The organism is Pseudomonas palleroniana (genome assembly GCF_003031675.1).
GTDB classification, from domain to species: Bacteria; Pseudomonadota; Gammaproteobacteria; order Pseudomonadales; family Pseudomonadaceae; genus Aquipseudomonas; species Aquipseudomonas palleroniana.
The window spans coordinates 1-105,809 of the sequence record NZ_PYWX01000091.1 but is presented as its reverse complement, the minus strand read 5'-3'; the positions used below and the strand labels follow the sequence as shown (position 1 = coordinate 105,809).

Here is a 105,809-nt window from a genome sequence, read left to right as displayed (position 1 = left end):
GTGTCAGTCAGCACATGTGTAACTGGTCCACCGCATTCGCGAGCAAGCCCGCTCCCACAGTTTTAACCGCGCTGAGTCAGGCAGGTTATTTATCTGTCTTCAGGATTTCGTAATCACGCAGCTTATTGGCGATGGTGGTGTGAGACACCCCCAGACGCTTTCCCAATTGCCGGCTGCTGGGGTGCTCGGCGTACAGGCTTTCCAGCACCGCCTTCTCGAACCGCCCGACGATCTCTTCCAGGCCGCCGTCCAGGGAAAAATCGCCAAGCGGCTGACGCACGCCGTAGTCCGGCAAACGAATGTGCTCGGCCTTGACCGTGCCGCCATCACACAACGACACCGCCTGGAACAACACGTTTTCCAGCTGCCGCACGTTACCCGGCCAATGGTAGTGACTGAGGCGATCCATGGCAGCCGGCGCCAACTTAGGCAATGCACAGCCGATTTGCCGGCTGGCCTGATCGAGGAAGTGCTCGACCAACGGCGCCAAGCCATCAAGGCATTCGCGCAAGGGGGGGATGTGCAGGGACAGCACGTTGAGACGGTGGTAAAGGTCCTGGCGGAACTCGCCGCGCGCGCACAACTCGGACAAGTCCACCTGGGTGGCGCAGATCACGCGCACATCCAGGTACACCTCCTCATCACTGCCTACACGGCGGAAGCAACCGTCCTGCAAAAACCGCAGCAACTTCACCTGCAAGCGCGCACTCATTTCTCCCACCCCGTCGAGAAACAGCGTACCGCCGGCCGTCAACTCCAACAGCCCCAACTTACCTTCGGCCCGTGCGCCTTCAAACGCACCAGGCCCGTAGCCGAACAGCTCGGTCTCGGCCATCGACTCCGGCAGGCCTGCGCAATTAAGCGCCATCAACGGCGACTGCCCACGCGGGCTCGCCAGGTGGCAAGCACGGGCCAGCAGTTCTTTACCGGTGCCGGTTTCCCCTTCTATTAATAGCGGCGCATCCAACGGTGCCATGCGCCGGGCTTCACGCACCACCGCAGCCATGACCTTGGAGCTCTGGAAAATACTGTCGAAGCCGCGCAGTTCCTGCTTGCGCACATTGTAGATGCGTTCACCAACGCGGTCGGCACGGTGCAGAGTCAGCACCGCACCGGCCATGGCCTCGCTGTCATCGTGTTCGGACGATTGCAGCGGTGCGATGTCCGCCAGAAACACGTCACCCTTGACCTTGACCCGCAGGCCGTTGATCCGCGACTTGCTGGCGCGCACCAACTCCGGCAGATCGAAGTCTTCGGCATAACGCGACAACGGAATCCCCGGCACCTCGTCCACCCGCACCCCGAGCAACTGCGCGGCGGCACGGTTGGCGGCAACGATGGAACCGCCCATGTCGATCGACAACACCGGAAACTCCAGGGCGCCGAGCAGCGCGTTGAGTTCCATGTGCCGCCGTTCACTGGGCATCAGCCCGACGCGCTTGACCCCGAACACCCCGGCAATCGCCTCGAATTGCGGGCGCAGCGCCTGGAATTGCATGTTCACAAGGTTGGGGCAAAACAGATAGATCGCGTTGCCATGCTCACCGCCGACTTCGCCCTTGGCGACGTTGACGCCGTACTCCACCAGCAGGTTGAGAATATCCCGCAGGATGCCGATACGGTTCTGGCAGTGCACTTTGATACGCATGAAAGGGCTCGAAAAGTGGGAAGGCGCCGCGTCTTTTTGTCACTGGGCGCAGATAGTCGTCAAGATTATGTGACACCTTGCGCACGTTTCACAGCCCAGCGCAAAGATTAGCCCTAAAGCTGTAACGAATACTTTACGAAAACCGGTATATTTTCCTACGCATCACCGCTGGAGGTAGGTGGAATCCAACGCCCAGCGGGTTATCAATAGCTCATCGCAGGACATAACAAGAACGAATGCCTAGCAGGAGAGCCGTATGAAGCAGACGCAATACGTGGCCCGCGAGCCCGATGCGCAAGGTTTTATCCACTACCCGCCGGAAGAACACGCGGTGTGGAACACCCTGATCACGCGCCAGTTGAAAGTGATCGAGGGCCGTGCCTGCCAGGAATACCTGGACGGCATCGACAAGCTCGAGCTACCGCTGGATCGCATCCCGCAACTGGGTGAGATCAACCAAGTGCTGGCCGCGACCACCGGTTGGCAAGTCGCCCGCGTACCGGCATTGATCCCCTTCCAGACCTTCTTCGAACTGCTCGCCAGCAAGCAGTTTCCAGTGGCGACCTTTATTCGTACCCGTGAAGAACTGGACTACCTGCAAGAGCCGGATATTTTCCACGAGATCTTCGGCCACTGCCCGCTGTTGACCAACCCCTGGTTCGCCGAATTCACCCACACCTACGGCAAGCTCGGCCTGGCGGCCACCAAAGAGCAACGGGTATATCTGGCGCGCCTGTACTGGATGACCATCGAGTTCGGCCTGGTAGACACGCCGCAAGGCCGACGTATCTACGGGGGTGGCATTCTGTCTTCGCCCAAGGAGACGGTGTACAGCCTGTCGGACGAGCCCGAGCATCAAGCCTTCGACCCGCTGGAGGCCATGCGCACCCCCTACCGTATCGACATCCTGCAACCGCTGTATTTCGTACTGCCTGAGCTCAAGCGCCTGTTCGAAGTGGCGCAGGAAGACATCATGGCCATGGTCGAGCGCGGGATGCAGTTGGGCCTGCATGCGCCGAAATTCCCGCCCAAGCCCAAGGCTGCGTGAACCTCATCGATTAAGGCCAGGTGAGTCTGTTCCCTGGCCCCGCGTTGCTTTAGGGTGACGCTACTGACCTTCAAACATTCGAATTCAGGACACCCCCATGACCAACTTGAACCAAGCCCACTGCGAAGCCTGCCGCGCCGACGCCCCGCAAGTCAGCGATGAAGAGCTGCCGGTACTGATCAAGCAGATCCCAGACTGGAACATCGAAGTCCGCGACGGTGTGATGCAGCTGGAAAAGGTTTTCCTGTTCAAGAACTTCAAATTCGCCCTTGCCTTCACCAATGCCATGGGTGAAATCTCCGAAGCCGAAGGCCATCACCCAGGCTTGCTCACCGAGTGGGGCAAAGTCACCGTGACCTGGTGGAGCCACTCCATCAAGGGCCTGCACCGCAACGACTTCATCATGGCCGCACGCACTGACGAAGTGGCCAAGACTGCCGAGGGCCGCAAGTAATGCACTTCGATGCCATTGGCCGCGTGCCCGGCGACCCGATCCTCGGACTGATGGACCTGTATGCCCAGGACACCCACCCGGACAAGTTCGACTTGGGCGTGGGCGTCTATAAGGACGACCAGGGCCTGACGCCGATCCCTCATTCGGTCAAGCTGGCCGAGCAACGCCTGGTGGACACGCAGACCACCAAGACCTACATCGGCGGGCACGGCAACCCTGCGTTCGGCAGCCTGATCAGCGAGCTGGTGCTGGGCGTCGATTCCCCGCTGATCCGCGAACGCCGCGCCGGCGCCACCCAGACCCCAGGTGGCACCGGTGCCCTGCGCTTGAGCGCCGACTTTATCGCCCACAGCCTGCCCGGTCGCGGCGTGTGGCTGAGCAACCCGACCTGGCCGATCCACGAAACGATCTTCGCCAAGGCCGGGATCAAGGTCAGCCATTACCCCTATGTGGGCACTGACAATCGCCTGGATGTGCAGGCGATGCTCGCCACCCTGTCGGCTGTGCCCAAGGGCGACGTCGTGCTGCTGCATGCCTGCTGCCATAACCCGACCGGGTTCGACCTGTCCCAGAAGGATTGGCGCCAAGTGCTGCAGATCGTGCGCGAGCGCCACTTGCTGCCACTGATCGACTTCGCCTACCAGGGCTTCGGCGACGGCCTGGAGCAGGACGCCTGGGCAGTGCGGCTGTTTACCGCCGAGCTGCCTGAGGTACTGATCACCAGTTCCTGCTCGAAGAACTTCGGCCTGTATCGCGACCGCGTCGGCGCGCTGATCGTGTGCGCGGCAGACGCCGAGAAGCTCACGGATGTGCGCAGCCAACTGGCGAATATCGCACGCAACCTATGGTCGACGCCGCCGGATCATGGTGCGGCAGTGGTCGCGACTATCCTGGGTGACGCTGAACTTAAAAAGGTGTGGAGCGACGAAGTCGAAGCCATGCGCTCGCGGATTGCCCATTTGCGCGCGGGCTTGGTCGAGGCATTGGCGCCCCATGGCTTGGCCGAGCGGTTTGCGCATATCGGCGCGCAGCGCGGGATGTTTTCCTATACCGGCTTGAATGCCGAACAGGTGAAACAACTGCGCGAGAAGCACAGCGTGTACATGGTGAGTTCGGGGCGTGCCAGCGTTGCAGGGATTGATGCCAAGCGGCTGACCCTGTTGGCCCAGGCCATCGCCGACGTTTCCAACTGAAGAAACCTGGACTGAAAATGTGGGAGGGGGCTTGCTCCCGATGGCGGTCTTTCAGCAACTGAAGTGCTGACTGACACAGAGCTATCGGGGGCAAGCCCCCTCCCACATTCGGACAGGGTTGAACACTAGCCGGCAACCATCTCGGCTTTGAGCTGCGCCTCTTTCGCCTGCGCATCCGCCAAGCGGTACAACTCGATACTCCCATCCCAGTGCTCGATCAACGCCGTGCACGACTCTACCCAGTCCCCGCAGTTGAGGTAGTCCACCTCGCCCACCTTGCGAATTTCGGCATGATGAATATGCCCGCACACCACGCCATGCAGCTCGCGCCGGGTCACTTCGTGGGCAATCGCTTCTTCGAAATCGCTGATAAAACTCACCGCCGTCTTGACCTTATGCTTGAGGTAGGCCGACAGCGACCAGTAGCCATAGCCATACCGCGCGCGCCAGTGGTTGAGCCAGCGGTTCAGGGTCAGGGTAAATTCGTAGGCCGAGTCGCCGAGGAACGCCAGCCAGCGGTGGTAACGGGTGATCACGTCAAACTGATCGCCGTGGATCACCAGCAGATGGCGGCCATCAGCGGTGACATGCACCGCTTCATCCACCAGCTGGATATTGCCCAGGATCAGCTTGGAATAGCGGCGCAGGAATTCGTCGTGGTTGCCGGTGACGTAAATCACCTCGGTGCCGCGCTTGGCCATGGTCAGCAGGCGCCGGATCACATTGGTATGGGCCTGGGGCCAATACATGCCGCCGCGCATCTTCCAGCCGTCGATGATGTCGCCGACCAGGTACACCTTATCGGCGTGGTACCCCTTGAGGAACTGCGACAGGTGTTCGGCCTGGCAATCCCGGGTGCCCAGGTGCACGTCGGAAATCCATAGGGTACGAACCCGTTGTTTGCGGCTGGGTCTGGCGAACTCGGCACTGGTCATGGGCATCCCTCGACGGTGTTTTCGCGAGCTTGCGCCCTCGCGATTAATAGCCCATGACAGCTTTGCGTCAGTGCGATGACAGCGCCGGGCACCTGCGAAGCGTTGTAGACTGCGCACTTGTTGCTCTGGAGACCGCGATGAGACCGTCCCTCACGCTGCGCCACTACGTCGAAGCCCCCCTCGCCCACAGCCATGACCATGCGCAATTGGTGTTCGGTCTGTCCGGGCATTTGGACCTGGAGGTGGATGGCCGTGGCAGCCAGGTGCACAAAAGCAGCGTGATGGTGCTGCCCTTCAACGCCCATCATGCCTGCGGCAGTCGCGACGGCAGCCGCTGCCTGGTGCTGGATGTGCCGACTGAGCACTGGCTGCTGCAATCTCTGGGCGAACACGCCGATGCCAGTCGCCGCCTGCTGGATCAGCCGACGCGCCTGGCGCTGGATGCCCGGCAAAACCAGTTGGTGCAATGGCTGGCCCACAGCCCAGTGGAAGACCCGTTGATTGTCCAGCAAGGCGCCGTGTTGCTGCTCGCCAGCCTCAATCATCCGCAGGCCCAGCCCTTGCCTGGCCGGCGCCTGCCGTATGCAGCGTTCAATGCGCATATCGAGCGGCACGTCGCGCATCCCCTGCAAGTGGCGGACCTTGCGCGAATTGCCGAGCTGTCGGTGGCGCGCCTGCATGCGCGCTTCATGGCCGAATGCGGGCAGACGCCGATGGACTACATTCGCACCCGCCGCCTGCAGAAGGCGTTGAAGCTGCTGCGCGAGACCGTGCTGCCTATCGGAGAAATCGCTGATTGCGTCGGCTACAGCTCACAAAGTGCGTTTGCCGCCGCGATGCTGCGGGAGTTCGGCGCATCGCCCGGCAGGTTGCGTCGCTCATCCTAGGGAAGAGCCTTGCGATAAAAATCGCGAGCCGCACGACAGACGCCCCCCTGGGCAACCCTCTAGACTGCGTTTCTGTTACCCGTCGGTTCAAAGGATCGCAATGACTCCCCGCTCAGCCCTCGGCGCCCTGCATATTGGCGCATTGATGTTTGGCCTCACCGGTGTTTTCGGCAAACTGGCGGCCGCCTCGCCGGCCATCATCGTGTTTGGCCGTGCCGTGTTTGCCGTGATCGCCCTGGCCCTCTTCGCGCGGCTTGCCAGCAACACGGCCTGGAAAAGCCTGGAGCTGCGCGACTGGCGTCGCTTGCTGGTCAGCGGCGTGCTGCTGGCGGCGCATTGGGTGACCTTTTTCATGGCGGTCAAGGTGGCGGGGGTCGCCGTGGCGACCTTGGGGTTTACCGCATTCCCGGCGTTTACAGTGATCCTCGAAGGGTTGATCTTCCGCGAGCGCATTCGCCCCAGTGAATGGCTGCTGGTCGCGCTGGTCAGCGTTGGCCTGGTGCTGGTGACGCCGGACTTCAACCTCGCCAGCGAAGCCACCGGCGGGTTGCTGTGGGGCATTGCCTCCGGCCTGCTGTTTTCCCTCTTGTCACTGAACAACCGCGCCAGTTCCGGGCGGATTCCTGCGGTACAGGCGGCGCTGTGCCAAAACATGGTGGTAGCCGCCTGCCTGTTGCCCGTGGCCGCGCCAGGGCTGGCGGATGTGCGAGCCATCGACTGGCTCTGGATCGGACTGCTGGGCGTGTTCTGTACCGGCCTGGCCCACAGCCTGTTCGTCGCCAGCCTCGCCGTCATCAAGGCGCGCACCGCCTCGGTGGTATTCGCCATGGAGCCGGTCTACGGCATCACCGTGGCCTGGTTGCTGTTTGCCGAGACCCCAACGCTGCGCATGCTGCTGGGCGGTGCGCTGATCATCGCCGCCATCGTGCTCTCCGGCTTGATGGGCAGCGCCAGCCAGGCCAAGCAGCCCGCGGCTACGGCCTGATCTATACTTCAAACATCCGCAACAGTCGGTAGTCGTTCAACGGATAAAAGACACCTCGACGACAGCCATGGCCGTTTCTGAAGTTGCTGCACGCGAGTGGTCACTCCCTTTACGCGATGCAGGGGTTTCACCATGGAAATGTTCATCAGTTTATTGGTTCAGATCATCAGCGGTGCCATCGGCGGCAACCTGGCCGGCATGACCCACCAGAGCCTGGGCAGTACCGGGCTCAACTCAATGGTTGGCGGCTTGGGCGGGCTGGTACTAGGCCAGTTGCTCTCCTGGCTGCTTGGTGCCCCGGCAGGCGACGCGCTGAACGTCGCGGCGCTCGGCAGCAACATCGTCGGGAGTGGCTTCGGCGGCCTGGTGCTGACGTTTATCATCGGTTTCATCAAGAACAAAATGGCTGCCAAATAGCAGCGCCACGCGGGGTCACCGTTCGTAGGTGGCGGTGACCTCGGTATTCAGGATGCCCGATCGTTATGGCCCAGGTCGCGCTGTGGGTCGATCTGGTCGCGTACGCGCTGCTTGAGTACCTTGGCCTCCGGGAAGCCGCCATCCACCTTGCGCTCCCAGATCTGCACGCCCTCACAGGTGATGCGAAAAACGCCGCCGGTGGCCGGCTCCAGCACCACACGCCCCAGGTCGTCGGCGAAGGTGCTCAACAACTCCTGGGCCAGCCATGCCGCGCGCAACAGCCACTGACACTGGGTGCAATAGGTGATGACGATCTCGGGTTTGCTTGCAGACATAATTTGAGAGGTTCCTGACGTAACGGGCTCGGAAGATCGAGTGGCTATAATACCGACCTTTATCGCCCAGCCTTGAGATTCATGATGCGCCGCCTGCTGTCTTGTCTGTTTCTATGTCTGCTCCCCCTCCTCGCCAACGCCGTTGAGACGCCCCGCCCCAAGATCGGCCTGGTGTTGTCCGGCGGTGCCGCCCGTGGCCTGGCGCATATCGGCGTGCTCAAGGCATTGGAGGAGCAGGGTATCCAGATCGATGCGATTGCCGGCACCAGCATGGGCGCAGTGATTGGTGGGCTTTACGCATCAGGCTATAAAATCGATGAGCTGGAAAAACTCGCGCTCGATATCGATTGGCAACAGGCACTGTCCGATGCACCCCCACGGGAAGATGTGCCGTTTCGCCGCAAACAGGATGATCGCGACTTCCTGGTCAAGCAGAAGCTCAGTTTTCGCGACGACGGCAGCCTTGGCCTGCCACTGGGCGTGATCCAGGGCCAGAACCTGGCGTTGTTGCTGGAAAGCATGTTTGCCCACACCAGCAACATCCGCAATTTCGACAAACTGCCCATTCCTTTCCGTGCCGTGGCCACCGACATCACCACCGGCGAGAAAGTGGTGTTCAACAAAGGCCACCTGCCCCAGGTGATACGCGCCAGCATGTCGATCCCTGCGGTGTTCGCCCCCGTGGAACTGGACGGCCGGCTGCTGGTGGACGGCGGCATGACCGACAACATCCCGCTGGATGTGGCGCGAGAAATGGGCGTCGACATTGCCATCGTGGTGGACATTGGCACCCCGCTACGCTCACGCAAGCAACTGGCGACGGTGGTAGATGTACTCAACCAATCCATCACGCTGATGACTCGGCGAAACTCCGAAGAGCAACTCAAGGCCCTGCATCCCAAGGATGTACTGATCCAGCCGCCGCTGGCGGCCTACGGGGTGACGGATTTCGGTCGCGCCAGGGACATGATCGATGCCGGCTACCGCGCCACTCGTGCCCTCGACGTCCGTCTGGCCCACCTGCGCCCCGCAGCGCCCGTGGACCCGCAACTGGTGAGTGCCCGCACACCGGGCGAACGCACGCCGATCATCACCGCGATCCAAGTGGAGAACGACTCGAAAATCAGCGATGACGTGATTCGCTACTACATCCGCCAAGCCTTGGGTGAACCGCTGAACCTGGGTCGCCTGCAAGCGGACATGGGCACTTTGTACGGCCTGGACTACTTCGAGCAGGTGCAGTACCGCGTGGTCAAGAAAGGTCACGACAACACCCTGGTGATCAGCGCACGGGGCAAGCGCAGCGGCACCGACTACCTGCGCCTGGGCTTGAACCTGTCGGATGACCTGCGCGGTGACAGTGCCTTCAACCTCGGCGCCAGCTACCGCATGAATGGCATCAACCGGCTTGGCGCCGAATGGCTGACACGGCTACAGATCGGCGATCGCCAAGAGTTGTACAGCGAGTTCTACCAGCCAATGGACACCGGCTCACGGTATTTCATCGCGCCTTATGTCAGGGCCCAGGCGCAGAACGTTGAACTGATTCTGGACAACGACCCCATCTCCGAATATCGCCTGGAGCGTTACGGTTTCGGCCTGAACGTAGGGCGGCAGATCGGCAACAGCGGCGAGATCCGCTTCGGCGTCGGGGAAGCCTGGGGCAAGGCGGACGTGCGCATCGGTGACCGCGACCTGCCGAGCGTAAGTTTCAGCGAAGGCTTCTATGAACTGAAGTACTCGTTCGACTCCCTGGATAACGTGTACTTCCCCCACTCCGGCGAAGACATCGGCCTGGCCATCCGCGAATTCGAGCCCGGCCTGGGCTCGGACCAACGCTACCGCCAATGGGAATTCAAGCTGGACAAAGCCATGAGCCACGGCCCGGACACGCTGATACTGGGTGGGCGTTATGGACGCACCCTGGATAAATCCGATGTAGTGATTTCCAGCTTCCTGCTCGGTGGCGCACGACAACTGTCGGGCTTTCGCGAGGATGCTATCTCGGGCCAGAACATCGCCCTGATGCGTGCAGTCTACTTCCGCCGCCTGACGCCGCGCTCGTACCTGCCGCTGGACTTCCCGCTGTACCTCGGCGCGTCAGTGGAACGCGGGCGGGCGTGGAACAACGACAACCAGTTCGACAGCGGATACATCAACGCCGCGAGCGTTTTCCTCGGGTTTGATACACCGCTGGGGCCGCTGAATTTCAGCTATGGGTTCAATGATGACAAACAGCAGGCGGTGTACCTGAACCTGGGGCAGACCTTCTAGCCGTGTAGTGAGCGGGCTTGCCCCGCGCTGGGCTGCGCAGCGGCCCCATCCCCAGGCACCTCGATCTCACTGCAACACCGCAGCGGTCGTGTTGGGGCGACTGCGCCACCCAGCGCGGGGCACGCCCTAATGCCAGTCAGTTAAGGCTTAACGCTGTCACTGTGGGAGGGGGCTTGCTCCCGATAGCGGTGGGTCAGTCGATAAACTGCTGACTGGCACACCCTCATCGGGAGCAAGCCCCCTCCCACAAGTTATTCATCGTCCGTTCTATCGCTTAACTGACTGGAATAGAGCAAGCCCGCTCACTACAGCCGGGTCAGGACTTTTCCAGGTTCGCCAGGATGTGCCCATGTACACGCATGCACACGCGCATGTCCTCTTCATCCACGCCCACAAACAGTTCATGGCGCAAGGCCGTGGCGATGGTTTCGATCTGATCGATCAGCGGCCGGGCGCTATCGCACAACAAGATGCGCTTGGCGCGGCGGTCTTCCAGCACCGCCTGGCGCTGGACCAGGCCCTGGCTTTCCAGGCTGTCGAGCAGGCGCGCCAGGGTCGGTCCTTCTACCCCGACGCTCTGTGCCAGCTCACGCTGGGTGGGAGCTTCTTCAAAACGGGCCAGGTGCAACAGCACCAGCCAACGCGCCTGGGACAAGCCCAGCCCCGCCAGGCGACGGTCCAGTTCGGCGCGCCAACCTCGGGACATTTGCGCCAACTGCATGCCAAAACGGTGTTGATCGGTTAACGGCATAAAAAACTCATGATTTAGACTGAAAATAAAGTGTGGCTAATTATTAGTCAGCTAAGCATGAGCCATGCCAGTAGGCAAGCCTCGCTATGTACTGATTCGTTACATTGTCGCAATTGGCACACTAAATCTCGAATTCAGACTGCAAAGCGGCACGCACACAGTACAGAACACCCTCCGGTACACGCCCGATAAACAGCGGCGCAATTTCAGCAACCGATGGCAACTCGCCCTCACCGTCCAGGAACGCATCCTGGATTTCACCGAGTAAATCTTCCGGCAAATCAAGGGCCTGCTCCAAGGACAATTGCTGCTTGCCAATGGACTCGGCGAGCAAGGTATAGACGTTCTTTTCCGAACACTGCAACTGCCCGGCGATCTGAATCGGGGTCATCCCGGCACGGGCCAGGCTGATCAGCTCATGACGAATATCGGTGACTTCCTTCGGCGCTTCGGCCTCGCCACCGAGCACTTCCAGGAAAGCCTGGCCATAACGTTCCAGCTTGCGCGCACCGACGCCGCTGACCCTCGCCATTTCGGCCAGGGTGGTGGGTTGCTCACGCAGCATTTCCAGCAACGTGGAGTCGGGGAAAATGACATAAGGCGGCACGCTGTGTTCCTGCGCCAGTTTGCGGCGCAGGGTACGCAAGGCTTCCCATTGCTCGCGCTCCTCGCCACGCACCAGTTGGCTGGCCTGGCTGGTACTGCTCTTGGCGGTGGCCTGCGGCTTGAGGTCGCGACGCAGCTCCAGGCTCACTTCGCCCTTGAGCAACGGCCGGCAGCTGTCGTTCAAACGCAGGCCGCCGAAACCTTCAATGTCGATATCCACCAGGCCACGCGCAACCATCTGACGAAACAACGAACGCCACTCGCCTTCGGCGCGGGCCTTGCCGACACCGTAGACCGAGAGTTTCTCGTGCCCGAAGCTGCGTATCTTTTCGTTGTCCTTACCCAGCAATACATCCACAAGATGGCCCACGCCATAACGCTGGCCGGTACGGTAGATGGCGGACAGGCCCTGACGCGCCGGCTCGGTGGCATCCCAGGTCTGCACCCCATCCACGCAATTGTCGCAATGGCCGCACGGCTGCGGCATGTCTTCGTCGAAATAGGCGAGCAGCGTCTGGCGGCGGCAGCGGGTCTCTTCACACAGCGACAGCATGGCGTCGAGCTTGTGCTGCTCCAGGCGCTTGTGGCGCTCATCGCCTTCGGAGTTCTGCAGCATCTGCTTGAGCATCACCACATCTTGCAGACCGTAGGCCATCCAGGCATCCGCCGGCAGGCCATCACGGCCGGCACGACCGGTTTCCTGGTAATACGCCTCGAGGGATTTGGGCAGGTCCATATGAGCCACGAAACGCACGTTGGATTTGTCGATGCCCATGCCGAACGCGATGGTTGCCACCATGATCAGGCCTTCCTCGTTGAGGAAGCGCTTCTGGTGGTAGGCCCGCAAATCGTTGGGCAGGCCGGCGTGGTACGGCAGCGCCGGGTAGCCTTGCTCACACAGGAACGCCGCCACCTCATCGACTTTTTTGCGCGACAAACAGTAGACAATGCCCGCATCGCTGCGCCGTTCGGACAGGAATGCCAGCAGTTGTTTGCGCGGCTGCTCCTTGGGCACGATGCGGTAGAAAATATTCGGCCGATCAAAACTCGACAGGAAACGCTCGGCGTTCTGCAGGTGCAGACGCTCGACGATTTCTTCGCGGGTACGTTTGTCGGCGGTGGCGGTCAGGGCGATACGCGGCACGTCGGGGAACAGCTCGGCCAATTGGCCCAGCTGCAAATATTCACGGCGAAAATCATGACCCCATTGCGACACGCAGTGAGCTTCATCGATGGCGAACAGGGCAATTTCCAGGCTCTGCAGGAAGGCCAGCATGCGCGGCTGCACCAGCCGCTCGGGAGCCAGGTAGAGCATCTTCACTTCGCCACGCCGGATACGAGCCGCCAGGTCGCGCTGCTGTTCGGCGCTGAGGGTGGAGTTCAAGGACGCGGCGGCGACGCCGAGTTCTTCGAGCGTGGCGACCTGGTCATCCATCAAGGCGATCAACGGCGACACCACCACCGCCAGGCCGTTGCGCAACAAGGCCGGCACCTGGAAGCACAATGATTTGCCGCCACCGGTAGGCATCAGCACCAGGGCGTCGCCGCCACTGGCCACGCGCTCAATGATCGCACCCTGGCGGCCACGAAAACTTTCGTAGCCGAAGATGTCCTTGAGGACGCGTTGAGCCTGCTCGAGCATGTAAAACTCCAAAATAGTGCCGAAATCCCTCTGTACAGGCTGGCCGAGAAAAGACGATTTCACGGAAAATAATCCGTAAGCGAAGTTTTCTCGGAGGGGCGCTTGGCCTGCGGGGCATCACAAAACGCGGCAGTATACCCGAGCGTTATCCGGCAAAGGGGGCGTCTGACGAATAGTCCCGTCGCTCTACCCCGGCAGCCAAACCCGGTAAATGTGGCGTTGCGGCTGGCCTGGGCGCTCAAGAAAGCCTAGAATTCAGCATCGTTTATTCCCAAGGTAGTCCTTCAATGTCCTTCGCTGAGCAACTAACCCGCCTGCAAGCCTTCCTCGACGCCGATGAGCTGCATGACGAGGCGCTGGACTACGTGGCCGCCCACGGTTACCTGACCGCCCTGTCGATCTGCGCCGATGTCGTGCCTGACCGTGAATGGATCGACGCGCTGTTCGCCGAAGAGCCGCACTACAAGGATGCCGCCCAACGCGAGGAAATCGAATCCACGCTGATCGCCCTCAAGGCCCACATCAGCCGCCAACTGGCCTCCGACGAAGAGTTCGAGCTGCCATGCGACCTGGACCTGGGCGATGAGCCGGATGACTCCGACCTGCGCGGCTGGTGCATCGGGTTCATGGAAGGCGTGTTCCTGCGCGAAGCCGCATGGTTCGAGACCGCCGAGGAAGAAGTCAGCGAAATGCTGCTGCCGATCATGGTCGGTTCCGGGCTGTTTGAAGAAGAAGCCGAGTTTTCCGATATCGCCGCCGACGCCAACCTGATGGACGACATGATCGTACAGATCCCGGAAGCCCTGACCGCCCTGTACCTGCTGTGCAACGCGCCTGACGAAAAACCGGCGATCCTCAAGCCACGTCACCACTGAGTCGTTTGCCCATGCCCCCCATGGGCAATCGCTCGCTGCTCCTGCGCTACGCACTGCTGGCCATCGGCTGGCTCAGCGTAGCGCTGGGAGTGATCGGTATCTTCCTTCCGGTGTTGCCGACCACCCCCTTCCTGCTCCTCGCCGCCGCCTGCTTCGCCCGAAGCTCCCCGCGTTTCTATCAGTGGCTGGTGGAACACCCGCGCCTGGGCCCATGGATTCGTGACTACCTGGACGGCAATGGCATTCCGCTCAAGGGCAAGGTCTACGCCATCGGCTTGATGTGGCTGAGCATCGGTTTTTCCTGCTACCTCGTCCCTTTGCCCTGGGCACGTGGATTCATGCTGACCAGCGCGGTGCTGGTAACGATCTATATTCTGCGCCAGAAGACCCTGCCACCCCGCGACACCAAGTCGCGCTCAGACCTTGGTCGACACTGACTAACCCCAAACATCATGCGAGACTGTCCAGCCGGGCCTGGAATGCCCGGGTGTTCTCAGTTTCGGAGTTACCATGACGCTGTCCAGCGGGCTGATCGCCGCCGTTGCCCTGGCCTATATGGCCATTATGTTTGCCATCGCTTTTTACGGGGATCGCCGCCACGCGCCTTTGCCGCCGCGCATGCGTGCCTGGGTGTACAGCCTGTCGCTGGCCGTTTACTGCACCAGTTGGACCTTCTTCGGCGCCGTAGGCCAGGCCGCCGAACAATTGTGGGCGTTTTTACCGATTTATCTGGGGCCAGTGCTATTGCTGGTGCTGGCACCCTGGGTGCTGCAGAAGATGATTCTGATCAGCAAGCAGGAAAACATCACCTCCATTGCCGACTTTATCGCCGCGCGCTACGGCAAGTCCCAATCCCTGGCCGTGGTTGTCGCGCTGATTTGCCTGGTCGGTGTACTGCCCTACATCGCCCTGCAACTCAAAGGCATTGTACTGGGTGTGAACCTGCTGATCGGCTCCGGCCCTGACACCACGGGCACTCGCGCCCAGGACACGGCCTTGGTCGTATCGCTGGTGCTGGCGCTGTTTACCATTGTGTTTGGTACCCGCAACCTCGATGCCACCGAGCACCACCGTGGCATGGTGCTGGCGATTGCCTTCGAATCCCTGGTCAAGCTCTTCGCGTTTCTCGCGGTTGGCGCGTTTGTAACCTACGGCCTGTACGACGGTTTCGGCGACCTGTTCACCCAGGCGGTACTCGCCCCGCGCCTGGAGGAGTACTGGAAAGAGACGATCAACTGGCCGTCGATGGTGGTGCAGACCGGCGTAGCCATGATGGCGATTATCTGCCTGCCCCGGCAGTTCCATGTGACGGTGGTAGAAAACATCGACCCCCAGGATCTGCGCCTGGCCAAGTGGGTGTTTCCGGCTTACTTGATCCTCGCCGCACTGTTCGTGATTCCCATCGCCCTGGGCGGCAAAATGCTGTTGCCCGGCTCGGTATTGCCAGACTCCTACGTGATCAGCCTGCCCATGGCCGAAGCCCATCCGGCCCTTGCGGTGCTGGCGTTTATCGGCGGTGCATCGGCCGCCACCGGCATGGTGATCGTCGCCAGCATCGCCTTGTCGACGATGGTCTCCAACGACATGCTGCTGCCATGGCTGCTGCGACGTTCCAGCGCCGAACGGCCATTCGAAGTGTTCCGTCATTGGATGCTGTCGGTACGTCGGGTGAGTATTGTGCTCATCCTGTTGCTGGCCTATGTGAGTTATCGCCTGCTCGGCTCCACCGCGAGCCTGGCCACCATCGGCCAGATCGCTTTTGCGGCCGTCACCCAACTGGCCCCGGCGATGCTCGGCGCGCTGTACTGGAAGCAGGCCAACCGTCGGGGCGTGTTTGCCGGGTTGGCAGCGGGCACATTCCTGTGGTTTTACACCTTGGTCCTACCGGTTACCGCGAAGAGCCTGGGGTGGTCGCTCAGCCTTTTCCCAGGGCTGACGTGGATGCATTCCCACCCGCTCGGTTTGTCCGTCACGTCGCTGACCCTGGGCACCGTGTTTTCCCTGGCGGGTAACTTCACCTTGTTCGTGTGGGTCTCGATGCTGTCGCGCACACGTGTCTCCGAGCATTGGCAGGCCGGGCGATTTATTGGTCAGGAAATCCACCAGCGCGCCAGCGCTCGCTCCATGTTGTCGGTGCAAATCAGCGACCTGCTTAGCCTCGCTGCGCGTTTTGTCGGTGAAGAACGCGCCCAGCAAAGTTTTATTCGCTTCGCCTATCGCCAGGGCAAAGGCTTCAACCCTAACCAGAACGCCGACAATGACTGGATCGCTCATACCGAACGCCTGTTGGCGGGTGTGCTCGGCGCCTCTTCGACGCGCGCCGTGGTAAAGGCTGCGATTGAAGGCCGCGAAATGCAGCTGGAAGACGTCGTACGCATCGCTGACGAAGCCTCCGAGGTCTTGCAATTCAACCGGGCATTGCTGCAAGGCGCGATTGAAAATATCACCCAGGGCATCAGCGTGGTCGACCAGTCGCTGAAGCTGGTGGCCTGGAACCGCCGTTACTTGGAGCTGTTCAATTACCCCGAGGGCTTGATCAGCGTCGGCCGGCCCATTGCCGACATCATTCGCTACAACGCCGAACGTGGCCTGTGCGGCCCCGGCGAAGCGGAAGTGCATGTGGCGCGACGCCTGCACTGGATGCGCCAGGGCCGTGCGCATACGTCCGAACGCCTGTTCCCCAATGGTCGGGTGATCGAGTTGATCGGCAACCCGATGCCCGGCGGTGGGTTTGTCATGAGTTTCACCGACATCACTGCATTCCGCGAAGCCGAACAAGCCTTGACCGAAGCCAACGAGGGCCTGGAGCAGCGGGTGACCGAGCGCACCCATGAGCTATCGCAGCTCAATGTCGCGCTTACGGATGCCAAGGGTGTGGCGGAATCCGCCAGCCAGTCGAAGACCCGCTTCCTGGCTGCGGTGAGCCATGACCTGATGCAGCCGCTGAACGCGGCACGACTGTTCTCCGCCGCCCTCTCCCACCAGCACGACGGCCTGTCCACCGAAGCCCGGCAATTGGTGCAACACCTGGACAGCTCGCTACGTTCCGCCGAGGACTTGATCAGCGACCTGCTGGATATCTCACGCCTGGAAAACGGCAAGATCAATCCGCAGCGCCAGCCCTTTGTCCTCAACGAACTGTTCGACACCCTGGGCGCTGAATTCAAGGCGCTGGCCCAGGAACAAGGCCTGCGTTTCCGGCTGCGCGGCAGCCGGTTGCGGGTCGACAGCGACATCAAGCTGCTACGGCGGATTCTGCAGAATTTTCTCACCAACGCGTTCCGCTACGCCGACGGCCCAGTGCTGCTTGGCGTACGCAGACGCCAGGGCGAGCTGTGCCTGGAAGTCTGGGACCGCGGCCCCGGCATTCCACAGGACAAGCAAAAGGTGATCTTCGAAGAGTTCAAGCGCCTCGACAGCCATCAGACACGTGCCGAAAAGGGGCTGGGCCTGGGCCTGGCGATTGCCGATGGCTTGTGCCGTGTGCTGGGCCATACCCTGAGTGTGCGGTCGTGGCCGGGCAAGGGCAGCGTATTCAGCGTGCGCGTGCCGCTGGCGCGCACCCAGGCCAGCCCGCAGCTCAAGGCCACGCAGGACAATGGGCAACCGTTAAGCGGCGCGCAGGTCCTGTGTGTGGACAACGAAGAAAGCATCCTGATCGGCATGCGCAGCTTGCTGACACGATGGGGTTGCGAAGTGTGGACGGCCACTGACCAGGCGCAATGCGCGGCCCTTCTGGCGGACGGTGTACGCCCGCAACTGGCGCTGGTGGATTACCACCTGGACCGCGGCGAAACCGGTACCGAACTGATGAGATGGCTGCGCGCGCAAATGGCAGAGCCCATCCCCGGAGTCGTGATCAGCGCCGACGGGAGGCCAGAAACAGTGGCCGAGGTGCATGCAGCAGGCCTGGATTACCTGGCCAAGCCGGTCAAGCCGGCGGCGTTGCGGGCGCTACTGAGCCGGCATCTGCCCCTGTAATCAGGCGGCAGAGGCCGTGCGCTTACTCAGGTAAATGCACCACACCATCGGCATCGGTCATCGCCCTCTCGAGCAAATCCGCCGGCAGGCTTTTACTCGCTCGCGCACCGAGCAGTTTTAATTGCTCGGTACGGCTGACCAGATTTCCTCGTCCATCCGTCAGCTTGTTTCGTGCCGCACTGTAAGCTTTATCCAACTGTTGCAGACGGTTGCCCACTTCATCCAGGTCCTGGATAAACAGCACGAACTTGTCGTAGAGCCAACCGGCACGCTCGGCAATCTCCCGTGCGTTCTGGCTTTGGCGCTCCTGCTTCCAGAGGCTGTCGATCACGCGCAAGGTGGCCAAGAGCGTCGTTGGGCTGACAATTACGATATGACGGTCGAAGGCCTCTTGGAACAGGTTCGGTTCGGCCTGCAATGCGGCGGAAAATGCCGCCTCGATGGGCACGAACAGCAACACGAAATCCAGGCTGTGCAAGCCTTCCAGGCGCTTGTAGTCCTTGTCGGCCAAGCCTTTTACGTGATTGCGCAGGGACAGTACATGCTGCTTCAACGCCGCTTGGCGGATCACCTCGTCATCTGCCGCCACATACTGTTGATAGGCGGTCAGGCTGACCTTGGAATCCACCACCACCTGTTTGTCGCCAGGCAACATGATCAGCACGTCCGGCTGGAAACGCTCGCCATCCGGGCCTTTGAGGCTGACCTGGGTCTGGTATTCGCGGCCCTTCTCCAGCCCTGCATGTTCCAGTACGCGCTCAAGGATCAGTTCGCCCCAGTTGCCCTGGGTTTTCTGGCCCTTGAGCGCACGGGTCAGGTTGGTGGCTTCATCCGACAGGCGCAGGTTCAGTTGCTGCAGGCGCTCCAGCTCTTTAGCCAGGGAAAAGCGTTCGCGGGCTTCGTTCTGGTAGCTTTCTTCCACGCGCTTTTCAAAGGATTGGATGCGCTCCTTGAGTGGGTCAAGCAATTGGCCCAGGCGCTCCTGGCTGGTCTCGGCAAAGCGCTGTTCACGCTCGTCGAAAATCTTGCCGGCTAGTTCAGCGAATTGCGCGCGCAGTTCATCGCGCGAACCTTGCAGATCCGCGAGGCGTTGTTGATGGCTGTCCTGTTGCTCACGCAGCTCGGCACGCAGCGCCGCCGAAAGTGCGTCGAGACGACGCAGTTCGGTGTCCTTGGCATTGCGGTCGAGGTTCCACGCGTGAGCGGCGTCGCGAGCGTTATCACGGTCGATCTGCAACAGCTCGACTTCGCGGCGCACGGCGGCGAGCTCGGCTTGCTTGGCGGCATTCGCCTGGCTCAGGTCACTGATCTCATCACGGCAGGCATCCAGTTGGGCGGCAAGTCCTTCCTGGGCCAATTGTGCGTTCGCCAAGCGCTCTTCGAGCAATTCCCAGCCGGCCATGCGCGCCGTCAGCCGCCGCTGAATCTGCCAGCACAGTGCCAATAACGGTACTGCTGCACCAGCAAGACCCAAGGCAATACTGGTCCAGTCAAAAACCATAGCCATTTCTGCCTTCACCGAAATAGAGCAAGGTTAACCAAGCACAGGGCAGGAAGACAGCTCAGTCTTCGACTTGACCCAGTTCGCGTTGAGCACGCCGGTCACCGGCGCGAGCCGCCAGGCGCAACAGGTCGTGGCCGATGCGGCGGTCGCGGGCGTTGCCGCATTCACGGCACATCAATTGCCCCAGGCGGCTTTGTGCGGCGACCACGCCTTCACGGGCCGGCTGCTTGAGCAAGCGCCCAGCGAAGTGCTTGATGTTGGTGCTCTGCCCCAGGCGCGGGCTATCGAGCAGCCACAAAGCAACCTTCAAGGAGAAGCGCTTGGGTGCGGTAACAGTTTGAGGGGTATCGGTAACAGTGGGTGATACTGAGCGAAACTTCATAAAGCACTGTGGGACAGAACGGAGGGCGCGCCACTCTACTCTTTTTTTCGTACAGGTAAAGCTGAAAAAAACCTGCCGGCCCGTTCTAGAGCAAGCGCTTGGGACAATCCACAGAAGCTGTGGATAACTCAGTGGACAACCTCTCTTTAACTCTCCCAAAGGCCCATGGAATGGGGGCCGCAGTCAAACTGACGATTTTTTCACCAATAAAAAAAAGCGAGATTTTTCATTGACTTAAATTTCCAATACAGGCTAACGAAGCCCCTTGCGGACGGTTGACAAACCGGTTACACACTCCGCAACTAATGTGCACAAGTCCCCTTCCAATGGTTATATCAAGGGAGCTTTTTGGTCCCACACCGCCTGAAAATGTTACCGACAAGGCAGAGCCAGGGACTTTTCAAATCCGTCCCGCCTCGCCACACTGCCCACCGACAACGCAACCGTGAAAGCATCCATGAAAGGCATTCTGTTATTCGCCGTGCTGTTGCTGGCGGTATGCGCGACCTCGTTGGGAATCAATGCAGTACTGCCTTCACCCGACGGCGCGCTGTTTGCCGGCGCCATCCTGCTATCGGCCGCCTTTACCGCGACCAGCCTGTGCATCGAACTGGGCGAAGGCAGGATCAGTGACATGCGCGACGTGATGAAGGTGATCGAAGCCGGCCAGTCCCTACGCCTGACACTGGCGGCTTACGGCCTGGGTTGCGCGCTGGCCGCATCCCTGACCGTACTGGTCTATCGTGGCCTGCTCGGTGCCTGATTGAAGTTTTTCAGCTAGCACACTTCCCTTCCTTGTTTCAATCCGTTACTATCCGCGGCGTTAGTACCAAGCTGAAAGTCAATTCTGGTCGAACAAGTCCCCTGAAAAGCACGGGATCGACCACCTCGATGGTTTCCAGGTATCACTTGCGACGACACTGCCTTTGAACAAGCAAAGGGTGCCGCCAAGTCTCAATACTCTGACCGAACCAACCTGCAAATTGATCAGGATCTTCACCCCGGGCCCAGAACCTTTGCCCTTGTTGTGTCGCCTGCCCTCCTAAGTACCTACCTGCCAGCCCAAGCGCGCCAAACTTATCAGCGCTTCAACTGGCTGCTTTGTTCCAGTCGGGTTCTTCGCTTGATCAATGGTGATCAGCGTTACTGGAACGTTTTAACGTTGCACGGTTCTTATCCGTGTCATTTGTAGGAACACCAATAATATGAACGCTCAAATCCACACTCAGGATGCCATTCGCACCCTCACTAACGCTTTTGCCCCAATGAACTGCCTGATCATGGCTGCTCGCAAAGGCTGCTTCAGCTTCACTCTGGTCAACGAACACGGCATCGCACGTCACAGCGAACGCCTGTACCCCGATCAATACTCCAGCGCCGAACCGCTGCAGGCTGTGATCGATCGCACCCGTCAGGCATTGACTGCCTGATCGACTCAGGTCGCTGAAATACAAAAACCCTGTCTGACGGCAGGGTTTTTTATTACCTGAAATTCGGTAGTTGAGCTTTTGTACTAAGTTCAAATAGATATAAACGTTATAACTAAATGAAGGAAATATTTTAAAAACAGTCCTTTACATCGCAAATATGACACTACACTTCAACTCAAGCGGCATGATCCGCTTCCGACGGGCCTGAGATCCAATTCACCGCTGCCAAGCCCTCCTCTCTCAGGCCTCGTCATCCACTTTCATGGATTGAGGCTTGTATGGGTATCGCCGCCAGCGAATTGTGTCGTTATGTGATCCGGCCAACGTTGATGTACCTCGGCCGCCATGATCCGACAGCCGAATCCCTGCTGCTGGGCATCGCCGCCAGCCAGTCGGAACTGGGTTCCGCCCTGCATGATCGGCGCGGCCATGGCCTGTACAGCATCACCGAACCTCGGCACCGCGCCCTCTGGGACAGCTACCTGGCACTCGACCCCGAACGTGCCAGCCTCGTGCGTGGGCTGGCCAGCCAGCATGCATTCCTGAGCGCCCCGCAGCTGGAGCTGACGGTGAACTTGCGCTACGCCACGGCAATCGCCTGGTTACTGGTGGAACAACACAGCCCTGCCCTCCCCCCGCCAGGTGATGTATTGGCAATGGCGCGTATCTGGAAAGAAATATTTCACCCTCAAGGCCGCCTGCGGGATTTCACCCGTGCGTGGCAAACCTGTGTTTCACCCATGAATCAGGTGACTTGTTGATCAGGCGTTTTGCAAGATTCGGCTAAAAACGGCGAATCTGGTCGGATTGTCCTACAAAACCGCTCTATCTCCTGATTTACGGCCTATAGCGCTAACTCAAATTTATTGCTACTTTCCGCAGCGGTGATCACCACGGAGTTCTAATAATGAAAAAAGTAATGCTCAAGACCACACTTAGCCTCGCCGTTACCATGGCATCTTCCCAACTGTTCGCAAGCGGCTTTGCCTTGAACGAGCAAGACGTTGCCGGGATGGGTACGGGTTTCGCAGGCCGCTCTTCTTCTGCGGATAACGCAAGCACTGTCTACGGTAACCCTGCTGGTATGGCTCGCCTGCAAGGTCAGCAAATCACCGGTGGTGTTGCTGCCATCGATGCCTCCACCGATATCAAAGATGCCGGCGGCCGTTCTTTCGGCAGCAACAAAGGCGACATGGTGCCGTTCACAGGCGTCCCATTCGGCTTTTACACTAATAAACTCAATGATCAGTGGGCCATCGGCTTCGGTGTGTATGCACCGTTCGGCCTGGTGACTGATTATGAAAGAGGGTTCCAGGGTCGCTCGTTCGGCAGCTACAGCAAAGTGTCTGTCATCACCCTGCAGCCGACCGTCAGCTACGCCTTCAACGACCGGGTTTCCATCGGCTTTGGCCCGACCATCAACCGGATTTCCGGCAAACTGGAATCCGAGCTGGCCCTGACGCCAAACCCAGCCGTCCCGAACACCAACGTCACGATCAAAGGCGACGATACTGCTGTCGGCTTCAACGTTGGTGTGCTGGTACAAGCCACCGACACCACGCGCGTGGGCCTGACTTACCACTCCAAAGTCAGCTACAAGCTGGAAGGCCACACCGAAGTGAGCGCGCCGACCCCTACCGCTGCGCTGTTGGCCAGCGGTAAATACGACGCCTCGTTGAAAATCGACACGCCCGAGTCCTACGACCTGTCCGTCACCCAGGACATCAACGATGCCTGGAAAGTCTATGCCGGTAGCACCTGGACTCGCTGGAGCCGTCTGAAAGACATCACCGTCAACAACGAAGGCGTCACCCGCGCCGGTGGCCTTGCAGCACCGCAAATCGTGGGCTCTATCTCCGAGCCGCAGAACTGGCATGACACCTGGGCATACGCCGTGGGTACTTCGTACCAGGTTACCAAACAAGTGGTACTGCGTACCGGCCTGACCTTCGACCAGTCGCCAACCAACAACACTGACCGTTCGCCACGTATTCCTACCGGCGACCGTACGATCTTCAGTGTGGGCCTGGGCTATGAAGTCATGCCAAACATGATGGTCGACCTGGCTTATTCCTACCTCAAGGAAGAGCCGGTCAAGGTCAACAAGACCAACGCTCTGGGTTCGTCCTATAGCGCCAAGTACGAAAACAGCGCCAACGGCTTCGGCTTGGGCGTGACGTACAAGTTCTGATTCACGCTGTATAAAAAAGCCCCGCTCTCCCGTAAAGGAGGCGGGGCTTTTTCGTGGCCGAAGATCAGGGTTTGGACGCCAGCGCCTGCTCAACCGCCTTGATCAGATCCGGGTTGTCCGGCTTGGTCAAACTGGAAAAATTGCCGATCACCTTGCCTTGTCGGTCGACTACGTACTTATAGAAATTCCACTTCGGCGCGCTGCTCTGTTGCGCCAGGATCTTGAACAGGTGCACCGCATCCGGGCCTTTGACTGTCTGCGGTTCGGTCATGGTAAAGGTCACGCCGTAGTTCACGTAGCAGACCTTGGCGGTCTCTTCGCCGGTCTTGGCTTCCTGCTTGAAATCGTCGGAGGGCACGCCAATCACTTCCAGCCCTTGGCCCTTATAGCGTTGGTACAAGGCTTCGAGCCCTTTGAATTGCGGGGCGAACCCGCAGAAGCTGGCGGTATTGACGATCACCAGAGGTTTACCAGCAAAGCGCTGGCACAAATCGATGGACTCCTTGGCCCGCAACTTGGGCAATTGCCCCTCAAGCAGCGCCGGGCAATCGGCAGCCATGGCCACACTGCCAACAGCCATCAGGACGGGTATAGCGAGCCAGCGCATCAACATGTCGAAGGTCCTTGTTCAGTTCAGACACCGAACTTAACAGATCGCCATGCCTAACTGCATCAACGCCAAGCCGCCGTTCTGCCAGCCCCACCAGGCCAGCAACAGCAGGAATACACCTGCCGCCACTGCCAAACACCGCGCCGTTACACTCATGCTGTCTCCATCTGCGCTTCTAGCCGAGCCACCGGCCGTTCACGGACCGGCCAGTTCAGGGCCGCAGCGAGCAGGCTCAACAGGATAGCCACCTGCCAGATCAAATCGTAGTTGCCCGTCCGATCATAGACCACGCCGCCCAACCAGCCACCGAGGAACGAACCGAGCTGATGGAACAGGAACACAATCCCGCCGAGCATCGACAGATTTCGCACACCAAATAGCGTCGCTACCGTGCCATTGGTCAGCGGCACGGTCGACAACCACAGGAAGCCCATGGCCATGCCAAACAGGTAAGCCGTGACTTGGGTCACCGGCGCCCACAGGAACAGCACGATGACCACCGCACGCAGCAAATACAACCCAGTGAGCAAGCGCGGCTTGGACATGCGCCCACCGAGCCAACCGGCGGTGTAGGTGCCAAACACGTTGAACAGGCCAATCAGCGCCAGCACCGTGGTGCCTACGGTTGCTGGCAAGTGCTGATCCACCAGATAGGCCGGCAGGTGCACGCCGATAAAGACCACCTGGAACCCACAGACAAAGAAGCCGAAGGCCAGCAGCCAGAAGCCGGAATGGGAGCAGGCTTCACTCAAGGCTTCGCGCATCGTTTGCTGGCCGGCCAGGGTGGGCAGCGGTTTGTCCTTGAGCATCGCGACCAGCGGCAGGATCAACGCCACCATCATGCCCAGCGTCAGCAAGGCGGCCGACCAGCCCAGCCAGCCGATCAAACCCAAGGTGCCCGGCACCATAGCGAATTGGCCAAAGGAACCTGCGGCGCTCGCAATGCCCATGGCCATACTGCGTTTTTCCGGTGGCACGGCGCGTCCCACCACCCCCAGAATCACCGAGAACGAAGTACCCGACAGCCCGATACCGATCAACAACCCCGCACTCAGGGACAACGACCACGCCGAATCGGACATGCCCATCAGCACCAGGCCGACGGCGTATAACACGCCACCGACAAACACCGCCTTCGTCGCGCCAAAACGGTCGGCCAAGGCTCCGGTAAAGGGTTGCGCAATGCCCCAGATCAGGTTTTGCAGGGCGATAGCGAAGGCGAACGTCTCACGCCCCCAGCCGAATTCGGTGCTCATCGGCCCCAGGAACAGGCCGAAGCCATGCCGTACGCCCAGGGACAACGCCAGGATCAGCGCACTCCCCAACAAAACCCAGCCACTGGTGCGCCACATCGTGGTCATTTCTTATTCTCCGCTCGCGGGTATATACCCGCTTGTATTCGAACAAACTCGCTTTCAAGCGAGTTCGTCCAGCAAGGCCAACAAGGTTTCGCGTTTTTGCGCACCCAGTCGATCGATCAGTTTCTGCTGCGCCGCCTCCCAGGCCGGCAAGGCGGCGGCCAGTCGTTCCTCACCCGCCGCAGTCAGCAGCACCAGGCGGTTGCGCAGGTCATCGCCCTCGACCAACTGCACCAGCCCCTCCCCTTCCAGCACACGGAGATTGCGCCCCAAGGTGCTGCGATCCAGCCCCATGGCCTCGGCCAGGCTGGAAATACTCGGCTGGTCGAGACGTTGCAGGTTACACAGCAGAGAATACTGGGCGACGTTGATCCCGAAGCCGTCGAGAGCGCCGTCGTAATGCCTGCTGACGCCACGGGCGGCACGTCGCAGGTTGGTGCATAAACACTGGGAGGCAAGCATAGAGCGTGTATATACCCGGGGTTAAGAAAATGCAAGAAAGTGTTACAGCACCAGCGCGATCAGAACGGTCATTTCCAGTAGCTCCAGCAGCGCCCCGGCGGTGTCGCCAGTGGTGCCGCCCAGCCGGTTGACCATCAATTGGCGCAAGCCGAAAAAGCTCAGCGCAGCGATTAAAACGGCTACGCCGCCGCTGAAGCCGCCGATCAGCAGGCAGGCCAAGCCACTCAGGATAAGCACCTGCTGGCCGACGATCCGCGGTAAATGATCCGCCAGCGCCTGCCCCAGACCGCCGGCACGCACATAACGCGTGGTCAGGAACAACGCCAGCATCGAAGCCCGCCCGATCAACGGCGCGAGAATCAGCGCCACGCCATTGCGCTGCTCAATCAAGGCCACCAAGGCGGTGAACTTGAGCAGCAGCACCAGGCCCAGCGTCACCACGGCAATCGGGCCGCTGCGTGGGTCTTTCATGATGGCCAGCGTGCGCTCGCGGTCGCCGAAGCCACCGAGCCAGGCATCTGCGCTGTCGGCCAGGCCGTCCAAGTGCAAGCCGCCACTGAGCAACACCCAGGCCGTCAGCAAAAGCGCGGCGTGCAATAACAGCGGCGCGCCCATCAGCGCGATATTCAGGCCCCACAACAGCAACCCGAACAGCAAGCCCACCAATGGATAAAACAGCAGCGAACGCCCCAGCTCCTGAGGCTGCGGCATGCCTGGCAAACGAATCGGCAGGCTGCTCAGAAATTGCAGAGCGATCCAGAACGGCAGCATCGTCAGGCTCCTTCCGTCAACACGCCATCGGCCGCAACGTGCAGGCTGAACAATCCAGCGTGGCCGACTTCGACGTTCAGCAACTGTTCCCGAGGCAAACCGCGCGCCTGCGCCAGCAGCAGGCGCATCACACCACCATGGCTGATCAGCAATACGCGCTCGCCGGCATACGCCTGATGCAAGCGTGAGACGGCGCCGAGCACCCGCTTGGAAAAGTCGCTGACCGTCTCGCCCTCAGGCGGCGTGAAGCGGTACGGGTCGGCCCAGAACAGGCCCAGCCCTTCGGCATCGGTTTGCATCAGCGCCGCCGCGCTCTGCCCTTCCCAGGCGCCGAAGTGCAACTCTTGCAGATCCTTTTCCAGACTCACCGGCAGATTGAGGCGTGCGCCCAGCTCCTGAGCGAACAGCGCGCAACGCTGCAATGGGGAACTGATCAACCGATCCCATGGGCCCCGCTCCACCACGGCGCTGCGCATCTGCTCCCAGCCCTTGGCGGTCAGCGCGTCGTCCAGGCTACCGCGCAGGCCACCGCCCAACTCGGTTTCGCCGTGGCGCAGCAGGTCCAGGTACAAGGTCATGCCGGACGGTCTGCCACAGCCGCTTCCGCGAAGGTCGCCATCTGCCCATGCAGCGCGCAAGCCAGGCGCAGCAACGGCACCGCCAACGCCGCGCCGCTGCCTTCGCCCAGGCGCAGACCCAGCGCCAGCAACGGTTGTGCCGCGAGGCTTTGCAGCACCGGCCGATGGCCCGGCTCCGCCCCCCCATGGCCGAACACCAGCCACTCCCGGCACGCCGGGTTCAGGCGCGTAGCGACCAATGCGGCAACCGTGCAGATAAACCCATCCACCAGCACCGCCACGCCCTCCTGGGCACAGGCCAGATAGGCACCGACCAACGCTGCAATTTCAAACCCGCCGAGGTTGAACAGGGTCTGCAATGCATCGTCACGCTGATCGGCATGCAATGCGAGTGCACGTTCGATGACGGCGACTTTATGGCTGACCCCCTCGGCATTCAGACCGGTGCCCGGGCCTGTCAGGTCACTCACCCGGCAATCGAGCAAGGCACACGCCAAAGCGCTGGCGGCAGTGGTATTGCCGATGCCCATTTCGCCGCCGATAAACAATTGTGCACCGCCTTCCAAGGCACGCCGGGCGCTGTCACGACCCGCTTGCAGGGCCAGGCGCCCTTGCGCTTGAGTCATCGCCGGGCCGCTGACGAAATTGGCCGTGCCCGCACCAATGTTCAGGTGGCGCACGCCGGGCAAATTCAGCGAGGGCGTCACGGTGCCGAGGTCGATCACTTCCAGCTGCGCATCCAACTGCCGCGCCAGCACGCTGATTGCCGCGCCGCCGGTGACGAAGTTATGCAACATCTGCCCGGTCACTGCCTGCGGGAACGCCGACACGCCTTCGGCTACCACGCCATGGTCACCGGCGAAGATGGCGATCCACACGTGATCCACCGAGGGTTTGAGCTGGCCTTGCAGGCCGGCCAACTGCACCGCCACAGCCTCCAATTGACCGAGGGAACCGGCCGGCTTGGTCAATTGCTGCTGGCGTGCCAGCGCTTGTTCATGCGCAGAGGCATCGACGGCCTTGCAGGGGTTGAGCCACCAGGTGTCAGTCATAACGCAGTACCTTTCAACGTCAGGGGCAAGCCGGCAACCGTCAGGACAACGCGCTGACACCGCTCGGCCAAGGCTTGATGCAGCCAACCGGCTTCATCCACATAGCGGCGAGTCAATTCGCCCAGCGGCACGACACCCAGACCGGTCTCGTTGCTGACAAAAATGATTTCCCCCGGCAAAGACGCCAGGGTTTCCAGCAACTGTTCGCGCTCATGCAGCAAGCGCTCGGCATCTTCGAGCATCAACAGGTTGGTGAGCCACAGCGTCAGGCAATCCACCAGCAGGCAACGCCCGGGCGCGGCGTTTTCGCGCAACACCCGCGCCAGCTCGACAGGCTCCTCGATCAAGTCCCAGTGCACGGGCCGCCGCTGGCGATGCTGGGCGACGCGCTCGCTCATTTCGCCGTCCAGCGGCTGGCTGGTGGCGATATAGATGACGGGCAATCGACTGTCGGTGGCGAGCTTTTCAGCAAGGCGGCTTTTGCCGGAACGGGCACCGCCGATAATCAGTTGGTGCATGCTGCCACTCCACACAAAGTGCGCAATAAATCGGTATCCAGATGCTGCTCCACCAGATCCGCCAGACGCTCGATATCGCGCTCGCGCAGGGCGTGGTAATCCACGGCTTGCACGTCGACCAGGCCGGCCCAGCGCAGCAAGGCACTGCACGCGGCGGGCGTCTCGAACAGGCCATGCAGATAGGTGCCGAGAATCTGCCCGTCCGCACTCTGGGCACCGTCATGACGACCATCGTCCAGCAACACGGCCGCTTTCGACAGCGCATCGCCGGACGTCACCCCCGCATGAATTTCATAACCACTGACCTCGGCGTCTTCCAGCAACAAGCGCCCGCGCACGTTGCGCAATTGCTTCTCGGCTGCCAGCGTCGTGCTGAACGCCAGCAGCCCCAAGCCCTCGCTGGACCCGGCCGGCCCTTCCAGCCCGAGCGGGTCATGCACCTGCTCGCCGAGCATCTGCAGACCGCCGCAAATCCCCAACACCTTGCCGCCGTAGCGCAGATGCCGGGCCAAGGCAGTGTCCCACCCATTGGCGCGCAGATACGCCAGGTCGCTGCGCACACTTTTGGAGCCCGGCAGGATGATCAGGTCGGCAGCCGGGATCGGCTGGCCCGGCCCGACAAATTGCAAGTCCACCTGAGGGTGCAGGCGCAGGGGGTCGAAATCCGTATGGTTGCTGATGCGCGGCAATACCGGCACCACCACCTTGAGCACTTGGGCCGCCTTGTCGATCTGGCGCGAATCAATGCCATCCTCGGCTTCCAGGTGCAGGTCCAGCACGTAGGGCAGCACGCCCACGACCGGCTTGCCGGTGCGCGCTTCCAGCCAATCCAGCCCGGGCTGCAACAACGCGATGTCGCCGCGAAAACGGTTGATGACAAAACCCTTGACCCGGGCCTGCTCGGTGGGCGACAGCAGTTCCAGGGTGCCGACCAGATGGGCGAACACACCGCCGCGGTTGATGTCGGCGATCAACAGCACCGGGCAATCCACAGCTTCGGCAAAGCCCATGTTGGCGATGTCATTCGCCCGCAGGTTGATCTCCGCCGGGGAGCCGGCGCCTTCCACCATCACCACCGGGTAGGCGGCGCTCAACCGTGCGTGAGAGGCCAGCACCGCTTGCATCGCGATGGCTTTGTAGTCGTGATAGGCCACTGCATTCATGCTGGTCACGGCGCGACCCTGGATGATCACTTGGGAGCCGGTATCGCTATTGGGTTTGAGCAGCACCGGGTTCATGTCCGTGTGCGGCGCGAGGTGGGCGGCCTGGGCCTGCACTGCCTGGGCACGACCGATCTCGCCGCCTTCGGCCGTCACCGCGCTGTTGAGCGCCATGTTCTGCGGCTTGAAGGGTGCCACCGCCACGCCCTGGCGTACCAGCCAGCGGCACAGCGCGGTCACCAGCGTACTTTTCCCGGCATCGGAAGTGGTGCCTTGCACCATCAGCGTACTCATGCGGCTTCCTTGTAGGCCGTCAGGGCTTCATCGAGTCGCAGCCAATCCGCCTCGGTGTCAGGCAGGCCGAAACGCAGGCTGCTGTCGTGGACAAACAGGCGTAACAAGATGCCGCGATGAGCCATGAACGCATGCAGGCGTTCTGCGTGCGGTGTGATCAACCACTGGAACAACGCGCAGCCGCCGTGCGGCTGAAAACCATGACGCTCAAGCAGCTCATACAAACGTCGGCCGGCGTCGATGCACCGTTGACGCTGACGCGCGTGCCCGGCGCTGTCACGCAGGCACACCTGGCCCAGCACGCGTGTCGGCCCGCTGACCGTCCAGGGGCCAAGTTGCTCGGCCAATAACTTGAGCAATTTGCGTTCGGCCAGTACGAAGCCCAGGCGCACACCGGCCAAACCAAAGAACTTGCCGAACGAGCGCAACACAATCAGGCCAACCTGATCGGCCTGGCCCGCCAGGCTCAGTTGCGGGGTAACGTCCATGAACGCTTCGTCCACCACCAGCCAACCGCCGCGCTGGGCCAGGCGTGAATGCCAGTCCAGCAGGCGTTGCGGGGCCAGGCTCAGGCCGGTGGGATTGTTCGGATTGACCACCACCAGCACGTCGAGGGCATCCAGGAAAAAGTCGACTTCCTGCTCCTGCACCTCGCGCACCACATACCCGGCGCGGCGCCAGGCTTCGGCGTGCTCGGCATAACACGGCGACAGCACGCCGACCTTACCGGTGCGACGCAGGCGCGGCAGCAATTGGATCGCCGCCTGGGAACCCGCCACCGGCAGGACATGCGTGGTGCCGTAGTACTCACTGGCCGCCGCTTCCAGGCCATCATCGGTTTCCGGCAACCGCGCCCAGGCCCGCAGCGGGATCTCCGGGATCGGCCACGGCCAGGGCGCCAGGCCACTGGACAGGTCGAGCCAATCGGCTTCGGCAATTCCGTACTGAATCGCTGCCTTACGCAGCCGACCACCGTGCTCAAGCATAGAATTGCGCCCCCGCGCAGAGAATCAGCAGCCATAACCATACGCCGCGCTGCACCAGTTGCCAGCCACGCTCGATGGAATCGGCATCGGCCGCCGGGCCTTCGCCCAACGGTGGACGCTGGTGCAACTCGCCGTGATAAATCGCCGCGCCGCCCAACTCGACACCCAATGCCCCCGCACCGGCCGCCATCACGGGCCCCGCATTGGGGCTGTCCCAGGTTCGGCCCTGGGTGCGCCAGCATTTCAGCGCCAGGCGGGTCTTGCCCAGCACGGCGTAAGTCAACGCCACCAGGCGTGCAGGAATATAGTTGAGTACATCATCGATCTTGGCGGCCGCCCAGCCGAAGCGCTCGAAGCGTTCGTTGCGATAGCCCCACATGGCATCCAGGGTATTGCTCAAACGGTAGAGCACCACGCCCGGCACACCGGCCACCACGAACCAGAACAACGCGGCGAACACCGCGTCACTGCCGTTTTCCAGCACCGACTCGGTGGCGGCGCGGGCGACTGCGGTGGAGTCCAGCTCACTGGTCTGACGGCTCACCAGGTAACTCACACGTGTACGCGCCAGTTCCAGGTCATCACTGCGCAACGCCTGGGCCACCGGCATCACATGCTCGCCAAGGCTGCGCATGCCCAGTGCACAGTACAACGCGAGAATCTCCAGCACCCAACCCATGTAGGGCGCCCAGGACAACGCCGTGGCCAGCACGGTCAGCGGCACCACTGCGAGACACCACGCGGTCACGCCATGGCTGCGCCAGCCACGGCCACCGGTATTGAAGCGCTGCTCGATGCGCCCGGCGAAATTGCCGAACGCCACCAGCGGATGCCAACGCCTGGGCTCGCCCAGCAACGCATCCAGCGCCACCGCGGCGACACACAGCAAGGCCACACTCATTGACTCACTCCCCACACATTTTCATACAGCATGTCACTCAGCGGCCGTGGTTCGGTCCAGCCTTCGAGCTGCAACATAGGCGCCGGGTAGAACTCGGTCACCGGCCCCAGGCACAGCACCGCCAAGGGTTTCGCGCCGGGCGGCAGGCCCAGCAGCTCGGCCAGGGCCTGGGGCTCGAACAGCGAGACCCAGCCCATGCCCAACCCTTCGACGCGGGCCGCCAGCCACAGGTTCTGGATTGCGCAGGACAGCGACGCCATGTCCATTTCCGGCAAGGTGCGCCGCCCGAAAATATGCCGCTCGCGATCATCCATCAACGCTGCCACCAAGACTTCGGCGCAGTCGTGGATGCCTTCGACCTTGAGCTTCATGAATTCGTCGGAGCGCTCACCGAGGGCTTCGGCGGTGCGCACGCGTTCGTCCTCCACCAGTTGTTGAATCTGCCCACGCAGGGAGCGGTCGCTGATGCGGATAAACCGCCAAGGCTGCATCAGCCCGACACTGGGCGCCTGGTGCGCGGCCTGGAGCAAGCGGTGCAACAACTCAGGGGCGACCGTGCCGCCGCTGAAGTGACGCATATCGCGGCGTTCGGCGATAACGCGGTAGACCGCGTCGCGATCGGCCTGGGGGAAAGCGTTGTCACTCATGGTGTGGTTGCGACCTCGACATCGGGCGCAAACAGCGCGGCAACGGCTTGGGGGTTGGACGGAAAGTAGAAGTGTACGTACGAAGCGGTCATCCGCCCCTGACGATAAACCGCTTCGGCGCCGCGCCCACCATTGGGGCTCAAGCCTCGGGCAATCGGCTGCCACTGGGTGCTGGTCAGGGAATGGTGATAGGTGTGGCCGCGCAGCACCCCCTCCGGCAAGTCGACACTTTGCAGGGCCAGGGCGGCGAGTTTCTTTTGCATCACTGCGTCACCCTGCAGCAGGCCGACCAGTTCGACGCGGGTGCCCTCAACGTCCGTGAGCGAGTCCAGCAGGTAGAGCATCCCGCCGCATTCGGCGAGCAAAGGCTTGCCGGCAGCGTGGTGGGCGCGGATGGCGTCAAGCATCGGTGTGTTGTCCGACAGCGCGCGGTGGTGCAGCTCCGGGTAACCACCGGGCAGATAGAGGCTGTCGACGTCAGGCAATTCACGATCGTGAATCGGCGAAAAGAAGCGTAGCTCGGCGCCCATCGCCCGCAGCACGTCAAGGCTGGCGCCATAGGTGAAGGCGAACGCTTCGTCGCGGGCCACGGCAATACGTACGCCGGCGAGCAGCGGTTCGGCCTCGATCAGCTCCGGGGCGGCAAAGCTCACCGGCGGTGGCAGAGCCACCTCGCAGCTGCTGCCCAGGGCCTGGGCGGCAGCATCCAGGCGTACATCGAGGTCATTCAATTCGCTGGCTTGCACCAGCCCCAGGTGACGGCTGGGCAACTCGATCCCGGTTTCCCGGGAGAGTGCGCCGTACCAGCGCAGGCCCTCAGTAAGACTTCCTTCAAGCAGTTGCGCATGGCGCAGGGTTCCCACGCGGTTGGCCAGCACGCCGGCGAACGGCAAGTCCGGCTGGTAACGCGCCAGGCCCAGGGCCAGGGCACCAAAGGTCTGAGCCATGGCGGTGCCGTCGATCACGCCCAGGACAGGCACGCCGAAGTGACGGGCCAGGTCGGCGCTGGACGGGGTGCCGTCGAACAGGCCCATCACGCCTTCGATCAGGATCAGGTCGGCCTCCCCCGCAGCTTCCCACAGTAGACGACGACTTTCCTGCTCGCCGACCATCCACATGTCCAACTGATAGACCGGCGCACCGCTGGCACGCTCGTGGATCATCGGGTCGAGAAAGTCCGGCCCGCACTTGAACACGCGTACCTTGCGCCCCAGGTTGCGGTGCAAACGGGCGAGCGCGGCGGTGACGGTGGTTTTGCCCTGGCCGGACGCCGGTGCGGCAATCAACACGGCCGGGCAATGACGGGGCTGGTTCAAAGTTCGACGCCCTTCTGTGCCTTGATACCGGCCTGGAACGCGTGCTTGAGCATGCCCATTTCGGTGACGGTATCGCCCATTTCGATCAGTTCAGGCTTGGCACCGCGCCCCGTCACGACCACGTGCTGCATCGGCGGGCGGGCTTGCAGGTCGCTCAGTACCTGATCCAGGTCGAGGTAGCCGTGCTTGAGGGCGATGTTCAACTCATCCAGCACCACCAGGCCAATGCTCGGGTCTTGCAGCATTGCGCGGGAAACCGCCCAGGCAGCCTCGGCAGCGGCGATGTCGCGCTGACGGTCCTGGGTTTCCCAGGTAAAGCCTTCGCCCATCACATGAAAACGCACTTGTTCGGGGAAGCGGCGGAAGAACAATTCCTCACCGGTGCTGTTACGCCCCTTGATGAACTGCACCACACCGCATTGCATGCCGTGGCCCATGGCGCGAGCGAGCATGCCGAACGCCGAACTGCTTTTGCCTTTGCCGTTGCCGGTCAGCACCAGCAGCAATCCGCATTCGTTGGGGGAGTTGGCAATCCGCTCATCGATGACGGCTTTTTTGCGCAACATGCGCGCCAGGTGGCGTTCATCGCGGTCAGGGGAATCAGTCATGGCAGCTCTCCGTTGGGGCTGAACAAAAACGGCGGGCAGAAAAAAGACCAAACAGACAGCCAAGCATCGCCCACCGTGATGCTGTTGAATGTTTCAGGCCGGTCTCCGGGCTCATGAGTGGCGCTCTACAAAAGAGCAAGCCGACGTTGCGCCTTCCCATATCGCGGGGCGATACAGTGGCAAAAGGCAGCGTCTTGACTCATTTACCGTTGCGGGGGCAGCGCCGGGATCGCGGCAGCACTGTGTACAAGCGCGCTCACTCACCGGCTTCCCTGTTTCACCCTGTCGACCCCTAGGTCACAGAGCACCTGGAACAAGCCGCGAAGGTTAGTGGGTTGGGGGTGGAGCGTCAATTAAAGCTGGCCGGACAAGCCAAAGCGGCAAGCGGGCATTGCACCCGCTTGTTGCAGCGTTAGGCGGTGTTTATGGATTACGAGCCAGGTTTGCCGGCAGCACGCGCTTGGCACTCAAGTAAGCATTCTGCCAATACGCTTTGGCCAACGTATCCAGCTTCACCGTACCGCCAGTCTGTGGGGCGTGTACAAAACGCCCCTCACCCACGTAGATACCGGCATGGCTGACCTGCGAACCACCGCCCGTGGCGAAAAACAGCAAGTCACCGGTTTGCAGGTTTTCCTCACTGACATTCTGCGCACGCATCACGATCAATTCGCGGGTGGTACGCGGCAACGAGATGCCCGCCGCATCACGGTAGACGAAACCGATCAGGCCACTGCAATCAAACCCGGAATCTGGCGTGTTGCCGCCCCAACGATAAGGCGTGCCGACCAGGCCCAGCGCACGGAAGAGCACGTCTTCGGCAGCCGGCGAGAAACTCTGTGTGGAGTAATTGAACACCGGCTTGGGCTTGACGGCCACTGGAGCGGATGGTGGGCGGCTTGCGCAGGCGCTGAGGAGCGCGGCACAAACAAGCAGAATGAGGCGGGCTGAGGTCGACATGGGCAGAACAATCCTGGTCTGGATGCGGCTTTTCGCTGCCGAACGCTGAAAACCAGAACGCGCAAGCAAAGCTTGCGCGAACGGATTCCAACAATATCCAGGGATTCTAGCGCTTACACATCAAACTTCAAGTATCACTTTAACTTTACTTGCTAGCGGTAACCGTAGTCGGGGCCATGGCGAGTGCGCGCTTGGCTTCGATGAAAGTTTTGCTCCAGTAGCTGTCACCCAGGCTGTCGACGCGAACACCACCGCTGCGACGGCTGCTGGAGTGAATAAACTGGTTATCGCCCAAGTAGATACCGGCGTGGCTGACACGACCACGACCCGCTGTGCTAAAGAAAAGCAGATCACCCGGCTTGAGGTTGTTGCGTGCGACCAACGGTGCATTCACGTTGATCATTTCGCGCGTCGAGCGTGGCAGGTTCATGCCGGCTTCTTCACGAAACAGATAGCCGATGAAGCCGCTGCAATCGAAACCGGCTTCAGAGGTACCGCCGAAACGGTAACGCGTACCGATCAGGGACATGCCGCGTTCAAGAATGCTGTCGGCCAGAACTGGGAGCTGGTAAGGCTTGTTGCCGGCGAAGTCGGCCAGTTCCTTTTCGGTTGCCACTTCTTCTTCATAGACAGTCGAAGACTGGGAAGCAACGAATTTTGCCTGGGACTGCTGTTGGGTTTTGTGCTGCTCAGCCACTTGTTGAGGGTGGGAGGCGCAACCAAACAACAGGGTAACAAGTGCGAGGGGCACGAGGGGTGCGAAGCGATTTAGCATGGGCACGACCGTGGCTGATGTGTAAAGAAGTCGAGACTATGCCTTCTATCACATCGATTTGCAAATTCAATCGTGCTCTATGTGACTTCTTGTTTTGACCATGACATCTAAGCCCTTAACACCCCATACCTGCCTTTTGCGCGGCCAAAGTGGCCAAGACGCAGGTTTTCTGGCGCCTGAAATATGCCGAAAGCACCGAAATGACTGGGCTGGCTACCAGCCAAGGGTTTCTTTGAGGAAGGGGATGGTCAGCTTGCGCTGGGCTTGCAAAGAGGCTTGATCGAGCTGTTCGAGCAAATCGAACAACGCGCTCATGCTGCGGGTGCCACGAGTGAGGATGAAGTGCCCGACTTCGTCGGTGAGGTGCAGGCCGCGACGGGATGCACGCAGCTGCAAGGCCCGCAGCTTGTCTTCGTCGGACAAGGGGCGCATCTGGAAAATCAGCGCAAGGGTCAGGCGTGATTTAAGGTCGGCCAACTTGACCGGCAACTCACGCGGCGATGTAGAGGCGGCAATCAACAAGCGCCGGCCACTGTCGCGCAAGCGGTTGAACAGGTGAAACAACGCCTCTTCCCAGTCCGCCTTGCCGGCGATCACTTGCAGATCATCCAGACACACCAGCTCGTACTGCTCAAGATGGTCGAAGATCCCGATACCACGGTCCATCAACTCAGCCAACGGCAGGTACACCGCCGGCTCCCCCATCTGCTCGAAACGCAGGCACGCGGCCTGCAACAGGTGAGTACGCCCCACGCCGTGCTTGCCCCACAGATAGATCAGGCTTTCAGTCCACCCGGCGTCGGCTTCGCAGAGCCGCTCGACATAGCCGAGTGCAGCGGCATTGGCGCCTGGGTAGTAGTTGATAAAGGTGGCGTCATCACGCAGACGCACCCCTAGGGGCAGCTGAATCGGTTTCATGCTGACTGAACGGCTCCAAACGAACCGTGAGTGGCCTCTGTGTAAAGTTTGCAAAGTTTATACCCGTGACGCCAGGCGCACAATGCAGCAGACAACAAGCAAAATCAAAGGTTTGCGTCAGCCTGGGGCTGTTTGCGCAAATTGTTTGACACCTTGCGGCCCAGAAACAACAAACCCGGCCGAGGCCGGGTTTGTCATGTAGAGGTTACAGCTCAGGATCTTCGACCCCCGTGTACACATCGGAATCCTTGTATAGATCGTGCACATGACGCACCAGCACCATGATCACCGCCGCCACCGGCAGCGCCAGCAAGATGCCAGTGAAGCCGAACAGCTCACCGCCCGCCAGGATCGCAAAGATCACCGCCACCGGATGCAGGCCGATCCGGTCGCCTACCAGCAATGGCGTCAACACCATGCCTTCCAACGCCTGACCCACCATGAACACCGCGACAATCCCCAGCATCGGGTACAAGTCACCGCCAAACTGGAACAGCCCTGCCACCAGCGCCGAACCAATCCCGATCACAAACCCCATGTACGGCACGATAGCCGCCAACCCGGCGATCAAGCCGATCAACAGGCCGAGCTCCAGACCAATCGCCATCAAACCTGCCGCGTAGATGATTCCGAGCGCGAGCATCACCAACAACTGACCGCGCACGAACGCGCCAAGCACCTCATGGCACTCGTTCGCCAGGGACACAATGCGTTCCTCACGATCACGCGGCAGCAGGCTGCGGATCTTGGCCATCATGATGTCCCAGTCGCGCAGCAAGTAAAACGCCACCACCGGGATCAGCACCAGGTTGGTCAGCCAACCAATCAGAGCAAGGCTGGAGGCCGTGGCCTGGCTGAGCACCGCACCGACAATATCGGTGGTCTGCCCCATATGCTCACTGATTGCCGCCTTGACCTTGTCGAACTTCCAGAAGCCATCCGCCAGCCCCAACTTGGCCTGGGCCCACGGCATCGCCGTGTGCTGCAACCAGTCGAGCATTTGCGGCGCCAGTTCATACAAGCGAAACAACTGCTTGGCCAGCATCGGCACCAGCACCAGCACCAATGTGGTGATGATCAAGGTAAACAGGACAAACACCGTCACCACACCCCAGGTGCGTGACATGCCGACTTTCTCCAGGCGATCCACCACGGGATCGAACAGGTAAGCGAGCAGCAACGCGACCAGGAACGGCGTCAGGATCGAATGCAGCAGGAATACAAAAACGCATAGCAGGACAATCCCGCCAAGCCACACCCAACGACGCGTATCCGCCATACACCACTCCATCTGTCAGTGACTGCCTTCCTCTATATAGAAGAAAGACGATTATTTACCAATGAAAACGTAGTTGCGCCTGCGGCTCGGGAGTTGCGGGCGCCTGGGAGCCATCTGCCACCGGCTGCTGGGCCGGCGCCTGACCGGCAGGCACTTCCTGCAACTTGGCCAGGCTCAACTGGGTACGCAACTGATCGGCACTGCCATTGACTCGATACACAATACGGCTGCCATCCACGAGCAGCGGCTGGCCCCCAAAGGGCTCCAGAAGATGGCCCAGGGCTGCGTAGCGCTCCAGGTTCATGCCCTGCACTTCCAGCAACTGCTCGGTACTGACACCGGGCTTGACGGCAAACCGTGGCGCCAGCTTTTCGCTGACGGCCAACATGACGGCATCGGCTACCGCTCCGGTATCGGCCCCCTGGGCGGTGCCCTGCTCGCTTTTGTCACCCAGCCACAGGCGCCATTTGGCCTGCCACTGATTGCCATCCTGGCGGGCGTGCACCGCCAGCAATGCATCGGCGCCGTAACGCTCGGAGGCTGCGCGCAGTGGCGTGGCATCCGCGCTTTCAAGATTGGGAGCGGTGGCGACCACCTGCTCATCCAGGTCGCCCAGCGGCAGACGCAACGGCAAGCCACGATGCTGCGCGGCCCGGCGCAGGGCCTGGGCAACGGCTTGACCATCGCCGACCAGGCTGCTGCCGTCCGTGGAATCGTTGAGCCACCAGCCGAGAATCGACGGTCGGTTGCTGCCCCAGATTGCCAGGCCCGCCTGTCGCAACGCGCGATCGGTGCTGACCGGGTCGAAATCCACCTGCAGGCTTTCCGGCGGGCCGGCGTCGTAGCCGTACTGGGTAATGATCTGCTGCGGGTCTTTGCGAATCGCCGCCAGGCCCGGGCCATCGGCGGCCTTGGCGTCGCCGGTCAGGCGGATCACCAGGGTCTGCACGGCGCGCTGGGTCGCCTGGTCGCGCTCTTGGGGCGACTGGCTGCTGACAGGTTCAAGTACTTGATAGAGGCCATTGAGGGTTTCGGCATGACTCGCCAGGCTGACCAACGACAAACAGCCTGCAAAAAAGAATTTACACAAACGCATGGAAGATTCCCGAACGACAAAATTAACGGGTAGAACAGGCCGCCTGAACTCGGCTCGGCAAGGCTGTGACCACACCGACCGACAAAACATTCACAGGAGCCCGGTAAGTTTTCGTACTGTCATAACGATAGCGGGTTAAGGCTATACCTTAATACACACGACGAGAGCGGCGATTAGCATTTTTAACCGCGTTTTTTAACCTTTATAGCCCTGCCCGTCGGCGCGAGGATGGCCGCTGCCCCTCAAGCCTGATAAAATCGCGCGCCTTCGCAGACCGTCAATGGCTGGGCCTTTTACCAAAAGCCCCTGGCCGCTCGGTCGTTACCCCTGAATCCCCCCTAAAGGCCTGGATCATGAGCAAGCAACCCTCCCTGAGCTACAAGGACGCCGGTGTAGACATCGACGCCGGTGAAGCATTGGTCGAACGCATCAAGAGCGTCGCCAAGCGCACTGCGCGCCCTGAAGTCATGGGCGGCCTGGGCGGTTTTGGTGCCCTCTGCGAAATCCCGGCCGGCTACAAGCAGCCTGTGCTGGTCTCCGGCACCGACGGCGTGGGCACCAAGCTGCGCCTGGCCCTGAACCTGAACAAGCACGACAGCATCGGCATCGACCTGGTTGCCATGTGCGTCAACGACCTGGTGGTCTGCGGTGCCGAGCCCCTGTTCTTCCTCGACTACTACGCCACCGGCAAGCTGAACGTGGACACCGCCGCGCAAGTGGTCACCGGTATCGGCGCCGGTTGCGAACTGTCGGGTTGCTCCCTGGTCGGCGGCGAAACCGCTGAAATGCCAGGCATGTACGAAGGCGAAGACTACGACCTGGCCGGCTTCTGCGTTGGCGTCGTGGAAAAAGCCGAGATCATCGACGGCACCAAAGTCGCCGCCGGTGACGCCCTGCTTGCACTGCCATCGTCCGGCCCGCACTCCAACGGTTACTCGCTGATCCGCAAGATCATCGAAGTGTCCGGCGCCGACATCGAAAACACCCAGCTCGACGGCAAGCCACTGACCGATCTGCTGATGGCCCCGACGCGCATCTACGTCAAGCCACTGCTCAAACTGATCAAGGACACCGGCGCAGTCAAGGCCATGGCGCACATCACCGGCGGCGGCCTGCTGGACAACATTCCACGCGTTCTGCCAAAAGGCGCCCAGGCGATCGTCGACGTGGCCAGCTGGCAGCGTCCTGCGGTATTCGACTGGCTGCAAGAAAAAGGCAACGTCGACGAAACCGAGATGCACCGCGTGCTGAACTGCGGCGTCGGCATGGTCATCTGCGTGGCACAAGACCAGGTTGAAACCGCGCTGAACGTACTGCGCGAAGCCGGCGAGCAGCCTTGGGTCATCGGCCAGATCGCAACCGCCCCGGAAGGCGCGGCTCAGGTTGAACTGAAGAACCTCAAGGCCCATTGATGTCTCAGACCTGTGATGTCGTGGTGCTGCTTTCCGGCACCGGCAGTAACTTGCAGGCCCTGATCGACAGCACGCGCACCGGCGACAGCCCGGTGCGCATCGCTGCGGTGATTTCCAACCGCAGCGACGCCTACGGCCTGCAACGCGCCAGGGACGCGGGCATTGAAACCCGGGACCTGGATCACAAGGCTTTCGACGGCCGCGAAGCCTTCGACAACGCCTTGATCGAACTCATCGACGCCTTCAACCCCAAACTCGTGGTCCTTGCCGGCTTCATGCGCATTCTCAGCGCTGGCTTCGTGCGCCACTATGAAGGGCGCCTGCTCAATATCCACCCTTCCCTGCTGCCCAAGTACAAAGGCATGCACACCCATCAGCGTGCGCTCGACGCCGGCGACACCGAGCATGGCTGCAGCGTTCACTTCGTTACCGAGGAACTCGATGGCGGACCTCTGGTCGTACAGGCAGTGGTTCCGGTAGAGTCGACAGACTCAGCGCAGACGCTTGCGCAACGGGTTCACGCCCAGGAACACAAGATTTACCCGCTGGCAGTTCGCTGGTTTGCCGAGGGTCGGTTGATTCTTGGTGCGCAGGGTGCATTATTGGACGGCCAGTTACTCGCGGCCAGCGGCCACTTGATTCGAACCTAGGAGATTTTATGCGTCGCGCCTTGCTCTTCGCTTTTGCGCTGTTTGCTTTGCCAGCCGTGCAAGCAGCAGATTTACACCCTTTCTCCGCCAGCTACACCGCCGACTGGAAACAGTTGCCCATGAGTGGTTCGGCTGAACGCAGCCTCACCCACAACAGCGATGGCACGTGGACCTTGAACTTCAAGGCGTCCATGATGATCGCCAGCCTCACCGAAACCAGCGTGATCAAGGTTGAGAAGGACGCTCTGCAACCCAAGAGCTACACCTTCGAACGCGGCGGCCTGGGCAAGGCGAAGAAGATCAACCTGGACTTCGACTACGCGACCAACAAGATCACCGGCTTCGAAAACAAAGACCCGGTCAACGTCACCCTCGAAAGCGGCATGCTCGACAAGTCGACCTATCAGTTGGCCTTGCAACGCGATGTGGCTGCCGGCAAAAAAAGCATGAGCTACCGCGTGGCTGAGGGCACCGACACCGACACCTACGACTTCCGCGTGATTGGCCCGGAAAAAGTCCAGACCAAGGCCGGCTCGATTGATGCAATCAAGGTCGAGCGCGTGCGCGATCCGTCGCAGACCAAGCGCATCACCCAAATGTGGTTCGCCAAGGACTGGGGCGGCATCCTGGTTGCCCTGCGTCAGGTCGAAACCGACGGCAAGGAATACAACATCATGCTGTTGGACGGCACCGTTGACGGCAAGCCTGTCAAAGGCAACTGACCGAACGACACGACGAAGAGCCTCGCGAATGCGGGGCTTTTTTTCGCCTGTCGATTAGCCAATCGGCGGATGCCAACATGAAACTTCTGTCATAAAACTCCAGCCTCTGCGACGCAATGTCGCTATTTGCGCGGCCTGCAGGACTGTTGCAGTTTCTGCAATTAATTGTTGCGCGCAAAATCAGTTTACTTAGCAAGCTAACAAAATATATAACAAAGGCCTGCGACGACTTGCCGCAGATCAACCAGAGATTGGAGCAAGCAGATGACTGTAAAAGTAACTGAACGCGACGACGAACATATGTCCCACGAAGCGGTAGCTCACGGGATTCACATCTGGGATGTCCATCAGCAAGACGTATTGGTCGGTATGTTTCATAACGAGAGCGATGCCAACAATTATAAAAACGAGCTCGAAATTCTCGAAATGAAACGCCAGGCACAAAGCTCCTGAAACTCTGAAATTCGAGTAGGCCCCCAGCCCACGCAGCTGAGGCCCCTACCGCCCAAAAACCCCGCCCTCGAGCGGGGTTTTTCGTTTTGGTCATCAGCATCGCGCATAAACGATTCAGTTGTATGCAGCAACAAATAGACAACTGGTAATGATTCTCGATAATATTCGCGCACTTTTCAGCCGCCACATGACCAAAGGGAGTTCATCATGTCGAATGAATACAGCAGTGCACCGGAGCAATCATTGCTTAAACGCTGGGGGGAAGCCCTGGCGGCTCCGCAATTTCTGGCTCATCGTATAACTCTCGACACACTGATCGACACCCTCGTACCCGCAGCACAACGCAGCTTTCAACGCCTGATCCAGGCCCTGTTTCGTGAAGGGCTGCTGGACTCCAACGCACTCACCTATGACCAGCAAGGTCACTGCCGGCTACCACTGTCCGATAACGCCCATCTGCATTTCGAGCACCTGCGCCCAGGTCGCATGGCCAGTTGGGACCTGCGTGGCCCGATCACGCTTTGCCAAGTCAATCTGGCGGACCAGAAGATCCAATTCCCCTCGCAGTTGCTGACGTTGCTTAACGACGCCCTCGAGACGCCTGCCGACCCGCAGGTTCTGAACCGCCTCAATACCGAGATCGACGACAGTTTCGTCAACGACACGCTGTGCCTGGCGTTTCACGAGCAATGGAGCCTCAGGCTGCACGCCTCGATGAGCGCGGCCCATCAGGCCAACCTGCTGCGCTACCTCAAGGACGAACCCAGCGTTGCCAACCCGACTTCCGTGCTTGAACAGTGGGGCACGCTGGGTCACCCCTGGCACCCCAACTACAAAACCAAACTGGGCCTGGGCACCGATCAAGTGATTGATTTCTCACCCGAGTTCGAAGCGCGTTTCCCGGTCATCCTCTGTGCGTTGCACCGCCAGTACGCCCACGTCGAAACGCTGGCGGGTACCGCGGATTACTGGCAGTGGTGGCAAACCCAGTTTCCCCACGCGGCGCAACAACTGGTGACCGAACTCACCGCCCAGGGCCTTGAAGCCAGCGACTATCTGCCGCTGCCCGCCCACCCTTGGCAAGCTCGCCAGGAGCTTCCCCAGTTGTTCGCCAACGAGATAGGTGACCGTCTGCTGGTGCTGACCGATATCGTCGCGTTCACCGCCCACCCCACCATGTCCTTCCGGACGGTCTTGCCTGAAGGCCGGGCTGACACCCCTATGGTCAAGCTTCCTGTTTCGCTGCGCCTGACCAGCGTACAGCGCACGGTGTCGCCGCGTTCGGCGCGCATGGGCCCGCGCATCAGCCAGTTGCTGCTGACGATCCTGGCGCGCGAGCCCGCGATTCAAAAGGTGCTGAGCATCGTGCCCGAGCGGATCGGTGTGCATTTCAAGCCTCAACCAGCCAATGACGAACATTCCCGCCATCTGGCCGTGCTCTACCGTGACAACCCCCTGAGTCAGCTTCAACCGGGGGAGCTGGCCATTCCGGTAGGCAGCCTGTTTGCCATCGACCAACACGGGCAGCCACTGCTGAGGCAGTGGGTACGCCTGAGCAAAGGCCGGGACGATGCCGACGCCATGCTCGGGTTCTTTCGCGACTACGCCTCAATCGCCGTGCCAGCCCTGCTCGGCATGTACCTGCGCTATGGCGTCGCATTCGAGGCCCACCAGCAGAACTCCTTCATGGTCATGGCTGCGGACGGGCAGTTGAGCCGCCTGCTACTGCGTGATTTCGGCGATATCCGCATCGACCGCCAGACCTTGCACGCCCAAGGCCTGGACATCGAGCTGCATGATCCCAAGATGACCCTGTACGACGATGCGGGCTTTGTACGCGACAAACTGTTGCACACCGTCTTCATGTGCCACTTGGGCGAACTGGTGCTGCTCAGCGCACGTTATTTCGATATGCCCCAGGCGCTGCTCTGGAACGAACTGGCGGCCCAAGTCAGCCAGTGCTTTGACCAATTGCGCGACGTCGTCGCCCCCCAACGCTGGGAAGCCGAACGCAAAGCGCTGCTGGAGCAGGCATGGCCGGCCAAGTCCTTCATGCGCATGCGTTTGCTGGAGAGCCACGCGGATATCGTCGGGCGCCTGCCGAACCCGCTGAGTGCCGACACACATGCCCACTAACAGCACAGCGCTGCGGCTGCTGGTAGTGATCCAGCTGGTATCGATGGGGGCGATGGAAATGAGTGGCCCCTTCTGGCCCCTGCAGATCCAGAAATTGCTTGGCGACGCCAATGCCCACTACACCGGCCTGCTTTCGTCGCTGGTATATGCCGGGCCGATGATGGCGGCGATGATCCTGACGCCCCTGTGGGGGCGCCTGGGTGACCGCACCGGCCACAAGCCCATGATCATTCGGGCCCTGCTCGCACTAGCGGCCTGCCAGGCGCTGGCCGCCATCACCTTCGATCCCTGGCTGTTGGTGGCCATCCGTGTGGCGCAGGGCGCGCTGGCCGGCTTTATCGCGGCAGCTCAAGCCTACGCATTGGCCTGCTGTGGCGCCAGCGGGCGCGGTCACATCATGGCGCGCCTGCAGTCGGCGACCGCCGTGGGTTCATTGGCCGGCCCCGTATTGGGCGGCTGGCTGATGGATGTCTCGGGGTTCGCCCTGCTCTGCTACAGCGCCACGGCCGTCTGCCTGTCGTGTGCGGTGGTCAGCCTGTTCTTGCCCGGCGATACCCGACGCGTGCGCTCGAAACACAAGTCCACGCCCACCGCCCTGCCCAAAGGCTGGCTTGGGGCGATGCTGGGGATCATCGTGCTGATCCAGGCCGCCAAGATGATGCCCCAGCCGTTTTATGCCTTGTACGTCGCCGATGTCTTACACGCACCGGCCTGGTTGATTGGTGCCAGCTATGCCGCCAGCGCATTGACCCTGGCGCTGTCGGCGCCCCTGTGGGGCCGCCTGTTTGACCGGCACCCACCGGCATACACGCTGCGCATCATCGAATGGGTCACATGGGCCTGTGCCTTGACCCTGGCGTGCACCGCAATCGCCAGCGAATGGTTCGGCTTCCTCGCCAGCCGGTTGCTCTGGGGCCTGTGGCAAGGCGCGCTGCTGCCGGTTGCCTACACATTGATCGCCAACACCGTCGCGCCCGCGCAACAGGGTTTTGCACTGGGCCTGGGTAACAGCGCCGCCAAGGCGGGCGCTCTGTGCGGCGCCTTGCTGGGCGGCATCGGCATGGGAATGGTCGGCCTGGCCCACAGCTTCTGGCTGGTCGCGCTCACCTACGCCCTGGCTGCCCTGGGTATCCGCGCCATCCGCTCGTACACCCGCACATCCGTGATATCCGTTTTTTCTGTCAATACTTCTAATAATTGAAAGGCATGGTAATGAAAAAATCGCAATGGGCAGCACTGTTGCCTCTGATCGGCTCCATCAGTACACCCGCTTGGGCCGACTCATCCGAAGCTGCGCCCACTAACCTGCAATTACAGGCCACCGTCGTCTCGGCCACGCGCAGTGAAACCAGCATTGCCGCGATCCCAGGCTCGGTGCAGGTGATCGATGAAGCCCAGATCCGCCAGCAAGCGGGCGCAGGGCGACGGGTTGCGGATATCCTCGGGCAACTGGTACCCGGCATTTCGCCGTCCAGCGGCGGTATGAGCAACTTCGGCCAGACCCTGCGCGGGCGTAACACGCTGATCCTGATCGACGGCGTATCCCAGAACGCGACGCGCGACAACTTCCGCCAACTCAACAGCGTGGCACCGGAAAGCATCGAGCGCATCGAAGTGATCTCCGGCGCAAGCAGCGTCTACGGAGCCGGAGCTTCGGGCGGTATCATCAACATCATCACCAAGCGCAACAAAGGTGAAGACCTCGCGTTCAGCAGCAAGATCGGCATGACCGCCGGCAACAATCTAAGCCACAAGGGGTTCGCCTACGAGGCGTTCCAAAGTGCCACGGGGCGCAAGGGCCCGGTGGATTGGTACGTGTCGGCCAACGGCGTACAACGCAACGACCAGTTCGATGGCAACGGCAAGCGCATCCCCCAGGACACGTCCCAGGGCAGCAACATGGACACCGATACCTACGACCTTCAAGGCCGCTTCGGCTACGAGCTGGATGACGACAAGAAGATCAGCCTGTCGCTGCAAGACTATAAAGATGAACAGGACACCCGTTACACCAAGGACCCACGCAACAGCAACACCGCCGTGGCGGTAAAAGGCCTGGACCTGGACGACCAACCGTTCACCCACAACCAGGCGGTCAACCTCAATTACACCGACAGGGATTTCTACGGCCAGGGCCTGCAAGTCGAAAGTTACTGGCGCCGTGCCGACGCGCTGTTCTTCCCGGACCTGTCGCGGGGCCGCGCCGGTGTTTCCGATAACAACAGCGTGCAGGACGTCTACGGCCTGCGTGCAGCCATCGACACGCAGATGCCCGACATCGGCCCAGCGACCGGCAACCTGGTCTGGGGCGCAGACTATGACCACGAAACCTCACGCCAGCGTGGCGATCAATACCGGGTCAATGGTCTGACCTACACCAAGACCGGCACCACCTTCGAGCTGGGGCCGGACATCACGACCACCACCAAGGCGATTTTTGGTCAGCTGTCCTACGACATCGACGACTGGACCCTGCGCGGCGGCGTCCGGCGCGAGTGGATCGAAAGTAACGTTGCCGACAGCATCGCCTATGGAGAAATCGTTCAGACCGGCAACCGGGCAACCTTGCCGGGCGGCACCCTGAAATATGACGATACCCTCTACAACCTCGGTGCGGTGTACCACCTGAGCGAAAACCAGGATGTGTTCGTCAACTTCAGCCAGGGCTTTTCCCTGCCGGATATCCAGCGTTTCCTGCGGGACGTCAACAGCCAGTACGACATCCAGAAACTCAATGCCCAAGCACTCAAGGTCGACAGCTATGAACTGGGCTGGCGCGGCAACTGGGACAAGTGGCTGGCCAGCGTCACGGCGTACGAAAATACCTCGGACGTCACCCAGTTCTATGACGCCAATGACCGCGTGTTGCGCCTGATCAACCAGAAAGAACGTGTACGCGGTATCGAAACCAGCCTGACCTACAACGTCACTGATCAGTGGTCCGTCGGCGGCACGTACGCCTATGCAAAAGGCGAGACCCAGCAGAACGGTAAATGGATCGACCTGCCTGCCACACGCATCTCCCCGGCCAAGACCACCGCCTTTGTCGGCTATAACCACGACGATTACAGCCTGCGCCTGCAAGCCATGCGCCTGGACGACTATGATGCCGCGTTCAAGGACAACAACGGTCGCGATATCCAGGGTTACACCCTGGTCGACCTGCTGGGTTCGGTCAGGCTGCCGGTGGGTCGCCTGGAAGGGGCCATCTATAACCTCAGCAACCGCAACTACCAGAACATGTTCGCCCAGGCCAACGCGCGTGCGCCGTACCCGAATGCCGAGGGTCGTACCTTCAGCGTGAGTTACGCCGTGGATTGGTAATACGCTTGGCTGAAAGCACAAACCCCGCCTTTTGAGCGGGGTTTGTTGTTTCTAGGGCTTTACCACATCAGATCATCCGGGATCTGGTAGGCGGCGTACGGATCATCCTCATCCGGCACCTGGCTTTCAGTCAGGATGTTGAGCTGCACGATACGCTCCGGTGCGCGCTCCTGGATCTTCAGCGCCGCTTCACGCGGGATTACCTCATAACCGCCACCGTGGTGGACGATCGCCAGGGAGCCGTTGCTCAGCTTGTTGCGCATCAAGGTGTTGACCGACAGGCGCTTGACCTTCTTGTCATCCACGAAGTTGTAGTAATCCTCGGTGGTCAGCTTCGGCAGGCGCGACGTCTCGATCAACTGCTTGACCTGCGCGGTGCGGGCCTTGGCCTCGGCTTTTTCCTGCTGCTGGCGGTTCAATTCCTGGTCGCGCTTGACCTTCTCGGCTTTCGCCTCGGCAGCCAGGCGGGCCTGGGTGTCATCGGCCTCGGCCTGGCCTTTGTGAACCAGGCGCTGCTGCTTCTGTTTCTCTTTGCCGACCTGCTTGGCCTGCTTTTGGTTGACCAGACCTGCTTTGAGCAACTGGTCGCGAAGGGAAAGGCTCATGGTGCTTACTCACTTAGGCAACTGCTCAACCGCAGTTGGACACGTTCTTTTCCTGACGTTTGGCTTCGCCCCACAGGGCGTCCAACTCTTCGAGGGTGCAATCTTCTATGGGACGCTGGGTATCGCGCAATGCCTGTTCGATAAATCGGAAACGTCGTTCAAATTTGGCATTGGCGCTGCGCAGCGCGGTTTCCGGGTCAACCTTGAGATGCCGGGCGAGGTTGACCGCTGCAAACAGCAGGTCGCCGACTTCATCTGCGATCGCGGCCGAGTCGTTATCAGCCATGGCTTCAAGCACTTCATCCAGCTCTTCGCGCACGTTATCCACCACCGGCAAGGCGGCGGGCCAGTCGAAGCCGACCTGGCTGGCGCGCTTTTGCAATTTAGCGGCACGGGACAACGAAGGCAGTGCCGTGGGCACATCGTCCAGCAGGGAAAGCTGCAGCGGTGTATCGGACTTTTCTGCGCGCTCCTCAGCCTTGATCTGCTCCCAACGCTCCTTGACCTGCTCTTCGCTCAACCGCGGAACATCCAATGGCGCATACAGATCGCCCGTCGGGAACACGTGAGGATGGCGGCGAATCAATTTGCGCGTGATGCCGTCGATCACGCCGGCAAATTCGAAACGCCCCTCCTCCCGTGCCAACTGGCTGTAATAAACCACCTGGAACAACAGGTCGCCCAGCTCACCTTGCAGATGGTCGAAGTCGCCGCGCTCGATGGCGTCGGCGACTTCATAAGCCTCCTCCAAAGTGTGCGGGACAATGGTCGCGTAGGTTTGCCTGATGTCCCACGGGCACCCGTATTGCGGGTCCCGCAGGCGGTTCATCAGGTACAGCAGGTCGTCGAGTGAATACATCATGGTGTGCGGTTGCGCCGGGTCTCGATGATGTTCGGCAACTGGGAAATACGCCCCAACAACCGCCCCAGCGCATCCAGGCCCGGGATCTCGATCGTCAGGGACATCAACGCAGTGTTGTCCTCCTTGTTCGAACGGGTGTTGACCGCCAACACGTTGATCCGCTCGTTGAGCAGCACCTGGGACACGTCACGCAGCAGGCCGGAACGGTCGTACGCACGAATCACGATGTCCACCGGATAGGTGAGCACCGGCACCGGCCCCCAACTGACCTGGATGATCCGTTCAGGCTCGCGCCCGGCCAACTGCAGCACCGAGGCACAGTCCTGCCGGTGAATGCTGACACCACGGCCCTGGGTGATGTAGCCGACGATGGCGTCCCCCGGCAACGGCTGGCAGCAGCCGGCCATTTGCGTCATCAGGTTGCCCACACCCTGGATCTGGATATCGCCACGCTTGCCGGGCTTGTAGCCGGCGGCTTTGCGTGGAATGAGTTCCAGCTGCTCGCTGCCGCGCTCCGGCTCGACCAACTGCTGGGCCAGGTTGACCAGTTGCGCCAGGCGCAGGTCGCCAGCGCCCAGGGCGGCGAACATGTCTTCGGCAATCTTCATGTTGGCCTTTTCAGCCAGCTTGTCGAAGTCCACCTGCGGCAAGCCCAGGCGCGCCAGTTCGCGTTCAAGCAAGGTTTTACCGGCCGCGACGTTCTGGTCGCGCGCCTGCAATTTGAACCAGTGCACGATCTTCGCCCGCGCCCGCGACGTGGTGATGTAGCCCAGGTTCGGGTTCAGCCAGTCGCGGCTCGGCGTACCATGCTTGCTGGTGATGATCTCGACCTGTTCACCGGTCTGCAGGGTGTAGTTGAGCGGCACGATACGCCCGTTGATCTTGGCGCCGCGGCAGTTGTGGCCGATTTCAGTGTGTACGCGGTAGGCAAAGTCCAACGGCGTGGCGCCCTTGGGCAAGTCGATGGCATGGCCGTCGGGGGTGAAGATATAGACCCGGTCCGGTTCGATATCCACGCGCAGCTGTTCGGCCAGGCCGCCGATGTCGCCCAGTTCTTCGTGCCACTCCAGCACTTGGCGCAGCCAGGAGATCTTCTCTTCGTACTGGTTGGACCCGGCCTTGACGTCGGTGCCTTTGTAGCGCCAGTGCGCGCACACGCCCAGCTCCGCCTCTTCGTGCATGGCGTGGGTGCGGATCTGCACTTCCAGCACCTTGCCCTCGGGGCCGATCACCGCGGTGTGCAGCGAGCGGTAGCCGTTTTCCTTGGGGTTGGCGATGTAGTCGTCGAACTCCTTGGGAATGTGCCGCCACAAGGTGTGGACAATGCCCAGCGCGGTGTAGCAGTCGCGCATTTCCGGCACCAGCACGCGCACGGCGCGCACATCGTAGATCTGGCTGAAGGCCAGGCCCTTGCGTTGCATTTTGCGCCAGATCGAATAGATGTGCTTGGCGCGGCCACTGATATCGGCTTCGACGCCGGTGGCCTGCAACTCCGAACGCAGCTGGTTCATCACGTCGGAGATAAAGCGCTCGCGGTCGAGCCGCCGCTCATGCAGCAGCGTGGCGATCTGCTTGTATTGTTCGGGTTCGAGGTAGCGGAAGGACAAGTCCTCCAGCTCCCACTTGATATGGCCGATACCCAGGCGATGCGCCAGCGGCGCATAGATATCAAAGACTTCGCGCGCAACGCGGTTGCGCTTTTCATCATCGGCCGTCTTCACCGCCCGGATCGCGCAGGTACGTTCGGCCAGCTTGATCAGGGCGACGCGCACGTCGTCGACCATCGCCACCAGCATCTTGCGCAGGTTTTCCACCTGGCCCTGGGTGCCCATCACCATCGATTGGCGCGGGCTGAGGCTGGCACTGATGGCGGCCATGCGTGCCACGCCATCGATGAGCTTGGCGACCAAGGCGCCAAAGCGCTGGCTGACGGTGGCCAGCTCGATATGCCCTTCACGCACGCCGCGATAGAGCACGGCGGCGATCAGCGAATCCTGGTCGAGCTTGAGATCGGCGAGGATCTCGGCGATCTCAAGCCCGGTACGAAAGCTCGAAGTGCCCTCGGCCCACAGGTTCTTGGCCGCATTGTTTTGCTGCTCGGACTCACGAGCGAACTCGCAAGCGGCCTTCAAGGCTTCACGGTCCAGTGCCGGGTCGACACTGACGGCATGATCCAGCCATGCCTCGAGATTGATACTGCCGTCGGTGTTGATCGGCTGGTGTGCTCTCACCTGTACCATCTTGCTTACCTTCCCTACGACGCACCTTCGATGCGTCAAAAATCATCGCCGACCTTGTACTGCACTCTCCCCGGCAGGTCACAGGCCCTGGAGACTACAAGGCCGGTCGGATTAAACGGGCATCCTAGCCCGCTTCAAATAACGCCATGGCCTCGACATGCGCGGTTTGCGGAAACATGTCGAGGATCCCGGCACGCTTTAGCCGGTAGCCTTGCTTGACCAACTCAACGGTGTCCCGCGCCAGCGTGGCCGGGTTGCAGGACACATACACCAGACGCCTGGCCTTGAAGGTCGCAAGCTTGCGCACAACTTCCAGGGCACCGTCACGGGGTGGGTCCAAGAGTACCGCAGAAAAGCCTTGTTTGGCCCATTCTGTGTCAGTCAAAGGCTGGGACAAATCGGCCTGAAAAAATTGTGCGTTATGCAAATTATTGCTGACGGCATTGGCGGCCGCCCGGTCCACCATGGCCTGCACACCTTCCACCGCCACCACTTCACGCACCTGACGCGCCAGTGGCAGGGCGAAGTTGCCAAGCCCGCAAAACAAGTCCAGCACCCGCTCGTCGGGTTGTGGCGCCAGCCATTCCAGGGCCTGGGCGACCATCGCCGCGTTGACTGCGGCGTTGACCTGGACGAAATCGCCAGGCCGGTAAGCCAGCTCCAGATCCCACTGTTCCAATCGAAACCCCAAGACGGCATCGGCTTCGACCGGCTCCGGCTGTCCTTCGCCATGAAGCCACAGCTGGGCTTCATGGAAGGCACAAAATTCTTTCAAGAGCTGCAGGTCCGCTTCCGACAACGGCGCCATATGCCGCAGCAACACGGCGATGGAGGTACCACTGAACAACTCGACATGCCCCAGGGCCTGCGGTTTGCTCAGCCGGCGCAACAGGTTCGGCAAGCGCTGCATGATCGGCTGCAAGGCCTGTACCAGCACCGGGCAATCATCGATGGCGACGATGTCCTGGCTGGCCACGGCGCGAAAACCCACTTCAAGTTTTTTCGCCTTGGCATCCCAGCGCACGGCCACGCGGGCGCGGCGACGGTAGCCAAATTCCGGGCCGCTCAAGGGCGCCGCCCATTCCTGCGGCTCAACACCGGCCACACGCGACAATTGCTCGGCGAGCATGCGCTGTTTCAGGGCAAGTTGTTCGGCATGGGGCAAGTGCTGCACGCTGCAGCCACCACAACGCCCCACGTGGGCACAGGGTGCCGGGCGCCGCAGTTCGCTGGCGGTGAATACGCGCTCGGTGCGCGCCTCGACGATCTTGCCATGAGCGCCCAACACCCGCGCTTCCACGTCCTCACCGGCCAGGGCGCCATTGACGAACCAGGTACGGCCTTCAAAGTACACAATGCCACGGCCGTCATTGGCCAGGCGCTCGATGGTCAGGCGTTGTTTCTTGCCCACCGGAATCTGCGGGGCCCGGCTACCGCCCGTCGGCTGGAAGCGCAGGCCTCTTTCGTGCTTGGCCATCAGTTGGGTTCGTCGAAAATGCCGGTCGACAGGTAACGGTCGCCTCGGTCACAGATGATCGCGACGATCACCGCGTTTTCCACTTCCCTGGACAAGCGCAGCATGCCCGCCACCGCGCCACCGGAGGACACGCCGCAGAAGATGCCTTCTTCACGGGCCAGACGGCGGGTGGTGTCTTCGGCTTCACGCTGGGCCATGTCGATGATGCGGTCTACGCGCGTCGCGCTGTAGATCTTCGGCAAGTACTCTTCGGGCCAACGGCGGATACCCGGGATCGACGCGCCCTCCATCGGTTGCAGGCCGACGATCTGGATCGCCGGGTTCTGCTCCTTGAGATAACGCGAGTTGCCCATGATGGTGCCGGTGGTGCCCATGGAGCTGACGAAATGAGTGATGGTGCCCTGGGTCTGGCGCCAGATTTCCGGGCCGGTGCTGGTGTAGTGCGCCTCAGGGTTATCGCCATTGGCGAACTGGTCCAGTACCAGGCCACGACCTTCGGCGGCCATGCGCTCGGCGAGGTCACGCGCGCCTTCCATGCCCTCTTCCTGGGTGACCAGGATCAACTGGGCGCCATAGGCGGTCATCGCCGCCTTGCGTTCGGCGCTGCCGTTGTCGGGCATGATCAGGATCATCTTGTAGCCCTTGATCGCGGCAGCCATGGCCAGGGCGATCCCGGTGTTGCCGGAGGTGGCTTCGATCAGGGTGTCGCCAGGCTTGATCTGCCCGCGCAACTCGGCGCGGGTGATCATCGACAGCGCCGGGCGGTCTTTGACCGAGCCGGCCGGGTTGTTCCCTTCGAGCTTGAGCAACAGGGTATTGCTGGTTTCACCCGCCATGCGTTGCAAGCGGACCAGGGGCGTGTTGCCGACGCAATCGGCGATTGTTGGGTACTGCAAGGTCATGGCGTATTCGCAATCCAGACTGCGGGGGCGAACATCATACCGGGAAAGGCCGGCGGGCCATATCACGCAAAGTGTGGTGTTTATTACTTATTGGAATATGTGGATTAAAGGGCGCCTGTACTACCGCTATCGGGAGCAAGCCCCCTCCCACAGATGACCGCATTCCAATGGTGTCACTCGATTCTCTGTGGGAGGGGGCTTGCTCCCGATAGCCGCACCTCGATCTCCGGGCTAACCCGACTGCCCATCACCATGATTTCTCTGAAACACCTCCTCACCCATCGCCGCAATCTGCCCCTCGATCAGCGCTTCAAAGGGTTTGAGCAACGGTTCGAACGATACCGGTGCCTCCAGCACCTGCAGCGCTTGCACAATCGCCTCCAGCGTCGACAGCGCCCCCGGCCCCGGCGCCTTGCGCAGCCGGTAACGCGAAACACCGCCCTCGGCCAATGTCACCCTCGGCAAAGCTGCCAACAACGGATTGAGGTGCAACAGTTTACGCGCCTTGCGCCAGGTGCCATCGGGCACCACCAACAACAAGGGCTGCCCGTCCGGCGCATAGGCCTGCAAAGGCTGGGCATCATCCGCCGGAAACAACAACCGCGCCTGATAACCGGGCGGGTTCAGCAAGGTCGGCAGATCTGCAAACACCTCGCCGACCACCAACTGCGCATTGTTCAACCCCAACGCCGCCAAGCGTGCGGTATTCAGCGCATGGTTGACCTCGCTCGGATGCTGCAACAGCAACACTCGCGTGCGACTGTCGAGGCAGGGGATCAACGGGCACAGGCAATGGGTGGCGGGCCTGAGGCAACGGGAACATTGGGGTCTGGACATGGTTTTTCAGGCCTGGTTGAGCTGGGCTTTGAGCAAGTCGCGGAACGTCTGGATCAACGGCTCGCGGCTGCGACCCCGACGCATGATCATGGAGAACGGCGCCTGGTAGCCGAAGGTCGCCGGCAGCAACACGCGCAGGTCGCCCTTATCGGCCCACGCCTGGGCATAGTGCTCGGGCAGGTAGCCGATGTAAGCACCGGACAGCACCAGGATCAGCTGCGCCTCCATACTTTCCACCGTGGCGGCGCTGTGCTTGAAGCCATGGCGCGCCAGTTCCGCCTGGCTCCAGTAGCCGCGGCCGACCATGCGCTGCTGGGTAATCACTTGTTCGGGGATGCGCCGCTCGTTGAACAGCGGGTGCCGCGAGCTGCAATACAACCAGTGCTGCTCGCGATACAGCGGCATGTAGATCAACCCGCTCATGCGGTTGGAAAAAGCGCCGATGGCCAGGTCCAGGCGATTGTCCTGCACCCCCAATTGCAATTCGTACGGGCTCATCACCGACAGATGCAAATGCACCGCCGGATGTTCCAGGCTGTAGGCGCCGATCGCTTCGGCAAACGGCAACGCCTTGTCGCTGACAGTGGAGTCGAGCACGCCCAGCTTGAGGGTGCCGCGCAACTCGCCTTTCAACGCGGCGGCGTATTGCTCGAAACCTTCGAGTTCACCGAGCAGGCGCAGGGTTTCCTGATGGAACAACTCGCCCTTGCTGGTCAGGCTGAACCCGCCCCGCCCGCGATGGCACAGCACCAGGCCCAACGCCGACTCCAGTTGGCTCATATAGGTGCTGATGGCTGACGTCGACAGGTTGAGTTCGTGCTGCGCATTGGCGAAGCCCTGATGGCGCACCACGCTGACGAAGATGCGCAGCAGTTTCAAGTCGGGCAAGGCGTTGGCCATGAGCTCTCCACAATGTTCAGTTGGCTGTAGTGAGCGGGCTTGCCCCGCGCTGGGGGGCGCAGCCGCCCTAAACCCCGACACTTCGGTCTTTCTGACACACCGCGGCGTCCTTATTTGGGGCGGCTTCGCCCCCCAGCGCGGGGAAAGCCCGCTCACTACAACCCAGAGAGTTTAACCGCTGGGGATTAGTTTAGAAAAACCTGAACTAAGTATTTGCCCCTGCCGATTCTTCCCGCCACGGGCTTTTCGCAGAATCGACCGCTAATAAACAAAACAACGATGAGGCACTCCCGTGGACAAGATTTTCCACCAACCACTGGGCGGCAACGAAATGCCGCGCTTCGCCGGCATCGCCACCATGATGCGCCTGCCCCACCTGCAAACGGCCCAGGGCCTGGACGCCGCCTTTATCGGCGTGCCCCTGGATATCGGCACCTCACTGCGTGCCGGCACACGCTTCGGGCCGCGTGAAATCCGCGCCGAATCAGTGATGATCCGCCCCTACAACATGGCCACCGGTGCCGCCCCATTCGACTCGCTGTCGGTGGCCGATATCGGCGACGTGGCGATCAACACGTTCAACCTGCTCGACGCCGTGCGCATCATCGAAGCAGCCTACGACGAGATTCTTGACCACGACGTGATCCCGCTGACCCTGGGCGGTGACCACACCATCACCTTGCCGATCCTGCGCGCGATCCACAAAAAACACGGCAAGGTCGGCCTGGTGCACATCGATGCGCATGCTGACGTCAACGACCACATGTTCGGTGAGAAAATCGCCCACGGCACCACCTTCCGCCGCGCCGTGGAAGAAGGTTTGCTCGATTGCGACCGTGTGGTGCAGATCGGCCTGCGCGCCCAGGGCTACACCGCCGAAGACTTTAACTGGAGCCGCAAACAGGGCTTTCGCGTGGTTCAGGCCGAAGAATGCTGGCACCACTCCCTCGCCCCCTTGATGGCCGAAGTACGTGAAAAAGTCGGCGGTGGCCCGGTGTACCTGAGCTTTGATATCGACGGCATCGACCCGGCCTGGGCGCCCGGTACCGGCACCCCGGAAATCGGCGGGCTGACCACCATCCAGGCGATCGAGATCATCCGCGGCTGCCAGGGCCTGGACCTGATTGGTTGCGACCTGGTGGAAGTTTCGCCACCGTACGACACCACCGGCAACACCTCGCTGCTGGGCGCCAACTTGCTGTACGAGATGCTCTGCGTACTGCCTGGCGTGGCGCATCGCTGATGAGCACGCAAGCCGTGCTGAAAGCTGCCGCCGACCTGGTGTCGGCGTTTGCCCGCAATGACCGCGCCGCTTATTTCGACGCGTTCACGGCCGATGCCACCTTTGTGTTCTACACCCTCCCCGAGCCACTGCTCAGCCGCGACGCCTACCAGGCGTTGTGGGACAGCTGGCGCCAGGACGAGGGGTTTGAGGTGCTGTCCTGCACCTCAAGCAACGCCACCGTCAGCCTGCAGGGTGACGTGGCGATATTGATTCATGACGTGGCCACCGAGCTGCGCATGAACGGGGAGCAATTCAATAGCCAGGAACGCGAAACCATTGTCTTCAGACGGCAACGGTTGCGCGCAGAACAACAAGAGGGCCTGTGGCTGGCCTGTCACGAACATTTATCCGCTATGCCGGAAGGGCTGCCGCCCCATTAGCCAATGTGATCGGAGCTGATCATGAATAATAAAAACAACGATAAAAGTATTCGAAAAATAGAAACCAACGGGGTCGAACAGATCCCGGACCACGAACGTACCGCCAGCCCCAAGGATCTGTTCCGCCTGATCTTCGGCGGTGCCAACACCTTTGCCACCGCCGTGCTGGGCTCATTTCCCGTGCTGTTCGGCCTGTCGTTCCAGGCCGGCGTCTGGGCGATCGTACTGGGCGTGCTGGTGGGCGCGCTGATCCTGGCCCCCATGGGCCTGTTCGGGCCGATCAATGGCACCAACAACGCGGTGTCTTCCGGTGCGCACTTCGGCGTGCACGGGCGGATTGTCGGCTCATTTCTGTCGCTGCTGACCGCGATTGCCTTCTTCTCACTCTCGGTGTGGAGTTCAGGTGATGCCTTGGTCGGTGGTGCGAAACGTCTGATTGGCCTGCCGGAAACCGATCTGACCCTGGGTCTGGCCTATGGCCTGTTCGCCCTCCTGGTGCTCACGGTGTGCATCTACGGCTTTCGCTTCATGCTGTGGGTCAACCGTATCGCCGTATGGGCGGCGAGCCTGTTGTTCCTGCTGGGGATCTTCGCGTTTGCGCCGGCCTTCGACAGCCAGTTCGCCGGCACTGTAGCGCTGGGTCAGCCGGGTTTCTGGGCAGCGTTTATCGGCGCCGCACTGGTGGCCATGAGCAATCCGATTTCCTTCGGGGCGTTCCTGGGTGACTGGTCGCGCTATATCCCGCGTGAAACACCGAAAGGTCGAATCATGCTGGCGGTGGTCCTCGCGCAAATCGCCACTTTGATCCCGTTCCTGTTCGGCCTGGCCACCGCGACCATCGTGGCGATCAAGGCGCCGGACTACATCGCGGCCAACAATTATGTCGGCGGCCTGCTGACGGTGGCGCCGAGCTGGTTCTTCCTGCCGGTGTGCCTGATCGCGGTGATCGGCGGCATGTCCACCGGCACCACCTCGCTGTATGGCACCGGGCTGGACATGTCCAGCGTGTTCCCACGCCTGCTGTCGCGAGTCAAGGCCACATTGCTGATCGGGGTGATGTCGATAGCATTCATCTTTATCGGACGTTTCGCCGCCAACCTGGTGCAAAGCGTCTCGACCTTCGCCGTGCTGATCATCACCTGCACCACGCCGTGGATGGTGATGATGATCATCGGCCTGATCGTACGCCGGGGCTTCTACTGCCCGGACGATCTGCAAGTGTTCACCCGTGGTGAGACCGGCGGTCGCTACTGGTTCAACCATGGCTGGAACTGGCGCGGGCTCGGGGCCTGGATCCCGAGTGCACTGGTGGGCCTGTGCTTCGTCAACCTGCCGGGGCAGTTTGTCGGACCGCTGGGCAACCTGGCGGATGGCATCGACATCAGCCTGCCGGTGACGTTGGGGCTGGCCTCGGTGGTGTACCTGACTTTGCTGCGGCTGTTTCCCGAACCGGCCTCGGTTTATGGACCGGCTGTCGTGGCAAGAGAGCGTGCCCCCTCACCACCGCATGTTCCCTCGCCACAGCAAGCGCCTTCAGCACAATAAAAAATAATCGGAGAACCGCCGTCATGGCTTTGGATTTATTCGTCGTACTCATCTACGCCGCCGGCATGCTCGTGCTCGGCTATTACGGTATGCGCCGCGCCAAGACCCACGAGGACTATCTGGTGGCCGGCCGCAACCTGGGGCCGTCGCTGTACATGGGCACCATGGCGGCCACCGTACTGGGCGGTGCATCCACCGTCGGCACCGTGCGCCTGGGTTATGTGCATGGTATTTCCGGTTTCTGGCTGTGCGCCGCGCTGGGCGCCGGGATCATCGCGCTGAACCTGTTCCTGGCCAAGCCGCTGCTGAAGCTGAAAATCTTCACCGTCACCCAGGTTCTGGAAAAGCGCTACAACCCCATGGCTCGTCAAGCGAGTGCGGTGATCATGCTGGCCTATGCCTTGATGATCGGCGTGACCTCGATCCTGGCCATTGGCACCGTACTGCAAGTGCTGTTCGGCCTGCCGTTCTGGGTCTCGGTGCTGCTGGGCGGTGGCGTGGTGGTGGTGTACTCGACCATCGGCGGCATGTGGTCGCTGACCCTCACCGATATCGTGCAGTTCGTGATCAAGACCGTCGGCCTGATGTTCATCCTGCTTCCCATCTGCCTGTACCGCGTCGGCGGTTGGGATGAGCTGGTCGCCAAACTGCCGGCATCGAACTTCAGCTTCACCGAAATCGGCTGGGACACGATCATCACCTACTTCATGATCTACTTTTTCGGCATCCTGATTGGCCAGGACATCTGGCAACGAGTGTTCACCGCCCGCGATGAAAAGGTCGCCAAGTACGCAGGCACTTTCGCCGGTTTCTACTGCATTCTCTACGGCCTGGCCTGCGCGCTGATCGGCATGGCGGCGCATGTACTGCTCCCCAACCTGGACAACGTCAACAACGCCTTCGCCGCCATCGTCAAAGCCTCGCTGCCGGATGGCATCCGCGGCCTGGTGATTGCTGCGGCCCTGGCCGCGATGATGTCCACCGCCAGCGCCGGCTTACTGGCGGCCTCCACGGTATTGACCGAAGACTTGCTGCCGCGCTTGCGTGGCGGCAAACCGTCGAGCCTGGCGGTCAACCGCCTGTTCACCATGCTCACCGGCATTGCCGTACTGGGCATCGCACTGGTGGTCAACGATGTGATCAGCGCGTTGACCCTGGCCTACAACCTGTTGGTGGGTGGCATGCTGATCCCACTGATCGGTGCGATCTTCTGGAAGCGGGCAACCACGTCAGGCGCGATCACCTCCATGACCCTGGGCTTTGTGACGGCGCTGGTATTCATGATCAAGGATGGGTTGGACGCGAATACGCCGATCTACTACAGCCTGGCGATTGGGCTGGTGAGCTTCGTGGTGGTGAGTATGTTGTCGCGCAGCCCCCAGGCATCGGTAGCCCGGGCGGTTTGAGACGGAACAGGATTTAAAGCGGTTTCTTCAGCGGGTGCGACGTCGGATGTCGCGCCCGTTTTTTTTTGGCGCTACTACCGAGCCTTCTCAAACAGACCGCCGCAGGTCTTGCATTCGGAACACGATAATAAAAAACGGGGCCGCGTAAGGCATACGGAGCACGGAAGGCGCTCCGAAGAAGACCCACGCCCTCAACGCCCGCATGATCACGGCCACGATCACGTGAGCGCCTCAGGGCTTACCTGCGACGGGGACGGCGTTGCTCATCATCCGTACGAATAGGCACCGGTTGCAGCGGCGGCTCGATCAAGCCGAGTGCCACGCCGAGGTCATGGAGCCAGTTCTGAATTTTCTCTTTCATGGTGGTGCCCCCCCTTTGAGGGTAATGCGGGTCGGCGCTAATTCTGTCGCCGCTTCCTACAGATAGTAGCCTTAAGTCTTACGTATTGCTTGTACGAAAACACAACGAACTATTACTGAATTCATCTAAATCCTGACGGATCGCTCAAGCGATCGCGCGCGTGTCTTGCAGGATCTCGGCTCTGCCTGCCTGCTGCAGGTCAATCCATGCATTGAGGTTAGCGCCGAGCATCCCCTTTCGCCACATGAGCCAGGTAGTCGCAGTGGCAAAAGGCCCGGTCAGGGGATGAACGGACACACCGTCCTTGCCCGGAAGGCTGTCGAGCATGGATTCAGACATCAATGCCACACCGGAACCGGCAATCACGCAGGCGAGCATGCCTTGATAAGACTCGATCTCGATCGCCCGGCCCATGGCCACACGGTCGTGGGAAAACCAGGTTTCAAGGCGTGCGCGGTAAGCACAACTGCGGCGGAAGGTGAATACCGAGCGGCCCGCCACATCCTGGGGGCCGCGCACGGGTGGGTGATCGGCTTCGCAGATCAACACCAGCCGTTCTTCGCACAAGGGCACACCATCAAGGGTAGCGATGGTGATGGGGCCGTCCACCAGCGCCGCGTCCAGGCGACCGGCGATCAGACCCTCCAAAAGCTCACCGCTGGGCGCCGATTGCACCTGCAGGTTCACCATCGGGTAGGCCTTGTGGTAACGCGCCAACAACTTCGGCAAATGAATCGCCGCAGTGCTGTACATACTGCCCAGCACAAAATCGCCGGCCGGTTGCCCGCCTTGCACAGCGCCGTGGGCTTCGTCGTGCAGCGCCAGCAGACGGGTGCTGTAGTCCAGTAACACTTTGCCCGCCGGAGAAAGCTGCAAACGCTGGCGCTCGCGCACGAACAACTCAACACCGAGCTGCTCTTCCATCTGCTTGAGCCGTGTCGACAGGTTCGACGGCACTCGGTGCAAGCGTTCCGCCGCACGGGTGATGGAACCCTCCTCCGCCACGGCCTGGAAAATACGCAATTGACTGAACTCCACGCCTTTCTCCAAAACTGAACAAGTTACTCAATATTATTCATTTTTACAGAAAGTAAACTCGATTTAGCCTGAAGGTCAATCGCTGCCTTGCAGGAAACCTGAACATGTCCCCCCTGATTCGCTTACTCGCCAGTTTTATCGCCTTGATGATGGCCATGGGCATTGGCCGCTTCGCGCTGACCCCGCAACTGCCCCACCTGCTCAGTGAAGGCCAGGTCGACCTGACCGGCGCGGGGCTGATCGCGGCGGCCAATTACCTGGGCTACTTCGTGGGTGCAGTGGATTCGATCTTCGCCCGCAGCCATCACCACGTACGAGGTCGGATGTACGGCGGGCTGTGGCTTTGCGTGCTGCTGACCCTGGCGTCGTATTGGGCGCAGGGCTTCTGGCCGCACCTGTTGCTGCGCTTTGGCACCGGCGTCGCCAGTGCCTGGGCGTTGGTGATGATCACCAGCTTGAGCCAGCCCCTGGCGATTGCCGCCGGGCGAGCACGCCTGGGCGCCTTGGTGTTTGCCGGACCGGGGCTGGGCATTCTGCTGACCGGGTTGCTGGCATTGGGCTCGAACCGTCTGGGGCAAAGCTCGGCAACGCTGTGGTTGGTGTATGGCGTCGTGGCGCTGCTGATGCTGCTGGCGACCTTGCCATTCCTACCCCAGCCGATCGCGCCAGTTGCCCACGTCCATCACGCGGGTGGCAACGCCAGCATCGCGCATCTGTGCTGGATTTACTTCCTGTATGGCCTGGGCTACATCATTCCGGCGACCTTCCTGTCACAAATGGCCAGCGCGCAATTCAACGGCGCCTGGCAAGCCGATCTGTTCTGGCCATGCTTTGGCCTGGCTGCCGCGATGGGCGTGGTGATCGCCAGCCTGCGCCGCAAAGACCCGCACACCACCCGCCACTGGCTGATGAGCACGTTATGGCTACAAGCGGCCGGGGTGTTCGCCTGCTTGCTGGGCAATGGCTGGGGCTTGGCGCTGGGCGTATTGCTGTGCGGTGCACCGTTCCTGGCTTGCATGCAGTTGGTGATGGCACGCTTGCGGGAAGTCGCCCCCCACGGCTACCAGCGCAGCACCGGGCTGTTGACCGCCAGCTTTGCCGTCGGGCAATTGAGCGGCCCGTTGCTGGCGTCGCTGAGCAGTCACTGGAGCGGCGGCCTGCAACCGGCCTTGCTGATTGCCGGCGGCGGCCTGATATTGGCGGGCGTAATACTGATCAACCGGCAACCAGCGGCGTCGGCGAGCGAACCTGCTCGCGCCGGGCAAGCACCAGGAAAAACAGCCCTCCCAGGAAACAGCCGGTAAACCAGGCAAAGTTGGCCATGCCCTGCAGCGCCGGCGTGAAGGTGATTGCAACCCCCACCAGCGTCGCGGGCACCAGGGCTTTGACCGCCGTCCAATTCACCCCGCCGTCGAAGTAGTAGCGCCCGCTCGGGCTGTCATCGAACAGCGCATCTACATCGATCTTCTGCTTTTTGACCAGGTAGAAGTCCACCAGCAGAATCCCGAACAACGGGCCAATGAACGCTGCGAGGATATCCAGGGTGTAGTGGATCATCAGCGGGTTATTGAACAGGTTCCAGGGGGTGATAAAGATCGATGCCACGGCGGCGATCATCCCCCCGGCCCGCCAGCTGATTTTGCTCGGTGCCACATTGGCAAAATCAAACGCCGGCGACACGAAATTGGCCACGATATTGATGCCGATGGTCGCGGTGACGAAAGCAAAGGCTCCCAGCAATACGGCCATGCTGTTATCGATGCGCGAGACCGTGGCGATCGGGTCGTGAAGCATTTCGCCAAATACCGGCAGCGTGCCCGAAACGATCACCACGGTGACCAGGGAAAATGCCAGGAAATTCACCGGTAGCCCCCAGAAATTACCGCGCCGTACGTCGCGCATGCTGCGGCAATAGCGGCTGAAATCACCAAAATTCAGTGTGGGGCCGGAGAAGTACGACACCACCAGCGCCGTCGCCACGATCACCTGACCGAAGGCTTGCCAGCCCGACAGGGATTTTTCCGCCAGGGTGAAACTGATATTCGCCCAGCTGGCCTTCCATACGATCCAACCGGCCAAGGCAAACATCACCGCGTACACCACCGGCCCAGCCCAGTCGATAAAGCGGCGGATCGACTCCATGCCGGCCCAGAACACGGCGGCCTGCAACCCCCATAAACAGAGAAAGCCAAACCAGCCCAGATAGGACAACCCTGCAAAATGCGGCTCTGCGTAAACCGCCATTTGTGGGAAAAAGCGCAGCACCACGATGATCAAGGCACTCGACGCCAAGTACGTCTGAATGCCGTACCACGCTACAGCGATCAACCCACGAATCACCGCCGGAATATTCGCTCCGAACACACCAAACGCCAGCCGACAGATCACCGGATACGGCACGGCGGCCTGCTGGCTCGGCTTGGCCACCAAGTTGGCGATCAACTGCACGATGCAGATCCCGGCAAGCAAGGCGATCAACACCTGCCAACTGGCCAGGCCGAGCGCAAACAGGCTGGCGGCGAATACATAGCCGCCCACGCTGTGCACATCACTCATCCAGAAGGCGAAGATGTTGTACCAGGTCCACTTTTGCGGCAAAGGCCCCAGGTCCTGGTTGTACAGGCGCGGGCTATAGCCTTTGGGGTGTTGTTCGGTCATCGCTGGGCTCCTCGAAATACCGGCCGGCGCTGTCGTCGCAGCGTGCATACGTTAGGCGGCGCGGTTTGTATACGAGGCATTCAGCAGAATACGTGCCAATGGCACACAATCCCTCTGAATCAGCGTTCCACAGGGACTACAAAGGCTTTACAAGCAGGAGGGGCGCTCAGCAACGGTGCATAAGAATCCTGTACACAATCAGTGTTGCACCCGATGTGCACACAGGTACCCGGCAGCACAACAGACCGCCGTGAGAAAGGTGCCCCAGGCCATGTCCATCACCGCCAAACCGGCAGACCAGCCTTGCAGCGTGGCCCAGTTGCTCAAGTCATAAGTGCCGTAGGCCACCAGGCCGAGCAGCGCGCCCAGACGTGCGGCGCGTTGCCAACTGGCGCTTGGCAGCACGACCAATGCCACACAACCGGCGGCGTACAGGAGATAGAACAGCACCGCCGGCAGTAGGCGAGGTTGATCGAGCATCAGCGAGCCGAGCAGGGACTTATAGGTAGGGCCCATCAGGACGCCGAGCCAGAGGCCGTCGAGCAGCAGAAAGGCGAGCAAGGTGCCGAGGTAAGCGAAGAGTGTTTTGCGCATCATTTATGTAGCCTCTGTAGGCGCCGATGGGCGCCTACAGAAGAGCAAGCCGGGCTCAGCTTAGTTCAATGCGATCGGCATGAATCACAATCTGGCCTTGCTTGTAGAGCGCACCAATGGCCTTCTTGAAGTTGCCCTTGCTGACGCCGAACAAGTTGCTGATCAGCGCCGGGTCGCTTTTGTCGCTGACCGGCAAGGTGCCGTTGTTTTCGCGCAACTTGGCGAGGATCTTCGAGTTGAGGCTGGACGCCGCTTCCTGGCCAACCGGCTGCAGGCTCAGGCTGATGTTGCCATCGGCACGGATCTCTTTGATAAAGCCTTTTTCCTGCTTGCCGGGGCGCAGGAACTTGAACACTTCGTTCTTGTGGATCAGGCCCCAGTGCTTGTTGTTGATGATCGCCTTGAAACCCATGTCGGTGGCTTCGGCCACCAGCAGGTCGACTTCCTGGCCTACCTGGTAGTTGGCCGGCGTTTTGTCCAGGTAACGATCCAGGCGTGCGGTGGCGGTGATGCGTTTGGTGTGCTTGTCGAGGTAGACATGCACCACACAGTAATCGCCGGCACTCAACTGGCGTTTTTCTTCCGAATACGGGAGCAACAGATCCTTGGGTAAGCCCCAGTCGAGGAATACACCAATGCTGTTGACTTCCACCACTTTCAAACTGGCGAATTCGCCCACTTGAACTTTCGGCTTTTCAGTCGTGGCAATAAGTTTGTCATCGCTGTCCAGATAAATGAAAACGTTAAGCCAGTCTTCATCTTCACTGGGAATATCTTTGGGGATATACCGATTCGGCAAGAGGATTTCACCGTCTTGCGCACCATCCAGGTACAAACCGAAGTTAGTATGTTTAACCACTTGCAAACTGTTGTAGCGCCCGACTAAAGCCATGTCCAATACCCTCATTACGTCGGCGGCATTCTACCCGAGTTGCGCCTACCACGCGCGTGCGCCTGAAAAATCGCGGGCTGGCACGGGCTTCCAGCGGCGACGCCCCGCTCGTCTGATCAAACGCCTGAGTTTTTCCAGGGATGCGCAGCGCCGTATACCCCATGGTTTCGAGTTAAAACAGTAAGTTAGGCGATTATTTGATAGATAGACTTCGGCTATTTTCCGCCGCGCCAGTTATTCCCAGGGGATATTTGCCAAGCAATTGTCAAGTATTTCCTGTACGATGCCTGGCCAAGTTAATTTTCTACAGGTTAGTGGCCGCCATGCGCGTAAAAGCATCCAACAGCAAAGCAAAGCCAGCTCCCGCCGTTGAAACCAGCGAATCGATCAACAGCCAGATTGCAGCGTTTCTCAAGTCCGGTGGCGAAATCCAGCAAATTGCCAAGGGCGTAAGCGGCCAGACTTTCGGCCCGTCCAAGCAGATCAGCCTGGGCAAGAAATAACACCTGTCTACCCATCTGGTCCCTAAGCGTCTTGCCTTCAAGGCGCTAGGACTGGAGCCCGAAACACCTTCTCCATATTTGTGCCAATCGACGAACGGGGCTCACCGCCTGGCATTCGCCGGTATGCTTGCACACGTCTAGCACGGGCACTTGCCCGATTTTTCCGTTACGGCTCCTCGCTTTTTATGGAGTGAAGCGTGCTCAAACCCTGCATTGTATTGATCACCATCCTGGTGGCGAGCCCACTGGCCGAGGCGCAGATTTTCCAGCGCGAACTGGGCGACTTCGATCTGAAATTAGGCACCACCCCCAGCCGCAGCATGGCCCAGGGCCTGGTCAAACCCACCTCGCCAGGCAGTGACTCGTTCCACGGTGGCCTGGACCTGAGCCATGACAGCGGCCTGTATTTCGGCCAGTTCTCCCCCAGCATGGGCTTGTCCTCCAGCAAAAACTTCGAAGTCGATTCCTACATGGGCTTCAAACGCCCCTTCGACCAGACCCTGGGCTACGAAGTCGGATTGATCCACTACAGCCATCCCAAGCTCAGCCCGCTCGACAGCCAGGAGTTGTATGGCGGCCTGAACCTGCTGGGCAACCGCTTCGGCGTGTCCTTGAGCAACGACCCGGACCGACAGGACAGCACCCTGTTCGCCGACCTCGGCGGCACGCAGCCCTTCGGCATCGGCGTCAGCATGAAGTACACCACGCATCAGTTGGGCAGCCCGGTCTCAGTGGAGGGAGGCTCGATCAGCAGCTTCAACGATTGGTCGGTACAGTTCTCGCGCGAATGGAAAGGCATCGACCTGGACCTGATCTACAGCGGCTCCAGCCTCAGCGGCAGCGACTGCTCGGCATATTCCGGACACAACTCACAATGCGATGGCCTGTTGACCTTGAAGGCTGCGCGGTCGTTTTATTAATCGGCTGAACTGTCGCGCCCGGCGTGGGTTCACATGCATGAACCCCACTGCGCAAGGACCTGCCCATGCTGCGTCGGCTCAAACTTCTGGTGATACTGCTGAGCCTGAGCCTGATACTGGCCGGCTGCAATCGCGTAGGCCTGGCCTACCGCAATCTCGATGTGATCATCCCCTGGACCCTCAGTGACTACCTGGAAATGAACGCCGGGCAGAAGAGCTGGTTCAACGACACACTCAAGCAACACCTGGCCTGGCACTGCACCACGCAATTGCCCGGCTACCTGGATTGGCTCGACCGCCTGCAACAGATGGTCGACGACAACAAGGTCAGCGACGCCGCTCTGCAATCGCGTACCCTGGAGGCCAAGCAGGCGATCGCCGAGATTGCCCGGCAAATCACCCCGTCAGCGGTCGAGCTGTTACAAGGCCTGGATGATCAGCAAGTCAAGGACATGCAGGACGCCTTTGCCAAGGACCTGAAAAAACGCCAGGACGAATACCTCAAGCCACCGCTGGAGCGGCAGATCAAGGAGCGCGCCGAGCGTATGAGCAAACGCCTGGACGCCTGGATCGGCCCGTTGAGCACCAGCCAGCAGAACCGCGTGACAGCCTGGTCCATCGCATTGGGCCCGCAGAACCAAGCCTGGATCGACAACCGCGCGCGCTGGCAGGCGCAATTTATCGAGGCCCTGCAACAACGCCGCAACGCCGACTTCCCGCAGAAGATCGAGCAATTGCTGGTGAACCGCGAAAGCCTTTGGACCCCGCAGTACCGCACCGCCTATACACAAACAGAAGCGGCAGCGCGCAGCCTGATCGTCGACCTGATGGCCGAAAGCAGCGTGCAACAACGTCAGAAGCTCACCCAGAAAATCGACAAGGTGCGCGCCGATTTTCAAGCGCTCAAATGCCTGAAGAGCACGCAGCCCTAGGTCGGCGCCAGCGTCCCGAGCCAAGCCACCAAAGCCAGGATCGCCAGCACCGCCGCAAACTCCAGGACGATGCTGCGGCGCAAGGCTGTACACGCGGCGGCGTGGTCGCCCTGCGCCAGCGAACGCTGGAGCAACGGCGTCAGATGGGAACGATTGAGCGCCGCCAGCCCCAGCATCAAGCCGAACAATCCCAACTTGAAACACAACAGGATCGCGTAGACGCCACCCGTGATGCCATCCAGGTTCGGCCCGACCACAAACAGATAATTCGCCACGCCCGTGGCAATCAGCACCGCAACGAATGCCACACCCACGCGCTCGAAGCCCGCCAAGGTGTGTGCCAATACCTGCACCGCCGGCGCGGACCTGCGCATCAGCAATAAACCGAACGCCGCCAATGCCCCGACCCAGCCCGCCGCCGCCAACAGGTGCGCACTGTCACTGAGCAGATGCCATACTCCAAGCGCGCCCGCATGCATCACCCCATGCCCGGTCCACGCCAGAGTCACCAATGCCAGGCCCCCGAACCAAGTGGCCAAGCGGCTGCTGAGCACCAACCCGAACAGCGCAACAATCCGTAGCCACCAGCTCCAGCCCAGTTCGGTCTGCCAGAGCATCATCTGCAGGTGTGGCCACAGCGTCGACCAATCCTCGGCACCGCTCATGGCCTGGGTCATCGACAACAACGACGCCACCGAAAGCAGCACCCCCAGGCTCGCCAACCCCCGCAGCAACCACTTCAGATCCAGCGGCCGGCTATCGGCATACAGGCCAAACAGCCCCAGGCCAAACACCAGCATCAAGTCCAGATAAAGAGCAAAGCGCAGAACAACCGGAAGCAGTTCACTCATGGCTGGACGCTGAACACCACGTTGCCGAGGATCGGGTGGGTGTCGGCCGACACGGCACGCCAATCGACCCTATAGGTACCGGTCACCAGCGTAGAGGCGGGCTTGATCAGCATCACCTTGGGGTCGGCACTGGCCGCGACACTGGCTTTTACCGGCATCGGCGAATTCGGCATACCGGGCATATCGGTCATGGTCAGCTTGGCGCCGGAAAACTGCGTCAGCAGGTTCTCCGAAAAACGCAGCTCGATCACGGCCGGTGGCGCCCCCTTGGCCCCCTCAACCGGGGTCGACGACAACAGTTTCGGATGGGCCGAGGCCGCCAGGCTGGCGATCAGTCCCGCCCACAGCACAGCGCCCGTCAGCGCGGTTTTCAACATTGACATGCAAGGCTCCAGGCCGCTCGTGGCGGCGAGTTATAGAAAGAGTAAAGCGTCAGAACCACAGGCGTACGCCCACCACCCAGCGCACCTGACGGGTGTCTGCGCCTTCATCCCGTGCGTATTGCGCAGTCTGGCCGTAGCTGCGGCTCCAGGTGACACCCACGTAGGGCGCCCATTCGCGGCGGACTTCATAACGCAGCCTCAAGCCCAGCTCACTCTGCGCAAGGCCAGAACCGATGCCGCGCTGCGGATCGTTACGGCCATAGAAATTGAGTTCGGCGGTGGGCTGCAGGATCAGCCGGTTGGTCAGCAGGAGGTCGTAGTCGCCTTCCAATCGGGCTGCGGTACGCCCCGCCTCGCCGACAAACACCGTGGCTTCAGCTTCAAAGTTGTACAGCGCCATGCCCTGTGTACCCAACGCTGCCCAGGTTTGCCCGTCGCCCGGCTTGAAGTCCTGGCGCACACCGCCCACCAGATCCCACCATGGGCTGATGGCATGCCCCCACAGCACCTGGGCTTCGGCGCTTTCAGTACGACCGGCACTGCGCTCGCCTTCACTGCGCAACCACAGGCGGTCGATGTCGCCGCCGACCCAACCCTTGATATCCCAGTTCAGCGCACCCTCGCCGTCACCGTCTTGCCATTCCAACTGGTTGATCAGCAACAGTGAGTTGATCGCACTGTCGTGAACCTTGTGCCCACCGGGAGTGTTGTATACCGCGGCGCGATCAGCGTCGGTCAAGGTCGGGATCGGCGTGCGGCTCTCGCTGAGCGCGGGTATCGCCGGGCTCATGCCTTGAAACTCATCCGCCAGGGTCAGCGGGCTGAACGCCAACCCGATGAACGCCCATAAAACACGCCGGCTCATGCTCGCTTGCTCATTCATGTACACGCACCTCGCGGAACATGCCCATCTCCATGTGGTACAGCAGATGGCAGTGATAGGCCCATCGCCCCAGCGCATCAGCGGTTACGCGGTAGCTGCGCCGGGAGCCCGGCGGCATGTCGACAGTATGTTTGCGTACCTGGAACTGGCCGTTTTCGTCTTCCAGGTCACTCCAGAGGCCATGCAGGTGAATGGGATGGCTCATCATGGTGTCGTTGACCAACACCAGTCGGACCCGCTCGCCATAAGTCAATTGCAAAGGCTCGGCATCGGAAAACTTCACCCCATTGAACGACCAGGCGAACTTCTCCATATGCCCGGTGAGGTGTAACTCAAGGGTGCGGCTGGGGTCGCGGCCGTCAGGATCTTCGAAGGTACTGCGCAGGTCGGCGTAAGTCAGAACACGCCGGCCGTTGTTACGCAGGCCAATGCCGGGGTCATCGAGCTTGGGGACCGGGTTCATGGCTTGCATATCCACCAACGGGTTGTCCTGCTCGCTGGCGGGGTGGGCCTGCATCGGCATCGCACTGTGGTCCATGCCTTCCATACCCGGCATATCCGCCATGGCACCGTGATCCATACCGCCCATGCCCATATCACCCATGGTGATCCAGGGGCGCGGATCCAACTCCGGGACTGAGGCAATCGCCCCTGGCTGACAAGCCAGGGTGCCGCGGGCGTAGCCGCTGCGGTCCATCGATTGGGCAAACAGCGTATAGGCTGGCGCCGTCGGCTCGACCAGCACGTCGAAAGTCTCTGCCACGGCAATGCGGAACTCGTCGACACTCACCGGCTGCACCGGCTGGCCATCAGCGGCAATCACAGTCATCTTCAGCCCCGGGATGCGCACATCGAAATAGCTCATCGCCGAGCCGTTGATAAAGCGCAGCCGAATCGTTTCCCCCGCCTGAAACACGCCAGTCCAATTGCGTCCGGGAGGCTGGCCGTTGAGCAGATAGGTGTAGGTCTGGCCACTGACGTCGGCCAGGTCCGTAGGGTTCATCTTCATCTGTGCCCACATCAAGCGATCGTCGACGGTCGCTGACCAACCCTGCTTGCCCACATCCCGTACAAAATCGCCCACGGTCGGCTTGTGCCGGTTGTAGTAATCCGACTGTTTCTTGAGAGTTTTCATCAGCGCAACGGGGTCTTCATCGGTCCAGTCCGACAGCATCACCACGTAATCGCGCTGGTAGCTGAACGTCTCGGGCACCTTGGGATCGATCACCAGCGGGCCATACACCCCCGTTTGCTCCTGGAACCCGGAATGACTGTGGTACCAGTACGTGCCGTGCTGCTTGACCGTGAACCGATAGACAAACACGCCACCCGGCTCGATGCCCTGGAAGCTCAGGCCCGGCACACCATCCATGTTCGACGGCAGGAGAATGCCGTGCCAGTGGATCGACGTCGGCTCAGCCAGGCGGTTTTTCACGCGCAGGGTCACGGTGTCGCCCTCGCGCCAGCGCAACAGCGGGCCGGGCAGGCTGCCGTTGATCGTCAGCGCGGTGCGATCGCGGCCTGTGAGGTTGACCGGCGACTGGTCGATAAACAGATCAAATTGCGTGCCCGCGAGCACGCTGGGCTGGCCGGGGCTGGCCAACGCCCAGACCGGGGTGCGCCAGAGCCCGAGGCCGCCCAGCAAGCCGCCGGCGGCCAGGCCTTTGACGAATGTTCGTCGGGTGGTTTTGGAGTGCATGCCAAATCAATTCCATACGTTGAATGGCAGCAGATTAGGCACGCACGGCTGTCAGCCACCTTAGCGGCAGATTACCGATCTGACAGTTTCGCCCGACACCCCACAGCGGCGCGGGCGTTGGGCATCAGGCGATCTGAGCCTTGGACGCAACGGTGGCAAAGGTTGCCGGGTCCAGTGCATCAGGCTGCTCGTCGAGTACCTGGCGCGGGTGGTCATTGCCCGGGATCGAACTGTCGATCAACGCCAGCAACTGCGCACCGAGCGCGGTCAGGATGAAGTTTTCGCCATTGCCGCCCTCCTCCTCCGGGCGCGACTCAATAAAACCACGCTTGAACAGCAGCGCCTCGTAGTCCGCGGCGGTCCTTTTCAGCGCATCCAGATTGCCGGTAGGCTCACCCGCCGTCGCCTTCTCGGCCGCCTCCTGCTCGGCGTATATGCGTGGGGCGAAGCTACCTTCGCCGTTCTGTACTTCATGCAGCAGACGTTCGATCAGATCCCAGTTGTAAGTCGTCATCCTGATTCCTCCCGCAGGCCGATGGAAAGTAGCCCGTCAAAAGGTGTGACAGGCCACGTCAGCGGCCGTTCAGCTGAGTAGACAGGCGTCATTTCTATGAACTTTCCACGCCCCCGTCACCTCCACTGAACATCACTGCCAAGGAGGTCCGACCATGAATGCCCTGATAAAACTGGCGATTGCCGCCACGCTGCTGTCCGCCCTGCCCGCCTGGGCCTGCACTCCCGAAGAGGCCACCGCCAAGCGCGAACAACTGGCCCGGGAAGTCACCCAGCTGACACAGCAAAACCCGGCCAAGGCCGAGCAAATCAACGCCGAGCTGAAGAAAATGGACGTGGACACCACCGCGGCCGACTTGCCCGACAAGTGCCAACTGATCGATCAACGCCTCAAGGATCTGGAAGAGGCCGCCGCCAAAAGCAAAAACTGAGGCCATAAAAAAACCGGACAATGTCCGGTTTTTTCATATCACCCCTGCCTTACTCGGCAGATGGCGCTTCTGGCTTGCGGCGCTTGAGCGGAGCCATGCCGTCCTTGCTGACGAGCGACAGGTTGTCGGTCTTCGGCCGGTTGGCGATCCTGCGCTTGGTCGGCGACTTGGCGCCAGTCTTCTTCTTGTCGCCCTTGGCGTCGGTTTTTTTCTTCTTCACTCCGACAGCCTTGCCCGACGCCTTGACCTTCTTCGGACCGGTGTAGGTGCCTTTGACTTCCTTGATGGTACGACGCTCGAACGACTGCTTCAGGTAGCGTTCAATGCTCGACATCAGGTTCCAGTCGCCGTGGCAGATCAGCGAGATCGCCAAACCATCGTTACCGGCACGCCCGGTACGGCCGATACGGTGCACGTATTCGTCGCCGCTGCGGGGCATGTCGAAGTTGATCACCAGGTCCAGGCCGTCGACATCCAGGCCACGGGCGGCAACGTCGGTGGCCACGAGGATTTTCACGCCGCCGGCCTTGAGACGGTCGATGGCCAGTTTGCGGTCCTTCTGGTCTTTCTCGCCGTGCAGCACGAACGCCTTGTATTCCTGGGCCACCAGGCGGCCATAGATACGGTCGGCGGCAGCACGGGTGTTGGTGAACACGATGGCCTTCTGATAGGTCTCGTTGGCCAGCAGCCAGTTGAGGATCTGCTCTTTGTGCACATTGTGGTCGGCGGTGACGATCTGCTGACGCGTGGTCGCGTTCAGGTCGCTGACGTTGTTGACCTGCAGGTGCTCAGGGTTTTTCAACACCTGGGCGACCATGTCGCGCAGGGTCGAGCCACCGGTGGTGGCGGAGAACAGCATGGTCTGCTGGCGATTGACGCACTCGCCCACCAGGCGCTGCACATCATCGGCAAAGCCCATGTCGAGCATGCGGTCGGCTTCGTCGAGCACCAGCACTTCGACTTCCTTGAGGTCGAGGTTGCCGGCGTTGAGTTGCTCGATCATGCGGCCCGGGGTGCCGATCAGGATGTCCGGCACCTTGCGCAGCATGGCGGCCTGGACCTTGAAGTCTTCGCCGCCGGTAATGATGCCGGACTTGATGAAGGTGAATTGCGAGAAACGTTCCACTTCCTTCAAGGTCTGCTGGGCCAGCTCACGGGTCGGCAGCAGGATCAGGGTCTTGATACTGACGCGAACTTTGGCCGGGCCGATCAGGCGGTTCAGTACCGGCAGGACGAAAGCGGCGGTCTTGCCGCTGCCGGTTTGAGCCGTCACCCGCAGGTCACGCCCTTCGAGCGCGAGCGGGATGGCCGCTGCTTGCACCGGCGTAGGCTCGACAAATTTAAGCTCGGCCACGGCTTTGAGCAGGCGTTCGTGCAGGGCGAATTGGGAAAACACGGGTGCTACCTCGAAGAAATACAAAATATCAGCTGCATAGGGTAACGGTTTCGGGCGCCCAAACCGAGTTTCTTTACGCGAACGGGGCTAATCAGCTGCTTTTTTGTTAGAGCTTTTGTCCATAAAGCCAACATTGTCGCCGTTAAATGCTCTAATCGGCCCCGTCTTGCATTTAGAGGAATCGGTTTTACCCATGGATATCAAACAGCTCTGGCTCAACGTCCAAGGCCTCTGGGGCACCCTCGACGAACATCCGATGCTGCACGCCGGCCTCGGTCTGCTGGTGCTGCTAGTAGCCGCCTTGCTGGTCGGGCGGGTTGCGCGCTACCTCATCCTGCATGCGGTCAAAATGCTCGGGCGCCAGCCGGCACTGCATTGGCTCAACGACTTTCGCCATAACAAAGTCTTCCACCGCCTGGCACAGATGACGCCGTCACTGGTGGTCCAGTTCGGCCTGTATCTCGTGCCGGACCTGAGCAAGACCGCCGCCCTGTTTATCGGCAACGTGGCGCTGGCGTTCACCATCCTGTTCATGACGCTGGCCGTGAGCGCCCTGCTCAACGCCCTGCTGGACATCTACGCCCGTACCGAACATGCGCGCACCCGCTCGATCAAGGGTTATGTGCAATTGGCGAAGATGGTGCTGTTCGTATTTGCCGCGATCATCATCGTCGCCACACTGATCGACCGTTCACCGCTGTTACTGCTGTCCGGGCTTGGCGCCATGTCGGCGGTGATTCTGTTGGTGTACAAGGACACCCTGCTGTCGTTCGTCGCCAGCGTGCAACTGACCAGCAACGACATGCTGAGGGTCGGCGACTGGATCGAAATGCCTCAAGTAGGCGCCGATGGTGATGTGGTGGATATCACCCTGCACACGGTCAAGGTGCAGAATTTCGACAAGACCATCGTCTCGATCCCCACCTGGCGATTGATGTCCGAGTCGTTCAAGAACTGGCGTGGCATGCAGGCCTCCGGTGGGCGTCGCATCAAGCGCAGCCTGTACATCGACGCCAGCGGTGTGCGCTTCCTGCGTGACGATGAAGAAGTGCGCATGACCCAGGTGCATCTGCTCACCGACTACATCAGCCGCAAGCAGGCCGAACTCAAAGCCTGGAACGAAGCCCAGGGGCACAGTGCGCAGCTGTCGGCCAACCGCCGCCGCATGACCAACCTCGGCACCTTCCGTGCCTATGCGCTGGCGTACCTGAAAAGCCATCCGGAGATCCAGCCGAACATGACCTGCATGGTGCGCCAGATGCAAACCACCGCCCAGGGCGTGCCGCTGGAGATCTACTGCTTCACGCGCACCACGGCGTGGGCGGATTACGAGCGCATCCAGGGCGATATCTTCGATTACTTGCTGGCGGTATTGCCGGAGTTCGGCCTGAGCCTGTATCAGCAGCCGAGTGGTAATGATCTACGGGCGGGGGTGTTGCCGGCGGTGTTGGGGGCCAGCCATTTACCAGCCCCTGAGAGTCGCGCCGGCTAAGCCACGCGACGATGGGGGGCCTTGGCGCCCAACCGGCTGATCCACACCGCCCCCAGAATCACCAAGCCGCCCAGGGCCAGACGGCCCAGCGGTTCGTGCTGGTTCCAGATCAGCAGGTTGAGCAGCAGGCCCACCGGCACATGCAGGTTATTCACCACCGCCAGGGTGCCGCCATTGACCAGGCAGGCGCCCTTGTTCCACCAGTACATGCCCAGCGCGGTGCTGACCAAGCCGAGAAATAACAGCACGCCCCACTGCAGCGGCGCTTCGGGCAGGAAGTTGGCCTTGCCGAACAGCAAGAACGCCGGCAACACCACCAGCAGCGCACCCAGGTAGAAATAACCGAAGCGCCGATAATGCGGCTGATCACTCGGGTAGCGAGCCACCAGATGCTTGTACATCACCTGCCCGGCGGCATAGGTGAAATTGGCCAGTTGGAGCAGCAAAAAGCCCATGAAGAAATTCGGCGTGATCTGATCGAAGCGGATCACCGCTGCGCCGCCCACCGCCACCAATGCGGCAATCAGCGCCCAGGGGTTGAAGCGCCGGTTGAGGGCGTCTTCGATCAGGGTCACGTGCAACGGCGTGAGGATGGTGAACAGCAGCACCTCGGGCACCGTGAGTACGCGAAAGCTCAGGTAAAGGCACACGTACGTGACGCCGAACTGCAATGCGCCGATGACCAGCATGCCGCGCATGAACGCGGGTTCCACCGAGCGCCAGCGGGTCAGCGGGATGAAGACCAGCCCGGCCAACAGCACGCGCACCAGCACGGCGAAGTAACTGTCGACGTGGCCGGCGAGGTATTCGCCGATCAAGCTGAAGGAAAATGCCTGAATCAGAGTGACAACCAGTAGATAACCCATGCGCGCCTCGTTTCGAATGGGCGGGACATTAAAGGTTTTCGGCGCGGCACGAAACTCGACGCAAAAAAAAGCCCGACCTCGCTATAGCGGCAGTCGGGCAGGAGCACTCAGGAGCAAAAAGTGCAAAGGGAGGTTCGATACGCGTACTTGAAGGGTTGGCGTGGAGCTAGATAAACACCGCGCGATTATCTGACGATTAACGGATCAAGCGACCTGGGCCAGCAACGCCTTGGCGTGGTTGATGCCTTTTTCCTGGAAGTCACCGCTCAGGTTCACCCCTTCAGCGTGAATGAACGTCACGTCGTGAATCCCGATGAAAGCCATGACCTGGCGCAAATACGGTTCCTGGTGATCAGACGTCGCGCCGGTATGAATGCCGCCCCGCGCAGTGAGCACGATGGCGCGTTTATCCGTCAGCAAGCCCTGAGGGCCGGTGGCGGTGTACTTGAAGGTCACACCGGCGCGCAACACGTGGTCCAGCCAGGCTTTGAGCGTACTGGGGATAGCGAAGTTGTACATCGGCGCGGCCATCACCAGCACATCGGCGGCGAGCAATTCGTCGGTCAATTCGTTGGAACGGTCCAGGGACGCCTGTTCAATGGCGCTGCGTTGCTCGACCGGTTTCATCCAGCCGCCCAGCAGATTGGCGTCCAGGTGCGGAACCGGGTTGAGCGCCACGTCTCGCACGCTGATCTGATCCGCCGAATGCGCGGCTTGCCATTGGCTGATGAATTGCTGAGTCAGTTGGCGGGAAATCGAATCCTGCTGGCGGGCACTGCTTTCGATGATCAGAACATTGGACATGGCTATGTAGGCTCCATCTGTACTTGCTGTAAGTCGATGGAGAAAAGATTAAACAACGCCCATTCGATAAAAAAGCGCAAAAAACTGCTATAACCCATCTAGAAATTTGTTAATAAGCGGAGTATTGCTAAGCGCAGGCTCCGCTGTCGCCTCATTTGGGAGCGCAGGCCAGGGCGATACGCATTTTGATAATGGCGCGGTTGAACTTGACCGTCGTGTTGGTGCTTTTACCCGCCGGCACCGTAACCGTACGACGACGTGGAGATTCCGGGCCGTTGGTAAAGGTTACCGAACAGACGGCGTCATTCGTGCCGTAGTTATTCAACTGGATCGAACTGATGTCGCCGTCCACATCGGACGCGGTGTAATCCACGCTCACACCGTCGATCTTCTTAGTCACGTCGATCGGATAGGCAAACGCGCTCATCGGCAACAGCGCCAGCCACACACAACAGAATTTTCTCATTCGGCAGTCTCCATAAAGGCTGCCAGCTTAGGACAAGAGGAGCTCATCTTGAAAGCGCCCCGCGTTACCCTCGATCAATGGCGCACGCTGCAAGCCGTGGTCGACCATGGCGGCTTCGCCCAGGCGGCTGAAGCGCTGCACCGTTCGCAGTCCTCGGTGAGCTACACCGTGGCGCGTATGCAAGATCAACTCGGGGTGCCATTGCTGCGCATCGACGGGCGCAAGGCAGTGCTCACCGACGCCGGTGAGGTGCTGTTGCGCCGCTCGCGGCAACTGGTGAAAAACGCCAGCCAGCTGGAAGACCTCGCCCACCATATGGAACAGGGTTGGGAAGCTGAAGTGCGGCTGGTGGTGGACGCCGCCTACCCCAATGCGCGCCTGGTGCGCGCCCTCACCGCGTTTATGCCGCAAAGCCGCGGCTGCCGCGTGCGCCTGCGCGAAGAGGTGTTGTCAGGCGTAGAAGAATTGCTGATCGATGGCATGGCTGACCTTGCCATCTGTGGGTTCATCATCCCGGGTTACCTGGGCACGGAGATGAGCGACGTGGAGTTCATCGCCGTGGCCCACCCCGACCACTCCCTACATCGCCTGAACCGCGAGCTGAGCTTCCACGACCTGGAAAGCCAGATGCAGGTGGTGATCCGCGATTCCGGACGGCAGCAGCCGCGGGATGTCGGCTGGCTCGGTGCTGAACAGCGCTGGACCGTCGGCAGCCTGTCCACTGCCGCCACATTTGTCAGCAGCGGCCTGGGCTTCGCCTGGCTGCCCCGACACCTGATCGAACGTGAACTCAGGGACGGCCTGCTCAAGCAGCTACCCCTGGAAAAAGGCGGCAGCCGCAACCCCACGTTCTACCTTTACTCAAACAAGGACAAACCCCTGGGGCCGGCCACGCAGATCCTCGTGGAACTGCTGCGCACTTTTGACACGGCCCCTCTGGATGCGCCTTTCGCCGCCCCACGGCAAGCCTGAAACGGAGTTTATGCATGCCCTGGTTCGACCACGAAGGCTGCAGCCTGCACTACGAGGAATATGGTCACGGCGCACCGCTGATCCTGATCCACGGCCTGGGCTCCAGCAGCCAGGACTGGGAATTGCAGGTCCCGGTGCTGGCCAGGCATTACCGCCTGATCGTGGTGGATGTACGCGGTCACGGGCGTTCCGACAAACCCCGTGAGCGCTATAGCATCGCAGGCTTCACCTTTGACCTGATCGCCCTGATCGAACACCTGGACCTGCCACCCGCTCATGTGGTCGGCTTGTCCATGGGCGGTATGATTGCCTTCCAGCTGGCAGTGGACGAACCCGGCCGGGTCAGGAGCCTGTGCATCGTCAACAGCGCACCCGAGGTCAAGGTGCGCAGTGTCGATGATTACTGGCAATGGGCCAAGCGCTGGAGCCTGGCGCGCCTGCTCAGCCTTGCGACCATCGGCAAGGCGCTCGGCGACCGGCTGTTCCCCAAACCGCACCAGGCCGACCTGCGCCGCAAGATGGCCGAGCGCTGGGCAAAAAATGACAAACGTGCTTATCTCGCCAGCTTCGACGCGATTGTGGGCTGGGGCGTACAGGAACAACTTTCCAGGATTACCTGTCCAACCCTGGTCATCAGCGCCGACCACGACTACACCCCCGTGGCGCATAAAGAAAACTATGTAAAACTGCTGCCCGATGCGCGTCTGGTGGTGATCGAGGATTCCCGCCATGCCACGCCGTTGGACCAACCCGAAGTCTTTAACGCGACCTTGCTCGATTTTCTGAAGACAGTCGAAACCACTACCCAGGATCACTGACCCATGTTGAAAAAAATCGCCTTCTTTACCGGCTCCGTTCTGTTCGCAGCCAACCTGATGGCCGCCGAACCCGCCAAGGCGCCTCACGTGCTGATCGATACCACCAACGGCCAGATCGAGATCGAACTGGACCCGGTCAAGGCGCCGATCAGCACCAAGAATTTCCTGGCCTACGTCGATAAAGGTTTCTACACCAACACGATTTTCCACCGTGTGATCCCGGGCTTCATGGTCCAGGGCGGCGGGTTCACCGCGCAGATGTCGCAGAAGCCCACCGACGCACCGATCAAGAACGAAGCCAGCAATGGCCTGCATAACGTACGCGGCACCTTGTCCATGGCGCGTACCAATGACCCGAACTCGGCCACCAGCCAATTCTTCATCAACGTGGCCGACAATGCCTTCCTCGACCCGGGTCGTGACGCCGGTTATGCCGTGTTCGCCAAAGTCGTCAAGGGCATGGACGTCGTCGACATCATCGTCAACTCCCAGACCACCACCAAGCAAGGCATGCAGAACGTGCCAATCGATCCTGTCGTGATCAAGTCGGCCAAGCGCATCGACTGAGGCCGGCAGGCCGCTTCGCGCGCGGCCCACAAGGCCGCGCGCACCTTTGAAAGGAGAGCCCGCACGGCGGGCGTCAAACTTAATGCTCTATCGTCGCTTTGAACAACTGATCGATATCTTCCGCGACGCACCCAGCGCGGCCCCTCCCGATAAAGTCCTGCCCTTCTACCTCTACTACCTGCGCCAGGTGTGGCCGCATTTCGTCGCCTTGCTGGTGGTGGGCCTGATCGGTGCGCTGATTGAAGTCGCGCTGTTCAGCTACCTGAGCCGCATCATCGACCTGGCCCAAGGCACCCCGCCCGCCGACTTCTTCCAGATTCACAGCGCCGAGCTGATCTGGATGGCCGTGGTCGCGCTGCTGCTGCGCCCGATTTTCGGCGCCTTGCATGACCTGCTGGTACACCAGACCATCAGCCCGGGCATGACCAGCCTGATCCGTTGGCAGAACCACAGCTACGTGCTCAAGCAGAGCTTGAACTTCTTCCAGAACGACTTCGCGGGCCGCATTGCCCAGCGCATCATGCAAACCGGCAACTCCCTGCGCGACTCCGCCGTGGCGGCGGTGGATGCGATCTGGCACGTAGCGATCTACGCCATCAGTTCCCTGGTGCTGTTTGCCGAGGCTGATTGGCGCCTGATGATCCCGCTCGTGACCTGGATCGTCTGCTACAGCCTGGCGCTGCGCTATTTCGTGCCGCGGGTGAAGGAACGCTCGGTGATTTCCTCCGAGGCGCGCTCCAAACTGATGGGCCGTATCGTCGACGGCTACACCAACATCACCACCTTGAAGCTGTTTGCGCACACCCATTTCGAACAGGAATACGCCAAGGAAGCGATCATCGAGCAGACCGAAAAGACCCAGCTGGCCAGCCGCGTGGTGACCAGCATGGACGTGGTGATCACCACCATGAACGGCCTGTTGATCGTTACCACCACCGGCCTGGCCCTGTGGTTGTGGACCCAGTCGCTGATTTCCGTGGGTGCAATTGCGTTGGCGACCGGCCTGGTGATTCGCATCGTCAACATGTCCGGCTGGATCATGTGGGTGGTCAATGGCATTTTCGAAAACATCGGCATGGTGCAGGACGGCCTGAAAACCATCGCCCAACCGCTGGCGGTGACCGACCGCGACAACGCTCCACGCCTGAGCGTGCCCCGTGGTGAAGTGCGCTTTGAGCAGGTGGATTTTCACTACGGCAAAAAGAGCGGGATCATTGGCGGCCTGGACCTGAACATCCAGGCCGGGGAAAAAATCGGCCTGATCGGCCCCTCGGGCGCCGGCAAGTCGACCCTGGTCAACTTGCTGCTGCGCCTTTACGACCTGCAAGGCGGGCGCATCCTGATCGATGGCCAGAACATAGCCGAGGTGGCCCAGGAGACCCTGCGCGAACAGATCGGCATGATCACCCAGGACACCTCGCTGCTGCACCGCTCGATCCGCGACAACCTGCTCTATGGCAAGCCGGATGCTACCGATGAAGAGCTCTGGGCCGCCGTGCACAAGGCCCGCGCCGATGAGTTCATCCCATTGCTGTCGGATGCCGAAGGCCGCACCGGGCTGGACGCGCATGTGGGGGAACGCGGCGTGAAGCTGTCCGGCGGGCAGCGTCAACGCATTGCGATTGCTCGCGTGCTGCTTAAAGACGCGCCGATTCTGATCATGGATGAAGCGACTTCGGCACTGGACTCGGAAGTCGAGGCGGCGATTCAGGAAAGCCTGGAAACCCTGATGCAAGGCAAGACGGTAATTGCGATTGCGCACCGGCTGTCGACTATTGCGCGAATGGACAGGTTGGTGGTGCTGGAGAAAGGCCGGATTGCCGAAAGTGGCAGCCATGCCCAATTGCTGGCCCATGGCGGATTGTATGCACGTTTGTGGCAGCACCAGACAGGGGGTTTTGTAGGCATCGACTGACCCCGACGGGTCATGGCTGCGCCACCAAATCCGAACAATTCTGACAGTTTTCTCTATCGAACGGGTGATGGGCCACAATCCTGCTGTACTACAAGCAGGAACCAGGATGGCCCTGACGTAACACTGCAAGGAGCATCACCTACCCGTTAACTAGATAGAGCAATCTACTAAGGAAGTGTTCATGTCTACTTTGTTGAAACGTTCCGTTACGGAAGGATTGGGCACGTTTTGGCTGGTACTGGGTGGCTGCGGGAGTGCGGTGTTGGCCGCAGCGTTCCCCAACGTCGGGATCGGTCTGCTCGGTGTGGCCCTGGCATTCGGGCTCACGGTGCTGACCATGGCCTTTGCTATCGGTCATATCAGCGGTTGTCACCTCAACCCGGCAGTATCGGTGGGGTTGGTCGTGGGCGGAAGGTTTCCGGCCAGGGAATTACCGGCGTACATCGTGGCCCAAGTCATCGGCGGCATCGTCGCCGCGGCACTGCTGTACTTCATTGCCAGTGGCAAACCGGGTTTTGAACTGGCCGGCGGCCTGGCTTCCAATGGTTATGGCGAGCACTCACCCGGTGGATACTCGATGGCGGCAGGCTTTGTCACCGAACTGGTGATGACGGCGATGTTTGTGCTGATCATCCTCGGCGCCACCGACCGCCGTGCCCCTGCGGGCCTGGCACCCATAGCCATTGGCCTGGCCTTGACCCTGATCCACCTGATCTCGATCCCCGTCACCAACACCTCGGTCAACCCGGCCCGCAGTACCGGCCCGGCATTGATTGTCGGCGGGTGGGCGATCCAGCAGCTGTGGATGTTCTGGCTCGCGCCGATCCTCGGTGCAATCGTCGGCGGTGTGGTTTATCGCTGGCTGGGCAAAGAAGAGACGGTCTAACCTAAACGAGTTCAACCCTGCCGTTAAAGGCAGGGTTTTTCGTTAAGGATGATCAGGACTTGTAGTGAGCGGGCTTGCCCCGCGCTGGGTGGCGCAGCCGCCCTGAAACCTGCCACCGTGTTCTACCTGACACAACGCGACGGTCGTATTGGGGCGGCTTCGCCACCCAGCGCGGGGCAAGCCCGCTCACTACAGACTTCGGCGCTCCTGTTCAGCTTGTGAGACATGAGGCACCTTATACCTGCCGATAAGGCAGGGCTGCCCTCGCCTCTTCGGCATACGCCAGCACTCCCACCCGCTCACGCGCCAGGAAATCCTCCACGGCGTGCTTCAAACCCGGATGGCGCAGGTAGTGCCATGAACGGGTTATCACCGGTTCGAACCCGCGTATCAACTTGTGCTCGCCCTGGGCACCGGCGTCGAAACGCTGCAAGCCGTTGGCGATCGCGTAGTCCATGCCCTGGTAGAAACATGTCTCGAAATGCAGACGATCGAACTCCGCCAGGCAACCCCAATAGCGACCATAGAAGCTATCGCCACCGATCAAGCTGAAAGCCATGGCCACCGGACGCGCCCCTTGCCTGGCCAACACCACGCGGATCGCCTCGGGCATGCGCTCGGCCAGCAGGCTGAAAAAGGCGCGGGTCAAATAGGGGGATTGGCGGCGCACGGCGTAGGTATTGGCGTAGCAGGCGTAGACAAAGTCCCATTGGGCCTCGCTCAGTTCATGGCCTTGCAGCCATTCGAAATCGATCCCCTGCCCCGCCACTTGCTCACGCTCTTTTCGCATCTGTTTGCGCTTGCGCGAACTGAGGGCATCGAGGAAGTCCTGAAAGTCGCGATAACCCCGGTTCTGCCAATGGAACTGACAGCCCAGGCGCTGCAACCAGCCCTCTTGCCGGGCCAGTGCGCTGTCGGCCAGTGGGTCGGTGAAGTTGATGTGCGCACTGGAAAGCCCTTCAACTTCGAGGTAGCCCGGCAGGCTTTTAAGCAATTCAAAACCGTCCTCGGCATTCGCTGCCAACAACCTTGGCCCGCTCACCGGGCTGAACGGCACCGCCGTCAACAGCTTGGGGTAATAGTCGATACCGGCACGCTCACAGGCGTCCGCCCAGCCATGATCGAATACGTACTCGCCGTAGGAGTGCCATTTGCGGTAACTGGGCAAGGCCGCCACCAAGCGATCACCTTCCCAATGCAGCAAGTGCTCAGGCTGCCAACCCGACTGCGCGCCCAGGCTGGCGCTGTCCTCCAACGCACTTAGAAATGCATGCCGCACGAAGGGCTGAGCATGCGGCACCAAGGCGTCCCAGGCATTTGGGGCAATTTCGGACAAGCTGTCCAGACGTTGCAGCGGCATCGGCGTCCTCGCGGGTGTTGGGCGTAAAAGCCTGGCGAGTATCGCCTATCACAGCGCGGGGCACACCTCGAAACCGCAAGGACAAACCTCGAAACAATTAGTTCCATTCTTAAATAATTTGTCATGCAGATGAAATCACTTCGCCACTACCTCGTCATAAACGATCGCAATACTGACGCCTGTTTTTTAGAGCGCCTGGTTCTATAAGGCGGCTATTTTCCGTCCGTCATCGGTCGGTTGTGTCCTGGATGGTTTGCCATCCCTCCTCACTTTCGGAGATTGATATGCGTCTTGCTTCCACTAAAACTGCGGCGGTCCTGTGCGGCGGCCTGCTGATGGCCCTGAGCATTCCAGCCAGCGCTGCAGTCGACGCTAAATTGCTCGACATGCTCAAGGCCAACGGCCAGATCACTGCAGCGCAGTACACTGAACTGCAAGCGGAATTGGCCAAAGACCAGAAAGAAAAGCAGATCGCACAGCAAGCTCAACAAGAGACCAACGAGCAGATCGCGGCCACCGCGAAAAAAACCAACGACCTCAGCGTTTTCGACCAGAAGCTGGCCTGGGCCGCGCGCACCCAACTCAAGGGTGACGTGCGTTTCCGTCAGGAAACCGTGAAGATCCAAGGCGAATCCAACAACGGCGGCCGTGACAAAGACCGCCAACGTATTCGCGCACGCCTGGGCGCCTACACCGAAATCAACTCGCAAGTGGACACCGGCATCCGAATCGCCACCGGCAGCAACGACGATGCCCGCTCCACCAACCAGGACCAGGACAACTACTTCGACAAGAAGTCGATCTGGCTGGACCTCGGCTACATCGACTACCACCCGGACCAGATCAAGAACTTGCACGTGATCGGCGGCAAGATGCTCCAACCCTGGGTGAACATGGGCGACGTGATCTGGGATAGCGACATCAACCCGGAAGGTCTGGCCCTGACCTACAAGTACCCACTGGGTAGCAGCGCCGAACTGTTCGGCAGCATCGGCAACTACAACCTCAAGGACAACGTTGACGGCGACGGCGTGCAGTTCCGCCACGACCTGCGCCTGACATCCGGCCAGCTGGGCACGCGCTTCTCGGTCACCGACAACCTGAAAATGACCCTGGGCGGCAGCGTTTACGCCTACCAGAACGATAAAGACAGCCGCTGCACCACAACCACCACGCCTTGCGCACTGGCGGTCAACGGCAATTCGCCCGACAACCAGTTCCGCCTGTACGAAGGCTTTGCCCAAGCCGATATCGGCGGCCTGGCCGTGCCTCTGGCGTTTTATGGTCAGTACGTGAAAAACAACGATGCCGTGACCGATCAGGACACCGCCTGGTTGCTGGGTGCCAAATCCAAAGTGTTCGGTTTCAACCTGGACTACAACTACCGCGATACCCAACGTGACGCGGTCGTTGGCGCTTTCACCGACTCGGACTTCGCCAACGGCACCACCGGTTCACGCGGTCACAAGTTCAAGGTCAGCTACGACATCGACAAGAACTTCGCCCTCGGCGCTACGTATTTCCTGACCAAGGCCGACTACGCCAGCCGCACCCAGCGTGATGCCAACACCAACACCCTGCAGTTGGATGCTGAAGCCAAGTTCTAAATGTGTGTGTAACAAGCCTTGGGCCAGGACGGCCCGAGGTGGTTTCAACAGCCTTGCGTGGGTGGGTCGCCCCTCATCCGTTCGACTCCCTACGCAAGCCTGTCTTTACCCGCCTTTAATGATCTGGCGCCGCTCGGCAGCCAGTCGCTCAGCCAACGCATCGGCATCCTTGACCGGGGCTTGCGGCATGATCTTCAACGTCGCCTGCAACAAGCGCATCTGACGGATAAATCGCCGGCAGTTGGGGCAGAACATCAGGTGATGACGCACCAGCAAACGCTCGCGAAAGGTCAATTGCCCATCGAGGTAGTCACTGGACCGCGCCACTTGTTCTTTACACGTCAACATTCGCCCGTTTCCTCAAAATGCTCCACCGTGGCGAAGACTTTAAGCCGCGCTCGATGCAACAGCACACGGACATTGGAGAGCGAGAGCGTCAGAAGATTACAGATTTCTTCCAATTCCAGGCCCTGGCGTTCACGCAGCACCAGCACGCTACTTTGTAACTCCGACAGACTCAGAATCGTATGCTCCAGGCATTCACGCAGCTCGTCCTCGGTCAGCAAGGCTTCCGGGGTGTCCTGATGCCAGGCGTAGGGGGCGACGGCCCAGTGGCCGTCGTCGGGTACGAAGCGGTCATCCCCGATGGTGCCATGGGGCGAAGGCAAATCGTCGAGCAAGACTTCACGACGATTCTGTTTATAACGGCCTTTGGCAGCGTTGGCGGTGATGGTCAGCAACCAGGTCTTGAGGCTGGAGCGCCCTTCGAACTTGGCCAGGTTGCGCACCACCGACAACCAGGCGTCCTGCACCACTTCGTCGGCGTGGCGCTGGCCGACGATGGCATAGGCCACCGCCCGCATCGCGCTCTGGTAGGTGGTGACCATGTCCTTGTAGGCCCGCTGCTCGCCCTTGAGCAGTCGTTCAAGCAGGTGCGCGTCGTCCGCTGCCGCCATTCAAGACCTCGATGTTTATCGTTTGCGCAGGATCACGCTGCCGATGGAATACCCAGCGCCAAACGAGCTGAGCACCGCCACGGAGCCCTTGGGCAGGTCGTCCTGGTAAGTATGGAACGCAATCACCGAACCCGCCGAACTGGTGTTGGCGTAGGTATCGAGAATGACCGGAGCCTCTTCCACCGTGGCTTCGCGGCCCAACAGTTTCTTCACGATCAGGTGGTTCATGCTCAGGTTGGCCTGATGCAGCCAGAAGCGCTTCACGTCGGTGACATTCAACTGGTTCTGCGCCAGGTGGGTGCTGATCAATTCGGCAACCATCGGGCAGACATCGCGGAACACCTTGCGACCTTCCTGCACGAAAAGCTTGTCGGGCGCGCCGATGCCCTCTTCCGCCGCGCGGTTGAGAAAGCCGAAGTTGTTGCGAATATTATTGGAGAACTGGGTCAACAGCTTGGTGCTCACCACCTCGAACTGATGCTCGGAGGTCGCAAGGTCAGCGCGCTCAAGCACGACGGCAGTGGCCGCATCACCAAAAATGAAGTGGCTGTCACGGTCACGGAAGTTCAGGTGGCCGGTGCACACTTCCGGGTTGACCATCAGGATCGCCCGCGCCTGGCCCAACTGAATGCTGTTGGCGGCGTTCTGGATGCCGAAGGTGGCCGAGGAACACGCCACGTTCATGTCGAAACCGAAACCTTCGATGCCCAGTGCGCTCTGGACTTCGATAGCGATGGCCGGGTAGGCACGCTGCAGATTGGAACAGGCAACGATCACACCGTCGATGTCGGCGGCAGTCTTGCCTGCACGCTTGAGGGCCTGCTCGGCGGCGCCGACCGCCATCTGGCAGAGCACCGACCACTCGTCATTGCTGCGCTCGGGCAGGCGCGGGGCCATGCGCTGCGGATCAAGGATGCCCTCCTTGTCCATCACGAAGCGGCTCTTGATGCCCGACGCCTTTTCAATGAACGCCGCGCTGGACTCGGTCAACGCCTGCACTTCACCGCGCTCGATAGCAGCGGCATTGTCGCTGTTGAACTGTTGCACGTAGGCATTGAAAGACTGCACCAGCTCTTCGTTGGAGATGCTGTTGGCCGGGGTGTACAGGCCAGTGCCGCTGATGACGACGTTATGCACGGTCGTTCCTCTAAATCTGTCAGGCAGAAGATATTGGTACCGTCGTACCAAACTGTAAGTAGTCCGATTCCGCGCGGCGGACATCAAACTGGCAACGCTTTATTCCATCGCGCCGCAGCTCTGTGCGACGATCCCGGCATTTATAGCGGCGAAGTTTGCCACAAATGCCGGGATTTGGCGCCACGTCCCAGATAAGCACCGTTTTAATGTGCAAGTGAGCCAGCCCGACCCACGTCAGAATCAGGGCTCCACCTGGCTCCACTGCTTGCTCAGGCGCTTGTCGGAAATTGGCACTTTAGTGCCCAACTGCTGGGCAAACAACGACACCCTGTACTCTTCCAACCACCAACGATAAAGCTCCAGTTGCGGGTCGCGCTTACCTTCCTGGGCGTGTTTTTTCAGGCGGTTTTCGTACTGGGTCCACAAGCCTGCCAACTCGCCGCTCCACACCCGGTCCTTTTGTACCTGGCTCGGCAATTTCTCCAGGCGCAACTCGATGGCCTTGAGAAAACGCGGCAATTCCTTGAACCACTGCGCTGGGGTTTCCCGCACAAAACCGGGGTACACCAGTTGGCTCAGTTGCTGCTTGATATCGTTCAACGCCACGGCCTGGGCCAGGTCGATCTTGCCTTTGAAGCGCTTCTGCAAACCGTGCCAGAGTTTGAGCACTTCCAGGGTCAGGCGCGCCAGGCGTTCGGCATGTTCGGTCCAATGGCCGCGCTTGCGCTCGGCCAAGGCGGCCAAACCCGCGCCATCACGGGGCAGGCTGGCTTCACCTTCCAGCACGCAGGTATCGAGGCTGGCCAGCAGAATGTCTTCCACCAACGCGTCAACGCGCCCCAATTCGCGGTACATCAAACCCAGCTCGGTCAGCCCGGGTAATTTTGCGCGCAGGAATTTCGCCGGTTCCGCCAATTGCTGCATCAGCAGGCGCTGCAAAGCACGGCGGTGCTGGAACTCGGCCTCGGCAGCGGTGGAGAAACGCCCTTCCTTGACGGTGCCATTGTCCTCCACCAGCGCCGGGTAAACGGTCATCGACAGGCCGGCGATGTTTTGCTGGGTTTTCTCGGCCACCGCCGCAAACACCTTGGCCTGCACCGGTTGCTGGCTTTTTGCAGTTTGCGGCACGGCCAAAGCGGCTTGGCTGGCTTGTGCAAAGCGTGCGGTCAACTCCGCCAGATCGCGGCCTTCACCCAGGAACTTGCCCTGGCCATCGACCACTTCGAGGTTCATCTTCAAGTGGTTTTCCACCTGCTGAGCCGCCTCCGCCCAAGCCTCATCGCTGACCCGTGCGCCGGTCATGCGCAGCAATTCGTGCCCCAGCGCCTGGGGCAATGAACCCTGGCCAAATTCGATGCGCTGCAGCGCCGCCTTGACGAAATCCGGCACCGGCACGAAGTTCTTGCGCAGCGCCTTGGGCAAATTACGCACCAGGGCAATGCATTTGGCTTCGATCAGCCCCGGCACCAGCCACTCCAGACGCTCCGGCGGCAGGGCCGGCAGCAGCGGTGCCGGCACGCGCAGGGTCACACCGTCACGCGGGTGGTTGGGCTCGAAGTGGTAACTCAACGTCAGGGCCAGGTCGCCCAGGTGCAGGGTATCCGGGTAATGCGCGGCGGTGACTTCACTGGCTTCGCGTGCCAGCACGTCTTCTTCGCGCATGATCAGCAGTTGCGGGTTTTTCTGGCTGTTGACCTTGTACCAGCTGTCGAAGGTCGCGGTCTGGTGGATCTCCGCCGGCAGGCGTGCGTCATAGAAGGCGTAGAGGGTTTCTTCATCGGCCAGGATATCGCGGCGGCGGGCCTTGGCTTCCAGTTCGTCAAGCTGCTCCAGCAACTGCTGGTTGGCCGCCAGGCACTTGGCACGGGACTGGATTTCCCCACGCACCAGGCCTTCGCGGATAAACAGCTCGCGCGACACCACGGGGTCGATCGGCCCGTAATGCACCGGCCGACGTCCGACCACGATCAACCCGAACAGGGTGATCTGCTCAAATGCCACTACCTGGCCACGCTTCTTCTCCCAATGCGGCTCAAAGTGGTTTTTCTTGATCAAATGCCCGGCCAGCGGCTCGATCCAGTCGGCGTCGATCTTCGCCACCATGCGTGCATATAGCTTGGTGGTTTCCACCAGTTCGGCGGTCATCAACCATTGCGGGCGCTTTTTGCCGATGCCCGAGGACGGGTGAATCCAGAAACGCCGCTGACGCGCACCGAGGTAGTCGCCGTCTTCGGTCTTCTGGCCAATCTGGCTGAGCAGGCCGGACAGCACCGCCTTGTGCAGCTTCGGGTAGTCCGCCGGGGCCTGGTTGATAGCCAGCTGCATGTCGCGGCAGATCAGGCTCAACTGGCGATGGGAATCGCGCCATTCACGCAGGCGCAGGTAATTGAGGAAGTTCTTGCGACACCAGTTGCGTAGCGGGCTGGCGGTCAGCGCCTGGCGCTGCTCTTCGAAGCCGCGCCACAGATTGACCAAGCCGGCGAAGTCGGAATCGGCATCCTTCCACTGTGCGTGGGCCTGGTCGGCCGCCTGTTGGCGCTCCGGCGGGCGTTCGCGCGGGTCCTGGATCGACATTGCGCTGGCGACGATCAGCACTTCCTGCAAGCTGCCAAGCTTGGCGGCTTCAAGCAGCATGCGCCCCATGCGTGGGTCCACCGGCAAACGCGCCAACTGGCGGCCCAACGGCGTGAGCTGGCTGTTGCGGTCCACCGCCGAAAGCTCTTGCAGCAGATTGAAACCGTCGCTGATGGCTTTGCCGTCCGGCGGTTCGATAAACGGGAAGTCGGTGATCTCGCCCAGGCGCAGGTGCAGCATCTGCAGGATCACGGCGGCGAGGTTCGTGCGCAGGATTTCCGGGTCGGTAAATTCCGGACGCCCCATAAAGTCTTCTTCGCTGTACAAGCGTACGCAAATGCCCGGTTCGACCCGGCCGCAACGGCCTTTACGCTGGTTGGCGCTGGCTTGGGAAACCGCTTCGATCGGCAGGCGCTGCACCTTGGCGCGGTAGCTGTAACGGCTGATGCGCGCAGTGCCGCTGTCGATCACATAACGAATGCCCGGCACCGTCAGCGAGGTTTCCGCAACGTTGGTCGCCAGCACCACGCGCCGCCCTGGGTGCGACTGGAAAATCCGCTGCTGCTCGGCCGGTGACAGGCGCGCATACAACGGCAGGATTTCGGTGTGCTTGAGCTGGGCCTTGCGCAGCATCTCGGCGGCATCGCGAATCTCGCGTTCACCCGGCAGGAACACCAGGACGTCGCCTGGGCTGCGCCGCTCGCTGCGTTCATAGGCGGCGATTTCATCGAGGGTGGCGAGGATCGCCTGGTCGACGGTCAAGTCATCCTCGACACGGTTGCCCTCCTCGTCCTGTTCCAGGGTCAGCGGGCGATACCAGGTTTCCACCGGGAAGGTACGGCCCGAAACCTCGACAATCGGCGCATCGTCGAAGTGCTTGGAAAAGCGCTCCAGGTCGATGGTCGCCGAGGTGATGATCACCTTGAGGTCGGGGCGGCGCGGCAGCAGGGTTTTCAGGTAACCGAGCAGGAAGTCGATGTTCAGGCTGCGCTCGTGGGCTTCATCGACGATGATCGTGTCGTAGCGTTCGAGGTAGCGGTCGTTCTGGGTTTCCGCCAGCAGGATGCCGTCGGTCATCAGTTTGATCAGGGTGTTGGAATCGCTCTGGTCTTCAAAGCGCACCTGATAGCCGACTAATGCCCCCAATGGCGTGCCCAACTCTTCGGCGACGCGGGTGGCCACGCTGCGCGCGGCGATGCGACGCGGCTGGGTATGACCGATCAGGCCGAATTGGCCACGACCGATTTCCAGGCAGATCTTCGGTAGCTGGGTGGTTTTACCCGAGCCGGTTTCACCGGCAATGATCAGCACCTGATGCTTGTTCAGTGCAGCTTTGATCTCATCGCGCTTGGCGGCAATCGGCAGGCTGTCGTCGTAGCGAATCACCGGCAGGCTGGCCCGCCGCGCCGTGACCTGGGCACAGGACGCCTGCATCCGCGCCACCCACTGCGCCAGCTTTTCCTCGTCAGGCTTCTTGCGCAATTCAAGCAACTGCCGCCGCAAGCGGTGGCGGTCGGCGAGCATGGCGTGGTCGAGGGTCTTGAGCAGTTGATCGATCGTGGGTGCTTGGTCAGTCATCAGGTGCGTTTGGGTCATCTATTTATGCAGGGGGCGGATTGTCGCAGAAAAGCAGCCGCGAGCGGCAAGCTTCAAGCGGCAAGTCAGGAAAGAACTGCTTTTACTTGCCGCTTGCAGCTTATGGCTGCTCTTTTCTCTTATAAGGGAATACATCAATCACCTTGCCGGCGCGAATCGCTTCCTGCAGCCCCTTCCAGTAATCGGCGTTGTACAGCTCGCCGTGCAACTCATCGAACAGCTTGCGCTGGGCGGCGTCGGCAAACAGGAACGGCGGAAACTCTTCGGGGAAGACATCCAGCGGGCCGATGGAATACCAGGGCTCCGAGGCCATTTCATCCTCGGGGGTGCGCGGCGGCGGGATGTGGCGGAAGTTGGCTTCGGTAAGAAAACAGATTTCATCGTAGTCGTAGAACACCACGCGACCGTGGCGGGTGACGCCGAAGTTCTTCAGCAGCATGTCGCCGGGAAAGATATTCGCCGCCGCCAGTTGTTTGATCGCCAGGCCGTAGTCTTCCAGGGCTTCACGCACCTGCGCCGGGTTGGCGTTGTCGAGGTAGAGGTTAAGCGGGGTCATGCGTCGCTCGGTCCAGCAGTGGCGGATGAGCACCGTGTCGCCTTCCACTTCGACAGTGCCGGCCGCGACTTCCAGCAGCTCGGCCAGGCAGTCGGGCTCGAACTTGCTCAGGGGGAACCGGAAGTCGGCAAACTCCTGGGTATCGGCCATGCGCCCTACCCGGTCGACGCTTTTGACCAGGCGGTACTTCTCGATCACCGTGGCGCGGTTGACGTTTTTCGAGGGCGAAAAACGGTCCTTGATAATCTTGAACACGGTGTTGAAGCCCGGCAGGGTAAATACACTCATGACCATGCCGCGCACGCCGGGGGCCATGATGAAGCGGTCGTCGGTGCTGGCCAGATGGTTGATCAGCGCACGATAGAACTCCGACTTGCCGTGTTTGTAGAAGCCTATCGACGTGTACAGCTCGGCGATATGTTTGCCGGGCAGGATGCGTTTGAGAAAGCCGATGAACTCGGCGGGCACCGGCACATCAACCATGAAGTAGGAACGGGTGAACGAGAAGATGATCGAGACTTCGGCCTCGTCGGTGATCAGCGCGTCGATCTGAATACCGCGCCCTTCGCGGTGCAGCAATGGAATCACCAGCGGCCACTGCTCGTCGTGCGTGTAGAGACGCCCGACCAGATAAGCGCCTTTATTGCGGTAGAGCACCGAGGAAAACAGCTCGACGGCCAGGTCCGGGTCTTTGCACACCCAGTCCGGCAGGTTTTCCCGCAGTTGGGCTTCCAGGCGGCGCAGGTCGGCGGGCAGGTCGGCGTAAGGTTCGCTGAAGCTGTAGTCGGCAAAGATCTGCGCCAGCATCTCGGCCACCTTGCCATCCGGCGTGTACAACCGCGTTTGCGCCGCACGCGCCCGGCGCAGGCTCGGCCGCGTGGTGTGAATGAACATGCAGCCGTCGCTGATCAGGTCATGGCTGAACAGGCCGCAGAAGATCGAGTTGTACCAGGTCTCCGACAGCTCATCATCGAAGCGCAGGTCGATCAGGCCGATATACGCGCTCTTGACCAAGGGCCACTGATCGACCTCCAGCAGCACCGCCGCCGGGAAACCGGCCCGCAGGCGTGCAGTGACTTCGCCGACTTTCTCTTCATACAGGTTGATACGCGCCGCCGACGCCGCCTGGCCTTGCTGCCATTGAGCCTTTTCGAAACGCTCGCGGGCACCATCGGTGATACGGCGGAAGTGCTCACGGTAATCGTCGAAGCCATCCAGGATCATCCGGGCAATTGCGAGGGCGTGCTGCGACATGCGGAAAACCTCAAGCGGCGTCAGGGAAACCTGAGCTTAGCCAGTGAACCGTGGCAGGAGAAGGATGATTTTTCCAGCCTCGCTGTACAGCCTTAGTGGTTTTGTACATTTATTTTCAATTTTTATAACTCGACCAAGCAGTCAATAAATGCACTTGGCGCAGCCGCGCCCTCCGCGCTGTGAGCCAGCAACGGCGGTGCCTGAGGTTTGTGCGCTGCAAAAACAACCCGGCTTCGCAGATGAAAGTCTCGGCAAGGGTGGTGATACAGCGTAAGGGAAACCCTGATTACTACATTGATGGCACTTTGATATACAGCGCCCCCTTCTCCCACCCTAACAAGGTCAGAAGACCGATCCGGGAACAGGTACTAATCACCCAAGGAGCGTTGAGATGTCATTGAGGAATATGCGGATCGGTCTACGTGCCAGTCTGAGTTTTGGGGTGCTGGCCGGCTTGCTGGTGATTGTCGGGATGTTCGGCCTGGGCCAGATGGCCAAGTTGCGACAAAGCGCGCAGGTCATCGAAGCGTCGTGGATGCCCAGCATCGAGAACATTCACGACAGCGCGGCCCTGGTGGCCAGTATTCGCCTGGAGGCCCTGCGCCTGGCGACCACCGACGAATCACGCATCCGCGACAACAGCAAAGCCCTGATCACGCGCCAGCGCGCCGAGCTGCAAACCCTGCTGGACCATCACAAGGCCCTGCTCAGCGACGACGAAGAGCGCGGCATGCTCCAGCAGCTCGAAGACAACGTAAATACTTATCTGACGCTCGTCGCACAGATCGTCGCCCTGGTCGACAAGGATCAGCAACAGGATGCCATTGACCTGCTCAACAGTCGTCTCGCACCACAGGGCCTGATCCTCGGCAAGAGCCTGGAGGACATGATCACCTTCAACCAGAACGGCGTGGAAACCGCAGTGAACGCCTCCGCGCAGACCTATTTCAGCGCGCAGTGGATTGTCGGCCTGATCATCCTGTGCGCATTGATCGCCACCCTGCTGCTGGCGTGGCTGCTGACCCGTAGCATTACCGCCCCGCTCGCCCAGGCGCTGACCGTGGCACGCAGCATCGCCGGCGGCAACTTGAGCCAACCGATCAGCGTCAGCGGCAAGGACGAGCCCGCTCAACTGCTGGCGGCCCTGGCCACCATGCAGGCGCAGTTGCAGGGCACTATCCGTGGCATCAGTGAATCGGCGCAACAACTGGCCTCGGCGGCCGAAGAAATGAGCTCGGTGATGGAACAGAGCACGCGTGGCCTGCAGGCGCAGAACGACGAGATCGAACAGGCCGCCACCGCCGTCACTGAAATGAGCACTGCCGTGGACGAAGTGGCCGGCAATGCGGTGTCCAGTGCCGAGGCCTCCAAGGCGTCGGACGAAGACAGCAAGCACGGTCATTACCAGATCAGCGAAACCATCAGCTCGATCCAGAACCTGGTCGACGAAGTGCTCGGTGCCTCGACCAAAGCCGAGGGCCTCGCGGTACAGGCTCAAGACATCAGCAAGGTGCTGGAAGTCATCCGCGGTATCGCCGCGCAGACCAACCTGCTGGCGCTCAATGCCGCCATCGAAGCGGCGCGTGCCGGTGAGGCCGGGCGCGGGTTCGCCGTGGTGGCCGATGAAGTACGCTCCCTGGCGCAGCGCACCCAGGACTCCACCGAAGAAATCGAACAGATGATCAACGGCATCCAGCAAGGCACTCAGAACACCGTCGACGCCCTCAACAGCAGCGCCGAACACGCGGGCCAGACCTTGCAGCGAGCCAACAGTGCCGGCAGCGCGCTGGAGAAAATCACCGCCGCCATTTCACAGATCAGCCAGCGCAACCTGGTGATCGCCAGTGCCGCCGAGCAGCAGGCGCTGGTTGCCCGCGATGTGGACCGCAGCCTGGTCAACATTCGCGACCTGTCCACCCAGACCGCCGCCGGTGCCACCCAGACCTCGGCGGCCAGCCATGAGCTGTCTCGCCTGGCCGTGGACCTCAATGGTCTGGTCACGCGGTTTGTCCTGTAATCCGTCACCGGGTCATGCAACACTCGCCGCCTTATTGATGTAGGAGTGTTCCGTGAGACCCCTCGACACCTTGTACCTGTTGGGGCTGGCTGCCATCTGGGGGGCCAGCTTCCTGTTCATGCGCATCATCGCGCCGGAAATCGGCACCGTGCCGACCGCGTTCTTTCGCGTGTCGATCGCCGCCGCCGGCTTGCTGGTGATCCTGACGATCATGCGCGTCAACTGGGACTTCCAGGGCAAGTTCAAAACCGTGCTGCTGCTGGGTGTGATCAACTCGGGAATTCCCGCGACGATGTACTCGGTGGCGGCCCAGGTCTTGCCGGCGGGCTACTCGGCGATCTTCAATGCCACCACGCCGCTGATGGGCGTGCTGATCGGCGGGCTGTTCTTCAGCGAACGGCTGACATCGGCAAAAATCGCCGGTGTCAGCCTGGGTCTGCTGGGCGTGGGCGTGCTGACGCGCGCCGGGCCGGTGGCGTTTGACCTGCAATTGTTGATGGGCGCGCTGGCCTGCCTGCTGGCGACGACTTGCTATGGTTTTGCCGGTTTCCTGGCGCGGCGCTGGCTGGATCAGCGTGGCGGGTTGGACAGCCGGCTCGCCGCATTGGGCAGCATGCTGGGGGCTACGCTGTTTCTCCTGCCCCTGTTCGCCTACAGCGCAATCAGCCATCCGCCGGCCAGTTGGGGTGGTTGGCAGGTGTGGTTGTCGCTGCTCGGGTTGGGGTTGGTGTGTACGGCGTTCGCCTACATCCTGTACTTCCGCCTGCTGTCGTCCATTGGGCCGGTGAAGTCGATGACCGTGACCTTCATGATTCCGCCGTTCGGGGTTTTGTGGGGGGCATTGTTGCTGGATGAGCCGCTGTCGATGGCGCATCTGTATGGTGGAATATTGATCGCCGGGGCGTTGTGGCTGGTACTGCGCCCGAAAAAACCTTGAACACCTCTGTAGTGAGCGGGCTTGCCCCGCGCTGGGTGGCGCAGCCGCCCCAAAACCAGGCGCCTGAGCTCTTCCTGGAAGAACGCGGTGGCCGGTTTAGGGCGGCTGCGCCACCCAGCGCGGGGCAAGCCCGCTCACTACATGCGTCAGTTTTTACGGAAGACGAAGACCAGGCCGATGATGATCAAGCCCATGCCTGACAGGCTCAACACTGCGAGCTTATTGCCGAAGATCAGGTAGTCCATGACCGCCGTCACCGCCGGCACCAGATAGAACAGGCTGGTGACGTTCACCAGGTTGCCCCGGGCGATCAGGCGATACAGCAACAGCGTCGCCAACAACGACACCACCAGCCCCATCCACAGCACCGGCAGGTAAAAGCCGGCGCTGTGTTCATAGTGGAATGGCTGGAACGGTACAAACACCGCGCACAACAACAAGCCCGCCAGGTATTGCACCGGCAGCGTGCCCAAAGGGTTGTCGGTGATGCGCTTTTGCATGATCGAGCCCAAGGTCATGCTCGCCAGCGCCAGCAGCCCGAACAGCATCCCCGCCAGGGACATGCCGGACAAGCCGATGCCTTGATAGACCACCATGATCAGCCCCGCCAACCCGAGGCCCAGGCCGAACATCCGGCGCAATGAACGCTGACGTTCCATCAGCACCACGGTGAGGATCGGTTGCACCCCCATGATGGTTGCCATCACCCCCGGGGTGACTTTGAGGTCCAGGGCCAGCAGATAGAAAATCTGGTACGCGCCCAACAACACCAGCCCGGTTGCCACCGCATACCACAGCGGCTTGCCGGGACGCGGCAGTTTCAGTTTGAAGAGCGGTATCAGCAGCACCAGCCCGACCAGGGCGATAGCAAAACGGATCAACAGAAAAGCGAAGGGCGATGAATGGGCCAGGCCCAACTTGGAGAAAATCGCCCCGCTGCTCCACAGCAGCACAAACAGGCTCGTCGAGGCCGCCGCGGCCACGGATTGTTTCGAAAGAACAGACATGTTTACCACCTGTAATCAGGCAAAAAAAGCCGACTCAGCAAAGGCTGAAGTTCAATGGTTTTTTTCAGGCGGGCAGAGGGGAACAGCGATCAGCTGATCAGCCCGCGATGCCAACACCCGGCGGTGATACGACTGCGTACACCGGCGTGCTGCTGACAGGTGGGGGGTAATGACCGAACTGCACAAGCTGTTGGTTCCCGCACGGCACGACCACAGCGTTGACCGCTGAATCGACTACCGCTGTGCGTGGGGAAGCTGGCATGTGCTGATCTTTTTGAAGGGATAAAGACGCACCGACTATAACCAGCCGCAAACACATTTTGCAATCACCTGATCGCAACTATTGCGTGGAGGAGTTTTCATGCCTGGCTGTACTTGCGGCCGTTATAATGCCGCCCAGTTTTTTCCAAGGATGTCCCATGATCACTCTGCCCTGGCTGTACCTGGCGCTTCTTTCCATCGGCTACGTACTGGCCTTGACCTACGGGCAATTGGGCCTGCTGGCGGTCGTCTCGGTGGCCCTGCTGCTGATCGCCGGGTACGCCGTACGCCAGCAACGCACCCCTTGGGCGCGCTACCTCGGCCACGGTCTGTTCATCGTGTTGGCCCTGGGCCTGGCCATGCATTGGCTGCCGGGTTTCTACAATGGGCGCGGCATTGCCCCGCAGCGCTTCACCGCCGATGCAGTGCCTTTCTCGATGTACCTGAATCAGGACAAACCCTTGATCGGTTTCTGGCTACTGCTGGCCTGCCCGTGGATCGTGGCACGCCGTTCGCTGCGCCTGTCGATCTGTGTCGCCGCCCTGGCGCTGGTGCTGACAGCGGTTGCCGCGCTGGGGGGAGCGGCGTTGCTGGGCATCGTCAGCTGGGCACCGAAATGGCCTGAACAGGCCTGGCTGTGGGTACTCAACAATCTGCTGCTGGTGACCCTGGTGGAAGAGGCGCTGTTCCGGGGCTACATCCAGGGCGGTTTGAGCCAACGCTTGAAGCACCTGCCCTATGGCGAAAACCTCGCGCTGCTGCTGGCCTCGCTCCTGTTCGGCCTGGTGCACCTGGGCGCAGGCTGGCAGTGGGTGCTGCTGGCGACCATTGCGGGTGCCGGGTATGGCCTGGCTTATCGCTTTGGTGGCTTGGGCGCCGCAATCGCCACGCATTTTGGCTTGAATCTGCTTCACTTCGGGTTGTTTACCTACCCGATGCTGGCCGGCTGATTGTTACAAAATTAAGTTAAATAAAAGCCTGCCGCGACCGATAACCCCTGAAAGCCTTGCGGATTGAACAATCATGCGTAATAACCAACCCGTTACACAGCGCGAACGTACCTTCCCCGCTCAGCAACGGTTGATCTCCACCACAGATGCCAAAGGGGTCATCACCTACTGCAACGACGCTTTCGTCGAAATCAGTGGGTTCTCCCGCGACGAACTGCTCCGTGCTCCGCACAACCTGGTGCGTCACCCGGATGTGCCGGCAGCGGTGTTCGGGCATATGTGGTCAACGCTCAAACAAGGCTTGCCATGGATGGGCATTGTCAAGAACCGCTGCAAGACCGGCGATCACTACTGGGTTAACGCCTATGTGACGCCCGTCTTCGAGGGCAACCAGGTGGTCGGCTACGAATCGGTGCGCGTCAAACCCACCGCCGAGCAGATCCGCCGGGCCGAAGCGCTCTATCAACGCATCAACCAGGGCAAGTCGGCGATTCCCCAGCGTGACAAGTGGCTGCCGGTGCTGCAGGACTGGCTGCCGTTTATCCTGGTGAGCCAGTTGAGCTTCATGATCGGTGCGTCACTCAACTCCCACTGGGGCTTTGCCCTCGCGGCGGGGTTGTCGGTGCCACTCGGCCTGCTGGGCCTGAGCTGGCAACAGCGCGGCCTCAAGCGCCTGATGCGCCTGGCCGAGCAGACCACTTCCGACCCGTTGATCGCGCAGATGTACACCGACAGCCGCGGCTCACAGGCGCGCCTGGAGATGTCGATCCTCAGCCAGGAGGCACGCCTGAAGACTTGCCTTACGCGCTTGCAGGACACGGCCGAACACCTCAACGACCAGGCCGCACAGTCCAACACCCTGGCGCATAACAGCTCCAGTGGCCTGGAACGCCAGCGCGTGGAAACCGAACAGGTGGCGACCGCCGTCAACCAGATGGCGGCGACGACCCAGGAAGTGGCCAGCCATGTACAACGCACCGCCGACGCCACCCAGGAAGCCAATCGCCTGACCGGTCGTGGCCGCGACATCGCCGGGGAAACCCGCGAGGCGATTCAGCGCCTGTCCGTTGCCGTGGGTGAAACCGGTGTAACCGTCACCCAACTGGCCAAGGACAGCGATGAAATCGGCGGCGTGGTCGATGTGATCAAAGGCATCGCCGACCAGACCAACCTGCTGGCACTCAACGCCGCGATCGAAGCGGCCCGCGCCGGCGAAATGGGGCGTGGTTTTGCGGTAGTGGCCGACGAAGTACGCCAGTTGGCGCAACGTACGGCTGAGTCCACCGGGCAGATCCACACGTTGATCGCCAAGCTGCAGCAAACCGCCAGCGCCGCAGTACAAACCATGGACGCCGGGCATCGCCAGGCCGAAGAGGGCGTGGCGCGGGTGATGGAAGCGGATCAGGCGTTGGTGGGCATCAGCGAAGCGGTCGCCCATATCACCGACATGACTACCCAGATCGCCGCCGCCACCGAGGAGCAAAGCTCGGTCGCCGAAGAGATCAGCCGCAACATCAGCACCATTGCGCTGTTGGCGGACCAGACCTCGGAACAGGCACTGAACTCGGCGCAATTGAGTGAAGAGCTGACGCATACCGCCAATACCCAGTACTCGCTGGTAGAGCGTTTCAACCGGTAGATCGCGATCGGGGGCAAGCCCCCTCCCACATTGGATCGGGTTCACAGATTGCCATGTGTGACGACAGTCCAGTGGGAGGGGGCTTGCCCCCGATTGGGCCCTATCAGGTACCGAGAAACTCAGCCACCTGCACCGCCGCAGCCTCCAGATGCTGCTCATGGCTGAAACCCGACGCCTTCAACGGCTTCAAATCATGATCCCCCGCCACCAGCCACATCAACTCGATACTCGGCGATAACACATACCCTTCGACTGCCTCCCGATTACCCAGGGCATCGCGCTCGCCCTGCACAATCAACGTCGCGGTGTTCAACGCGGCCAGGTGCTCGACCCGTGGCTTTTGCGGCTTGCCCACGGCATAGAACGGATAACCCAGGCACACCAGCCCATCGGCAGCCAATTCATCGGCCAACAAACTGGCCATGCGCCCGCCCATGGACTTGCCGCCAATCGCCAGTTTCCCAGCGACATGACGTCGCACCTCGACATACACCTCACGCCACGCCTGCAGCAGTTTCGGGGCCGGGTTCGGTGGGCGCTTGCCGCCGTCCAGCCGGCGCTGGGCCATGTAGGGAAATTCAAAGCGCAACACGTTCACGCCATGCCCGGCAAGGCGTGCAGCCATGTCGTTCATGAACGAGGAGTCCATCGGCGCACCGGCACCGTGGGCCAGGATCAGGGTCACAGGCTCACGCGCGCCCGCCCCTTGCGCGACATCCCACAACCAGCCGCGTTCCTGCACGCAGTGCGCCCATTGATCCCCGTCAATACTGGCCTTGTGCTCTTTGCCCATGCTTGCCTCGCTTTTTAGTCTGCCTATAACTCCAGCCCAAGTGCCGTATTGGCTTGGGTTGAACCGTGGATGGGGAACCATGAACACTACTTTAAGTACCGCCTATAACTACAAGGTGGTCCGCCAATTCGCCATTATGACGGTGGTGTGGGGCATCGTCGGCATGGGGCTCGGGGTTTTTCTCGCCGCCCAATTGGTCTGGCCTGCACTCAACTTCGATTTGCCCTGGACCAGCTTCGGCCGCTTGCGCCCGCTGCACACCAACGCGGTGATCTTCGCCTTCGGTGGCTGCGCGCTGTTCGCCAGCTCTTTTTACTCGGTACAACGCACCTGCCAGACGCAGCTGTTCGCGCCGAAAATCGCCGCATTCTGCTTCTGGGGCTGGCAACTGGTGATTGTGCTGGCGGCCATCAGCCTGCCGTTGGGCTACACCACCTCCAAGGAATACGCGGAGCTGGAATGGCCGATCGCCATTTTGATCGCCATCGTCTGGGTCGCCTACGGTGTGGTGTTCTTCGGCACGGTGATGAAGCGCAAGACCAAGCACATCTACGTCGGCAACTGGTTCTTCGGGGCGTTCATCATCACCGTGGCCATCCTGCACATTGTCAACCATGCCTCGCTGCCGGTGAGCTGGACCAAGTCCTACTCGGCCTACGGCGGTGCAACAGATGCAATGGTGCAATGGTGGTACGGGCATAACGCGGTCGGCTTTTTCCTGACGGCGGGCTTCCTCGGCATGATGTACTACTTCGTGCCCAAACAGGCCGAACGCCCGGTGTATTCCTACCGCTTGTCCATCGTGCACTTCTGGGCGCTGATCACCCTGTACATCTGGGCCGGCCCTCACCACCTGCACTACACCGCACTGCCGGACTGGGCGCAGTCCCTGGGCATGGTGATGTCCCTGGTGCTGCTGGCACCGAGCTGGGGCGGCATGATCAACGGCATGATGACCCTGTCGGGCGCCTGGCATAAATTGCGCAGCGACCCGATCCTGCGCTTCCTCGTGGTGTCCCTGGCGTTCTACGGCATGTCGACCTTCGAAGGCCCGATGATGGCGATCAAGACCGTCAACGCCCTCTCCCACTACACCGACTGGACCATCGGCCACGTACACGCCGGCGCCCTCGGTTGGGTGGCGATGATCTCCATCGGCGCGCTGTACCACATGATCCCGAAAGTCTTCGGCCGCGAGCAGATGTATAGCCTCGGCCTGATCAACGCGCACTTCTGGCTGGCCACCATCGGCACCGTGCTCTACATCGCCTCGATGTGGGTCAACGGCATCGCCCAGGGCCTGATGTGGCGTGCAGTCAACGAAGACGGCACCTTGACCTACTCCTTCGTCGAGACCCTGGTGGCCAGCCATCCGGGCTTCATCGTGCGGTTGGTGGGCGGTGCGGTGTTCCTCACCGGCATGTTGCTGATGGCTTACAACACATGGCGCACCGTGCGTTCGGCACAACCTGTCGAAGTCGCCGCTGCTGCGCAGATGGCCTGAGGAGTCCGTGATGAAACACGAAACGATTGAAAAGAACGTCGGCCTGCTGATGCTGTTGATGGTGTTCGCCGTGAGCATCGGCGGCCTGACCCAGATCGTCCCGCTGTTCTTCCAGGACGTGACCAACAAGCCGGTCGAAGGCATGAAGCCCTACACCGCGCTGCAACTGGAAGGCCGCGACATCTACATCCGCGAAGGCTGCGTACAGTGCCACTCGCAGATGATCCGCCCGTTCCGCGCCGAGACTGAGCGTTACGGTCACTACTCGGTAGCCGGCGAGAGCGTGTGGGACCACCCGTTCCTGTGGGGCTCCAAACGCACCGGACCAGACCTGGCGCGCGTCGGCGCACGCTACTCGGACGATTGGCACCGCGCGCACTTGTACAACCCGCGCAACGTGGTGCCGGAGTCGAAAATGCCGGCCTACCCGTGGCTGGTCACCGCCCCCGTGGACAGCAGCCATACCGAAACCAAGTTGAAAGTGATGCGCACCCTTGGTGTGCCGTACACCGACGACGACATCAGTGGCGCCGTCGCCAGCCTCAAGGGCAAGACCGAGATGGACGCGCTGGTTGCGTACCTGCAAGTACTCGGCACTGCCATCAAGAGCAAGAGGTGAGCCATGGGATTTGAATTCGATGCGGGCACCATCCGCGGCCTCGGCACGCTGGTGGTCGCCATCGCCTTTATCGGCCTGTCGCTGTGGGTGTTCAACAACCGGCGCAATGCGGAATTCGAGCAGGCACGCCTGCTGCCGTTCGCCGATGAACCCTCTCCATCCGACGCTCAAGAAGAGCCTGTAACAAGGAGCACTCGGCCATGACTACCTTTTGGAGTACATGGATCTGCGTACTGACCCTCGGCAGCCTGATCGGCCTGACCTGGCTATTGATCGGCACCCGCAAGGGCGAGACCAAGGGCAGTGTCGACCAGACCATGGGCCACGCCTTCGATGGCATCGAGGAATACGACAACCCGCTGCCCCAGTGGTGGTTCATGCTGTTCGCCGGCACCCTGGTGTTCGCCGTCGGCTATCTGATCCTCTACCCGGGCCTGGGCAACTGGAAAGGCGTATTGCCGGGCTATGAAGACGGTTGGACCCAGAACAAGGAATGGGACAAGGAAATGGCCAAGGCCGACGCCAAGTTCGGGCCGATCTTCGCCAAATTCTCAGCCATGCCCGTGGAAGAAGTCGCGAAAGATCCGCAAGCGCTGAAAATGGGCGGCCGCTTGTTCGCCTCCAACTGCGCGGTGTGCCACGGCTCGGATGCCAAGGGCGCCTATGGCTTCCCGAACCTGGCGGACAATATCTGGCGCTGGGGCGGTTCACCTGAAGCGATCAAGGCCACCATCTTGAACGGTCGTCACGCGGCAATGCCAGCCTGGGGTGAAATACTCGGCGAAGACGGGGTAAAAAACGTCGCCGCCTATGTGCGTCATGACCTGGCCAAGCTGCCATTGCCGGCCGGCAGCACTGCCGACCTGGCCGCAGGCCAAGCGGCGTTCAACACCACGTGCGTGGCCTGCCACGGTCCGCAAGGCCACGGCATGGAAGCCATGGGCGCGCCGAACCTGACCGAGCCTGCCGGGTTTATCTACGGCACCAGCCTGGCGCAGCTGCAGCAGACCATCCGCCACGGCCGCCAAGGCCAGATGCCGGCGCAGGACGTGCTGCAAGGTAATGACAAGGTGCACCTGCTCGCCGCCTACGTTTATAGCCTGTCGCATAACGCTGATGGCGCAATGCCAGAAAGCCAGTCGCAATAACCCCTGAACGCCGCTCCACTACGGGGCGGCAACTTACCAGTGGCGAGGGAGCTTGCTCCCGCTGGGCTGCGAAGCAGCCCCAAAACCTTAG

Annotated in this window: 99 protein-coding genes and 1 riboswitch; of the genes, 45 read left to right on the top strand and 54 right to left on the bottom strand. The window is 60.9% G+C overall.

Annotated features, from left to right (window positions below; translation table 11 throughout):
* Positions 1 to 85: 85 nt before the first annotated feature.
* The gene (locus C9383_RS27950) at positions 86 to 1,648 is read right to left on the bottom strand and encodes a sigma-54-dependent transcriptional regulator (protein ID WP_060756056.1); all 1,563 of its coding nucleotides are present in this window, start codon (positions 1,646 to 1,648) and stop codon (positions 86 to 88) included.
* 256 nt (positions 1,649 to 1,904) lie between these two features.
* Between C9383_RS27950 and phhA the strand changes: the two genes are divergently transcribed.
* From phhA to C9383_RS27935, 3 genes are all read left to right on the top strand, one after another.
* On the top strand, positions 1,905 to 2,696 hold the full coding sequence (phhA, locus tag C9383_RS27945; protein WP_090369503.1) for a phenylalanine 4-monooxygenase: 792 nt from the start codon (positions 1,905 to 1,907) through the stop codon (positions 2,694 to 2,696).
* A gap of 97 nt (positions 2,697 to 2,793) precedes the next feature.
* Entirely contained in the window at positions 2,794 to 3,150 is a 357-nt protein-coding gene (locus C9383_RS27940; RefSeq protein ID WP_060756058.1) for a 4a-hydroxytetrahydrobiopterin dehydratase, read from the top strand.
* The gene (locus C9383_RS27935; protein WP_090369500.1) at positions 3,150 to 4,343 is read left to right on the top strand and encodes an amino acid aminotransferase; all 1,194 of its coding nucleotides are present in this window, start codon (positions 3,150 to 3,152) and stop codon (positions 4,341 to 4,343) included. The genes C9383_RS27940 and C9383_RS27935 overlap by 1 nt, the downstream gene beginning before the upstream one ends.
* Before the next feature lie 125 nt (positions 4,344 to 4,468).
* Here C9383_RS27935 and C9383_RS27930 read toward each other — a convergent pair whose 3' ends face one another.
* Complete coding sequence (locus tag C9383_RS27930) at positions 4,469 to 5,278, bottom strand: UDP-2,3-diacylglucosamine diphosphatase (protein ID WP_060756060.1); 810 nt, start codon at positions 5,276 to 5,278, stop codon at positions 4,469 to 4,471.
* A gap of 137 nt (positions 5,279 to 5,415) precedes the next feature.
* Here C9383_RS27930 and C9383_RS27925 point away from each other — a divergent pair, with 137 nt between their 5' ends.
* The 3 genes from C9383_RS27925 (at position 5,416) to C9383_RS27915 (ending at position 7,567) form a co-directional block, all read left to right on the top strand.
* The gene (locus C9383_RS27925; RefSeq protein ID WP_090369498.1) at positions 5,416 to 6,165 is read left to right on the top strand and encodes a helix-turn-helix transcriptional regulator; all 750 of its coding nucleotides are present in this window, start codon (positions 5,416 to 5,418) and stop codon (positions 6,163 to 6,165) included.
* Positions 6,166 to 6,265: 100 nt separating this feature from the next.
* On the top strand, positions 6,266 to 7,150 hold the full coding sequence (locus tag C9383_RS27920) for a DMT family transporter (RefSeq protein ID WP_060756062.1): 885 nt from the start codon (positions 6,266 to 6,268) through the stop codon (positions 7,148 to 7,150).
* Positions 7,151 to 7,282: 132 nt separating this feature from the next.
* The gene (locus C9383_RS27915) at positions 7,283 to 7,567 is read left to right on the top strand and encodes a hypothetical protein (protein WP_060756063.1); all 285 of its coding nucleotides are present in this window, start codon (positions 7,283 to 7,285) and stop codon (positions 7,565 to 7,567) included.
* Positions 7,568 to 7,614: 47 nt separating this feature from the next.
* Here the strand turns inward: C9383_RS27915 and C9383_RS27910 are convergent, their stop codons facing one another.
* Positions 7,615 to 7,902, bottom strand: coding sequence for an Rdx family protein (locus C9383_RS27910; RefSeq protein ID WP_060756064.1), 288 nt, complete (start codon positions 7,900 to 7,902; stop codon positions 7,615 to 7,617).
* Positions 7,903 to 7,986: 84 nt separating this feature from the next.
* Here C9383_RS27910 and C9383_RS27905 point away from each other — a divergent pair, with 84 nt between their 5' ends.
* Positions 7,987 to 10,176 (top strand): patatin-like phospholipase family protein, encoded by a 2,190-nt coding sequence (locus C9383_RS27905; RefSeq protein WP_090369495.1) that lies wholly within the window; start codon positions 7,987 to 7,989, stop codon positions 10,174 to 10,176.
* Between the two features lie 316 nt (positions 10,177 to 10,492).
* Here C9383_RS27905 and C9383_RS27900 read toward each other — a convergent pair whose 3' ends face one another.
* Both C9383_RS27900 and recQ read right to left on the bottom strand, forming a co-directional pair.
* Complete coding sequence (locus C9383_RS27900; protein ID WP_060756066.1) at positions 10,493 to 10,927, bottom strand: MarR family transcriptional regulator; 435 nt, start codon at positions 10,925 to 10,927, stop codon at positions 10,493 to 10,495.
* 121 nt (positions 10,928 to 11,048) lie between these two features.
* On the bottom strand, positions 11,049 to 13,175 hold the full coding sequence (gene recQ, locus C9383_RS27895; RefSeq protein ID WP_090369493.1) for a DNA helicase RecQ: 2,127 nt from the start codon (positions 13,173 to 13,175) through the stop codon (positions 11,049 to 11,051).
* Positions 13,176 to 13,462: 287 nt separating this feature from the next.
* On the opposite strand from recQ, the gene C9383_RS27890 reads away from it, so the two are divergent.
* From C9383_RS27890 to C9383_RS27880, 3 genes are all read left to right on the top strand, one after another.
* Complete coding sequence (locus C9383_RS27890) at positions 13,463 to 14,050, top strand: UPF0149 family protein (RefSeq protein ID WP_090369491.1); 588 nt, start codon at positions 13,463 to 13,465, stop codon at positions 14,048 to 14,050.
* 11 nt (positions 14,051 to 14,061) lie between these two features.
* Positions 14,062 to 14,487, top strand: a complete 426-nt coding sequence (locus C9383_RS27885) for a YbaN family protein (RefSeq protein ID WP_174554033.1) — start codon at positions 14,062 to 14,064, stop codon at positions 14,485 to 14,487.
* A 73-nt stretch (positions 14,488 to 14,560) separates the two neighbouring features.
* Complete coding sequence (locus tag C9383_RS27880) at positions 14,561 to 18,031, top strand: hybrid sensor histidine kinase/response regulator (protein ID WP_090369489.1); 3,471 nt, start codon at positions 14,561 to 14,563, stop codon at positions 18,029 to 18,031.
* A gap of 22 nt (positions 18,032 to 18,053) precedes the next feature.
* Here the strand turns inward: C9383_RS27880 and C9383_RS27875 are convergent, their stop codons facing one another.
* Together C9383_RS27875 and C9383_RS27870 are read right to left on the bottom strand one after the other, a co-directional pair.
* Positions 18,054 to 19,532, bottom strand: coding sequence for a DNA recombination protein RmuC (locus C9383_RS27875; protein ID WP_090369486.1), 1,479 nt, complete (start codon positions 19,530 to 19,532; stop codon positions 18,054 to 18,056).
* 61 nt (positions 19,533 to 19,593) lie between these two features.
* Positions 19,594 to 19,917, bottom strand: coding sequence for an SEL1-like repeat protein (locus C9383_RS27870; RefSeq protein ID WP_060756072.1), 324 nt, complete (start codon positions 19,915 to 19,917; stop codon positions 19,594 to 19,596).
* 457 nt (positions 19,918 to 20,374) lie between these two features.
* On the opposite strand from C9383_RS27870, the gene C9383_RS27865 reads away from it, so the two are divergent.
* From C9383_RS27865 to C9383_RS27845, 4 genes are all read left to right on the top strand, one after another.
* On the top strand, positions 20,375 to 20,680 hold the full coding sequence (locus tag C9383_RS27865; protein WP_060756073.1) for a hypothetical protein: 306 nt from the start codon (positions 20,375 to 20,377) through the stop codon (positions 20,678 to 20,680).
* 442 nt (positions 20,681 to 21,122) lie between these two features.
* Positions 21,123 to 21,347, top strand: coding sequence for a hypothetical protein (locus C9383_RS27855; RefSeq protein ID WP_003193022.1), 225 nt, complete (start codon positions 21,123 to 21,125; stop codon positions 21,345 to 21,347).
* Positions 21,348 to 21,625: 278 nt separating this feature from the next.
* Positions 21,626 to 22,108 (top strand): hypothetical protein, encoded by a 483-nt coding sequence (locus C9383_RS27850; protein WP_090369485.1) that lies wholly within the window; start codon positions 21,626 to 21,628, stop codon positions 22,106 to 22,108.
* Positions 22,109 to 22,254: 146 nt separating this feature from the next.
* The gene (locus tag C9383_RS27845) at positions 22,255 to 23,538 is read left to right on the top strand and encodes an OmpP1/FadL family transporter (RefSeq protein ID WP_060756076.1); all 1,284 of its coding nucleotides are present in this window, start codon (positions 22,255 to 22,257) and stop codon (positions 23,536 to 23,538) included.
* Positions 23,539 to 23,602: 64 nt separating this feature from the next.
* Here the strand turns inward: C9383_RS27845 and C9383_RS27840 are convergent, their stop codons facing one another.
* The 18 genes from C9383_RS27840 to C9383_RS27755 all read right to left on the bottom strand — a co-directional run bounded on the left by C9383_RS27840 (position 23,603) and on the right by C9383_RS27755 (position 39,827).
* Positions 23,603 to 24,151, bottom strand: coding sequence for a glutathione peroxidase (locus tag C9383_RS27840; RefSeq protein WP_090369483.1), 549 nt, complete (start codon positions 24,149 to 24,151; stop codon positions 23,603 to 23,605).
* 149 nt (positions 24,152 to 24,300) lie between these two features.
* The gene (locus C9383_RS27835) at positions 24,301 to 25,509 is read right to left on the bottom strand and encodes an MFS transporter (protein WP_090369481.1); all 1,209 of its coding nucleotides are present in this window, start codon (positions 25,507 to 25,509) and stop codon (positions 24,301 to 24,303) included.
* A gap of 54 nt (positions 25,510 to 25,563) precedes the next feature.
* Positions 25,564 to 25,968 carry a MarR family winged helix-turn-helix transcriptional regulator gene (locus C9383_RS27830; RefSeq protein WP_060756079.1) on the bottom strand — a complete coding sequence of 135 codons (405 nt, stop codon included), beginning with the start codon at positions 25,966 to 25,968 and terminating at the stop codon, positions 25,564 to 25,566.
* Positions 25,969 to 26,010: 42 nt separating this feature from the next.
* Positions 26,011 to 26,739 carry an adenosylcobinamide-GDP ribazoletransferase gene (locus C9383_RS27825; protein WP_090369479.1) on the bottom strand — a complete coding sequence of 243 codons (729 nt, stop codon included), beginning with the start codon at positions 26,737 to 26,739 and terminating at the stop codon, positions 26,011 to 26,013.
* Between the two features lie 2 nt (positions 26,740 to 26,741).
* The gene (gene cobC, locus C9383_RS27820; protein WP_090369477.1) at positions 26,742 to 27,317 is read right to left on the bottom strand and encodes an alpha-ribazole phosphatase family protein; all 576 of its coding nucleotides are present in this window, start codon (positions 27,315 to 27,317) and stop codon (positions 26,742 to 26,744) included.
* Positions 27,314 to 28,369 (bottom strand): nicotinate-nucleotide--dimethylbenzimidazole phosphoribosyltransferase, encoded by a 1,056-nt coding sequence (gene cobT, locus C9383_RS27815; protein WP_090369474.1) that lies wholly within the window; start codon positions 28,367 to 28,369, stop codon positions 27,314 to 27,316. The genes cobC and cobT overlap by 4 nt, the downstream gene beginning before the upstream one ends.
* Positions 28,366 to 28,887 carry a bifunctional adenosylcobinamide kinase/adenosylcobinamide-phosphate guanylyltransferase gene (gene cobU, locus C9383_RS27810; protein ID WP_090369472.1) on the bottom strand — a complete coding sequence of 174 codons (522 nt, stop codon included), beginning with the start codon at positions 28,885 to 28,887 and terminating at the stop codon, positions 28,366 to 28,368. Before cobU ends, cobT begins: the two co-directional genes overlap by 4 nt.
* Positions 28,875 to 30,341, bottom strand: a complete 1,467-nt coding sequence (locus C9383_RS27805; protein ID WP_090369470.1) for a cobyric acid synthase — start codon at positions 30,339 to 30,341, stop codon at positions 28,875 to 28,877. Before C9383_RS27805 ends, cobU begins: the two co-directional genes overlap by 13 nt.
* Positions 30,338 to 31,327: a threonine-phosphate decarboxylase CobD gene (gene cobD / locus C9383_RS27800; RefSeq protein ID WP_090369468.1), complete on the bottom strand. Its 990-nt coding sequence runs from the start codon at positions 31,325 to 31,327 to the stop codon at positions 30,338 to 30,340. The genes C9383_RS27805 and cobD overlap by 4 nt, the downstream gene beginning before the upstream one ends.
* Entirely contained in the window at positions 31,320 to 32,228 is a 909-nt protein-coding gene (gene cbiB, locus C9383_RS27795) for an adenosylcobinamide-phosphate synthase CbiB (RefSeq protein ID WP_090369466.1), read from the bottom strand. The genes cobD and cbiB overlap by 8 nt, the downstream gene beginning before the upstream one ends.
* Entirely contained in the window at positions 32,225 to 32,875 is a 651-nt protein-coding gene (bluB, locus tag C9383_RS27790; RefSeq protein ID WP_060756087.1) for a 5,6-dimethylbenzimidazole synthase, read from the bottom strand. The genes cbiB and bluB overlap by 4 nt, the downstream gene beginning before the upstream one ends.
* The gene (locus C9383_RS27785; RefSeq protein ID WP_090369464.1) at positions 32,872 to 34,191 is read right to left on the bottom strand and encodes a cobyrinic acid a,c-diamide synthase CobB; all 1,320 of its coding nucleotides are present in this window, start codon (positions 34,189 to 34,191) and stop codon (positions 32,872 to 32,874) included. Before C9383_RS27785 ends, bluB begins: the two co-directional genes overlap by 4 nt.
* Positions 34,188 to 34,799: a cob(I)yrinic acid a,c-diamide adenosyltransferase gene (gene cobO, locus C9383_RS27780; RefSeq protein WP_060756089.1), complete on the bottom strand. Its 612-nt coding sequence runs from the start codon at positions 34,797 to 34,799 to the stop codon at positions 34,188 to 34,190. The genes C9383_RS27785 and cobO overlap by 4 nt, the downstream gene beginning before the upstream one ends.
* Before the next feature lie 79 nt (positions 34,800 to 34,878).
* A riboswitch (cobalamin riboswitch) is annotated at positions 34,879 to 35,126 on the bottom strand.
* A gap of 96 nt (positions 35,127 to 35,222) precedes the next feature.
* A complete protein-coding gene (locus C9383_RS27775) occupies positions 35,223 to 35,759 on the bottom strand; it encodes a C40 family peptidase (RefSeq protein ID WP_090369461.1) in 537 nt (178 codons plus the stop codon).
* Positions 35,760 to 35,904: 145 nt separating this feature from the next.
* Positions 35,905 to 36,534 carry a C40 family peptidase gene (locus C9383_RS27770; RefSeq protein WP_090369459.1) on the bottom strand — a complete coding sequence of 210 codons (630 nt, stop codon included), beginning with the start codon at positions 36,532 to 36,534 and terminating at the stop codon, positions 35,905 to 35,907.
* 213 nt (positions 36,535 to 36,747) lie between these two features.
* Entirely contained in the window at positions 36,748 to 37,452 is a 705-nt protein-coding gene (hda, locus tag C9383_RS27765; protein ID WP_090369457.1) for a DnaA regulatory inactivator Hda, read from the bottom strand.
* Positions 37,453 to 37,657: 205 nt separating this feature from the next.
* The gene (locus tag C9383_RS27760) at positions 37,658 to 38,731 is read right to left on the bottom strand and encodes an AI-2E family transporter (protein WP_060756092.1); all 1,074 of its coding nucleotides are present in this window, start codon (positions 38,729 to 38,731) and stop codon (positions 37,658 to 37,660) included.
* A 55-nt stretch (positions 38,732 to 38,786) separates the two neighbouring features.
* A complete protein-coding gene (locus tag C9383_RS27755; RefSeq protein WP_060756093.1) occupies positions 38,787 to 39,827 on the bottom strand; it encodes a DUF2066 domain-containing protein in 1,041 nt (346 codons plus the stop codon).
* 353 nt (positions 39,828 to 40,180) lie between these two features.
* On the opposite strand from C9383_RS27755, the gene purM reads away from it, so the two are divergent.
* The 7 genes from purM to C9383_RS27720 all read left to right on the top strand — a co-directional run bounded on the left by purM (position 40,181) and on the right by C9383_RS27720 (position 48,524).
* Positions 40,181 to 41,239, top strand: a complete 1,059-nt coding sequence (purM, locus tag C9383_RS27750; protein ID WP_090369455.1) for a phosphoribosylformylglycinamidine cyclo-ligase — start codon at positions 40,181 to 40,183, stop codon at positions 41,237 to 41,239.
* Positions 41,239 to 41,889 (top strand): phosphoribosylglycinamide formyltransferase, encoded by a 651-nt coding sequence (purN, locus tag C9383_RS27745; protein ID WP_090369453.1) that lies wholly within the window; start codon positions 41,239 to 41,241, stop codon positions 41,887 to 41,889. The genes purM and purN overlap by 1 nt, the downstream gene beginning before the upstream one ends.
* Positions 41,890 to 41,897: 8 nt before the next feature.
* Positions 41,898 to 42,611, top strand: a complete 714-nt coding sequence (locus C9383_RS27740; RefSeq protein WP_090369451.1) for a DUF3108 domain-containing protein — start codon at positions 41,898 to 41,900, stop codon at positions 42,609 to 42,611.
* A 264-nt stretch (positions 42,612 to 42,875) separates the two neighbouring features.
* On the top strand, positions 42,876 to 43,064 hold the full coding sequence (locus C9383_RS27735) for a hypothetical protein (RefSeq protein WP_060756097.1): 189 nt from the start codon (positions 42,876 to 42,878) through the stop codon (positions 43,062 to 43,064).
* Positions 43,065 to 43,271: 207 nt separating this feature from the next.
* Positions 43,272 to 45,200: an IucA/IucC family protein gene (locus C9383_RS27730; RefSeq protein ID WP_090369449.1), complete on the top strand. Its 1,929-nt coding sequence runs from the start codon at positions 43,272 to 43,274 to the stop codon at positions 45,198 to 45,200.
* Complete coding sequence (locus tag C9383_RS27725) at positions 45,190 to 46,401, top strand: MFS transporter (protein ID WP_090369447.1); 1,212 nt, start codon at positions 45,190 to 45,192, stop codon at positions 46,399 to 46,401. The genes C9383_RS27730 and C9383_RS27725 overlap by 11 nt, the downstream gene beginning before the upstream one ends.
* Positions 46,402 to 46,412: 11 nt before the next feature.
* A complete protein-coding gene (locus C9383_RS27720) occupies positions 46,413 to 48,524 on the top strand; it encodes a TonB-dependent receptor (protein ID WP_090369445.1) in 2,112 nt (703 codons plus the stop codon).
* A 59-nt stretch (positions 48,525 to 48,583) separates the two neighbouring features.
* Here the strand turns inward: C9383_RS27720 and C9383_RS27715 are convergent, their stop codons facing one another.
* The 7 genes from C9383_RS27715 to C9383_RS27685 form a co-directional block, all read right to left on the bottom strand.
* Positions 48,584 to 49,129: a DUF2058 domain-containing protein gene (locus tag C9383_RS27715; RefSeq protein WP_060756101.1), complete on the bottom strand. Its 546-nt coding sequence runs from the start codon at positions 49,127 to 49,129 to the stop codon at positions 48,584 to 48,586.
* 25 nt (positions 49,130 to 49,154) lie between these two features.
* Positions 49,155 to 49,988 (bottom strand): nucleoside triphosphate pyrophosphohydrolase, encoded by an 834-nt coding sequence (gene mazG / locus C9383_RS27710; protein WP_090369443.1) that lies wholly within the window; start codon positions 49,986 to 49,988, stop codon positions 49,155 to 49,157.
* Entirely contained in the window at positions 49,988 to 52,231 is a 2,244-nt protein-coding gene (gene relA / locus C9383_RS27705) for a GTP diphosphokinase (protein WP_060756103.1), read from the bottom strand. Before relA ends, mazG begins: the two co-directional genes overlap by 1 nt.
* Positions 52,232 to 52,355: 124 nt before the next feature.
* Positions 52,356 to 53,708, bottom strand: a complete 1,353-nt coding sequence (gene rlmD / locus C9383_RS27700; protein ID WP_090369441.1) for a 23S rRNA (uracil(1939)-C(5))-methyltransferase RlmD — start codon at positions 53,706 to 53,708, stop codon at positions 52,356 to 52,358.
* Complete coding sequence (cysM, locus tag C9383_RS27695) at positions 53,708 to 54,610, bottom strand: cysteine synthase CysM (protein WP_060756105.1); 903 nt, start codon at positions 54,608 to 54,610, stop codon at positions 53,708 to 53,710. The genes rlmD and cysM overlap by 1 nt, the downstream gene beginning before the upstream one ends.
* 231 nt (positions 54,611 to 54,841) lie before the next feature.
* The gene (locus C9383_RS27690) at positions 54,842 to 55,447 is read right to left on the bottom strand and encodes a tRNA-uridine aminocarboxypropyltransferase (protein ID WP_090369440.1); all 606 of its coding nucleotides are present in this window, start codon (positions 55,445 to 55,447) and stop codon (positions 54,842 to 54,844) included.
* A 6-nt stretch (positions 55,448 to 55,453) separates the two neighbouring features.
* Positions 55,454 to 56,347 (bottom strand): LysR family transcriptional regulator, encoded by an 894-nt coding sequence (locus tag C9383_RS27685; RefSeq protein WP_090369439.1) that lies wholly within the window; start codon positions 56,345 to 56,347, stop codon positions 55,454 to 55,456.
* A 292-nt stretch (positions 56,348 to 56,639) separates the two neighbouring features.
* On the opposite strand from C9383_RS27685, the gene speB reads away from it, so the two are divergent.
* Genes speB through C9383_RS27665 form a run of 4 tightly spaced genes read left to right on the top strand, consistent with a single transcriptional unit; the run spans position 56,640 to position 60,963 of the window.
* Positions 56,640 to 57,590, top strand: coding sequence for an agmatinase (speB, locus tag C9383_RS27680; protein ID WP_090369437.1), 951 nt, complete (start codon positions 56,640 to 56,642; stop codon positions 57,588 to 57,590).
* The gene (locus C9383_RS27675; RefSeq protein WP_090369435.1) at positions 57,590 to 58,012 is read left to right on the top strand and encodes a YybH family protein; all 423 of its coding nucleotides are present in this window, start codon (positions 57,590 to 57,592) and stop codon (positions 58,010 to 58,012) included. Before speB ends, C9383_RS27675 begins: the two co-directional genes overlap by 1 nt.
* A 21-nt stretch (positions 58,013 to 58,033) precedes the next feature.
* Positions 58,034 to 59,557 carry a purine-cytosine permease family protein gene (locus C9383_RS27670; RefSeq protein ID WP_090369433.1) on the top strand — a complete coding sequence of 508 codons (1,524 nt, stop codon included), beginning with the start codon at positions 58,034 to 58,036 and terminating at the stop codon, positions 59,555 to 59,557.
* Between the two features lie 23 nt (positions 59,558 to 59,580).
* Positions 59,581 to 60,963, top strand: a complete 1,383-nt coding sequence (locus tag C9383_RS27665; RefSeq protein ID WP_060756111.1) for a sodium:solute symporter family protein — start codon at positions 59,581 to 59,583, stop codon at positions 60,961 to 60,963.
* 238 nt (positions 60,964 to 61,201) lie between these two features.
* Here the strand turns inward: C9383_RS27665 and C9383_RS28560 are convergent, their stop codons facing one another.
* Positions 61,202 to 61,324 (bottom strand): PA1414 family protein, encoded by a 123-nt coding sequence (locus C9383_RS28560; RefSeq protein ID WP_003193089.1) that lies wholly within the window; start codon positions 61,322 to 61,324, stop codon positions 61,202 to 61,204.
* A 144-nt stretch (positions 61,325 to 61,468) separates the two neighbouring features.
* Positions 61,469 to 62,362, bottom strand: a complete 894-nt coding sequence (gene ptrR, locus C9383_RS27660; RefSeq protein ID WP_060756112.1) for a putrescine utilization regulator PtrR — start codon at positions 62,360 to 62,362, stop codon at positions 61,469 to 61,471.
* Positions 62,363 to 62,466: 104 nt separating this feature from the next.
* Between ptrR and C9383_RS27655 the strand changes: the two genes are divergently transcribed.
* Positions 62,467 to 63,666, top strand: coding sequence for an MFS transporter (locus C9383_RS27655; protein ID WP_090369431.1), 1,200 nt, complete (start codon positions 62,467 to 62,469; stop codon positions 63,664 to 63,666).
* Here C9383_RS27655 and C9383_RS27650 read toward each other — a convergent pair.
* The 3 genes from C9383_RS27650 to C9383_RS27640 all read right to left on the bottom strand — a co-directional run bounded on the left by C9383_RS27650 (position 63,578) and on the right by C9383_RS27640 (position 66,506).
* Positions 63,578 to 65,020: an NCS1 family nucleobase:cation symporter-1 gene (locus C9383_RS27650; protein WP_090369429.1), complete on the bottom strand. Its 1,443-nt coding sequence runs from the start codon at positions 65,018 to 65,020 to the stop codon at positions 63,578 to 63,580. The two genes, C9383_RS27655 and C9383_RS27650, sit on opposite strands and share 89 nt — an antisense overlap.
* Before the next feature lie 198 nt (positions 65,021 to 65,218).
* Positions 65,219 to 65,617, bottom strand: a complete 399-nt coding sequence (locus C9383_RS27645; RefSeq protein WP_090369427.1) for a DUF2177 family protein — start codon at positions 65,615 to 65,617, stop codon at positions 65,219 to 65,221.
* A 52-nt stretch (positions 65,618 to 65,669) separates the two neighbouring features.
* Complete coding sequence (locus tag C9383_RS27640) at positions 65,670 to 66,506, bottom strand: CvfB family protein (protein WP_060756116.1); 837 nt, start codon at positions 66,504 to 66,506, stop codon at positions 65,670 to 65,672.
* Between the two features lie 323 nt (positions 66,507 to 66,829).
* On the opposite strand from C9383_RS27640, the gene C9383_RS27635 reads away from it, so the two are divergent.
* From C9383_RS27635 to C9383_RS27625, 3 genes are all read left to right on the top strand, one after another.
* Positions 66,830 to 67,009, top strand: coding sequence for a hypothetical protein (locus tag C9383_RS27635; RefSeq protein ID WP_003193095.1), 180 nt, complete (start codon positions 66,830 to 66,832; stop codon positions 67,007 to 67,009).
* A 197-nt stretch (positions 67,010 to 67,206) separates the two neighbouring features.
* On the top strand, positions 67,207 to 67,929 hold the full coding sequence (locus C9383_RS27630; RefSeq protein WP_090369425.1) for a TorF family putative porin: 723 nt from the start codon (positions 67,207 to 67,209) through the stop codon (positions 67,927 to 67,929).
* A 65-nt stretch (positions 67,930 to 67,994) separates the two neighbouring features.
* Complete coding sequence (locus C9383_RS27625; RefSeq protein ID WP_090369423.1) at positions 67,995 to 68,861, top strand: DUF6279 family lipoprotein; 867 nt, start codon at positions 67,995 to 67,997, stop codon at positions 68,859 to 68,861.
* Here the strand turns inward: C9383_RS27625 and copD are convergent.
* The 5 genes from copD to C9383_RS27600 all read right to left on the bottom strand — a co-directional run bounded on the left by copD (position 68,858) and on the right by C9383_RS27600 (position 73,191).
* Positions 68,858 to 69,712 carry a copper homeostasis membrane protein CopD gene (copD, locus tag C9383_RS27620; protein WP_090369421.1) on the bottom strand — a complete coding sequence of 285 codons (855 nt, stop codon included), beginning with the start codon at positions 69,710 to 69,712 and terminating at the stop codon, positions 68,858 to 68,860. The genes C9383_RS27625 and copD overlap by 4 nt on opposite strands.
* Positions 69,709 to 70,095 carry a copper homeostasis periplasmic binding protein CopC gene (gene copC, locus C9383_RS27615; protein WP_090369419.1) on the bottom strand — a complete coding sequence of 129 codons (387 nt, stop codon included), beginning with the start codon at positions 70,093 to 70,095 and terminating at the stop codon, positions 69,709 to 69,711. Before copC ends, copD begins: the two co-directional genes overlap by 4 nt.
* 49 nt (positions 70,096 to 70,144) lie before the next feature.
* The gene (locus C9383_RS27610; RefSeq protein ID WP_090369418.1) at positions 70,145 to 70,960 is read right to left on the bottom strand and encodes a copper resistance protein B; all 816 of its coding nucleotides are present in this window, start codon (positions 70,958 to 70,960) and stop codon (positions 70,145 to 70,147) included.
* Between the two features lie 10 nt (positions 70,961 to 70,970).
* Positions 70,971 to 72,677 (bottom strand): copper resistance system multicopper oxidase, encoded by a 1,707-nt coding sequence (locus C9383_RS27605; RefSeq protein ID WP_090369414.1) that lies wholly within the window; start codon positions 72,675 to 72,677, stop codon positions 70,971 to 70,973.
* 124 nt (positions 72,678 to 72,801) lie between these two features.
* The gene (locus C9383_RS27600; RefSeq protein ID WP_090369412.1) at positions 72,802 to 73,191 is read right to left on the bottom strand and encodes a transcriptional regulator; all 390 of its coding nucleotides are present in this window, start codon (positions 73,189 to 73,191) and stop codon (positions 72,802 to 72,804) included.
* Between the two features lie 154 nt (positions 73,192 to 73,345).
* Here C9383_RS27600 and C9383_RS27595 point away from each other — a divergent pair, with 154 nt between their 5' ends.
* On the top strand, positions 73,346 to 73,621 hold the full coding sequence (locus C9383_RS27595; RefSeq protein ID WP_060756123.1) for a hypothetical protein: 276 nt from the start codon (positions 73,346 to 73,348) through the stop codon (positions 73,619 to 73,621).
* Positions 73,622 to 73,670: 49 nt separating this feature from the next.
* Here C9383_RS27595 and C9383_RS27590 read toward each other — a convergent pair whose 3' ends face one another.
* Positions 73,671 to 75,017, bottom strand: a complete 1,347-nt coding sequence (locus C9383_RS27590; protein WP_090369410.1) for a DEAD/DEAH box helicase — start codon at positions 75,015 to 75,017, stop codon at positions 73,671 to 73,673.
* 193 nt (positions 75,018 to 75,210) lie between these two features.
* Here C9383_RS27590 and C9383_RS27585 point away from each other — a divergent pair, with 193 nt between their 5' ends.
* Positions 75,211 to 76,509 (top strand): mechanosensitive ion channel family protein, encoded by a 1,299-nt coding sequence (locus C9383_RS27585; RefSeq protein WP_060756125.1) that lies wholly within the window; start codon positions 75,211 to 75,213, stop codon positions 76,507 to 76,509.
* On the opposite strand, the gene C9383_RS27580 is transcribed toward C9383_RS27585, so the two are convergent.
* From C9383_RS27580 to C9383_RS27570, 3 genes are all read right to left on the bottom strand, one after another.
* On the bottom strand, positions 76,506 to 77,375 hold the full coding sequence (locus C9383_RS27580) for a carboxylate/amino acid/amine transporter (protein ID WP_090369408.1): 870 nt from the start codon (positions 77,373 to 77,375) through the stop codon (positions 76,506 to 76,508). The two genes, C9383_RS27585 and C9383_RS27580, sit on opposite strands and share 4 nt — an antisense overlap.
* A 204-nt stretch (positions 77,376 to 77,579) precedes the next feature.
* Positions 77,580 to 78,179, bottom strand: a complete 600-nt coding sequence (locus tag C9383_RS27575) for an FMN-dependent NADH-azoreductase (RefSeq protein ID WP_090369407.1) — start codon at positions 78,177 to 78,179, stop codon at positions 77,580 to 77,582.
* A gap of 151 nt (positions 78,180 to 78,330) precedes the next feature.
* A complete protein-coding gene (locus C9383_RS27570; protein WP_060756128.1) occupies positions 78,331 to 78,645 on the bottom strand; it encodes a hypothetical protein in 315 nt (104 codons plus the stop codon).
* 48 nt (positions 78,646 to 78,693) lie between these two features.
* Between C9383_RS27570 and C9383_RS27565 the strand changes: the two genes are divergently transcribed.
* From C9383_RS27565 to aqpZ, 5 genes are all read left to right on the top strand, one after another.
* On the top strand, positions 78,694 to 79,617 hold the full coding sequence (locus tag C9383_RS27565; protein WP_090369404.1) for a PA3225 family LysR-type transcriptional regulator: 924 nt from the start codon (positions 78,694 to 78,696) through the stop codon (positions 79,615 to 79,617).
* Between the two features lie 14 nt (positions 79,618 to 79,631).
* Positions 79,632 to 80,435 (top strand): alpha/beta fold hydrolase, encoded by an 804-nt coding sequence (locus tag C9383_RS27560; RefSeq protein WP_090369402.1) that lies wholly within the window; start codon positions 79,632 to 79,634, stop codon positions 80,433 to 80,435.
* A 3-nt stretch (positions 80,436 to 80,438) separates the two neighbouring features.
* The gene (locus C9383_RS27555; RefSeq protein ID WP_060756131.1) at positions 80,439 to 81,002 is read left to right on the top strand and encodes a peptidylprolyl isomerase; all 564 of its coding nucleotides are present in this window, start codon (positions 80,439 to 80,441) and stop codon (positions 81,000 to 81,002) included.
* Positions 81,003 to 81,084: 82 nt separating this feature from the next.
* Positions 81,085 to 82,917 carry an ABC transporter ATP-binding protein gene (locus C9383_RS27550; RefSeq protein ID WP_060756132.1) on the top strand — a complete coding sequence of 611 codons (1,833 nt, stop codon included), beginning with the start codon at positions 81,085 to 81,087 and terminating at the stop codon, positions 82,915 to 82,917.
* Between the two features lie 181 nt (positions 82,918 to 83,098).
* Entirely contained in the window at positions 83,099 to 83,803 is a 705-nt protein-coding gene (gene aqpZ, locus C9383_RS27545) for an aquaporin Z (protein WP_090369400.1), read from the top strand.
* Between the two features lie 235 nt (positions 83,804 to 84,038).
* On the opposite strand, the gene C9383_RS27540 is transcribed toward aqpZ, so the two are convergent.
* Entirely contained in the window at positions 84,039 to 85,163 is a 1,125-nt protein-coding gene (locus tag C9383_RS27540) for a GNAT family N-acetyltransferase (RefSeq protein WP_090369398.1), read from the bottom strand.
* A 284-nt stretch (positions 85,164 to 85,447) separates the two neighbouring features.
* Here C9383_RS27540 and C9383_RS27535 point away from each other — a divergent pair, with 284 nt between their 5' ends.
* Positions 85,448 to 86,770: a putative porin gene (locus tag C9383_RS27535; RefSeq protein WP_060756137.1), complete on the top strand. Its 1,323-nt coding sequence runs from the start codon at positions 85,448 to 85,450 to the stop codon at positions 86,768 to 86,770.
* 105 nt (positions 86,771 to 86,875) lie between these two features.
* Here the strand turns inward: C9383_RS27535 and C9383_RS27530 are convergent, their stop codons facing one another.
* The 5 genes from C9383_RS27530 to aceK all read right to left on the bottom strand — a co-directional run bounded on the left by C9383_RS27530 (position 86,876) and on the right by aceK (position 94,843).
* Entirely contained in the window at positions 86,876 to 87,118 is a 243-nt protein-coding gene (locus C9383_RS27530) for an anti-sigma factor family protein (protein WP_060756138.1), read from the bottom strand.
* Positions 87,112 to 87,726, bottom strand: coding sequence for an RNA polymerase sigma factor (locus C9383_RS27525; protein ID WP_060756139.1), 615 nt, complete (start codon positions 87,724 to 87,726; stop codon positions 87,112 to 87,114). Before C9383_RS27525 ends, C9383_RS27530 begins: the two co-directional genes overlap by 7 nt.
* Before the next feature lie 15 nt (positions 87,727 to 87,741).
* Positions 87,742 to 88,863: a beta-ketoacyl-ACP synthase III gene (locus C9383_RS27520; protein ID WP_060756140.1), complete on the bottom strand. Its 1,122-nt coding sequence runs from the start codon at positions 88,861 to 88,863 to the stop codon at positions 87,742 to 87,744.
* 240 nt (positions 88,864 to 89,103) lie between these two features.
* The gene (gene hrpA / locus C9383_RS27515; RefSeq protein ID WP_090372337.1) at positions 89,104 to 93,015 is read right to left on the bottom strand and encodes an ATP-dependent RNA helicase HrpA; all 3,912 of its coding nucleotides are present in this window, start codon (positions 93,013 to 93,015) and stop codon (positions 89,104 to 89,106) included.
* Positions 93,016 to 93,133: 118 nt separating this feature from the next.
* Complete coding sequence (gene aceK, locus C9383_RS27510) at positions 93,134 to 94,843, bottom strand: bifunctional isocitrate dehydrogenase kinase/phosphatase (RefSeq protein WP_090369396.1); 1,710 nt, start codon at positions 94,841 to 94,843, stop codon at positions 93,134 to 93,136.
* A gap of 391 nt (positions 94,844 to 95,234) precedes the next feature.
* Here aceK and C9383_RS27505 point away from each other — a divergent pair, with 391 nt between their 5' ends.
* Both C9383_RS27505 and C9383_RS27500 read left to right on the top strand, forming a co-directional pair.
* Positions 95,235 to 96,860 (top strand): methyl-accepting chemotaxis protein, encoded by a 1,626-nt coding sequence (locus C9383_RS27505; RefSeq protein ID WP_090369394.1) that lies wholly within the window; start codon positions 95,235 to 95,237, stop codon positions 96,858 to 96,860.
* A 52-nt stretch (positions 96,861 to 96,912) separates the two neighbouring features.
* Positions 96,913 to 97,797, top strand: coding sequence for a DMT family transporter (locus C9383_RS27500; RefSeq protein ID WP_090369391.1), 885 nt, complete (start codon positions 96,913 to 96,915; stop codon positions 97,795 to 97,797).
* A 146-nt stretch (positions 97,798 to 97,943) separates the two neighbouring features.
* Here the strand turns inward: C9383_RS27500 and C9383_RS27495 are convergent, their stop codons facing one another.
* On the bottom strand, positions 97,944 to 98,804 hold the full coding sequence (locus C9383_RS27495; RefSeq protein ID WP_090369389.1) for a DMT family transporter: 861 nt from the start codon (positions 98,802 to 98,804) through the stop codon (positions 97,944 to 97,946).
* Positions 98,805 to 99,223: 419 nt separating this feature from the next.
* Here C9383_RS27495 and C9383_RS27490 point away from each other — a divergent pair, with 419 nt between their 5' ends.
* Entirely contained in the window at positions 99,224 to 100,015 is a 792-nt protein-coding gene (locus C9383_RS27490; protein ID WP_060756145.1) for a CPBP family intramembrane glutamic endopeptidase, read from the top strand.
* A 73-nt stretch (positions 100,016 to 100,088) separates the two neighbouring features.
* The gene (locus tag C9383_RS27485) at positions 100,089 to 101,654 is read left to right on the top strand and encodes a methyl-accepting chemotaxis protein (RefSeq protein WP_060756146.1); all 1,566 of its coding nucleotides are present in this window, start codon (positions 100,089 to 100,091) and stop codon (positions 101,652 to 101,654) included.
* A gap of 103 nt (positions 101,655 to 101,757) precedes the next feature.
* Here C9383_RS27485 and C9383_RS27480 read toward each other — a convergent pair whose 3' ends face one another.
* Complete coding sequence (locus C9383_RS27480; RefSeq protein WP_090369387.1) at positions 101,758 to 102,447, bottom strand: alpha/beta family hydrolase; 690 nt, start codon at positions 102,445 to 102,447, stop codon at positions 101,758 to 101,760.
* Positions 102,448 to 102,526: 79 nt separating this feature from the next.
* On the opposite strand from C9383_RS27480, the gene ccoN reads away from it, so the two are divergent.
* The 4 genes from ccoN to ccoP are packed head-to-tail and all read left to right on the top strand — an operon-like array spanning position 102,527 to position 105,718.
* A complete protein-coding gene (gene ccoN, locus C9383_RS27475) occupies positions 102,527 to 103,951 on the top strand; it encodes a cytochrome-c oxidase, cbb3-type subunit I (RefSeq protein ID WP_090369385.1) in 1,425 nt (474 codons plus the stop codon).
* A gap of 10 nt (positions 103,952 to 103,961) precedes the next feature.
* Positions 103,962 to 104,570 (top strand): cytochrome-c oxidase, cbb3-type subunit II, encoded by a 609-nt coding sequence (gene ccoO / locus C9383_RS27470; RefSeq protein WP_060756149.1) that lies wholly within the window; start codon positions 103,962 to 103,964, stop codon positions 104,568 to 104,570.
* A 3-nt stretch (positions 104,571 to 104,573) separates the two neighbouring features.
* Positions 104,574 to 104,774, top strand: coding sequence for a cbb3-type cytochrome oxidase subunit 3 (locus C9383_RS27465; protein ID WP_060756150.1), 201 nt, complete (start codon positions 104,574 to 104,576; stop codon positions 104,772 to 104,774).
* Complete coding sequence (gene ccoP, locus C9383_RS27460; RefSeq protein WP_090369383.1) at positions 104,771 to 105,718, top strand: cytochrome-c oxidase, cbb3-type subunit III; 948 nt, start codon at positions 104,771 to 104,773, stop codon at positions 105,716 to 105,718. Before C9383_RS27465 ends, ccoP begins: the two co-directional genes overlap by 4 nt.
* Positions 105,719 to 105,809 lie beyond the last annotated feature (91 nt).

Bases quoted from the DNA above. Each gene is read 5' to 3' on its own strand.
- C9383_RS27950 (WP_060756056.1), bottom strand. From the start codon at position 1,648: ATGCGTATCAAAGTGCACTGCCAGAACCGTATCGGCATCCTGCGGGAT.
- phhA (WP_090369503.1), top strand. From the start codon at position 1,905: ATGAAGCAGACGCAATACGTGGCCCGCGAGCCCGATGCGCAAGGTTTT.
- C9383_RS27940 (WP_060756058.1), top strand. From the start codon at position 2,794: ATGACCAACTTGAACCAAGCCCACTGCGAAGCCTGCCGCGCCGACGCC.
- C9383_RS27935 (WP_090369500.1), top strand. From the start codon at position 3,150: ATGCACTTCGATGCCATTGGCCGCGTGCCCGGCGACCCGATCCTCGGA.
- C9383_RS27930 (WP_060756060.1), bottom strand. From the start codon at position 5,278: ATGACCAGTGCCGAGTTCGCCAGACCCAGCCGCAAACAACGGGTTCGT.
- C9383_RS27925 (WP_090369498.1), top strand. From the start codon at position 5,416: ATGAGACCGTCCCTCACGCTGCGCCACTACGTCGAAGCCCCCCTCGCC.
- C9383_RS27920 (WP_060756062.1), top strand. From the start codon at position 6,266: ATGACTCCCCGCTCAGCCCTCGGCGCCCTGCATATTGGCGCATTGATG.
- C9383_RS27915 (WP_060756063.1), top strand. From the start codon at position 7,283: ATGGAAATGTTCATCAGTTTATTGGTTCAGATCATCAGCGGTGCCATC.
- C9383_RS27910 (WP_060756064.1), bottom strand. From the start codon at position 7,902: ATGTCTGCAAGCAAACCCGAGATCGTCATCACCTATTGCACCCAGTGT.
- C9383_RS27905 (WP_090369495.1), top strand. From the start codon at position 7,987: ATGCGCCGCCTGCTGTCTTGTCTGTTTCTATGTCTGCTCCCCCTCCTC.
- C9383_RS27900 (WP_060756066.1), bottom strand. From the start codon at position 10,927: ATGCCGTTAACCGATCAACACCGTTTTGGCATGCAGTTGGCGCAAATG.
- recQ (WP_090369493.1), bottom strand. From the start codon at position 13,175: ATGCTCGAGCAGGCTCAACGCGTCCTCAAGGACATCTTCGGCTACGAA.
- C9383_RS27890 (WP_090369491.1), top strand. From the start codon at position 13,463: ATGTCCTTCGCTGAGCAACTAACCCGCCTGCAAGCCTTCCTCGACGCC.
- C9383_RS27885 (WP_174554033.1), top strand. From the start codon at position 14,062: ATGCCCCCCATGGGCAATCGCTCGCTGCTCCTGCGCTACGCACTGCTG.
- C9383_RS27880 (WP_090369489.1), top strand. From the start codon at position 14,561: ATGACGCTGTCCAGCGGGCTGATCGCCGCCGTTGCCCTGGCCTATATG.
- C9383_RS27875 (WP_090369486.1), bottom strand. From the start codon at position 19,532: ATGGTTTTTGACTGGACCAGTATTGCCTTGGGTCTTGCTGGTGCAGCA.
- C9383_RS27870 (WP_060756072.1), bottom strand. From the start codon at position 19,917: ATGAAGTTTCGCTCAGTATCACCCACTGTTACCGATACCCCTCAAACT.
- C9383_RS27865 (WP_060756073.1), top strand. From the start codon at position 20,375: ATGAAAGGCATTCTGTTATTCGCCGTGCTGTTGCTGGCGGTATGCGCG.
- C9383_RS27855 (WP_003193022.1), top strand. From the start codon at position 21,123: ATGAACGCTCAAATCCACACTCAGGATGCCATTCGCACCCTCACTAAC.
- C9383_RS27850 (WP_090369485.1), top strand. From the start codon at position 21,626: ATGGGTATCGCCGCCAGCGAATTGTGTCGTTATGTGATCCGGCCAACG.
- C9383_RS27845 (WP_060756076.1), top strand. From the start codon at position 22,255: ATGAAAAAAGTAATGCTCAAGACCACACTTAGCCTCGCCGTTACCATG.
- C9383_RS27840 (WP_090369483.1), bottom strand. From the start codon at position 24,151: ATGTTGATGCGCTGGCTCGCTATACCCGTCCTGATGGCTGTTGGCAGT.
- C9383_RS27835 (WP_090369481.1), bottom strand. From the start codon at position 25,509: ATGACCACGATGTGGCGCACCAGTGGCTGGGTTTTGTTGGGGAGTGCG.
- C9383_RS27830 (WP_060756079.1), bottom strand. From the start codon at position 25,968: ATGCTTGCCTCCCAGTGTTTATGCACCAACCTGCGACGTGCCGCCCGT.
- C9383_RS27825 (WP_090369479.1), bottom strand. From the start codon at position 26,739: ATGCTGCCGTTCTGGATCGCTCTGCAATTTCTGAGCAGCCTGCCGATT.
- cobC (WP_090369477.1), bottom strand. From the start codon at position 27,317: ATGACCTTGTACCTGGACCTGCTGCGCCACGGCGAAACCGAGTTGGGC.
- cobT (WP_090369474.1), bottom strand. From the start codon at position 28,369: ATGACTGACACCTGGTGGCTCAACCCCTGCAAGGCCGTCGATGCCTCT.
- cobU (WP_090369472.1), bottom strand. From the start codon at position 28,887: ATGCACCAACTGATTATCGGCGGTGCCCGTTCCGGCAAAAGCCGCCTT.
- C9383_RS27805 (WP_090369470.1), bottom strand. From the start codon at position 30,341: ATGAGTACGCTGATGGTGCAAGGCACCACTTCCGATGCCGGGAAAAGT.
- cobD (WP_090369468.1), bottom strand. From the start codon at position 31,327: ATGCTTGAGCACGGTGGTCGGCTGCGTAAGGCAGCGATTCAGTACGGA.
- cbiB (WP_090369466.1), bottom strand. From the start codon at position 32,228: ATGAGTGTGGCCTTGCTGTGTGTCGCCGCGGTGGCGCTGGATGCGTTG.
- bluB (WP_060756087.1), bottom strand. From the start codon at position 32,875: ATGAGTGACAACGCTTTCCCCCAGGCCGATCGCGACGCGGTCTACCGC.
- cobO (WP_060756089.1), bottom strand. From the start codon at position 34,799: ATGACTGATTCCCCTGACCGCGATGAACGCCACCTGGCGCGCATGTTG.
- C9383_RS27775 (WP_090369461.1), bottom strand. From the start codon at position 35,759: ATGTCGACCTCAGCCCGCCTCATTCTGCTTGTTTGTGCCGCGCTCCTC.
- C9383_RS27770 (WP_090369459.1), bottom strand. From the start codon at position 36,534: ATGCTAAATCGCTTCGCACCCCTCGTGCCCCTCGCACTTGTTACCCTG.
- hda (WP_090369457.1), bottom strand. From the start codon at position 37,452: ATGAAACCGATTCAGCTGCCCCTAGGGGTGCGTCTGCGTGATGACGCC.
- C9383_RS27760 (WP_060756092.1), bottom strand. From the start codon at position 38,731: ATGGCGGATACGCGTCGTTGGGTGTGGCTTGGCGGGATTGTCCTGCTA.
- C9383_RS27755 (WP_060756093.1), bottom strand. From the start codon at position 39,827: ATGCGTTTGTGTAAATTCTTTTTTGCAGGCTGTTTGTCGTTGGTCAGC.
- purM (WP_090369455.1), top strand. From the start codon at position 40,181: ATGAGCAAGCAACCCTCCCTGAGCTACAAGGACGCCGGTGTAGACATC.
- purN (WP_090369453.1), top strand. From the start codon at position 41,239: ATGTCTCAGACCTGTGATGTCGTGGTGCTGCTTTCCGGCACCGGCAGT.
- C9383_RS27740 (WP_090369451.1), top strand. From the start codon at position 41,898: ATGCGTCGCGCCTTGCTCTTCGCTTTTGCGCTGTTTGCTTTGCCAGCC.
- C9383_RS27735 (WP_060756097.1), top strand. From the start codon at position 42,876: ATGACTGTAAAAGTAACTGAACGCGACGACGAACATATGTCCCACGAA.
- C9383_RS27730 (WP_090369449.1), top strand. From the start codon at position 43,272: ATGTCGAATGAATACAGCAGTGCACCGGAGCAATCATTGCTTAAACGC.
- C9383_RS27725 (WP_090369447.1), top strand. From the start codon at position 45,190: ATGCCCACTAACAGCACAGCGCTGCGGCTGCTGGTAGTGATCCAGCTG.
- C9383_RS27720 (WP_090369445.1), top strand. From the start codon at position 46,413: ATGAAAAAATCGCAATGGGCAGCACTGTTGCCTCTGATCGGCTCCATC.
- C9383_RS27715 (WP_060756101.1), bottom strand. From the start codon at position 49,129: ATGAGCCTTTCCCTTCGCGACCAGTTGCTCAAAGCAGGTCTGGTCAAC.
- mazG (WP_090369443.1), bottom strand. From the start codon at position 49,988: ATGTATTCACTCGACGACCTGCTGTACCTGATGAACCGCCTGCGGGAC.
- relA (WP_060756103.1), bottom strand. From the start codon at position 52,231: ATGGTACAGGTGAGAGCACACCAGCCGATCAACACCGACGGCAGTATC.
- rlmD (WP_090369441.1), bottom strand. From the start codon at position 53,708: ATGGCCAAGCACGAAAGAGGCCTGCGCTTCCAGCCGACGGGCGGTAGC.
- cysM (WP_060756105.1), bottom strand. From the start codon at position 54,610: ATGACCTTGCAGTACCCAACAATCGCCGATTGCGTCGGCAACACGCCC.
- C9383_RS27690 (WP_090369440.1), bottom strand. From the start codon at position 55,447: ATGTCCAGACCCCAATGTTCCCGTTGCCTCAGGCCCGCCACCCATTGC.
- C9383_RS27685 (WP_090369439.1), bottom strand. From the start codon at position 56,347: ATGGCCAACGCCTTGCCCGACTTGAAACTGCTGCGCATCTTCGTCAGC.
- C9383_RS27675 (WP_090369435.1), top strand. From the start codon at position 57,590: ATGAGCACGCAAGCCGTGCTGAAAGCTGCCGCCGACCTGGTGTCGGCG.
- C9383_RS27670 (WP_090369433.1), top strand. From the start codon at position 58,034: ATGAATAATAAAAACAACGATAAAAGTATTCGAAAAATAGAAACCAAC.
- C9383_RS27665 (WP_060756111.1), top strand. From the start codon at position 59,581: ATGGCTTTGGATTTATTCGTCGTACTCATCTACGCCGCCGGCATGCTC.
- C9383_RS28560 (WP_003193089.1), bottom strand. From the start codon at position 61,324: ATGAAAGAGAAAATTCAGAACTGGCTCCATGACCTCGGCGTGGCACTC.
- C9383_RS27655 (WP_090369431.1), top strand. From the start codon at position 62,467: ATGTCCCCCCTGATTCGCTTACTCGCCAGTTTTATCGCCTTGATGATG.
- C9383_RS27650 (WP_090369429.1), bottom strand. From the start codon at position 65,020: ATGACCGAACAACACCCCAAAGGCTATAGCCCGCGCCTGTACAACCAG.
- C9383_RS27645 (WP_090369427.1), bottom strand. From the start codon at position 65,617: ATGATGCGCAAAACACTCTTCGCTTACCTCGGCACCTTGCTCGCCTTT.
- C9383_RS27640 (WP_060756116.1), bottom strand. From the start codon at position 66,506: ATGGCTTTAGTCGGGCGCTACAACAGTTTGCAAGTGGTTAAACATACT.
- C9383_RS27635 (WP_003193095.1), top strand. From the start codon at position 66,830: ATGCGCGTAAAAGCATCCAACAGCAAAGCAAAGCCAGCTCCCGCCGTT.
- C9383_RS27625 (WP_090369423.1), top strand. From the start codon at position 67,995: ATGCTGCGTCGGCTCAAACTTCTGGTGATACTGCTGAGCCTGAGCCTG.
- copD (WP_090369421.1), bottom strand. From the start codon at position 69,712: ATGAGTGAACTGCTTCCGGTTGTTCTGCGCTTTGCTCTTTATCTGGAC.
- copC (WP_090369419.1), bottom strand. From the start codon at position 70,095: ATGTCAATGTTGAAAACCGCGCTGACGGGCGCTGTGCTGTGGGCGGGA.
- C9383_RS27610 (WP_090369418.1), bottom strand. From the start codon at position 70,960: ATGAGCCGGCGTGTTTTATGGGCGTTCATCGGGTTGGCGTTCAGCCCG.
- C9383_RS27605 (WP_090369414.1), bottom strand. From the start codon at position 72,677: ATGCACTCCAAAACCACCCGACGAACATTCGTCAAAGGCCTGGCCGCC.
- C9383_RS27600 (WP_090369412.1), bottom strand. From the start codon at position 73,191: ATGACGACTTACAACTGGGATCTGATCGAACGTCTGCTGCATGAAGTA.
- C9383_RS27595 (WP_060756123.1), top strand. From the start codon at position 73,346: ATGAATGCCCTGATAAAACTGGCGATTGCCGCCACGCTGCTGTCCGCC.
- C9383_RS27585 (WP_060756125.1), top strand. From the start codon at position 75,211: ATGGATATCAAACAGCTCTGGCTCAACGTCCAAGGCCTCTGGGGCACC.
- C9383_RS27580 (WP_090369408.1), bottom strand. From the start codon at position 77,375: ATGGGTTATCTACTGGTTGTCACTCTGATTCAGGCATTTTCCTTCAGC.
- C9383_RS27575 (WP_090369407.1), bottom strand. From the start codon at position 78,179: ATGTCCAATGTTCTGATCATCGAAAGCAGTGCCCGCCAGCAGGATTCG.
- C9383_RS27570 (WP_060756128.1), bottom strand. From the start codon at position 78,645: ATGAGAAAATTCTGTTGTGTGTGGCTGGCGCTGTTGCCGATGAGCGCG.
- C9383_RS27560 (WP_090369402.1), top strand. From the start codon at position 79,632: ATGCCCTGGTTCGACCACGAAGGCTGCAGCCTGCACTACGAGGAATAT.
- C9383_RS27555 (WP_060756131.1), top strand. From the start codon at position 80,439: ATGTTGAAAAAAATCGCCTTCTTTACCGGCTCCGTTCTGTTCGCAGCC.
- C9383_RS27550 (WP_060756132.1), top strand. From the start codon at position 81,085: ATGCTCTATCGTCGCTTTGAACAACTGATCGATATCTTCCGCGACGCA.
- aqpZ (WP_090369400.1), top strand. From the start codon at position 83,099: ATGTCTACTTTGTTGAAACGTTCCGTTACGGAAGGATTGGGCACGTTT.
- C9383_RS27540 (WP_090369398.1), bottom strand. From the start codon at position 85,163: ATGCCGCTGCAACGTCTGGACAGCTTGTCCGAAATTGCCCCAAATGCC.
- C9383_RS27535 (WP_060756137.1), top strand. From the start codon at position 85,448: ATGCGTCTTGCTTCCACTAAAACTGCGGCGGTCCTGTGCGGCGGCCTG.
- C9383_RS27530 (WP_060756138.1), bottom strand. From the start codon at position 87,118: ATGTTGACGTGTAAAGAACAAGTGGCGCGGTCCAGTGACTACCTCGAT.
- C9383_RS27525 (WP_060756139.1), bottom strand. From the start codon at position 87,726: ATGGCGGCAGCGGACGACGCGCACCTGCTTGAACGACTGCTCAAGGGC.
- hrpA (WP_090372337.1), bottom strand. From the start codon at position 93,015: ATGACTGACCAAGCACCCACGATCGATCAACTGCTCAAGACCCTCGAC.
- aceK (WP_090369396.1), bottom strand. From the start codon at position 94,843: ATGTCGCAGCACGCCCTCGCAATTGCCCGGATGATCCTGGATGGCTTC.
- C9383_RS27505 (WP_090369394.1), top strand. From the start codon at position 95,235: ATGTCATTGAGGAATATGCGGATCGGTCTACGTGCCAGTCTGAGTTTT.
- C9383_RS27495 (WP_090369389.1), bottom strand. From the start codon at position 98,804: ATGTCTGTTCTTTCGAAACAATCCGTGGCCGCGGCGGCCTCGACGAGC.
- C9383_RS27490 (WP_060756145.1), top strand. From the start codon at position 99,224: ATGATCACTCTGCCCTGGCTGTACCTGGCGCTTCTTTCCATCGGCTAC.
- C9383_RS27485 (WP_060756146.1), top strand. From the start codon at position 100,089: ATGCGTAATAACCAACCCGTTACACAGCGCGAACGTACCTTCCCCGCT.
- C9383_RS27480 (WP_090369387.1), bottom strand. From the start codon at position 102,447: ATGGGCAAAGAGCACAAGGCCAGTATTGACGGGGATCAATGGGCGCAC.
- ccoN (WP_090369385.1), top strand. From the start codon at position 102,527: ATGAACACTACTTTAAGTACCGCCTATAACTACAAGGTGGTCCGCCAA.
- ccoO (WP_060756149.1), top strand. From the start codon at position 103,962: ATGAAACACGAAACGATTGAAAAGAACGTCGGCCTGCTGATGCTGTTG.
- C9383_RS27465 (WP_060756150.1), top strand. From the start codon at position 104,574: ATGGGATTTGAATTCGATGCGGGCACCATCCGCGGCCTCGGCACGCTG.
- ccoP (WP_090369383.1), top strand. From the start codon at position 104,771: ATGACTACCTTTTGGAGTACATGGATCTGCGTACTGACCCTCGGCAGC.